A 115,343-nucleotide genomic window follows, 5' to 3' on the forward strand; every position below is an offset into this window, starting at 1 on the left:
ATCGTTTTGCCTTCCTGTTTGTAGGCGGACTCGCGTTGTTCCTTAGCCCTATTGTACAGCTTTCGGCACAATTCCAGCGTTCGATTCATGAATTGTTCCTGTTCGGGAGTCGGATAAAGGCGAAACTGAAAGGTCATTTGCACATACATCCCTCCTGACGAGAACATATATTCCCATTATACTCTATTCACCAAGAATCCTCCACCCGATTATAGAAAATGTTACAAGAGAAAACACGAGGGATCTCTACAAAAAACAGTTCATTTAGGCTTCGCCTAACCGAAATTCATCCCCTCCCTGCAGAGGAAGAGGACTTCTTTCGGATTGGTGTTAAACGTTCCGCTTGCTGTATACCGTATTCGTTTAATGGTAAACCTTGTCTTCCTTGCAGCCTTCCTTCTTTGTTCCAATCCGTTTGCCCGTGCCTTATCACATAGATCATAAGTTTGGCCTCCCCATAAGCTGCGAACCGCTCTTAATTCTCAACCTATCGGCGTAGTCGATAAAAAAACATCCCGTCCCGCACTTTCCAGTACGGGCGGGATGCTCATCACCGCTTCAATTAAACACAACGGTCTTGTTCTGATGCGTCAAGATGCGGTCCTCCGCATGCCACGCCACGGCGCGCGCGAGCACGATCCGCTCGATATGCCTGCCGATCCGCTTGAGCGCCTCTACATTATCGCGGTGGCTGACCCGCTGCACGTCCTGCTCGATAATCGGGCCGCCGTCCAGCTCTTCGGTCACGTAATGCGCCGTCGCGCCGATGATTTTCACGCCGCGGTCGTAGGCCTGCGCATACGGCTTGCCCCCGACGAAAGCGGGCAGGAACGAGTGATGGATGTTGATGATCCGGTTCGGAAAATGCTCGATGAACGACGGAGAGATGATCTGCATATACCGGGCCAAGACGATCGTATCGACGTCTTTCGCCAGCTCAATCTGCTTCACTTCCGCCTCGCGCTTCGTATCGGCCGTTACCGGAATATGATGATAAGGGATGCCGAACGATTCGACCGTCTCCCGCATATCCGGATGATTGCTGATGACCATGGCGATGTCGGCGTACAAATCGCCGGACTTCCACTGCCACAGCAGCTCCAGCAAGCAGTGATCCTCCTTGGATACGAAGATCGCGAGCCGCTGCTTCCGTCCGGCCTGGGTTACGCGCCAGTTCATGGAGAACTCGCGCGCGGTCGTTTCGGAGAAATCTTTCTTCAGTCCGTCCAGCTGCTTCTCCAACTCCGGCAAGTCGAATTCGAGCCGGATAAAAAACAGGCCGCCTTGCGGGTCCATCGTATATTGGTCCGACTGCACGATGTTGGCGCCGTGCTTGGACAAAAATTGCGAAACTCCCGCCACGATGCCCGGGCGGTCGGGGCAAGAAATCAGCATCCGCGCCCGGTCCCGGTGACGGTCGGAACGCTGAAGGTTCGGTGGGGTGACGAGTGGGCTCATAGTATCGGTTTTCGTTCCTCTCTTATCCGTTGAAAATCTATTCTATCATGGCTTGTCCGATCAAACGGTCGCCAGCAATTGCTTGCCCGCAAACCATGCGGTAATGCGCTGATTGATCTGCTCCTCGGACAAATCCGGGAACAGCCGGCTTTCGAATACCATATCGTACAGCCGTTCCATCGGCTCGCGGGGGTCGGCTTTTTTCGCTTTGGCGTCGTTCTTGAGAATGTCCCACGTCGATACGATAAAGTCTCTGGAGTCGATCTCCTGCTTGCCGAAGTAATGGTGCAGCCGGTCCAGGTGATCCAAGAACTCCTCGCCGAAGCGGCTGTTCAAATCGCCGCGCAGCAGCGCGATTTCGGCCTCGTACATCGGACGGACGGTTTTGTCGTCTTTGCCGATCCACGGCGTTTCCAGAATCATCGGCAAATGCTGCAAGCTGTCGTGATGAACGATATAGTTCATCGCTTTATATCCGATCATGCCCGCCCCGACGGGAGCATGGCGGTCTTTGCCCGCGCCGCGGACGTTCTTGCTGTCGTTCAGATGGATGACGCCCAGCCGGTTCAAGCCGACGGTTTTGTCGAAATGATTCAGCACGCCGTCGAAATCGTCCACGATATCGTATCCCGCGTCGTGAACGTGGCACGTGTCGAGACAAACGGTCAACCGCTCGTTGTCCTCCACCTTGTCCATAATTTGCGCAATCTCTTCGAACGACCGGCCGATCTCCGAGCCTTTGCCGGCCATCGTCTCGAGCGCGATGTTCACGTTCGTGTCCTTCGTGCCGCGAAGCACCTCGTTCAAGCCTTCGGCGATGCGGTTGATGCCGTACTCGGCGTCCTTGTCGGTGTAAGCGCCCGGGTGCAGCACGATATTGCGCACGCCGAGGTAATCGGTGCGGCGTATTTCATCCTGCAGGAAGCGGACGGCCAGCTCGAACGTGTCTTCCTTATAGGAGCCCAGATTGATGATGTAAGGCGCGTGCACGACGATTTCGCCGATGCCGTTCTGCTCCATGAGAGCTTTGCCTTCTTCGATATATTGCTCCTCGATCGGTTTGCGTCTGGTGTTTTGGGGAGCCCCGGTATAAATCATGAACGTGCTGGAACCGTACGATACAGCTTCCTTCGCCGCATTCAACAGCCCTTTGTCGGAAAAAGAAACGTGTGATCCAATTTTCAACATTCTTTACGACTCCTCTCGCCTATACTTCTTCCTATTGTACTAAGAAACTTCGAATAATAAAAGCTTCCAATTCGAGGCAACTCCGATGATGTACCTTCGTGCAGAAATGCGGTATAATTCCAGTAACACTAGCCTTACGAGGAGAATGAATGATGCCTTCGCAAAGTTTCATGATGTTTTTGCTGTTCTGGGGGTTTGTGCTGCTGTTTTTCATGTCGGTCGGCGGATTTTTCATGTTCCGCAAATTTATGAAGGTGCTGCCCAAAGCCGACGGCAAATCGAAGCTCGATTGGCAAAACCACTATGTCGAAGCGTCCCGCCATCTGTGGACGGACACATCCAAAGCGTTTCTCGAGAAACTCGTATCGCCCGTCCCGGGACCGTTCCGCGATATCGCCCGCCATTCCATTGCTGCCAAAATCGGACAAGTAGCACTCGAGAAAGGCGCCCGCGAAGTTACCGAGCAGCACTGCATAGAAGGATACATCCTGGCTACACCCAAGCGCGACTATAAGAGCCTCATCTCCTTTCTGGAGAAAAACGGCATCGACTATACGCCCTATCGGCATTTGCTGAATTAGCGGCTTTCAGTAAGAAACCGGAAAAGACCTTTGTTCGAATCGCAATCGAACGAAGGTCTTTTATTTTCCACCGCGTCATCCTGCGTAAAAAGTCCTAGACGGCCGACCGGCGCTCTTATACAATATATGGCAGAATAGCGTTCAAGTAGGGGGACATCGTTTTGAAAACAAAAGCTGGTACGACGCTGCTTCTCTTCGCAGCCGCCATCGCACTTATTGTCGTATACGGGATCATAACCCATAACAAGCTGATCGCCGCCGAAGAGAACGCCGCCGGCAAATGGTCGCAGGTCGACAACCAATTGAAGCGTCGGGCGGATTTGATCCCGAATCTGGTCGAGACGGTCAAAGGATACGCGTCGCACGAAAAAGAAGCGATCGAGGCGGTATCCTCGGCACGCAACCGGGTCGCGGGTGCGACGTCATCGGCCGACTTGATCCAATCCAACCTGCTGCTGACGGGTGCGCTCGGCAATTTTAGGACTGCGTTCAGCGGCTACCCGGAACTGAAAGCGAACGAGAACTTCCAGAAGCTGATGGATACGCTCGAAGGAACGGAAAACCGCATCGCCGTGGCGCGTAAAGACTATAATGACGCCGCAGCCGCCTATAACGGCAAACGGAGGCAGTTTCCCGGCAGCTTGATCGCAGCCATATCCGGTCTCGAACCTATGCCTTACTTCGAAGCGACGGAGCAAGACAGACAAACGCCTGTCGTCAACTTCGGAGGAGCTAAGCCTTGAGAGCGCTCTTATCGTTCATGCTCATCGTGTTGTTATCGGTCGCCGGGGGCGGATATGCGGGAGCTGCGGCGTCTTCCCCCGCCGGAGTCCCGAGTCCGGTCGGAGACATCTATGTGCAGGACCGGGCAAACTTGATTGACGAAGCCACGGAGCGGGAGCTGATCCTCTACGGCGAGTCGCTGGAAGAGCTTAGCGGCGCGCAGCTGGCGCTGCTTACGATCCCTTCGCTTTCCGGACGGAATCTGGAGCAGTTCGCCAATGAGGCTCTGCGGGCATACGGGCTCGGCGAGAAGGACAAGAACAACGGTGTATTAATCGTTCTGGCCGCGGATGAGAAGCAAATTCGGATCGAGGTCGGCTACGGGTTGGAACACATCGTCACGGACTTCAAAGCCGGCCGTCTCCTCGACGAAGCCGCGCTGCCTTATATGAAAGCGGGCAGGCTGAAGGATGCCGCAGTGAACAGCTACTTGGCCTTATACGAGACGATCGCGTCCGAGGTCGCCCGCGGGGCGGATGCCGGAGTCTCGCCGAATCCGTCCTCCTTGTGGGAACGGCTGCTTGACGCGCTGCTCGAGTCGAGCGCGTTCCGCTGGACCGTATGTATCGTGCTCGTGCTGCTGATCGCAGCCGACTTTATATTTCTGAAAGGAATCGTCACCCGCTCCATCCTGTTTCTGTTGTCGATGTTCGCCGGCAGACGCTCGGCCGCGCGCGGCAAGGGCGGCAGCTCGGGCGGCGGCGGCGCCAGCAGAAAATAATGCGGAGGAACGCTCGGCCGGCTAAACGATTCGAAATATGCTGCTGATGGGAGGTGCGGAGCTGGAAGGGACGCATCGGATCGCGGTTGATCGGAAGGACGCCGTCTTGAAGGCGGTTGAGCATTTGGCCGGCTTGGGGCATCGGCGCATCGCTTTCGTGGGCGATACGACTTCGGAGAAATTTACGGGGTATACGGTCGGCCTGCTCCAGCATCAACTGGAGTACAATGCGGAATCTATCGTTCACATTCTGGGTAGGGAATATTATTACGAGGAAACCGAGCGGCAAATCGTCCGGGCTCTCGCGAGAGACGGCAAATCCGGCCCTACCGCGGTGATCGTGGACAGCCAGGGGCTGTTGTTCCCCTTTATTCAAACGATTCGCAGACATAAGATTCGGGTTCCGGAAGATTATTCGTTGGTCGTGTACGACAACGTTCCCGAAGTGGAGCATCTCACCGACGTTCCGCTCACGACAGTGGGGCCGAACATCAGCACGATGGCGGAGCAAGCGATCCGGAGCCTGATCGGGGACAACGACGCGTCCGGCCGGTGGCACGACATTACTTTGCCGACCGAGCTGATCGTAAGACAGTCGACGCTCCCGGCCGAAGTCTATCAATAACGCCTGCGGAAAGGCTGCCGGAAGCTTGCAATTCGGCAGCCCTTTGCATGCACGGCGACTTATACGAACATGCATCAAGGCATAAACTGCTTGGCCAGTCGTTTCGGCGCGGCGCGCAAATACGCTTCCTTGAGCAAATCTTCGAGCATGTCCCAATTTTGCGGGTTTTTCACCGATACCCAGCCGTGCTGGCCGATGTACGGCGTTTTGAAGAAGCCGTCCTGCTGAATGAGCAGCTCCTGTGAGCAGCTCCTGGTTTTCGCGATCCGACTTGAAGGACAGGCCGGCTTCACTCGCGCCAAGCCTGACGAACGATTTGCCCTTCACTTGAAACACCGTATGGCCGAATCCGTCGATGATTTCCTCCGTCTCCGGAAGGGAGCCGCATATGCGGCGCACTTGATTCAACATTTCGATCCCTTGCTTCGTTTTCATCATTCAGCCTCCCATCGGGCGATTCGCCGCCCGTTATGGATCGCGGCGGCATCTGCGGCTCAAGCGAGTCCGCCCGCTATTCTCCGGCCATGCTCACCAGCTTGTTTACCGTCTGCCAGTTGCGGGTCGTCGCGATGACGCCAAGCTTTTTCTCCAAAAAATTGTTGGAGAACAACGATTTGCCGTACTGGCCCCGGCAGCGAATGTACACTTCGCGCCCCGCCACACGGTATTCGTCGACATCGCTTTGGAATGACGCCAGCACCCGCAAAGCTTCGGCGGTCGGTTTCTCGGATAGAAACGAGACGTAAATCTTGCCGTCATCCGGCGCCCCATCCTCTTCGAAAGGATTGTCCGCGACCGTCAGCTCCAACTCGTCTTTCGTTCTGACGACTACGTCGACCTTGTAGCCGAGCGCATCCTTCAGCTTGCTTTCGATGCTTTCGCGAATCTGATCGGTCCCCCGATCCTCCACCTCGAACAACACGTTCCCGCTCTGGATATACGTCCTCACCCGGCTGACAGGCATCGACTCGAAAATGCTCTTCAAGTGATCCATCTTGATCAGCTTCTGGCCGTTCACATTAATTCCGCGCAGCAGCGCGATATAAGTGGTCGCGTTCACCGGCTTGTCCCCTCCTCAATTCCCGGAATCATGCCCGCGTAGGGCAGCCGTTCTATCCCCATTATCGGCTAATTCGACTGACAAATACAGTCAGTCGAACATAGAAGAGGCGCAAAGACCGCTACTTCCAGTCCCGCCCCCCTGAACCTATACATACGACAAACGGGCGGCCCATATGCACGGCCGCCCGCATTGCCTTAATAATGTGTTACTCTCCGTACACCCGCACTTCCACAATTTCCGCGTACCCGCTTCCGTTCGTCGCCTCCACGACAACCCGCAGCCGCTCCGTCCGGACCGTCTCGGCCAGCACGTGCACCCGCTTGCGCTTCCGGTTGTCCGTCTCGCGCAGCATCGTCTTCCACTCCTTGCCGTCCCACGCCTCTAGGCGGTAATCGCGGACGAGCTCCGGAATCAGCTCGAATGGCGTACGATGGTGGTGCAGATTGATCAAGTCCTCGTTCACGTCGTCGTTGAATGTGAGCTCGATCCGCCCCAGCGATACGGCATCGTCCCAATCCAATTGCAGCCACTCTTCGGAGCCTGCGCCGATCCGCTCCGACATCCATTGCTGCGGACCGCCGTAAGGACGTCTGTAGCCGTTCACCGCTTTGTCCGGCGCATATGCCGCCGTTTCCCCGAGGGTGCGGAAGCAGAACGGCGTGCGCGCTTTGCGCGCCATCGTCCACTGGATGACCTTTTGATCGTTCCGGTGGGCTTCCAGCTTCTCCGGAGCATGCGGTTTCTTGCTATTGAAGAAAATGAGTACGCCGGACAACGGTTCGTCCGAATGGTGCAGCTGCACGGCCTCATTGCCTTTGACGATGACGAAGGAGTTCTGCGGTTCGTCCGGCGTCCAGGTCAGGTCGAAGCGGACCCACTGCTTCTCGCCCGGCTGCACGGAGGCCGACGCTTGCGCACGCAGCGTGTGCGGCACGTAATTCTCCTTGCGGCCGGTATCCCACAGCTCGACCTCCACCGTCGTCGCCTGATCGGCGTCGAGCAGCAGCTCGAAACCGTCCAGCCGTGGCTCGACGGGGAAGAGCACGGCCGCGTCGCTCGCGAGCCGGTGCGGCTTCTCCCCGGGGCTCTCCACGGCGAGCCGGGCGAGCGCGCCGGAGGCGCTTGCGCGCGCTTGCCGCGCCAGATCGAGGCCGTCCGCATTGCGGAGGCCGACGATCGAAGCGTCCTGGCGCAGCAGCGTCTGCAGCAGCTCGCCGCGGTGCGCGGCGTAAAGCTCGCGCGGCGTGACGCCTTTGGCGGCGCACAGCGCGGCGCCCGTGCCGGCGGCTTCGCCGATGACGGCGCAGGTCGCCATGACGCGCGTCGTGCCGAAGGCGACGTGCGAGGCGCTGATGTCGCGGCCGGCCATCAGCATGTTGCGGACGTTGACGGAATACAGCGAGCGGAACGGAACGTGATACACGCCGTCCACATGCAAATGCTTCGAGCCACTCTCCGTCGAGTACATCCCTTGCGGCGGATGAAGGTCGATCGACCAGCCGCCGAACGCTACCGCGTCGTCAAATTGGCGCTGGGTGATAATATCGTTCTGGTTCAGGACGTAGTCGCCGACGAACCGGCGGTATTCCCGTTTGCCCGGAATCGATCCTACCCATTCCAGCGTCATGTTGGCGGCATCGAACTTGCCGGAGTTTTTGATGTAGTCCCAAATGCCGTGGATGACCGACCACAGCTCGTCGCGGATCCGCTCGTTGTCGTGGACCGTGTCCAGCTCCCCGCCCCACTCGATCCACCAGTAATGGCAGCCGGAATCGCCGCTGCGGATGACGCGCCGGATTGGAATCGTCGTCTGCGTAATATCCTTCGCGAACGAAGGCGGAATATATTTGACCGGACGTCCTGCATCCTTCGTATAGAACAGGATGGTGCTGCCGAGCGTAATGTCGTCGGCAACCTCAGGCGCCCAAGCCTCGTTGTATTCGTGCCGCGCTTCGCGGCCGATCCGGTACTTCGCTCCGGCCAAGAAGCCGACGAGCCCGTCGCCCGTACAATCGAGATAGACCGCGCTTTCGAACCGGATTCTTCTCTCCGAAGCCATCATCCAACCCGTTACCGAACGGATCGTACGGTCATGCTCGTCCCCGTCCGCTTCCACCTCGTGGACGTCGGTATTCAGAAACAGCTGAATGTTCGGCTCCGCCTTCACCGCTTCGAGCACGACCAGATCCCATATATACGGATTGCCGTCCGGATTCCGGTACTGGTTCTCCACGAACAATTCGCCCATAATTCCCGTTTCCCGCGCATAGCGGTGGGCGCCGTGAGCCGTCGCTCCGCATACCCATACCCGGACCTCGCTGCTGGAGTTGCCTCCGAGCACCGGCCGGTTTTGCACGAGGGCCACCGTTTGTCCGAGCCGCGCCGCGGCAATCGCCGCGCACACGCCCGCCAAGCCTCCCCCTACGACCGTTATATCTGTTCGAATTGTCTCATTGCGCATGGTCAAAACCACCTTAGTCAGGTTATGATATATATAATTTCATCATACCAGTTCATTCTCGGCTTAAAATGCACGATACGATCATATTTCGTATCTTTTATTTCACATCTGAAAGGATGTCCGCCCTATGCCCGCAAACAACGGCAACCATGTAACGGAAGCAGCTGCTGGAACCGGCGCCAACGCCGTACCCGCTTCGTCCCCGATGAAGCTGATCGAGCTGGAATGGGCCGTTCAACGATACACGTACTGGGAGAACAAGCGGGAATTTCTCCTCGAAACGGATGAATACCCTTTCTGGTGCTTGTTTGCGGTCGAGAGCGGCTCGTTCTCCTACGGGATCGGAGAATCGAAAGGGACCGCGGGAAGCGGCAGCTTCGTCCTTTGTCCGCCTTCCACCCCATTTCGGCGTACTATGGCTACCCCCGTCTTGACGTTCCACTTCGTGCTGCTTAGCTGGAAGGAGCCGTATCCGGCTTTCGCCGCGGTGGAGAACAACGAGAACAGCGGCGCAAGGCTGCCCGTCCTGATTGCGCCGGGCAACCGTCAGCGTATGTTCGATACGTTCGACAAATGGAGGCGCATCGATGCCCTATCCCCTCCCGGCCGGCTCTCCCTGCTCAGTCATTATTGGAACGACATTTGGAAAACATGGTGCTTGGAGCATTCGGACGCCCAGCATCCCCGGGACGGCCGAATCGAGGACGAACTGATGCACCGGGCCGCCAGGCGGCTGGAAGAGCAATGTGCCGAGCCGTTCGGCGTCAAGGAGCTGGCGCACGAGCTGGGCTTAAGCTCCGTGCAGCTGATCCGCCGGTTTCGGACGGCTTACCGGATGACGCCGGGCGATTATTTGACCGGCCTGCGGATGGAGCGGGCTTGCCGGCTGCTGCGCGAAACCCGGCTGACCGTCGAGCAGATCGCCGCCTCGTGCGGCTATGCGACCGGTTACTATTTGAGCCGCTTATTCACCTCCCGGATCGGCGTAGCTCCGTCGGAATACCGCAGGCGGCACCGGGTTTAACAATCGCCCCGCGCACCCGAAATGGATTATATGCATCTAAATTTCGGCTGCGGCAACGAAGCTCGCAAGCGAACTGGAAAACATGCATGTAAATTCGCTCCAACCGGTCGAAAGTCTCATTTATCTCGTAAATTACTGCAGGTTTTCCAGTAAAAATCGCCAAATCGTAAAAAACGGCGAAAATAACTGGACCTTTTCCATTTGGCGACCGCCCTGCCTCCCATTAACCGCATGCCAAAAAAGAAACCGCCGCCCTATCAAGGCGGCGGTCACTACGGACTCCATCAATCTACAATATAATTTGCGTCATATCGGTGTAAATCGTATGGAACAGCCGATCGTTCTTCACCTTCAGCACTTGAATCAGCGTTTGGTTGCGCGCGACGATTTTCACGATGCCTTTCGCCTTCAAGATTTTGTCGAGCTGCTCGATCAGCACGTTCAGGAACGGATCGGCAAGCGTCTCCACCTGACCGAAGTTGAGGACGACCTTGAGCGGCTTGATGAACAGGAAGCCCTGTACCGCCGTACAGATCGAGTCCAAGCTCGGCCGGTCGAGATGGGCGCCGACGGTGACGATAAAAATCCCGTTCTTGTTGTCGATCGAGAACGGAGGAGCGTTAGTCTCCGCGAGGCCCGCCTTCGCCTCCATCTCGCCGAGCGGATGATCTTCCCCGTCGTCGTCAGCCGCCCTAGGATGCAGATGCAGCACTTCCTCGACCGTATGCAAAATTTTATCCATCGTGATCGGCTTCAGGATGTAATGCTTCGCCCCGTTTTGGATCGCTTCGAACACCATGCTTTTCTGGTCGAGAGCGCTTATCATAATAATGTTCGCCGACGGATAGGTGGCGATTATTTTTTTGACCGCATCCAAACCGTTCATGATCGGCATCGTGATATCCATCGTCACAAGATCGGGCTGGGTTTTCACGTACTCCTTGTACGCCTCGAAGCCGTTCGACGCTTCGCCCACCACTTCATGGCCCGCTTCCGTCAGCAGCATGCGCAGGTTGCGCCGCATCAGGATCGAATCGTCCACGATAAGAATGCTCGCCATAGTCGGATGTATCCTCCTTTATCGGTTGCCGGATCACCTTGCATATTCAAGCGCTCCACTTCTTCATATTCACGAAGCTGATCTCCAAGGTCCCCTTGTCGGAGCACATCCGGCACGACCATATTTCGGAGTCGGCGTATTTGACCGACGCCCCTTCGGTAGCGATTGTAATGGGCGGCTCCATCAGCATATAGTCGGCGAACGTTTGGAACATGCGGAACGAATTGCCCAATATAATATTCGCCGTCTCTGCGAGGCAATCCTCCAGGAGCGCCTCCTCTTCCGCGGCATCGAGCGGGTCGAGCACGGCGCTGCGGACGAGCGTATGCGCGAGCGAATCGTCGAGCGTCATGACGAACATGCCTTCAAGCGCCCCTTTCACGGTCATGAACGCCGTAACCCGCTTCAAAGCCAGCTTCTCGTTCGAAACGATATGGAAGCCGTCCTCCGCCTCGATTTCGGTATGCACGAACTGGGCGAAGTACGATTTCGTATTGTCGATGAGCGGCCGGATCATGACCGGAAATTCCACTTCGGGCAAGCCGGTCATATCCTCATAAGGGAGCACGAACGTAAACACCGACCCGACGCCCGGTGTCGACTCCGCAATGGCCGTTCCGCCCAGCTTCTCCGCTTCCGCGCGAACCGACGACAGCCCGATGCCGCGTCCCGAGATGTCGGACACCTGCTCCTTCGTGGAAAATTCGTCGCTGAACACGAGCTGTATAATGTCGGCTGCGCTCCTTTGCACGAGCTGCTCCTCCGACGCCACTCCCAGCTCCAGCGCCTTTCGGCGGATGACGTCCGGGTCGATACCTTTGCCATCGTCGCGGATCGTCAGGACGAGATTTCCTCCCTCCAGCCGAATGTCGCAATCGATACGTCCGAACTCTTCTTTCCCCGCCGCAATCCGTTCGTCCGCCGGCTCGACCGCATGATCGACGATGTTGCGGAACACGTGGATGAGCGAACGGGAGAAATCATAGTACCGCTCCGTGTCGGCGACCACTTCTTCGCCGCGAATTTCGAACGGAAGGACGAGCTTCTCCATCCGCTCCGCCAGGCCGGCCACGTAATCCGGATACGACTTGAGCAGCTCCTTGAACGGCTTGCAGCGCAGCTTGCGCAAATCCGGCAGCAGCAGCTTGCATTCTCCCGGCGACAGGAGGGCGAGCATTTTCTTCTCGATGTCGATGATCTTCGATTTGTCGATCATGAGCACGTCCTGCTGGACGAGGAACGACTCTCCGAGCACCGATTCCAGCACCTGCACGTCCTGCTGCAGCCAGCCCCGGAAGTCCCAGCCGGCCGCCGCTTTCGCCGCCCCGGCCACCGTCAGCAGCTCGGAGTCGCGAAGCAGCCCGCTCAGCTCGTCCTCCAGCTTATGCAGCCGATCCACGATATGGGTCAATCCGAATTGGGCGAAGTTGCCTTTGAACGTATGCACGTCGCGGTAAATGTTCAGCAGCTTCGTACGCAGCGCATCCGGTCCGTTCAGCAGCTCGTGCAGCTCGATCTCGTAAAAGTTTTTGAAATCGCGGACGCAGTCCGTATAATCGCCATAGCCGACGATCACCTTGACGACCATTTTCAAGATGTTCCGCTCGGCTTCCATCTGGCTTTGCATTTCCCGCTTCTCCGTAATATCGGTGAAGATGGCCATGAACGCTTCGGACGCTTCGTCTCTTGCGTTCGGAATCATTTTGTAGCCGATATGGATATGCCGGCCGTTCACTTCGATCTCCTCGGTCAGCAGCGGCATGTAGATCGAACGCTTGTAAGTGTCGCGCTCGTGGAACATTTTGGCGAGCAGGCTCTCGATAAACCGCTGCTGCTCCGGGTCCCCCATCGAGATCAGCTCCGGAAATGTGTAGTACTCCAGCGTTTTGCCGAAAATTTTCGAGCATTCCAAGCTGTACTCCGGATCGATCCGCGTATCGGGACCGAACGTCAGGAAGCCTTGGCCCGCATTGTCCAGCACGTTGCGGATGGCGCGTTCGCTGCGGACGAGGCTTTGCTGCGCATCCTGCAGCAATTGCTTCGAGCGGACCAGCTCGTCGTTCTGCGCTTCCAGCTCCTCGTACTGATCCTCCAGCGTTTGCTTCTGCTCCTCCAATATTTGCGTCTGATCCTCGAGCGTCCGCTTCTGATGGTGCAGCAGCTCGTTGTACCCTTGCAGCTTCTGCATGATCCGGTTCGTGCCGTCGGCCAGCTCCTCGATTTCGCGCAGCGGACGGTTCAGCACGATCTGGCTGTTCATCGTCGACTCATGGTCGCCCTCGGCCATCGCCCGTATTTTCGCGTTCAACTGCTCCATCGGCGTCAGAACCGGAATCGACACGAGCTTGCCGATCAGCTTCGAGATAAAGGTCGCGACCAAAGCGAGCACAGCGAACAAGAGAGCCGCCGCCAGAAAAAGCAGCACCGTAACTTGCGGCGCGACCACCGCCGTAACGCTGCCGATCCGCTTCCCGGCCGGGTCCAGCAGCGGATGCGATACTTCGATATTGTAGAAATGGGACAGCTTGTCGATCCAGTAGCCTTCTACCATAAACAGGTTGTCTTTGTTCGTAAAAATGACGTTCTGCCCGATCTCGATCCGGATCGCGATAACGTCCATGCTCGCATCCAAATTAATGATGAAGCCCGGATGCGTGTTTTCCTGATGCTGCTTATCCAGCTCCTGCTCCAGCGCCTCCTTCGCCTCGAGCGGCAAATACGTTTCAATTTTGCCGGCATCCTCCATCGTCTTGCGCCAATCGGCGGCTCCGGGCGAATTCGGATCGAACTGCTCCAGGCTCGATATGCCCTGTTGCTTCAGAAACGTTTCTCCGTTCATCGAATCGGCGATCGTATGACTGACCATATTTGCGGTAAAAGCGGAGATCGGCTTGAACAGAAAGCTCAGGACGACCAGCATGATCAAGCTGAACAAGATGATGTTAAGAAAGGAGGCCAAATGAATCGTACGGCTGATCCGCTTTTTGAGCGTACGGCGGTTGCCGGGATATTTCCCCCCGTTCGGAACCGGCTCTCTGCTGGAGGCCTGTCTCGGCGGGTGGTTGGACTGCGGATTTGCGGCAGATGGCGCTTGATTGTGTGACGTATTCGGTTGGCTCATAGCGCTTCCTCTTCTTTCGTCGGGCCGATTGGGCCGGATTCGTTGCGGCGGCACCGCTCCACATACAGCAGCGCGGCCTGGTCGTGGGAATTGCGGCCGGCAATACGGGCAAACAGCGTCTCGGCTTCAGCCGCTTCCCCTTCGTGAAACAACGCGACCGCCCGCTCGAATTGCTCCAGCGTCTGGAGCTTCGCCGAACGGCTTTGTTCCGGATCGGCATCGAACACTTCGTAGATGTCGATCGGCTTCGTCTTGCCTTTCACCCGCACCCGGTCCAGCTTGCGAATGTGGAAATCTCCCGGCCGGAGCAGGCTGTCGGCCGTCTGCTCGGAGATCAAGATGGAAGTGCCGTACATCTTGTTCAAGTCTTCCATCCGAGAGGCGACGTTCACGGCATCGCTGATGACGGTGCCCTCCATCCGATTCTCGCCGCCGACGATGCCCAGCATCAGCTCGCCGGTGTTCAAGCCGATCCCGATGCGAAGCGGCTCGTAGCCCGCGCCCGTGCGCCCGGCGTTAAACTGTTCCAATTCCGCCATCATGGAAATCGCCGATCGCACGGCCTGATCGGCGCCTTGATGGAACAGCGCCATAATGGCGTCCCCGATATATTTGTCGATAAAACCGCCGTGCTTCTGCACGACGGGCTCCATAACCATCAAGTAACGGTTCAGGAAGCGGAAGTTTTCCTCGGGCGTAACCCGCTCCGACAGCGACGTAAACGACCGCATGTCCGAGAACAGAACAGTCATCCGCAGCCGTACGTGGTCGCCGAGACGTACCTGGGTAATGCTTTCCTTGTTCAGAAAGCCGATAAACTCGTGCGGCACGAATTTCTCGTAAGCGTTCGTCAGCTCGACCTGCTTCAGCTTGGCGAGCCGTTCTTCCTCGAACCCTTGTTCCAGATTGTCAACCGTTCTCAGCATCATTTTGTTGATGGCCACTACTTGGCGGAACGATTGGGTGATGCCCTCCTCCGCCTCCCGGAACGCTTCTTCCGGCATCTCGTCAAGGATGAATCCCTCGGCGATATCCTCCAGCGACTCCTGAAACCGCAGCAGAGGCTCGTCGATACGCCGCTTCACAAGCCGGTACACATAGAACGCATAACCGCCCGAGCATACGGCCAGCCCGGCTCCGGCGACCGCCGTCCGCAGCTTCCAAGCCGCGGCATCCCCGGACGAACCGAGAAGGGCCCACAGCACAATAGCCGCCAAAGGCAAAACGAAAATGCCTGCAAATCCGAGCAGCAGCTCGCGTGTCAGGCGGGTACGATGCGAGACTGGGCTCATCCGGGGTTACCTCCCGGCAAGCGATGTTTCAATATCGCTCCAGCGGCTTCTGAGTGTCAGCACCACGTCTTCACGGTCGGCGATAAACTCGGCCCTGCCCCCGGCTTGCCGGATGGAAGCGACCATCTCCTCGATGCTCGACAAATAAGGGACTTCCGTCCCCGCAGCGATGTCCCTGAAATAAAACGCGACCGAGAGCGGCTTAATGAACAGCAGCCCCTGCATCGCCGCACGGATGGACGAAATCGCTTCTTCATGCAAACGGGAGCTTAACGTAATAACGAATTTCCCTTCCCGGTTCTCGATCGTAAAAGGCTCCTGAGCCGGCTGACCGCCAAGGCCGTCTCCGGCTGCACCCGCTTCGGCTGACACACTGGGACCGGCAGCGTCTTCGCTCGAATCTTCGTCCGTATTCCCGCCTTCAAGCAGCTTATCCACTACGGCCAATAGCTTGTCCGACGTAATCGGCTTGATGATATAATGACTCGCCCCGTTCTCCATCGCCTCGAACAGCATGCTCCGCTGATCGAACGCGCTGACGACGACGATTTTCGCCTCCCTGTCGGCCGCGACGATCCGCTTCACCGCTTCTATGCCGTTCAGTACCGGCATCGTCACGTCCATCGTGACCAGGTCCGGCTTATAGTCCGCATAAGCGCGTACCGCCTCTTCCCCGTTCGTCGCTTCAGCAACGACCTCATAACCGGCCCGGCTTAATATCGATTTCAAATTTTTGCGCATGACGGCCGAGTCGTCCACGATCAATATCCGTTTGGTCATCTATGTATGCTCCCCGTTGGTTTACATCCATTCTATTACTTTTTACCTACTCCGACAATGAACGCCATGAAAAATAGTCCTATTCGCCTCCGATTGACCCCCTTCCGCACGCGCAAAAGGCCCGCCGCCTGGGCGAGCCTTGCCTGTTTAACCGGTTCGACCCGGTTATGCTCTGGCAGAAAGAGCCTCCTAACTTCATAATAGAGAGAAACGCACGACCGGAAAGAAAGGCGGGAAAACAATCCGATGAACAAAACCGACAGGATGCTCGCGATCGTACTGGAGCTGCAGCGCAAAGGCACGCTCCGCGCCGCCGATTTGGCCGCCGTATTCGAGACGAGCGTGAGGACGATTTATCGCGATGTGCAAGCTTTATGCGAGGCGGGTGTGCCGGTCGCCGGCTCCCCCGGCCAAGGCTATTCGTTGATGGAGGGCTACTTCCTGCCGCCGGTCGGTTTTATCGCCGAAGAAGCGGTTGTGCTGCTGCTCGGGCTCGATTTCGTGGAATACCGGTTCGATGCGGCCTATAAAGCAAGCGCGCTTGCGGCGCGAAGCAAAATCGAGGCGATTTTGCCGCAGACGGTACAAGCGGAATCGGCCCGAATGCGTTCCGCTTGGAAGCTGGTCGGCGGAGGGACCCGAGCATGTGGGGACGATCCTCTATCGGATCACCTCTCTTTGCTCCGGCTAGCGGTTCTGGAGGAGCGCCTCGTCCGTTTCCGCTATACGAAGACGAAGCCGGATGCCGACGGCGGGGATCGGGAAAGTATTCGCGATGCGGAGCCGTACGGACTCGTACAAGCGGCGGGCAATTGGCTGCTCGTCGCCTATTGCCGGCTGCGCGGCGACATCCGCCATTTCCGTTTGAGCCGCATTAGCGAGCTGACGGTAACGGACGAACGCTTCCGGCGTCCCGCCGATTTCGAGCTTCAATCGTATCGCCCGGCCGACGACCGGAACGTCTTCGTCCGGCTGCTGTTCCGCCCAGACCTGGAAGCGCTGCTGCGGGAAAGCGACTATTTTTATATGCATGCGATCGAGCCTTCGCCGGAAGGATTGCTTGTCACGCTGCGGGTTCGCCGGCATGAGGATGCGCTCCAGTGGATACTCGGATGGGGTGCCGGAGTCGCGGTGCTCGAGCCGGAGCAGCTGAGACTGCGGGTTCGCCAAGAAATCGAGGACATGCTGAAACGATACTGACATACAGCTGTCAGCAGCGGTTTGCTATGATAAGCTCACATAACTCGAAAGGAGCCATACCATACGATGCACATCGATACGAAACAAACGCTTGAACGCTTTGAGGAAATTGTCAGCCTGTACCGGCAGCAATTGGACCGCTACGAGATGGATCAATTGACCCGGACGCCGGAGGTGGGGGAATGGTCGCTCGGCCAAGTGTACGTACATTTGATCCAGACGACCATGCGCATGCAGCTTCGTCAAATTGAAGCATGCCGGGAAAACGGGGGACCTGCGAGCGGGACGGTCGGAGAGAAGACCGAGCCGGGAAAGGCCGTATTCGATCTGGGCGCCTTCCCTCCGATCCGAATCCGGGTCGCCGCTTCCGACGCGTATACGCCGCGTCAGCCGGAGAGCAAGGAGCAGTTGGTCGACGGCTTGAATGAAGTCGTCCGACGGATGCGCGAGGTCGAGCCTTCGCTGGAGGGGATTCCGGCCGAGAATACCGCTCCGCATCCCCGCTTGGGCAAATTGAACGCGAAGGAATGGTTCGCGCTGGCCGAGATGCACTTCCGGCACCATCTCCGGCAAAAGGAGCGGTTGGACGCTCTGCTGTTTGTGTAATCCGATTGACGCGAAACGAACAAAGGCAGCCCGAACCTGTTTTACTGGTATCGGCTGCCTTTCCGCACTTATAATAAAAGCAAGGCGGTGATTTCATGTTCGGGGATGAATGGTGGAAAACAGGAATAAACGCAGCTGTATTGGCCGTCGCGCTGCTCTTGATCGCCATGTTTTACAGGAAGCGTCAGGAGGATGAAAGCTGGCTGCCATTAAAGCTGCTCGGCTATTCCGTCCTGGGAGCATTCGCTTTCGTTTTGAACGGGCTGCGTCTGCCGCTCGGTTTCGCCGCTTTTCTGCTATTCTTGTTCGCCCGGCCGAAAGCCAACCGGGAGGCGAAGCACCGCGCGGCCTATCTCGGGCTCTGCTTGTTTCTGCTCCAATCGCTCACGCCGCCGCTTACGAAGATGGCATACGAACGCATACGCACCGTCCCGGCTGCGGAGACGAATATGTACAGCTTTGAATTCTCCGCTCACTGGAGGAGCGTATCGGCTCTGTTCGAATTATCCGGGGACACCCGGCTGGAGAGCTTCGAAGCCGGTTACAAGGCTGACGGAACTTTGCTTCATATGCGCTATGAAGGGATCGAACGCCATCCCAAAGGCAATTACGATTACTTCCAAGTCGAGCTCGATCCGGAGAAAGCAAAATTCAAGATCGTCCGCCGCGGCATCCAAGAGTGGGTGCAATACGAACGCTCCGTTCCAGCGGAGCGCTTTTTCCGGCAGCTTGACGATACGGAACTGACCCGTCTGAGGCCGGGCCCGAATTTCTCCTACTACGGCATAAAAGTCCAAGGATCGTCAGTCAATTACGCAATCAAAGAGGGCAGAAAATATATGTTGGACAGGTCAGGCGGCATTCGCGAAATCGATAACGCCTCCTTGCCCGTTCAAGGGTACTGGCTTCGGGCTTGCGGAGACCGTTCGGCGCAACCGCCTTACCACGTCGGCTGCGAGGGGTGGGCGGACTACATTTTCGAGGCCGTTTCCCCGCCTCTCACTCCCGCCTCTCCTCCCTCAGCGGCTTGATGTGCTTCGGAATCGCCCCGCGGGTCTCGACAAACTCGGCTTGAAACGTTCCGCTGTAGCCGAATACGGGACCGAGCAGCGGATTCGTTACGTTCACCTCGATCTTGAACGCCTCCGCCTCGTCGTCATACCACTCGCACACATCGGCAATCCCGGACAGCCTCAGCGGAAACCGGAAATGCAGCATCCTCTCATAGAAGCGCTGTTCGCCGGAACGGATGCGGATTCCTCCATTCGGAGCAGGCCCGATATCAAGATCGACAGCCAAATGCTGCCGGTCCCCTAAATAATCGACAATAGTGCGTCTCTGCCGACTGTAAATCATCGTGGCATCAAATCTGCGGATTTTGCCGGGAAATTGGAACTGACGAGTCCAGGTCACAGTTTCCCGGCCGAACGAATCGGTATATGCATAATTTTCGATTGTAAACGGGATGCGCTTGCCTTCGGAAGGAAACATAATATGCCGCTTCGTCCCGACATACAGCGGCAGCGCCGCCCACTTGGCGTACCAGATCCGGTCCATCGTACCGCGCCCGATCGATGCGGCGCCTTCGGCGCTAGTCAAGCCGAATCGTCTGCGGATTTGCGGATGGAGCTTGGCGAAGTCGCCGCCCATTGCCTGCTCGTATATGGATGGCATATACTCACTCCTCCTTTAGTAATACTCGCTAGGACGCCTGCGGCAATTGGCGGCGGACGGCAAGCGATGCGATGTGGCTGAGACCGCACCGTGCAGCCCCAGCAACGCTCCGTTCAACACGACGGGATTCATGGGTGCCGCCCATAGATGCGGATCGGCCAAGAGTGCAGGGATGGCTAGTATTACGAGAGCGGCAGCCGCCAACGCGTGAACTCTCCGATCCTTGGAGCGCAGAACGACCAGAAGTCCGAATGCCGCTTCCGCCAAACCCAGCACCGCCAAAGTCTCCCCTTCCCAGCCGGCGAACCATCCCGCTGCCTGCAGCAAGTCCAGCTCTCCCGCCTCGGGGGCGACCAGCTTCGGCACGATGCCTTGATACATCCATAGCAATGCGAGCAGCCAAGCACCGCATACGTGAATGAACCATCGGCTAAAAGAGACGGAAGGCGGTATGCCGCTCTCGAGCCACAGCCGCAGCCGGTCGAAGCTCCATGCCGTCGCCCAGCCGATGAGCGGCCGGAACGCCAATCTGTCCGCCAGGCCGCCGAGCGGCCCGAAACGCGTTTTATAGTCGTAGCGTGTCATAAACGTTACGCTCTCGCCTCCCTCGTGCGGAACATAACGCCAAAACCCTCCGCCCTCGCGTATGAGTGATAACGGGCTATCCGATCCGAAACGAAGCACCGACGTTTTCCGCCCGGATCGTTCCTCCGTCGAAGCTGTCGTTTCGCCCGTTCCTTCGATGCGCATGCCGAAGCCGATCCTTGTCGCATACAGAAACCGTTGGGGCTCATCGTCCGTTTCCTTCTCTATATATCGGATTTCGGAAAACCGCAAATCCCATTGCTCGTGCATCTCCGGCGTTTGCGTCCGTTCCCACAGCTCGCCCATATCGGCTTTGATATTCAGCTCGACGTAAATCGGCTTGGCTCCGCCCATCGTTCTCCCTCCGTCTGCTACCCGATAAATCGGTCTCTATTTTCCGGGGACGGCAGCATGCAGCGATCGTTTCGCCCGAACCAACGGTACCGGTTGCGCGCGATATAGTCGTATATTTTGTCCCGGATCGGCGAGGGGACGACGATGAACGCATAGAGCAGCGGCCATGCTCCTCGCAGCCGTTTGACCACTTCCAGCCCCGCCCGGGATTTCATGAAGAGCCGGTCGCCGCGCACCAGCATGAACGTGTCGGGAGCAGGTACGCCAACGCCGGTCTTCTCGTCGACTGCGTCCGAGGAGACGTTCCCCTTAGCCGGATCGCTACCTCTTGCCGTCAGCCCCGCACCCGGCCCTCCCAGAGCCCGCCTGCGGATAGCCGCACCCGCTTCCGAATCGAGCGACGCAAAACGAAACCGCCTCTCAGGATCGCGCCTGATGACGAAACGTACGATCGCACTGCACATGATGCACTCGCCGTCGAATAAAATGATGTCATAGTCCCTCGTTTGCTTTTTCATGACCGTTACCAGCCTTTCCGGCCGCCCCGTACGTTCATTGTACATCTCCGCGGCTCTCTTGCTGCAGTTCCAACTTTCGTGCAACGGTACGCAAAGAGGGTACTATCAAACATAGCACCCCCGTCTGCCGTTCATTCCGTTCACGTTCGCCTATCTCCTCACTGCCGTACAAGTTCGGGTATAAGCAGCCTCTAATCTTCGCCGTCTTTGCCTACCCCGTCTTCTCTGCCTGTCTCCTCACGGTCCGAAGATTCCGGCATAAGCCCGCCTCCAGCCCTCACCGTTTCTGCCTACCGTCCCCCCCTGCCCGTCTCCTCACGGTTCGAAGGTTCCGGCATGAGCCACCTCTAACCCTCGCCGTCTTTGACTACCCGTCTCCCCTGCCCGTCTCCTCTCGGTCCGAAGGTTCCGGCATAAGCCCGCCTCTACCCTTCACCGTCTCTGCCAACCCGTCCCCCCTGCCCGTCTCCTCACGGTCCGAAGGTTCCGGCATGGGCTCGCTTTACCCCTCGCCGTCTTTGCCTATCCCGTCTCCTCCGCCTGTCTCCTCACGGTCCGAAGGTTCCGGCATAAGCCCGCCGCGCCGCACCTTCTCCACCGCTTCCTTGCTGCTTTTGACACGGAGCTTTTTCAGCATTTTGTTGACTTGGTTTTTCAACGTACTTTCCGCTTTGAACAGCTTCCGGCCGATTTGCGGTTGGGAATATCCCTCCTCCAGCAAATCGAACAGCTCCCGCTCCGCCCCGGTCAATGGCTGCAGCTGCTCCTGGCGCTTCAACCGGGCGAACTCTTTTAGTAGCACATCCATCGGATTATTGCTCCTGAGCGCTCCGCGAATCGTTTGCGGCAGCGTCCGGTAATCCGTTTTCACCACATATTGAACCGCTCCGGCCGTAAATGCCTGAGTAATAACCGCTTCGTCCTCCAAGGAGGTAAGCATGATCACTTTGGCTTGCCGTGCGTCAAGCAGTTCCATGACGGCGTAAATGCCGTCCAGCCGCCCCGGCGTGAGACAAATGTCCATCAAAGCCACGTCGAACTCGAGCGTCCCGGCCAGGCGGACCGCTTCCTCCCGGCTCGTCGCAGCTCCGATGACGAGCATATCGTCTTCCTTATTTAGATAAGCGGTCATCGCTTTGATCCAGTCCGGATCGTCCTCGACAATGAACACTTTAATTCGGCTCATTCCGCCGACTCCTCCTTGCCGCTCGGATCTCTATCCAACTTGCCAGCCCCGGCTTCCGATATCCGCTTCTTCGCCGGAAACAATAGCTTTACCGTCGTTCCCGCCCCTGCACCGCTTTCCACTTCGATCGATCCGCCGCTTTGACGCATCACTTGGTAGCAATAAGTTAACCCGAGTCCGTAGTTGCCTCGTGCGGTATTCGTCTTCGTTGTGTAGAAAGGCTCGAATACTCGCTGCAGCCGCTCCTTCGGTATACCCGGTCCGTTATCCCGGAACGAAAGCTCGATGCCTCGTTTCTTGTCCTCCATCCGCACGATCAGCCGGCCGCCGTTTTGCATCGCTTCGATCGCATTGCTTAATATATTGGATATGACCTCGCTAATATGAACCCGGTCGCCCAGCAGCATGGGATCGCACTCGAACCCCGTTTCTACCGCAATCCCGTTTCGTTCCAGCTCGGACGACCTGCGAAGTAAACATTCCGCCACCCATACCGCCAGCCGAAGCGGCCGTTCCTCCAGAATAATATGCTGCGTCTGACCGTGAATGCGGCCTACCATCCGTTGCATATGATCGGCAGACTTGACGATCAGGTCGAGCTGCTCCGCCGTTTCTTCGTCCTGCGGATCGAGTGATGCTTTGACGTTTTCCGCGCACATCGAGATTTTGGCGATTTCGTTCTTGATCGTATGGTTGAGCATAGCCGTTCCTGAACCGACCGCCTTCATTGCACTTTCTAGCGGGTCCCGCTCGATCTTCACCTTAACTCCGAGCACCCCGGAGCCGAATGCAAACGCCACGCCGGCGAGCAGAGAGTAAGCAATGAAGAAGGCGACGTAATTGAAAAAATGGAACCCTGGGTCCCACACACTCGCTACGTTAATAAAAACCGCAATCGCAATCAGTGTCGGCACGACCAGCACTGCTACGGCAAGACGCTCCTTTCTTCTCCAACGGTTACGCTCCCGGACGAAGGAGGCGATCAGCAGCCAGCACGAAGCCCCATAATAAGGCGCGGCCCAGAGAAGCAGCAGCAGAAAAAAATAGTTCGTCTCCGTTACGGCCGCATAGGCCGCTGCCGTTGCCGCAGGCGGAATCAACAGAAGAAGTTTCAGTCTCGTTCGCTGCGAAGATCGCGGGAGTCGCTCCGAATAAACGATACAAAACACGAGCACACCGTAAGGGGTAAGGGTATGATTGATAATCTCCAGTCCCGCAACCATAAGCCGGAGCGCTTCCAACCATGGGGACGTACTCGCTTGGATAGCCAGCGCAGGCAGCGCATCTTCGCGGATGAAGCCGGCCAGCCCGCCAACACTCGCGAATAAGAGGAAAAAAGACGCCCACCGGTTGGCCTCGCGCTTCGGATGCAGCAGGAACAACACAATAGCGGCCGACAGCAATGCAGCGAAATAAACGAGCATCCTCTCACCCTTTACTCCGGTCTGGTTCAACAGTGCTGCTCCATGGCAGCTTTTTCATTCCATTGGTTCCATTTTGTCTAATAGAAAGCCTCCTCGCTTCCTACAAAGGCGAACCGTCTTAGCACGATCATACCCTCGAATGGCCCCCCGTTCAAGCGGACCAATGCCGCTCCAATACCAAAAGACCTCCCCCTGAAAAAGGGAAGGCCCGTTTGTTCAGTATAGCCGAGCATTCATTCTGCCGGAAATACGGCCATCTTCACGCACACCGGCTTCGAAGCCTGCGCCGAATTCCCTGTGTATTCGAGCTTTCCGCTTTCTTGATTTACCCGGAATACGACGATGTTGTCCGAATCGCGGTTGGCCGCCAGGAGGTAGTCTCCGTCCGGCGAAAGCGAGAAATGCCGCGGATGTCCGCCACGAGTGGACGTGTGCTCTACCAAGGACAGTTTGCCGGAATCCGAATCGATGGAGTAGACGACAATCGAGTCATGCCCCCGATTGGAACCGTAAAGATAGTTTCCGTCCGGGGAAACCTGCACTTCCGCACAAGCGTTTTCGCCTTCGAATTCCGCGGGCAGCGTGGACACGACTTCCAACGTTTGCAACGTCCCCTCTGCAGCGTTATAACGGAACGACGTAATCGTGGAGTCCAACTCATTGATAACAAAGGCATACGCCCCGCTCGGGTGGAACGCCAAATGCCGCGGCCCCGCTCCCGGCTGCACGGCCGTGTCGCCGTGAAACTCCAATGTACCGGCTTCCGCATTTAAACGGTACGCGCGAATGCGGTCCAGCCCCAGATCCGACACGAACACAAACCGATTGTCCGGACTGAAAAACGCCGAGTGCGGATGAGGCCGATCCTGCCTTTCGGGATGCACGCTGCCGCCCTCATGCCACTGCGCGTCCAACAGTCTGCCGATCGTTTCGCCTTCACCGATTTCAACAAGCCCCACTTGTCCGCCCGAGTAGCTCGCCACCACAAAGAAACGATCTCCCGCATCGCGCTGAATATGGCAAGTCGTCGTATCCACCGTACCCGCGCGATTCAATTCCCGCAGCTTCCCTTGTACCGGATCTATCGCAAACGACACTGCCGCACCTTGGCGCCGCCCGTCTTCGAGCCGTTCTCCGATCGCATACAATCGTCTTTTCCCGGCATCCAAGCTTAGGAAGGTAGGATTTTGCACGCCAGCCACTTGATCCAGCCGCGACAAAGCCCCATTCTCCATATCCATGCTATATACATAAATTCCGTTGTCCGCCGCCTCCGCATAAGATCCGATAAACACCAGCATCTTCTTGTCCGTCACCGTTTCGTTCCTCCTCTATATACGCATTACGCTTTCCTTAAGAGTACACTTTCCCTCGGAGGGAAAGCAAACGATAAAGAGACAAACCCTGCCCCCTTACAACCTTAGTGGCAAAAACGCGCTTATTAGAGCCAAGTGACCGCCAAATTTTTCCGCTATTGCCCACGAACCAGCAAAAACCGGTGGAATAACGTCGAAAATTTCCGCTAACCAAGTCGACGAGAGCACCTGCTGGCTCAAGCAAAACAAAAAAAGAGCCCCCGCCAATCGGCAAGGACTCTCGTTCGTTTGTGTAATGCGGTCGGAGAGACTCGAACTCTCACGGGCGTACGCCCACTACCCCCTCAAGATAGCGTGTCTGCCATTCCACCACGACCGCAGGTTAGAGAGTTGTAAGGTTCAACTCTACATATGAGCCATGTAGGACTCGAACCTACGACACCCTGATTAAAAGTCAGGTGCTCTACCAACTGAGCTAATGGCTCGGGGAAGCCAAAATAAAAAATGACCCGTTAAGGGATGCTCTTTCGCGTTTCCATTCCCGCTTAAGAGGGAAAAAGAAATGACCCGTAGGGGATTCGAACCCCTGTTACCTCCGTGAAAGGGAGGTGTCTTAACCCCTTGACCAACGGGCCGCCTTATACTTTGTATCGCCGCCCTTCGAGGCGACAAATGTTATTATAGCGGATAACTTGTTTGCTGACAAGCCCTTTTTCATGTTTTTTAACGAAAAATGCGGAAACGATTCGCCTTGTCCGTTTCTCCAGGAAATCTGCTGCACTTCCCCGTTTCGGAACCGACAGTGGCATCGTTCAAAGCTCTGTGTTAACTTTCACGATCATGATACTCCTTTATCTTATTTTGGACTTGAGCGTCGATGAATATGCAACTCATGCTAAAGTAAACCATTTCTCCGGCCTTACGGCCTTCAAGATTGTGAAGTTCTTGCATACGAGCCACCGGCGTTAGCGGAATACAGTTCCGTTGATAAGATTTGTTTGCTTAGAGACCCCTCTTTTCGGGTTCTCCCCCTTTTTTCTCCGTAAAAAAAGCCGCCAACTTGGCGACTTTTTTTACGGAGAAAGAGGGATACTCTCCGGCCTCACGGCCTCCGAGACTGCGAAGCCTATCCTCACGAAAACTTATGCTCCGACGCCCCCTCTTCTTCGGGTTCTCATCCCTCTAATGTAAAAAGCCGCTCATCAGCGGCTTTTTAAGCTTATTCTACGGAGAAAGAGGGATACTCTCCGGCCTCACGGCCTCCGAGACTGCGAAGCCTATCCTCACGAAAACTTATGCTCCGACGCCCCCTCTTCTTCGGGTTCTCACCTTTCTCCAAATAAAAAAGCCGCCAACTTGGCGACTTTTTCTACGGAGAAAGAGGGATTCGAACCCTCGCGGCTGTTACACCCTAACGCTTTAGCAAAGCGCCCCCTTCGGCCTCTTGGGTATCTCTCCAAAGCTTCCCAACCTTCGATGGGGATAAGAAAAGCTCCCCGAACAGGACTCGAACCTGTGACAACTCGGTTAACAGCCGAGTGCTCTACCAACTGAGCTATCAGGGAACGTACAAGTATTAAATTATCATGAATCCGGTCCTAAGTCAAGCGCGAGCAATCTCAGCTTTCCCCGGCACTTCCCGCAAGCATATTTGCTTGGATCCATCCGGCGTTTGCGCATATATGAAGTTCCGCACGAAACGCATTCCAGCTTATACCGGTAAGCTTGAGCCTTTTTCCGCATACCGAGCGACTGGCAATACCGGGTGCCGCCCACCTCCGCCAGCAGCTTCTTGAAGTCCGCGTCCTGATGCTTGTAGCCTTTTCGCTGCAAATGCAGATGATAATGGCACAGCTCGTGCTTGATGATCTTCTCGACTTCCTCCGCTCCGAACGCCTCATACTGGTGCCAGCTAATGTCGATATTGTGCGACCGCATAAAATAACGCCCCCCGGTCGTCCGAAGTCTCCGATTAAACGTCGCCCGATGCAGAAAAGGCCGTTTGAAATATTGCAACGACACCCGTTCTATCCATTGCTGCAGCTCCTTGTCGTCCATACCTCTCCTCCCCCGAAACGGACATGCCCGGCGCAATCCTTTACTTGAATTTTTACTCGATCATACGCTAAACTGTCAAGTAGAATGAAACGGACCGACGCGCTCGCGAGCGTCAACCCGAGAGGAGAACGAGACCGATATGCCCAAGATGAGATATGCCGTCCTGAAGCTCGGCGATATTCTGGAATTTGTCGAGATGCCGGCAGACCATGTTTACCAGCTGACCGCTCTAAATCGCCGCCTGCACAAGGAGCTGGACAAGCTTACCGCCGCGAATGTGCCCAGCCTTCCGCACGTCGTAGCCGAATGCGATACGCTTGACATCGTAGACAACGCTTGCCCGATCGTGCACGGACTGAAGTACATGAACGAGCTGGAACAAGCCTTTGCCTCGCTGGACGAGAAATCGTACCCGCTTATTTCGCTGCTAACGGAAATCCGGGCGCTCCAAGCCCAACTCGAGCAGTGGTACGAAGAGGACGAAGAATACAATTCCTGAACTGCCGCAGCACTTTTTCCATAACAGGACCTGCACCACATCCGCTCTTTCCCCATATCCTATAGGTAAGTGCACAGCAAGAACGAGACCTTGGGAAAGAGGGGATGAAGCTATGCCGCAGTGGCTTTGCCATCAACTGGAGAAAGCGTTCCGCAAGAAGGATACCCGGCAAATTCGGCTGCTGAACGATTGCTGGTTCTTTTATCGAACCAAAATCACCGACTCGAAGGAGTCCGTTCATATATCCCGACAATAACGCCCCGGAGAAAGCGTCCCCAGGGCGTTTTTTCTTATACACTTTTCCGTTGCTTTAGTTCTTGCCGCTCCTCCCGGTAGCCGCTTGCCTCATCCCGCTACATAACGACGCAAGCAGCACACCGGCAATTACTTATTCGGGCTTTTCATCGTCAGACCAACGCGGCCCTTTTTGAGATCCACGTTCAATACCCATACCGTTACCGTATCTCCTACCGACACCACATCCATCGGATGCTTCACAAACGTATCGCTCATCTGCGAAATATGGACGAGCCCGTCATTTTTGATTCCGATATCGACAAAAGCCCCGAAGTCGATGACGTTGCGGACGGTCCCTTGCAGCTGCATGCCCGGCGTCAAATCTTCAATCTGCAGCACATCCGTCCGGAAAATCGGCGGAGGCAGCTCCTCGCGCGGATCGCGACCCGGCTTCTGCAAGCTGTCCAGTATGTCTCTCAGCGTCGGTACTCCGACGTTCAGCTTCGGCGCAAGTGACTCCACATCGGCATGCTGCAGCTTCTCCTTCAGCTCCTTAGATCCAAGCTGGGACAGTTCCAGACGAAGCTCCTGGAACAAACGGTCCACCACCTCATACGACTCCGGATGAATGGGAGTATTATCGAGAGGACTTACACCGTCGCTAACGCGCATAAATCCGACGCATTGCTCGAACGTCTTCGCACCGAGCCTCGGTACCTTTTGCAGCTGCTTGCGGTCCTTGAACTTGCCGTTTTCCTCGCGGTACTTCACGATGTTCTTGGCGATCGTGCCGTTAATGCCCGATACGTACGACAGCAGCGACGGAGAAGCGGTGTTCAGATCGACGCCGACATGGTTGACGGCCGATTCCACGACAACCTTCAAACTTTCCTCCAAATGCTTTTGCGCCACGTCATGCTGGTATTGCCCGACACCGATCGCCTTCGGCTCGATTTTCACCAATTCCGCCAAAGGATCCTGCAAACGCCGGGCGATCGAGATCGCGCTCCGCTCCGCAACATCCAGCTTAGGAAATTCTTCCGCAGCCAGCTTCGAGGCCGAGTACACGCTCGCTCCCGCTTCATTGACGATCAAATACTGAAGCCCTCGCCCCTTCAGCTTCGCAATCAGATCGGCTATAAATTGCTCCGTTTCGCGGGAAGCCGTCCCGTTGCCAATCACGATCAGCTGCACGCCATACTTCTCTATCGCGGCTTTCACTTTTGCTTCGGCTTCGGCCACCTTATTATTTGGCGGCGTCGGATACACGACATCTATGTACAGCATTTTGCCCGTTTCATCGACTACGGCCAGCTTGCAGCCCGTCCGGAAAGCCGGGTCTACACCCAACACAACCTGCCCCTTAACGGGCGCCTGAAGCAGCAAATTGCGCAAATTTTCCGCGAAAATTTGAATTGCGTGCTCCTCCGCTTTCTCCGTCAGCTCTCCCCGTACCTCGCGCTCGATCGAAGGAGCGATAAGCCGCTTGTAAGCATCCTCGATTACGAGCAGCAACGTGCTTTTGACGATCGATTCACCTTTGACGATTTGTTTCGCGATGTAATCGTGAATACGTTCCGCCGGTACCTCCAGGCGAACCTTCAACACTTCCTCGCGTTCCCCGCGATTGATAGCGAGAGTACGATGCGGTGGAAGCTTACGAACCGGCTCCTGATACGAATAGTACATTTCGTATACGGACTCTTGCTCCGAGTCTTTCGCTTCGGTAGCAATAATGCCCTGGTCCTGCGTATATTTGCGAACCCAAGCGCGGATCTTCGCGTCGTCCGCCAAGTTTTCGGCGATAATGTCCATGGCGCCCTGCACCGCATCCTCGGCCGTATTCACCTGCTTGTCCTCATCGATATATTTGGCCGCTTCCTGCTCAAGCGATCCTTGCCGCGGCTGTGCCATAATCCAGATCGCCAGCGGCTCGAGTCCGCGTTCCTTGGCGACACTTGCGCGCGTTTTCCGCTTCTGCCGGTAAGGCCGGTACAAGTCCTCCACTTCCTGCAGCTTAACCGCCTGCTCGATCGAAGCGCGCAGCTCGTCCGTCAGCTTACCCTGCTCGTCGATGAGCCGGATCACTTCCAGCTTCCGATCTTCCAAATTACGCAAATATTGCAAACGCTCCTCGATATCCCGCAGCTGCGTCTCGTCCAGCTCACCGGTCATTTCCTTCCGGTACCGGGCGATAAACGGAATCGTATTCCCTTCATCCAACAAACCGACCGACGCCCGCACTTTAGTAGGCGGCAGCTGCAGCTCTTTGGCGACTTGCTTCAGGATGCGTTCCTCGCGAAGCGCTTTTTGCTCATCGGAAAGCTCGTATTTGCCGGCGTCCTGTCCTTGAACGTCCGTCCCTTTAGTTTCCTGTTCTTTGGCCATGATCTACCTCTTTCATACTGATGTTAAGTACAGTCCCTGTAAATTCGCTAGAATTCACAGTTATTTCCGCATGTCCAAGCGGATAAAAGCATCTTCTCTGTCAGACAGATCCGTTTCTCTTCTCCAAATCGGCGATTTCCTGCAAAGTCAGCCCCGTGAACTCCGCTATCATCGCATGTTCCACCCCTTTGCGAATCATTGTCAATGCGATTTCCGCTTTGGCCTCGATCATGCCCTCGGCCTTGCCTTTCTCCAGCCCTCTCGCTTCTCCATCCGCGATAAGACTATTCCGCTCGATCAGGGAATACTCCCGAGCCTCGTACAGACGAATCGTCTCTTCATCACTGCTTAGCCACTCCAACCGCTCTTCCGCTTTTCCGATAACGGGGTCCATCTCGATCAGCTCCTTTAATTGATCTTCCGGCAATTTCTCATCAAGGAACAGTAGCCAGCGATGCAAAGGATCTTCAAGGTCTTTACGAGTCGCCTTAAATTTCGGATATTCGATGAAATGCACTTCCATTGCATCCGTCAGCATGAACCGGTCCTCGTTGTCTTCATAAAAATGAAACGTACTGTGAAATCGTTCGAAATCGAACAAACGGAAGTCGACGATGTTGATCGCGATTGTCTTCTTGAGTTCCTCGTAGCGCCCGCCAGATTTGATTGAGTCTGCATATAGCTTGCTCAGGTAGAAGAGCGAGCGCCTCGGCATGTTTCGGTAGTCGGTCAATTGCACTTCGATGTTGATCTGAACCCGGTCCGCCGTTTCCGCCCTTACATCCAGTCTGCCGGTTTTGTCATCAATCAGTTTTTTGGCCAATTGCTTATTCTCGATTATCGTCAGGTTGACGATACGCCGCTCTCCTTCCAACCGAAGAATTGCATTTAACAGCGAAATCAGGCTATCCTCCGTCTCCTGCTCGCCGAACAAGCGTTGAAAAATGAAATCATTTTTCGGCTTCAGCCTTTTTATCGCCATGACCGTCCCCCTTCTGCCCGTTCTACCACATGCCTTTATTATATCACATCAATCTATCCCGGAACGACAGGCGGAAGGACTTCTATAGAAGTAGTGCTTACAACTCCGTTTGTCCGTTTACCAGCAGACTAGCGCAAATTCCCTTTCTTGCTCCGAATAAGCTTTTGGAAATATTTACAAGTCCCCAAAACGCAAAAAAACGAGGTCTCCCTCGTTCGCGCTTTTCCGAAATCAAAATTCAATCAGACCTACGCTGACCTGCAGCGCTTCGTCCACCTTCCGCATCGACTCGTCGTCCAGATGCGTAATTTTGTCAGTAAGCCTTTGCTTGTCGATCGTCCGGATCTGTTCCAGTAAAATGACCGAATCCCGGTCGAACCCGTGCGCTTCCGCATCGATTTCTACATGAGTCGGCAGCTTCGCTTTCTGAATTTGCGCGGTGATCGCCGCAACGATAACGGTAGGACTGAATCGGTTTCCGATGTCATTTTGAATAATGAGCACAGGCCGTACGCCGCCCTGTTCGGACCCCACTACAGGTGACAAGTCCGCAAAAAATACATCGCCACGTTTCACAATCAAGCTCTACACCCCGCTAACTAAGCGATCGAGGGTACCGTCCGCGTCTTCCTCCGCTTGAAAAGCCTCTGCAGCCATATGCAGGTTAATTTTTGCCATTTCCATATAACCGCGTTGCATCGATTCGCGCAAGAACCGCTTTTTGCGCTCCATGAGGTACAGCTTCATGGCCTGACGAATGAATTCGCTGCGATTGGAGTTTTCCTTCTCCACGATGCCGTCCACTTCCTGCAGCAAGTTATCCGGAAGACTGATCATGATCCTTTTCGTGTTATGCGCATTGGCCACCGATCTCGCACCTCCAAAACATTCCCAACCCATACTCCCATTATGTCGCCATTCCAGTCATTTTATACAAGACCAAGTATATGCGAAGGATATATCACGTATGTATATCCTCTGCAAAATAATGTCCGCCGAGGGCGCCCGCAGCTAACTCTCTTTCCCACTGGCGGCAGCCCTGTTGCTATGCGCTTTCAGCCGCAGTGGAGGCGATGTCATGCTTAAGTAACGCTCCTCCTTAAGGTCCGTCTATACATATTCGCTAAGCAGCCGACAAATCCTTCGCTTTATGAAGAAAAAGCCGCTGGAAAATGTTTCACCTGCACCGCCCGCGAAAACCTACTTAAATAGTGTCGAAGCTTCGCCCTTCCACTACGCCCGCCATCGAGATCCGATCTTCACCGTACCAAAGGATTAACAACAGACACTCGCTCGCCATTGCTAATGTACACTCTAGGTACGCGATGAGACACCATGCACGTAATCTCGTAATTGACGGTCCCGAGCAAGCCTGCCAGCTCCTCTGCCGAAACGACTTCCTTCCCTTGCCGTCCCATCAGCACCACTTCCTCTTCCTTAGTCGGATTCGGAATGCCGCTTACGTTCGCCATGCATTGATCCATACAGATCCGGCCGACAATCGGAACTCTGCGCCCGCGCACGAGAGCATGAACCTTTTGCGACAGTATACGGCTATAGCCGTCCGCGTAACCGATCGGAAGCGTCGCGATCGTCTCTTCCCCTTCGGTCCGGTAAATGACGCCGTAGCTGACGCCAGAGTCCGCAGGGAGCGTCTTGATATGAGACATCTTCGTTTTGATGCTCATGACCGGCTCCAGCGCTACCCGCTCCCGATTCACTTCCTCGGACGGATACAATCCATACATCCCGATCCCCAACCTAACCATGTTGTAAGAAAGCTCGGGACACTCGATGCCTGCCGCACTATTTCCAGTATGGACATATCGAAACTGAACCCCAATGTTCCGAAAATGACCGATTATTCGTTCAAACTTGCCATGCTGCTCCAGCGTATACGATTTATCCGCCTCATCGGCACTTGCAAAATGCGTATATACCCCTTCCACATTTAGCGAAGGATGCTTAACAGCCCGCTCCAGAAAAGCAATAGCTTCTTCGTCCGCCTGCAACCCGATTCGTCCCATGCCCGTATCGATTTTGACATGCACGCGCAGCTTGCCTTCTCCTATCAAGTCCAAAGCCGGCCACAGTTCATCGCTAAACACCGTTAAAGTAATATCATGCTCCACAGCCGGAGCAATCCCTTCCGGCGGCGTATAACCCAATACGAGGATCGGTGCAGTCACTCCTGACCGCCTCAGCTCCAACCCTTCATCCAAAAATGCGACTCCGATATAACCGACGCCACAAGCCAGCGCTTCCTGCGCTACCTTAACCGCGCCATGCCCGTATGCGTCCGCTTTTACGACGGCCATCAAATTCATATCCGCCGGGAGCGCCTGCCGGAATGCCTGTATATTATGCCGCAGTGCATCCAGCGAAACTTCCACCCACGTCGGCCGATAAAACGTCTCCAAGCTGTTCACCTTCTTCATTTTCCGGGGCTATCCCTTACTTGGAAAGCCCAACCTGAAACCCTTCATATATGGTAATGCCATACCGGTGCACTGTCAATGAACAATGCCTTACAAAACCGCCTTCCGAAGCGGACAAATAAAGGAAAATACCCGGCTAAACCCACAAAAAACTTTGTTTTTCGCTGGGGAACCGGGTATGTTCTTAAATAAGTTTTAATAACCTTATATTTCAACACGTAAAGCTTCTGCTCATTCCTACGATAAATTCTTTTGACTAATTTCTTTAATTAACTCTACGAATAGTTATCCGACTTACAATTTACTTGCCCACTTGCCCTTGTACCGATTGCGCAACCCGGATCATTTCCGTAGGCGGAAGATCCCCGGTCGACAACCGGTACTCGATACCGTCATAGGTCCATGTCAGCATCCTCATACCCTTCTCTTCGCCGGTGACGACTCCAAGCGTATATCCAAGGTCAACAATATCGCCGGGGAGCGAAGTTACCGTCTTGGCCTGCGGCATCGTCTCTAGGAGCGTGTAATTGAACGCGCCGGAATAGCGGAACAAAATCCCTTTGTCGTCACCCAGCTTCACTTCTTTCATATCTTGCTTTTTCACGCCCTTAGGCAAGTAATTCGGCTCCACGATCCCGAAGCTTTGTTTAGCGGCCGCGGCCTTGTCCGATGCTGTTGTTTGTTGCAACGACGTACCGGCTGCACCCGACTTCGTGGCACCTTGCTTCGCCGCGTCATCGACCTTCGCCGTAGTAGGCATCGATTGGAGATTCCAGCTTGTCATATTCCGCTGCATGTCAAAAGAATCTTTATCGAACTTCTTGCCGAATTCAAACTGCGAGAAATTCACCGATACCATCACATTGTTGTTCTCATCGGACACTTGAACTTGCTTAGGCGCATAGTCCTTTTTGTTCAACCAAATTTTTTGACGGGCCAGTAGCCCATTCTGGTAATTCGCCGCTACATCAAACACGTACATATCCTTCTCTTGAGCAAACTGCCGCTCGTTATCCATCACAATGCTCTGCACCAACGACTGATACAAGTACACTTGCCCCGAATTTTCCGGCCAATCGCTCTGAAAGCGGAACATTTTATTCAAATGCGGCGTCAGTACAAAAACGCCCTCATCGTTGCGCAGCACAATCTGCGTAATATCCTTTGCCTCATTCGTCAGCGCGATCCGATAATAATGCGGATTCTTGTACCAAACCTCCACATTATATTCCTGCGCCTGCTGACCGGTCTGCAAAGTCATCTTCCCCGCACCTTGATAGCTGTCGAGCTTTCCGATCACATGATCCAAATCTTTGACAACCTGCTCCGCATTCTTCGTCCCACAACCGGCTGCAACTAATGCAACGCACATCACGATGGCCAGCATCCATGTGATCCGACGCATTTCATCCACCCCTCACACGAAATAATGATTACTTGTACATCTCTATGTGGGGGGGTGGACAAATATGCGGACAACATTTGACCGGACTAAAACGCCGATAGTATGCTATAATTGTTAGGAAATATCAAAGATTGTCAAGGAGCGTTTGTCCATGAGTCTCGAGATTCAAATGAACAAAAATTTGAAACCCGGGCACCTGCTAATCGCCGAGGATATCGTCAGCTATAAGAAGAAGACGCTTCGCATTGAGATGGTGCTGAATATTGGCTTGATTGGAATCGAGTATTTCCTTTATTTACTCAGCTTTTTTCTATTATTCCACTACAAAGTAGCAGCCGATTACGGCGCGATTGATTGGACCAATTTCTCAAACAGCATTCGGCAAATCCCCGTTATCGGCGAGTACGTCCTTTTGTTAGGTGTTATCTTTACGGTCTACACCGGTTGGCTTTACCAGCGGGGAATGTTCAAATGGAACCGCGACATTAAGGTTTTTGATGATACCATAATAGCAGGAAAGGCCGTTGCCTTTTCCTTTCTGGTCACGCTAGGGCTTATCTTCTTTCTGAAGACGAGTATCATTTATTCTCGTGTACTTATTCTGGTCTTGGCTATTCTAATGGTCCTGAGCTTCCTGCTGTCCCGCTTTTTGCGACTAGGTGCTCTCCTGCTCTTGAAGAGAACCGCCCACTACGACAAAAATGTATTGATCATCGGTGCAGGGCGAGTCGGAGAACAAATCCGTGACAATCTAAATGCAAACAAGTCAAGCAGAAGCCGTTTTATCGGATTCCTTGACGATTTTAAGAAGGGCCATCAAATTCTTGGATCCATACCGCAAATCGAACAGCTCGTACAAAAACATAAAATTCACGAAATATATATAACCATTCCATCAGAACGTGGCGTGATCAATCAACTGATTACAAGCGTAAGAAAATACGATGTTCAGATCAAAATTATCCCGGAATTGTTTGAACTCGTTACATCAAGCGTTTCTTTCGATCATGCATTTGATTATCCGTGCATCGAGATTGTCCGGACTCCGCTACGCGGACTAAATTGGTTTATGAAACGCAATGCCGACTTTATACTTTCGGCGATTGGTATCATATTGATTTCTCCGATCCTTTTGATTACAGCTATTGCTATTAAAATAGACTCTAAAGGTCCACTTTTGATCAAACAAAAGCGGATCGGCAAAAACGGTGCCCCGTTCCACATGTTGAAGTTTAGATCCATGGTCGCTAATGCAGAAGCTCTAAAGGCATCCCTGGCAAGTCAAAACGAAGCTGTCGGTCCGATATTCAAAATGAAAAACGACCCGCGCATTACCCGCGTAGGCCGTTTTATACGGAAGTACTCGCTTGACGAGCTCCCGCAGTTGTTTAATGTGCTGGTGGGACAAATGAGTCTTATCGGGCCGCGTCCGCCGTTACCAAACGAAGTTGAACAGTACACGGATTATCAATGGCGTAGATTCGATGTTCGGCCAGGGATTACCGGGCTTTGGCAGGTTAGCGGAAGAAGTGATTTGCCTTTTGAAGAGTGGGTGAAGCTGGATATTTACTACATTGAGCGGTGGAGCTTAGCTCTGGAGTTTAAGATACTGCTTAAGACGATTCCGGTTGTGTTGAAGGGGGAAGGAGCTTACTGAGCATATGATTATTAATCCTCCGGTTCCTTGATTCAACGAGAAGCAATAGAATAGTATCAATTTCGAATAAGGAGTTAGTTTTAAAAAAATATGCCTAATCCATCATTGTCAGGTTATTATAGCCGACAAATAAATTGATCCTATCTTGACAACAAGGGATATTACAGTCAGAATTACTCCGTAATAAAATGAATGGGCCAATATTGATAATGTTAAATTTTTATAAAAAAATATTCATATAACTTAATAATGGAGTTTAAAAAATGGAATTAATTGATGCTTTCTGGGAGAAAAAAAATATCAATAAATCAACACTGGAAATAAATTTTAAACATGGAGACAACTTTGATGATTTATTCCGTGTACTAGATAGCCATAAATATGATTATATTGTCGCTAAAGTACCAATTGTTGAGCCTAGCTTGCTTAAAAATCTGCAGGATATCGGATTTAGATTCTGCGAAACTCAATTGTCACTTTTCAAAAACCTTAAAAAAAATCTTAATATTGATAATACCATTCTAAAAATGGGTGAGAAACTTCAACTGACCTATGTAAGTAGCAAGAATGAATTACAAGATATTATTGATAATTTGCGCGATGACATGTTTTCAACAGATAGAATTGCTCTAGATCATAATTTTGGAATAGAAATATCAAACCGCAGGTATAAAAATTGGATATATGATGAGTTTCATAACAATAATACAGAAATTATTCGAATTAACAAAAAAGATGCAGCTCTTGGATTTTTTATGGCGAAGCTAAAGGGTGATGAGACGGTTCAAGTCCTTTTAGGAGGGGTGTATTCTCAGTACCAAGGTATGGGATTGGGATATAGTATTGTGTTGAAACCCATTGAAAGATATTTATCCATGGGAAAAACGATTATAAGAACAAAAGTTTCCTCGAATAATTTAGAAGTTCTAAAGCTGTATATTTCGATGGGTTATCAAATTGAAAATATGGAATATATATTAGTTCGGCATAAGGAGGAGTATAATCATGGAGAATAATATCAAAGAAATTATTGCTAGCATTTTGGAAAATAAAGGTGCAGAGAAAAATGTGAATATATCTGGGGAAACAAGCCTAAGGAGAGACCTGGAATTTGACTCGTTAGACTTAGCCGTTCTTACCGTAAAAATTGAAGATGAATATGATGTAGATATTTTTGAAGATGGGATAATCGATACAGTTGCAGAAATAATTGCAAAAATAAAGTAGGAGGAGCTATGGATAATCTTTTTTGGGTGGACCTATCTAGAAATAAATTTAAAACATTTCGTGAATTTACTGACGATTTGAAAAACAGTACAATTTTGAGAAAATACGTCTACCTTAACGACCCATATGAAATACTGCTGAACATAGTGTTGGCCGCTTTTCACGGAAAAGAAATCGAACTTCTCGATTGGGATTACTCAGAAAATGACCTGCTCAGTATGGGGATTTCATTAGATAATGTTACAAATGAAGTTATCGATTTACAAATGACCAACAACATTGATAACATTAATGAGTTACTAAATACTATAGAAAATAATGCGGTTAACTTTGGTCTTGCGCTATATACTTCAGGAACAACAGGCAAACCAAAGAAAGTACATCATAGTTTTAATAACTTAACCAGAGGGGTTAAAAAAGGAATCCGTTTTGAGAATGATGTATGGGCGTTTGCTTACAATCCAACTCATATAGCAGGACTTCAAGTTTTTTTTCAAGCATTTTTCAATCAAAATACAATGATATACATTTTTGATAATAGTAATGAAGGCAGGAGTGCTGTACAAGACTCATTAATGAATTATCAAGTTACAAAAATATCTGCCACCCCTACATTTTATCGAAATATATTGACATACCTGAACAAGGAAATACCTAGTGTAAATACAATAACTAGCGGGGGAGAAAGATATGATCCATCGTTGGACCAATATCTTCTTAAATATTTCCCGAACGCAAGAATAAAAAATATATATGCATCCACTGAGGCAGGAAGCCTTCTGACCTCTAACGGCGATTTCTTTATTATAGCTGAAACGCTTAAAGAAAAAATTAAAATCTCTTCTGATAATGAATTGTTAATTCATAGAAGTCTATTAGGGGATTCCAATGATATTACTTTATCTTCGGACTGGTACAACTCTGGCGATAGAGTAGAATTGGTTGAGCATAATAAATTTAAATTTGTGTCTAGAAACTCTGACTTTGTAAATATTGGTGGGTACAGGGTTAATCCTCTAGAAATAGAAGAACTCCTATTAAAATTAGATTGTATAAGTGATATTCTTGTTTATGGTAGAAATAACAAGATAACAGGGAACGTCTTAGCGGCTGATATCGTAAAGTCAAACAACAATATTGATGATAAGGACATACAAAAAAAAGTAAGAGAATATTTAGAAGATAAAGTTCAGTATTGGAAAATCCCTAGGTTATTCAGATTTGTTGAATTCATTGACCAAACTAGAACTGGCAAGAAGGTGCGTAAAAAATGAAATGGATAATCGTAACTGGTGATACTGGAGGTTTAGGCGGGGCAATAGTCAACAATATTCTGTTAGACCCTGGCTATGGCGTGATCGGGATCAGCAGAAAAGAGAATGTAGCAACGGAATGCTTTAATGATTTATATGAGAACCGATACATTCATATTAATTATGATCTTTGCCATGTTGATACAATAAAAGATTTATATAAAGAAGAGATAAAAAAAATTGGTCCAGTATACGGATTGGTCAATAATTCTGCTTATGCATACGATGATATCGTTACTAATGCAAATGCTGAAAATCTTGACTTGATGTTCAAAATAAATGTCCTCTCTCCAATTATGCTTACAAAATATGCAATAAGGGACATGTTATTGAATAAAATTGAAGGTTCTGTCGTTCATATTACTTCTGTTTGTGCCCATACGGGATACAAAGGTTTGAGCATGTATGCCGCTACAAAAGGTGCACTTGAGTCTTTTTCCAAGACAGTTGCTAGAGAGTGGGGCGAGATAGGAATAAGATCGAATTGTGTAGCACCTGGTTTTATGGAAACAGGAATGAGCGAGACATTATCAGATGAACAAAAGAATAGAATATATAAGAGGACTTCGTTAAAAAAAGAAACAGCGCTTGAAAGTGTAGCTGAAACGGTATCATTTTTACTTTCAAATAAGTCCAAATCAATTACTGGCTCAGTAATTCATGTAGATAATGGGACAATCTAATGGATTGATATAATACTTCCGATATTTCAGCAGACTTCTATTGATACTTGAGAAAAGCTAATGCATCCTTCGATATTTATTGAACATGGAATAAAGCAAGGTCTACAAGCATTATTTTCCCTTTGTCAAGACATGTTACACACTGAGGAATAAGTTATGTCCTTCTTCTCATGTATCTTGAGACGTGATCTTTAATATTCCGGTATAACGTATAAAACAAATCGAGCTTTACTTCATTGAGAAATTGATGAAAGTGAGCTCATTAAGATTTATCTCTCAGGCGAACTGCAAAATCCTACTGTAAGTTTCCTCACACGATATTCCATGAAGAAATCTTGTTATTGGGCATTCAGCCAAGAAAACCATTAACGAGTACGGTATGATTAGGTAAATTCCCCATGCTATCACCTAAAGTGGGGTAACGGTCTGACCACATCTTCCCAACTTTAGGAGTTTTAATTTAAAACGTACAGACCGTCGAATTTTTTTCGGCGGTCTGTTTATTGTCCTGGGCTAATTCCTCTGGAATGATCATTACGTGTACGCCTTAAAGAACTCAATCGTTCGGCAGCTTTCCACAATAGATCTTTAAATACAGTCAAACCAAACTTCCCGCAAATCCCTGCATACATAAGAACGGTCACCCAAAATGGATACTTTTCACGATAATGTTTATCATAGAATAGCTTCATGGCACGATGGAACTCGTAGGTAATTCGGTACGGTCTTCCCCGACTGCTACCTCTTTTGAAGTGCGTAATTTTTGTTTTTGGATAATAGTAGTTGATCCATCCAGCTTTCTGAATACGAAAGCACCAATCCGTATCTTCAAAGTACATAAAGAAACGTTCATCCAACTTGCCAACCTGTTCGATTACTTCCCGTCTAACCATCATGAAAGCTCCAACCAAACAATCGATCGGGTAAGCTTCGTCCTCATTCAAATATTCCATATGATACGAATTGAATCGAGGGCTTTTCGAAAACAACTTAGATAATCCTAATACATAATAAAACGTAGTGAGCGGAGTCGGAAAACCTCGACGGCAAGCCTTGTCCAGTGTTCCGTCAGGAAGTACGACTTTGCAGCCCGATGCTCCGACTTCCGGGTGATCGTCCATGAAGCGAAGCATGGCTTCGAGTGTATCGGGCTCGACAACGGTATCGGAATTAAGGAGTAATATAAACCTTCCTTTTGCAATATCGATTCCTTGGTTGTTGGCTTTGGAGAAACCGACATTTTCGGCGTTTAGAATTAAATTTACCCGAGGGTATAATTCAAAAGCCGATTGGACCGAACCGTCAACGGAACAATTATCGATAAGAATTATTTCGTATTTGTATGTTGTTTTGCTCTGGTATAAGGACTGCAAACAGGTTAAAGTAAGTTCTTTGGTATTATAATTTACTATTACGATAGATAAGTCCATTTTGTACTCCTTCAAAGGCTTATTTAAAAAAGAATCTACCTTAAATAATATCAAGGCAGATTCTTTACTACTAGTTTGAAGCAGCTGCACAGTTTTGGCAATTACAATTTCTGCACCGTGAATAAAGAACTCCTTTGTTTGCCTTCCCTATAACAAATCGATATCTTTCCTGCAAAACCGTTTGTAAAATTTCCTCAATAAAAAGGTATTTGGAAGCTTCACTGGAAAAAACTATATATTTGTTGAAGTTTCTTTTTTCTTTGGACCTGTATCCATTTTCGTTTTCGAAGAAGCTTATTGTAATCTTTAAATAATTGCACCCAAGCTCTCAATAGAAAAGGTTCTTTAAATAGGACATAAATAATGCTTGCCACTTCAAATAGAAGCAAATGCGGAAAGTGTTTTAGCAGCCAAACCCATTGATCGTTTTTAATCATCATACGGTACCGGTTGATATAGGAATGTTGTTTGATGAAAACAGGCTGTTTATCTCGACTGCCTTCTTTCCAGCTTCGCTCATGAAATGCAATAGCACTAGGCACATAGTAAGAATTCCAGCCCAGCAACTGTGCCCTCCACGCCACGTCAACATCTTCTTTGTATGCAAAAAAGTCGGAGTCAAAAAATTCTCCGTCCATACTAACGGACTGAACCATGGACCTGGCGTAAAGAGCTGCTGCCCCCGAGACTCCAAATACTTCGGAGACTTCGTCCCATTTTGTGGTGTTCTGTCGAGCCCCAAGATCAAAGGCCCTTCTGGCTTTATTGATAAGTAGACCTGCACTGTCAATCATGGTTGCATCTGATCTTCTTAATAACTTCCCAGTGACGCTTCCTACCCTTGCATTCTTATCCATAAAAGCAACAAGATTGTACACATAATAGGGATGGAGTGTCACATCCGGGTTTAATACGAGATAGAAGTCGCTGGCCGAAAGATGAATACATTGATTATGCGCGGCGGCAAAGCCGAGATTATTTTTATTGGCTACAAGTTGAACTTTGTCCTCATATGCACGAAGCTTCTCCAAAGTATCATCTGTCGAGGCATTATCAACAACAAGAATACGATCGATTGGATAAGCTTGGTGCAACACTGCATCAAGACAGTCCACTATATATTCAGCACTGTTAAACGTGACAATATGAACACTAACAGTTCTCATTTAAGATTTCCTCTTTATTCTTGTCCAAGAACTCTTTTAATGCTTCTCGCCAATCGCGCAGGTCTTCGAACTGATTCACACGAATGGACATATGATCCATGACCGAATATTTCGGCCGTGGCGCCGGACGTGGAAAGTCTTCAGTCTTACAAGGCTTAACGTTTATACCGATGTCTGCCTCTTCAAAAATCGCTTTGGCGAATTCATACCACGAACATACCCCGGAATTGGACGCATGGTAAATACCGTATCTCTCGGTCTGCACAAGCTGCTCAAGGAACCGGGCCAGATCTACCGTATAAGTCGGCGAGCCAACTTGATCACTTACAACCTTCAATGTGTCTCGATCTTGAGCCAGCTTAAGCATCGTTTTCACAAAATTAGCTCCATACAAACCATAGACCCATGAAGTTCTCACAATATAATATCGGGAAGAAAGCGATTGAACCAACTGCTCTCCTGCTCGCTTAGACTTACCGTATACACTATGCGGATTCGGATGATCGTACTCCCTGTACGGCCTGGAGCCTGTACCGTCAAATACGTAATCCGTGCTGATATAGCATAGCTTAGCACCGATTTTTTCAGCAGCGATCGCGAGATTCCTTGTGCCGAAGGCATTAATCTTGTAGGCCAGATCCTCTTCAGTTTCAGCCATATCTACAGCTGTATAAGCAGCGCTATGGATAATCGCATCTGGTCTAAGATCAGAAATAACCCGATTACACTGATCTTCACTTGTAATATCCAGTTGATCTCTTCCCAGACCGTGAACCTCCTGCTCCCTTGTCAGAATTTTAACAAGGTCTTGTCCTAATTGACCATTGGCTCCTGTCACCAATATTCTCATATCAGATACCCAGGCGGGAGCCGTATTGCTGCGCAAAATATTGTTGATACTCACCGGACTGGATTCGTTTCCACCAGGATTGATTGTCCAGGTACCAACGAATCGTTTCATGAATCCCTGTCTCAAAATGATGAACAGGCTTCCATCCGAGTTCCGTACTAATCTTTGCAGCATCAATTCCATAGCGACGGTCATGCCCGGGTCGATCCTTCACATACTGAATAAGAGACTCTGGTTTCCCAAGTTCGCGGAGAATCGTTTGTACAATGTGAATATTCGTTCTTTCATTGTTACCGCCAATATTGTAAACTTCGCCGTTGACGCCCTTATGCAAAACAAGATCGATGGCACTGCAGTGATCTTCAACATACAACCAATCGCGAATATTCAGTCCATCTCCATATACCGGGAGCGGCTTATCAGCCAGTGCGTTAGCAATAATAAGGGGAATAAGTTTCTCAGGGAACTGATAAGGACCATAGTTATTCGAGCAGCGCGTAATGTTAACTGGCAGTCCGAACGTTTCGTGGTAAGCACGAACGAGTAGATCAGATCCTGCTTTACTCGCAGAATACGGACTATTCGGCGCAAGCGGAGTCTCCTCCGTGAAAAGCCCTGTCTCCCCTAAAGTTCCATAAACTTCATCCGTGGAAACATGAACAAACTTTTGAACCCCATATTTCTTCGCAGCCTCCAAAAGCACTTGCGTACCAAGAACATTCGTCTTCACAAAAACATCTGGCTCCAGAATACTCCTATCCACATGCGATTCCGCCGCGAAATGGATAACCGCATCAATCCCTTTCTCAAAAAGACCGTTCACCAACGCTTGATTAGCGATATCCCCTTTAACAAAGGTATATTTGCTGTTATTTTCTACGGCTGTAAGGTTCTCCAAATTGCCGGCATACGTTAATGCATCCAAATTCATGAGCTCATAACTCGGGTAACGGTTAAGCATATAATGAACAAAATTGCTGCCGATAAACCCGGCTCCGCCAGTGACTAGTAGTTTCATATGCATATGACTCCTATTTTTTAAAGTTTATGTTCTCATCTTAGAGCAAAACCTTATTTCTATTTATTATATTCACTGACAGGTTAAATCTTCTAATAAAGCCGGTTTTGTATACTTTAATTTTAATACTGCTGATTTAATTTTGAATGTCTCAAAGAATATACTTTCCTTACAAACAATATCAGTGCACATAAAATTGATACAACCATTCCTGCAAATAGACCTGGTGGTGTATAGTGTAGCTTAATTTTGTGATTTCCAGGACTCAACAACAAGCCACTAAAACCTAAATTAATATTTTGCACATCCGCTGGATGATTATCTATCCAAGCTTTCCAACCTCTATCAAAAGGAATGGACAGAAATAGCATCCCATATTTATCCATATCTACTTCTCCATACACATCATTTCTGTCTATATACGATAATGTAAATGATGTTGATTTTAGGTTATCCACACTTGTTTTGATATCAGTATCTAACTCAGTATTTATTATCGGTACCTGCTCTGCAAGTCCCGATTGAACAACAGCAGCATTTAATAATATTGTTTCTTTCTTCTCAGTGCTAACTTTAGTGAATTCACTGTCAATAATTCTTTTATTATAAATAAATCCTAGTGGAAGGGGATTCAGATTCTTAAATATATAAATATCATTTTCCTTTTTTATCATTTGAAAACCTGGTATTTCAGTATTCTCTCGGGAAAGCAAATACCGCACTCCCAGAAATGTAAGAGCTCTCTCTCTACCATTAAAACCATATATGAAATTATAGTTTGGTTTAGCGCCCATGATCTGACTAAAAGAAAAATAATTTGGGTTATTACTAGATAAATAAGTTTTTACTCCCTTGTAGCCTTGAATTAATGCATCATCCAAAAATACTGATTGATAATTTTTATCCACACGATAAAAATCATTATCTATATCTGAAATAGCTTTGATCGCTTCAGGTGTACCATCAAAATAAGTACTACTAAGTTCATCTGAACTTAAGGGAGCTCTAGATTGAAGTGTCAGTGTTGAGGTAACTCCCACTTCCCATATCACAATAACAGTAACTAAAGTTACAAATATATTTTTCTTTAAACGATTTTGCAATACTATTAATAATGCTATTCCAATTAATATGAATAATACTAGAATATTAGAGTAAATCATCTGCGAATTTTCAGAAGTGAATAAATTAAACTTCTTTTCTGTAACAATATACGTTAAACTTAAGAACCATAAAATAATGACAGTCCCCAAGCTTGCCAAAGATACTTTTCGACTTAGTTGATTCTCAAGATACCAATGCGACCATACTTTTGCAGTTCCCATCAGTATTGGTATAATTAAATACCAACTCCACCGATAAGTACCCTGACTAAACCCATTAAAAATAGGGATTGTGAAATTCAAAAATATTATCCCAAAAAAACAAACAATAAACGATGCAATAGTAACACTATTACGTAGCGATTTTATCAATAGATGTGGTAGACAAATAAGAGCTAACAAACTGCTTGTCCATAGAGGTCCACTAAAAGGACTAACAGGGATAAGCTTTGGATCTAAAATCCAGGTATTCATCCCACGTAATAGCATCGCGGCATACTCATAAACTGTGGCAAGCTTTAAACTAGGTAAAATTGAGCCTGATACTCTTGGATTATCCAACAAAACAAGCACACTAGGAATAAACGAAACAGCGGCTAAACAAACTCCACAAAAGCCCCACGCTGCTGTTATCATAATATGACGAATCGCTATGACAAATGTTTTTGACGTTAAGGCGTCTAGACAAACATATATAATCATAAAGATTGCAGTCATCCAAGTATAATACGCCGAAATTGCTGCTAGTAGGGCTGTAAAGAATACAAGAACACTTGGTTTTTTTATTCTGCGATATCGCTCATATCCATATATTATACCAGTCGTTAATAAAAATACAGTTAGCTGTACATCTAAGCAACTCCATAATATTGCATATCCATTAAAAGTAAAAATTAATGCAATTAATGCTGCAACTTTATTCGAGTAACCTCGTCCTAAGATACAAAAATAGAATAATATTCCTGAAAGACACAATTTTATTATTGCTACAATCAAAAATCCAACAGGTATATTCTCGCTTGAAAATAATAAAAGAATTAGATTAAAGGGATCAAATAAATGTGGTTGTATTGAAAATATATTCGTTCCTAATCCTAACTCCCAAATCCACCCGCCTTTGTCATAAGATCGTAGCCATTCTAATGAAATATCTTTTAAAGGCCAAAATTCCCATAGAGAATCAACACCCAAACCTTTATACACAAATAACCATTCACCAGTAAGAAAAGGAAAAAAACAAACAATGATTAAGAATATAGCACTCAGTAAGATCCAAAATTGATAATTTATATTCTTTCTAAAAATATTTAAAAAAAGTTGTTTGTAATCCATTAAAATCTCCTTTACTCCAAGCTTTAGAAATTGATTTCCGCATCTTTAAGTAAAGGGTACTTTTGATCCTTTTCCGATAATAGCGGACTTATTGTTGGCCACTGTATACCAATTGCAGGGTCATTCCACAAAATCCCTCTGTCATGTTCTGGTGAGTAATGCTCGTCTACCTTATATAGAACCTCAGTGTTTGGCTCTAGCGTACAGAATCCATGCGCAAACCCAGCAGGAACTAGAAGTTGCATTTTATTTGCACTGCTTAATGTAACACCATACCATTGTCCAAATGTAGCTGAAGCTTTCCGAATATCAACTACAACATCAAAGATGGAACCGGCAATAACCCTTATCAACTTCGTCTGTGCTTTTGGAATTAATTGATAATGAAGCCCTCTAAGTACTCCCTTTGTTACAGAGAGGGAATGATTATCCTGCACAAAATCGAAATTTACCCCTAGGCGTTGAAATTTTAATTTATTGTAGCTTTCCATAAAAAAACCACGTTGATCCTCATTGATCTTTGATTTAATAATGAAAACTCCATCAAGAGTCGTTTGATTGATTTCCACTAATGAATCTCCTCTCAGAGTTTAAGCTTACCGAACTCTTCGCCGAAAACAAGGTCCTTTGCTAATTCATTTGCTTTTACAAGAGAAGCGTGAGTTCCTGCATCTGTCCACCAACCCTTTAATACATCAAAAGTAAGCAGTTCCTTCTCGATGTAGGCATTATTCACATCAGTAACTTCTAATTCTCCGCGGCTTGAGGGTTTTAATGTCTTGATAATATCAAATACTTGACTATCATACATATAAATACCCGTAACTGCATAATTGCTTCTTGGCTCTCTTGGTTTCTCTTCAATTGATACTATTTTATTTCCAACCAGTTCTGGTACACCATATCTTTGAGGATCATGAACCTCTTGAATTAATATTTTAGCACCTTGACCTTGCTCTCTAAAATTCTGAACATAGGAAAAAATATTATCGCTAAAAACATTATCTCCAAGGATAACAACCATTTTATCATTACCTACAAAATGCTCTGCTAAACCAAGTGCTTCGGCAATTCCACCTGCTTCATCTTGAACTTTAAAGGTAAATGTGACACCCATTTCTTTACCACTGCCGAGTAGATTAACAACATCCCCCATATGATCTTTTCCGGTTACTATTAGGATATCTTGAATATCGGCTTGTTTAAGCTTGCATACAGAATGAAAAATCATTGGGTATTTTCCGACAGGAAGAAGATGCTTATTTGTTACTTTAGTTAAAGGATACAAACGTGAACCAGTTCCACCTGCTAGTATTATTCCTTTCATTGTTACACCTCAATTTGGGTTAAGTTTTTGCGAAATCATTGGACTTTCCTAAAAAAATTATTGATATATTCAATAACTTTCGTAAGGTTATCTTCACTTAAATTATAGAACATCGGTAACCTTACTAGTCTTTCACTTTCTTGAGTTGTAAAAAGATCAGGTCCATGAAATCTCCCATACTTCAAGCCAGCTTCTGAATTATGAAGAGGAATATAATGAAACACACTTAGAACGCCCTTTTGTTTCAAATATTCTATCAGTTTAGTCCTCTCTTCTAAGTCTTTTACTTTAATAAAAAACATATGTGCATTATGCTCACAGTTTTGCGGTATATAAGGTAAATCAATAAAACCTTCTTCTTGCAAAGGTTTCAGACCTTCAAAGTAATGATACCAACTTTTCAACCTATTACTGTTGATTTCATTAGCTATCTCGAGTTGTGCATATAAAAATGCTGCATTTATTTCGCTAGGTAAATAAGATGATCCTAGGTCGACCCAGGTATATTTATCTACTTGACCTCTAAAAAACCTCGAACGATTGGTTCCCTTTTCTCTAATAATTTCTGCGCGTTCAATGAATCTTTCATCGTTAACTAGCAGAGCTCCTCCCTCACCACAGTTATAGTTTTTAGTTTCATGAAAACTATAACATCCCATATGGCCAAGGGTACCTAAATATTTTTGATTATAAGTGCTATTTACACCTTGTGCTGCATCTTCAATTACAAGCAAATCATATCGATATGCAATTTTTGATATTTCTTCCATTTCGCATGAAACTCCTGCATAATGGACAGGAACTATCGCCTTAGTTTTTTTTGTAATTGCACCCTCTATTAACTTTTCATTTATATTCATTGTATCAGGTCGAATATCAACAAATACAATTTTCGCTCCTCTTAAAACAAAAGCGTTAGCCGTAGAAACAAAGGTAAATGAAGGCATAATAACCTCATCACCTTCTTCAATCCCAGCTAAAATAGCGGCCATTTCGAGAGCATGGGTACAAGATGTAGTTAATAAAGCTTTTTGCGTTAGAAAGTTATCTTCAAACCATTTATGGCAACGCCTAGTGAAATCACCATCGCCTGATAGTTTTTGATTCCTAAAAGCTTCTAATATATATTTCTCTTCGTTTCCAGTTAAAGCTGGAATATTAAAAGGGATCATTCTATATATCTCCTTGGCAAAAAATATCTATCACAAGATTTAATCAGGCAGATCTACTCGATATAATAATTCCAACAACAATTATCCCCAACCCTAATATTTTATACAATGTAACAGGTTCTTTAAAAAGAAGCACAGATAGAACAAAGACAGACACAAAAGATAAACTCATAAATGGATATGCAAAACTAATATCAAATTTGGTCATAGCTGCCATCCAAAAAATTGATGCAACGAAAGCTGCTATAAAGCCGGATAAAACAAATGGATCAAGTAGAAGCTTTAGTAAAAATGTAATTTTGTCTACCAGATCAATCGGAAGGCTACCATATTTGTTAACCCTCCATTTTAAAATCAACTGTCCATATACAGTGAATAATATCGTTCCTGCGATATACAGGTACCCCAATGGAATTCTCCACTCTTAATTTATTATTTTAATACATATACCTCTTTAGTAAAATACGTCATCAAATCATAACCATCCCAGACACTATTAAAAGTTAATGCTTGTCCAATAGGTACAATTCTATCAATACCCAATCCTGCTAATTCCCAAGCAAATTCTTTTAATTTTTCTTGGCTAAATCCAAATACCGACATTGTTTGGTCTTTAGATTGAACTATAGAGATCAATTCATTCAGGCTCTTAACCTCAGTTTCTATAAATAAGCCTCCACCACAATGCTGGTCTCTCATTAATTGTCCATCTATTGCTTCTAAATTCATATGAACTCTGTAAGGTTGGGTCGTACCTCGTGTAGATAATTTATCGACAAATCCCTGAATCGCATACCCAAAAGCAGTAATCATACGGGAAATACTAACGCTAGACTCAGATTTATACTGCTTCTCCCTTAATAAGGATTCTACACTATTCCAGAATCTTAGCTTTGCATTTTCTATCTCATGCTTATTTCCTACCCATACAATTAACCTTGGAGATGAACATGCCATTTGATTAAACCAAAACGCGTCATTATAAAAATGAATAGCAAGTTTCTTTAATCCATCATCGGATTTTTCATTTAGAGTCCTTGCATTAATAGAAGATAACGAAAATTTATCAGCGAATACAATCTCCACAGCATTTGGGGTCTTGCCCTCGTTTCGCGGAGGTTTCATCGGTACTGATTTTCGTGACGTAAGACAAATCCTGGACAGCAATTGCGTTATCCATGTAATGATGCAATATCCGCCAAAGACGCTTGTCGGTTTCCTTCACGATGCGGCTGACCGCATTCATCGGCATATCCTTGGCCATTGTGATAATCCATGCATCGAACAACATGGTGAATCCTGCACGCGGTTCGACTGCCCAAGGCACGTTTACCCTTAGAATGCTGTGTTACATGTACCGCAAATCGTTCGCGGATGCTCTGCATGAAAGTAAATCGGGTACTCTGCAAAATTCAAATGGCGCCAGACTTGATCATAATCCGCAATATCCTTTACAGGTTGGGCCTCTGTGCTATATTTGAGCCTGAAATGAGATTCGATATTTTTTTCACACCTTCTTTCTCACATATAAAGTGAAACATATTTACCCACAAAAAAGCCTCCTACTTTATCTTTTAGATAAAAAATATAGAAATCAGTATTGACAATCAGATCGTCAATCCAATTTTCATATCTTTGTTGAGCAAGTTGTCTATTTATCCTGGGATCTTCATGAAATCTTCCATGCTCAAATGACTGGGATGCTATATTCTTTATCTCTGGGATGTCGCTTTCTTTTGCTTTATGAAATTCTAGTGACAATCTTCCTTTAGGAATTCTGCTAATATCATTATGCTTGATGTACATAGAAAACTAGAAAACTCAGTAATATTAAATCCATTATCCAATGCTATGCCTTTTAAATATTGGTCATTAGAGTCATGACGAAAATAAGTTAATTTTATATTGTTTTCATAATTTTTCCTATCAATCATTTTAAAAATATCGGATAATTTATCTATATATCTAATATCGAGAACCTCTGATGTAGGGTATCCAAATACTCGACTATCCCAAGGTGTTAACCTCCAATTAAATGTATTATCATTATCTATATTAAACACTCCCTCTTCTTAAATGTAGTCTTGGTCGTAAGATGATTCCTTAATAACATATTGTTTAAAACTAGATACTTCCCCGATGATTCTAGCCAGATATTCTCCAACAATCCCAAAAGACATTAAAGTTAATCCAGAAAAAATACTTATAAGAGCAATTGTAGACGCCCATCCCGTTATACTAATTGTCCCGAATATTTTACCTAATACAACATAAATTGCTACCATTAAACCAATTATAGCAAAAAAGAAACCATTGAGCGTTATAAACCGCAAGGGTATCGTTGAATAATTAATTAGTAAATCAAATGCTAGTTTAACACTTTTAGAAATTGAATATCCTGAATTCCCAAATTTCCTTTCATCATGTCTTACTTCAACATTAATAATATTTAATGTATTACTAAGTATTAGTGCATCAATCATAGGATTTGGTGTTTTAGATTGAATGATATTCTGAACTATAGATCTATGAAGAATTCGGAAACTAGACATTTTTAATGATTTTGGTTTCTTAAATATTTTTTCGAAACTTTTTCCAATTAGAAAACTACCAAAGTTTTTATAAGCTGCATGTTTTTTCTCTAAGGGTTTTCCAATAACTACATCATATCCTTCTTGAACTTTTGCAAGTAATCTTGGAATTTCTTCTGGCGGATTCTGAAGATCATCATCCATGGTGACAATGTAGTTTCCTTCTGCATGATTAAATCCACACATGATCGCGTTATGCTGGCCGAAATTTTTCATTAAACTAATGATTTTTACCCTTGGATCTTGTTGATTTAGTGATTTCATTACACTAAGGCTATTGTCTTTGCTATTATCGTTGATTAAGATTATTTCATATGACAAGCTTAAACTTTCTAAAACAATTTTTATTCTTTGATGTAATTCAAATAAGCTCTCTGCCCCATTGTAAACCGGAACAACAATAGAGATATTAATATCCACTTTTCAATCTCCTAATGGTAATTTCTTTAAACAAGAGACAACTCAGCGTCCAGAAAACAAAGCTAGCTGACTCGGTCATGTCATTGGTCTAGGACAGCGATTCGAACTTCACAAAGCGTTGAAGCTTCACCTCTTTGTAATGCCTCGGCCCTTTGACGACAATCTAGCCGAAAGGGATACCGCTTATCTAAGGTGAAACAAAAGATACTCGGTTCTTTATACATAATTGCTGGCAGTGGGCAGTTTGCAACAAGGCATTGCTTCATCCACTCTTTTTGAAAGAGCCTCTTCCTTTACATACCTCGCTCATATCTAAACTTCGCATGTCAGCAATGATACCAAAGCAGTATTAACTGTTACATATTGTAAATGGATAGTTTTCACTGATTTATTTTCTTTTCTTTAATAATAAATATTTCCTAAAATAAAAAGTTAAGAATATAAGTAATGATATTACAGTTACAACTACTCCTTGCAATAAGCCCGGCTGTGTATATTGTAATTTTATTGCATGATCACCTTTTGGTAAGTATACTCCTGACAAACCTGCATTTACAGGAATAATTTTTTCTTCAATACCATCTACAAATATTCTCCATCCTTTATCATACGGAATTGATAAAGCTAATAATTTGTTCTCCGATACCTTTATTTGACCTGTAATATAATCATCTGAAAAATAATCAACATTGAGTGAATCTTTCCTTAAATTTTCCACATCGCTTACATATTCAGTACTAGGTGAGTAAGTCACTTGTATATTTTTTAAAACATACTCTCCCGGAATCTCTCCGATATCTACTCGAAGTTGATCTAAACTTATGAGACCCAAGTCAACTTCATATTTCGATGTTCCTTGATGAATACTGAACTTTTTAGATTTATATTCTTTGAAATCATTTGGAGCTATTGCATAGAATATTTGGCCTGTAGTTGGTACTAAGCTTGATATTTCAAATGAAATTTTAATTTTAGAATCAGAAATTTTTTCTTTAAGTGGGATAAAAATCATAGGGTCACTGTCAGTTGCAGTAAATTTTATTACTGACTGTCCTTGTTCAATTACCTTCATATTGCTTCCAAAAGTCAATTTACTATACTCTAAACTTACATTTGATGCAGGTAATGTTGTTGATTTTTCCAATTGACTATTATATTTATTTAATTGTTTATATTTCTCAGGTAACATATTTTCATTTTTCAAAATAAAATATTTTAGCAGCGTTCTATCTTTTTCTTCTACAGATAATTTCGAAAACTCTTCCTCTGTGATATAAGAATTATACGTATAGCCCAGTGGGAGATACATATTATTACGAAAAAGAAACAAATCTCCAAACTTTGCCATAAAGCTATACCCAAAAGGTTTATCATCTTGTTCTTTACTTAAATAATACTTAACTCCTAACAAAGTTTGAATACTAATACGATCCTTGAATCCATCTACGACCCTATCTGCTTTGCCAGTGCTAGCTCCAATTGTTCTCACAAAATCTACATATGAAGGATTATTTAGAGAACTATACACTGTTGTTCCATAATAATTTTGAAATAATGGTTCATTGGGAGTTGCCGAAATGAAAGATTTTTCCAATCTATAAAAACTATTATCTTCTTTTTGTAAATAACTCACGGCCTCACTGGTATAATCAAAGTAACCTTGACGGTTAGTGATATAATTTGGACTAACCAATTCCCTTTTATTTACAGTTATATTACTGAAAATAGCTAACTCTAAACAAGCAATAAATATCACTGATCCTACATATAATCTTTTACTTAATTTGTTTTTTGAGTAAAGACTAGTTATAAAATAGTACGAATAAAGGAAAATCATTATTACGATAAAGATCTTTGCGGTACTATACATTAATCCTTGCAAAATTTCTAATGAATTAATTACTAATTTCTCATTAATAATTCTAAATATTAGTCGCATTATAAATATTATTAAAAGAATTTTACATAAAATCACTAAAGAGTATCTCAATATTTTTTGATGAACAAATTTATTATCTTTAAGTATAAAATCTACAGCAGACGCCAGCATAATAAGTTCAAAAAGAATAAGTACAAATGACCAGCGATAAGTCAGTGCACTAAATGCATTAAATATAACAGATCCATAAGGAATTAAAATAGCAGCAAAAAGTATTCCGCCTAAACCCCCATAAATAATTTTCTCTCTACGGCCAAAAGCTTTAAACAACTGTGGAATAAGCAATAAAGTAAGTAATCCACAGTACAGCTGAGGGGATTCATAATAATTTGAATATCCAACAAATTGATAATTCGTTCCAAGCGTATCATTTGAGAACAATCGTCCCAAAATACTAATATACTCAACTAAGCTCGCCGGCTTCAAAGAAAAGTTAATATTATAACCGACTCTGGGACTAGTTAACGCAGAATACGCCGAAGGAAATAAAATGATTGCACTTAATCCAACGCCTAGTGTATAGCTAGCTCCAAATCTCAATAAAAATGAACTTAATTTTTTATAATTAAACCCGTTTATTAGTATATACCGTGCAATAGCGTATAAAAGAAGATAAATTGAAATCATATAAAAAAAATAATAGCTATAAATAGCGGTCAATGCAATTATTATGGTGAACATTATCCACCTTGACCGCTGTATTAGCGCTTCAAGAGCGTATAACAGTAATGGCGCGTAGAGAACTATATTAACAAACTGATAGTGCTGTCCCCATAAAATCATATAACCATTAAAAGCATAAAACAAAGAAACGATTAAAGATGTTTTCCGTTGAAATCCCATAATATTTAAATAGTAATAGAAAAATAATGCGGAAAGTATTATTTTTGCAATAAATACAAAAGGAAACATATAGGCAAGTATTTTTTTGCTCAAAAAAATATAAAATAGATTGAATGGATCAAAAATATAATTAGAAACTGAAAAGATGCTAGAACCAATCCCCCCTTTAAAATTCCACATTGGAAATCCAGCTTTTGCCCAATCAATTAAATACGCATACCACGCCCAATAATTACCATATGTGTCCCAGCCCCAATCAAGATATACATAGAGCTTTGAAAGTGTAATGAAATCTCTATAAACATAGAGACATATTATAGATATTAATATTAATAATAAGAAACCATTATTCCTTAATAATTTATTTAACATCGAAACCAACTCCAATATATGCGCTTATCCCAACCACATACTTTAAGGTTGTACTTTATCATGATAACCGTTCAACATTTTCTCACAAAAATGTTCTTCCTTTATTAGTCAATTGATTATTCAAAGTGAGAAATTTATTATCTCCCTAACTTTTTGTATAATTTCATAATAAATATTTTTAATCCTTGAGTTCGAATAATTTCAATCGCTTTAAACAAGGTTCTATTAATTTTTTTTATATTTTTACCATTTATTAAAATTTTTCTAAAGTAATCATTACTCAATTCAAATGGATCTTCTACACTGAACATCACATCATAATCTTTACGGTATTTGATTCTTATTGAATCTTCAATTTTTTCACCAGAAGTATAACAACTATATGTCCATGGTGTTTTGGATATAGAATCTGCATTATTAGCATCATGAATTTCTGCATATTCTGCATATAATTTTTTAAAAGGATGCTCCCCTTCAGGAAGCCAATCTCTCATGCATTTTTCCGCCGATGCTCCATATCCTGAATAGTGAATAAACCGTATCGGATCTCCCTTAACATTGTATCTTCCTTTTTCTACATTCATCCCGCAATTCAACAAGGACCATGGTGCGAAATCATAACCTCTATGTTTAAAGATTTCCACATCAAAAAAGCATGGAGCCAAGTCGATCCATTTTTGATCAGTAAAGATGCCCTTCGCTATGTCATCATAGCAAAATAAGTATAAACGTTCTGCCCACCAATTAATAAAATTTTGTGCTTCTTGACTACGATTAACACCTAGAAATCCAAGATTATATACCCCATGAGCAGTGCTAGACAGTTCCATATCAATATTCCCAGGATCAAGTAAATGAGGACACAAAACGATTGGGCGAGTATCCAACAGAGACCGTAACTCTATAAAATCACTATAAACATAAATATCTGGATCAAGATATATAAATTTCTGTTCTTCCGGAAATTTTTCATATAAATAACGAAAAAATTGTCCTTTTACTGCTGTCGAAGCTTCAACAATAGCATGCTTAAAAATAAACCGGTTGAAATTCCCTTCCCAAGCATCTTTAGCTAAAACAATTTTATCAAAATAGGGATAATTAAACTGTGGCAATATTTCACGTTCAGTTAAACAGACAACAAAGGTAGCATCAGGAATGTTTTCTTTAACAGACTTAGCAAGTGTTCGGGCTTTATGCAAGTAATTTGCACATATCGAAGTGAAAATTAGCATTTGAATACCTCATTTACTTCATGATAAATTTCTTAATAATAGATTTAAGTACAGGAATGCGTTTGATTTTCTCTAAAATTACAATACTCTCTTGCAATGCTCTATTTAAAAAAATATGCTCAATAAGAGCATCTCTGAGTCCTACAGCATACTGATCCTTGTATTTCTCATATAGAGCAGGGTGATTTTTATAAATATCAAAATATGTCTCACGAACGATTTGAACATTGGTCAAAAACTCCGTTGTACGTGAAGTAGGTTTGATACGGTAATGGAATAATACTTCAGGAATTTGATAAATCTCACGCCCTAATTCCATGACTGAAAGCCAGAAGTCATAATCTTCCATGCCATGTTTCATATTGGTGTTAAATCCACCAACTTTTTCCCAGTCTTCTTTATGGAATAAAGCTGTTACAAAAACAACATTATCTAGCAACATTTTTTCTAACGAATAATTCGGAAGATCCCATCTTCCACTCTTCTCTCCGAATAAATCTGCATAACAGTATACAACACCAACTTCTTGGTTTCCTTCCAAAATTTCAACTGCTTTTTCAACATAATTCTTTTCAATTATATCATCAGAATCGAGTGGCAAAATATATTTCCCTGTTGCCTGCTCAATACCTGCATTTCTGGCTCCAGCTGGTCGAAGCCGATTAGTTCTCAAAAACTTCGTGTTAGAATTTTTTATTTTGTTTAACACATTTAATGTATTCTCATCATCAGACCCGTCGTCAATGATAATAAGTTCTATGTTTTTATAGGTCTGCGCGTATACTGAGGCTACTGCCTCCTCAATATATGCACCATCATTAAAGCAAGGCATAATAACACTGACCCTACTCACACTATTTCCCCCTAGTTATGCTACCAAATAATAAAACTTTTATTATTGTTTTTACCCGATGTTTTTTCACTTGAGCCATCAAATCTGTATGCTTATTAAGAGTATATAATAGTTCATTTTGTGTATTTTGTAGCTCTGTCTGTGTTTTATGAAACTGATTTTGTGTAGCTAACAGTTCATTCTGTGTAGCATCAAGTTGTTTCTGAGTATTTTGCAGTTCATCTTGCATAACTAGGAGTTCTTTCTGTGTATCTAGCAATTCCTTCTGTGCAGTATACAGTGCTTTTTGAATATTGCTAAATTCCTCCCTTATTGCTGTCATTTCCGTACTTAATGAAATAAATTGATCCGACTTTGCATCAAATTGTTCTTGAGTATGATTAGCTCTTTCTTGAATTTCTTTCACTTCGGTTAACAATTGTTGATTAGCAGATGCCAAATCTTTATTCTCTTGCAAATATAGACCAATTTCACGCTCGCGTTTATGATATCCTAATGTCCAATCCAATATTTTGCAAGAAAAATAAATCTTTAAATAAGTAGCATTTGAAAAATCACCAGTTAGTAGCATTTGAGGATCAAATGTAAAGAATTCAAAACCTATATTCTCAATAAACCTTTCAGCATTTATTGCCTTGTAATCGATAAATGATCCATCAGTTTCAATCTTTTGTATCTTGATAATACAAGCATTTCCTTCAAGTGGGTCCCACCGAAGAACTTTTGCATTTTTTAACTTTTCTTGCGTAAAAGTAGCGGTAAATCCAATATCCGAATAATCAGCTTGACATTTTTCGTGATCAACATCAGTAAAACCGCTTCCCAGATCATAGAACAAGGTACTATGCAGCACTCTCTCTTTCATTTGCTGCACTTCAGCCTGTTCAACATCGACAACAACTACATCCTTTGAAAGATTATGCAGGTCCTTTATACCTACGTACTTCTCTGCAAAATGGTTTTCCCAGTCTGTAAAACATTTTTCGGTATTTTCATCTATATCTATTAATGTATAGAGCATAGATTTCGTAAAAAAACTCGCCAAATCGTGATCGTCTACAAATTGCTTGAGCATACGCCACATTACAAACTCTTGTGGCACCTCACATGGAATATGCCACTCATAATCAATTACTTGATAACTATTATCAACAATGAAAATATTCCCTGTGATCATGTCGACATTAGAATTGTTGGCCCAACGAAGTTGACGTAGACTGATTGTTTCTCCAAAGATTTCTTTAAATTTCTCAGAATCAGGTTGTTTTTGTAAACTTTTATTAGTAAACATTGCATCGCGCACTTGGCTAATTTGAGTGTAAAAAGCATCTATATCTCCACTCCTGCATGTATGAAGCAGTGACTCCTCTAAGTTTTCTCCTTTGATATACGGAAATGAGAGGTGTCCTTCTCTTTCTTCCAGACCAAAATTGTTCTTTAACCAACCATCTGCATAATCAAATGCGCTAAAGCCTTTCATCTTTTTTAAGTGTTTAACTGCCTGTGGGCACAGTACTTGTTTGTGAACCTTTACTCTATATTCGTCAAAATAGGTGCAGATGCGAAAGTTTTCATTTCGATTCGCGCTAATTTTGACATAAGCCATTTCAGCCGGAACTTCATCAGGAGTTCCTGCGATCTCAACTAAAAATGAGTTTGAGAAATGCTCCATTACACCATTCTTCATTAGAGATTGATAAACATGTCTTTCCTCGAAAAGCATAGTTCTCGACATATCCATTGGATAATTAGGAACCGTTGGTACCATGTCACAAACAGTAGAGTCGGTGAAAATTTCTGTTGGGAATTTATAATCCGGATAGGGATAAAAGAACTTTATTGGATGTAGTTTAGCTTTTATTATTTCTTCTGAAAGTTCTGCTTTAGAAAAAGTTCTCACTTTTTCTCCATTAACATAGCCATTAATACCAGAAAAATATTTACCCGTATGATCTTCTTTTGCACCGGAAAAATATTTTAATCCAAGCCTATTTTCTATAGCTAACAGTATCCGACCATTAGGGTTCAAATGTTCTGCTGAAATCCTTAGGAAATCCTCATAGGGGCTATTACTTTGAATCATGTAAGCGGCATATTCCAAAACACCATTTACAATGACATAGTCAAATTTCCATTCTGAAGGAATACGTTGAAAGTCACAAACTACAATTTCTAGATTTTGATGCTGCTTATGGCGTTCATAATTAACATTTGCCCTTCTCTTTGTTAACTCAACCGCAACAACTTTACTCGCTCGTTCACACAGCAGACCTGTTAGTGCACCACAACCAGCACCAATTTCCAATATTGTGCAGTTTTCTTTGAACGGAAACCAGTTTAGAATGTTATGCCGAAGATGGGACATATGATAAACAACAGGCCATCTTCCATCTTGATACCAATCGTCTTTAGCACTTTTAGCATATTCAAGCAATTCAAGTTCAATGTCGCCGTCGGTGTATACATCTTCAGCACTTGGCTCATAGTAATCGAGATTAAGGCGTGCCATCTAACTCCTCCTCCTAACTTGTTAAAAATCAAACCAACGTCAGCACGGGTTTATCCCATTTTACGTCTTTTAAGAGAGGACTCGTCGGGTTTACCAATATCATAATGAACTTGAAGATCAGTGATAATGTCATTGACTACTTTAAATGATTTTATAGAAGAATGTGAATCAATTTCCGTCAAAAATATCCTATCGTCGAGGAACGAAATATTATAGGGAACTCCGGTAAGTGATAATTGATCATTCAAATCTTCATAATTATTATTTTGTAACTCATTCAAATCCTTTGTTCTAACTAATTTGGGTGTTATATCTCCAGCACCATTTTGATAGACACTTAGATAATAATAAGATCCGATCTTAGCAATATCGTTCATACCTTGTAATTCAAAAGGAACGATAAATTCTTCAATCAAATCAAAAGTCAGATCTGAAGCTTGTGCCGCAATTATTTTACCTGGACCAGAAACAAAATAAATCTTTTCATCGATGAAACTGATTGCTCTAACATATGCCGTTTTTAAGTAATCTAGTTTTATAATCTTTTCAACGATAACTTCATTGCCCTTATTTTTTAACGTAAAAACTTGTTGTGAAGACGCAGCAATGCCGAAAAATCTTTTATTTTTCAAATCATAGATTATCTTATTAGGTTGACTTCCTATATTCCCAATTGATTGAGTTTCTACAAAAGATGTACCCTTTCTTCGCAATACTTTTACTCTATCATACTTAGTATCCTCAACTAAAAACACTTCGCCGTCACTTGCAATCGAATGCGGGTTACTAAAGCTTCCAGCAAGTGTTTTCCATTTTTTAATAGGGTCAATTAAATTTTCATTATAAATCACACGATGATGCCAACAATCAACAATAAAATAATCGTTATTGTATTTTGCAATAAAAGTAGGTGAATATAACTTTTCTCGGTAAATTAATGGATTTATCGGATCTGGATCGCTTTTGCCACCCTTTGCATAACTTATATAAGCACTGCAGACCTCTTCCATATTTCCGATCATTTTTACTTCCCCATGATCCAACCAAATTACACGAGTACATATTTCACGAATTTGTTCGATACTGTGAGAAACTAAAATAACTGTAGCTCCGCCGTTTATTAATTCCCGCATTCTTGAAGCGCTTTTTTGTTGAAATTGAGCATCACCGACCGAAAGAATCTCGTCAACAATTAAAACATCAGGATTCACGAGAGTTGCAATAGAGAACGCTAACCGAGCTGTCATACCAGAAGAAAAATTCCGAATCGGAACATCCATAAATTCTTGCAATTCCGAGAAATCGACAATTTCATCATATTTCTCGGTTAGGTACTGTTTGGAGTATCCTAGCACAGCACCATTAAGATATATATTCTCTTTGGCCGATAAATCCATATCAAAGCCTGCACCTAACTCCAACAGTGGTGCAATATTACCATCCACTTTCACCCTACCCTGTGTAGGAGTTAATATTCCTGATACAATTTTAAGCATTGTGCTCTTGCCAGCACCATTACCACCTATGATGCCGACAACTTCACCTTTTTTTATCGAAAACGAGATATCTTTAAGCGCGGTAAATTCTTTATACTGAAGTTTACCTGCAATTTTTTTAAGCAAGTATTCCTTGAGGCTCATAATACGATCATTCGCCATACGAAACTTCATAGATACATTATTTAATTCAATCAATAGAATCATTCTCCCTACAAACTCAGAATAAATTTGTTTTGGCTTCGTTTAAATACAAATACCCCAATAGCAAGCGATATGAGCGCAATTAAACCACAAAACACCCAAGCCTTTAAAACCGGAATGCCTTGATATAAAATAATAAAGCGAAAAAATCTAATAAAATGATACATCGGATTAAATTTCATAACAGTCATCATATATGATGGAAGGATACTTTCTGGATAAAATATTGGCGTTAAATAAGTCCAAATTGTTAACCCAATGCTATACAAAAATTGCGTGTCTCGAAAAAAGACCATCAGCGAAGATAAGATTAACGATATCCCCATAATAAAAACAAAAAGACAAACAATTGCATACACAATCGCAATGTGAGCAAGAGTGATATGCATACCGCTAAAAATTATTACTAAATAAAGCGCCACTAAGGAGAACAAAAAATTAACACCACTCGATAAAACTCGAGAAAAAGGATATATATACTTCGGGATGTAAACCTTGTTTATAAGCGATGCATTTTGAATAATACAGGTCATGGATTGAACAGTCGCATCAGCCATATAGTTGAACATAACAATGCCGCTCAATAAATACACAGAATAATTTGGAATGTCAAAACGAAATAGCGTAGAAAATACCAAATACTGTACTACCATTATTAGGAGCGGATTTAAAAGACTCCAAAAAATCCCTAATACTGATCTCCTATATTTTGTTTTAAAATCTCTTTTTATTAATTGAGAGAGAAGAAAACTATACTTGTATTGAAAAAATTTTTTTCTATTAATCATGTATAAACCTCACATTTTTTGTGTAATGTTCTTTTAACTTTAATGAATATATCCTGTATTTACATATAAGCTCGCCCTCCATCGTATAAGTAAGACATTCGTATCTTGACGAATCATGTCAAAAGCTATTCTATCAAACTTGCATTACAAATACTACCTCATAAATTATGAGACTAAACCATCAACTTTCAAAGTATTGACATAGGCTTGGCGACTTTTCTTTACTATCTCCTTTAATAACCTGCAAAGGTTTGATAATATTATTGTCATAAATAAAGGAGAAGAAACGAGGTTATCATACAAGTATGAGGAAACAAGTATATGGCAAAAGCAAAAGTCCCAAAACAAATTTGGCGCTTTCCGAAACAACTTCGATGATTTATTGGCTGATTTTATTTTTTGTCGTATTCTTCTTGTTCTTTGCAGCATTTCAAACTGCCTTATTTAACGGCGAATCGAACCAAGCTTATGTAGTCAATTCTTTTGAACGACCCATTATTACGGCGGTTTTATGGTGTTCTCTTATATTGATGCTAGCTGCAGTTTTCTTTTATCAACGATGGAATTTAATAAATCGATCCGACTTGCTATCTTTATTGGTCTGGTTGATTCCATTGGCATATGTACTGTCTTCATTCTCTGCCGCCTCCGCTCATTTATCAATCAAGATGGTACTGCTGCAGGTGCTGTATGCAACATTTTTTGTCTTAGGCATTTATTTGACCAAAAATCCTCTTGGCAATATTATTGTAATTAATTCCATCATGTTTTGCGGTTATGTTGTAGTAATTTATGGCATGCTGAACTTGCTGGGAAATGCTTACTCCAGAGACGGAGTAATGCTGACCGATCAGGGACTAAGGTTGACCTCGGTTTTTCAATACGCCAATGCATATGCCGCTTTTTTGATGGCCTTGCTATTTGCCAGTCTTTATTTACTGGTCAATTCGCGAACCTGGTATTCCATCTTACTTCATAGCGTAATGATGATGCCGATTCTACTCTCGTTCTTTCTTACGCTGTCTCGTGGTGGACTAGTGCTGCTGCCAGTTATTTTACTGCTTGTTCTGCCTTTTATTTCTCTAAAGAAACAGCTTTTGTTTCTCATGTATTTATTTTGGGCTACTATAACTTCATTAGCTATAACTGATAAGATGGACACCCTTGGAAATGATATTGTAAAAAGAGTGTTGGCAACCCGCACACCAACTGGAGTCGTAACTCTTCTAGGCTTATCCGATCCAAAAGTTTTAGAGGGATGGGCATATTTTCTATTTGCAACTTTAGGTTCGGCAGCAATCTTGGTTCTTGCACACAAATTTCTAGGTACTCGTTTTCTTGACAAGTCGATGACATGGCTGTCTTTCAAGTACTCGCCGTTTGTTTTACCTTTACTTGCTCTTATATTCGGTTTAATAGGTTCTTATATTTTGCTCAGCGACTCACCAATTCGCAAAATGCTTCCAGATACGCTGGAACAGCGAATAAATAATATCAACTTCGAACAACACAGTGTATTGGAGAGGGCCACTTTTTATAAAGACGCGTTCAAGCTCATCAAGGATTATCCTATACTTGGAGCAGGCGGTGGCGGTTGGGCTGCTTTGTATGAAAAGTACCAGAACAATCCTTATACGAGTCGGCAGGCGCATAACTTCTTTCTGCAGTTTTGGATTGAAGTAGGGACTTTGGGAATTATAATTTTGGCAATCTTCTTGTTTTATATTTTCTATCAGTATATACGCAGCTATATAAAAGGAGACGAAACATTAAGGAATAGTAAATTTGTGTTTTATATAGTAACTGTTTCGCTGCTCATTCACAGCATTATTGATTTTGAAATGAGCTATGCTTTTATTGCAGCATTAGTTTATCTTTGTTTGGGTGGCATGGCCTCCGGTATTACTTCCGAGGAGCTGTCGTTTGCAAAACGCCCCCTCGTAACGAAATTACGCCTCGCGTATCCAATCGCACTTGGCGCAGTCGCGATAATAGTTTTTATAGTATCGGCTGTTCAGTTTAGCGCCAACAACAAATATTCTATATCAATTAAAAATGCTGCTGCTCAAAAACCGTTACAGGACATTATGAACCCATTGAACGAAGCATTAAAGCTGAAGCCATATCATCCGGATTATGTGGCAACGAAGGTAGGATTCCTTACTCAATTGTATAGCCAGAATAAAGACGAGAAGATGTATAACGAGGCCATTCAGTTACTTCAAGATATGAAACATAAGGAAACCAATAGCAAGACTTTATTCGGACAAGAGCTTCAACTATACACCATAAAAAACGATCAAACAAAGTTGATCGATCTTGTCGGTAAAGGACTGCAGCAATTCCCTTGGGACAATTCTTTGTATGAAAGATATGCGGATCTGAACTTGGCCCTCTATGATCAAGCCAGAGCATCCAACAAAACTTTGGCCACCCAATATGCGAATAGAGTAATCGAGACTTATAATTCTGTCGCACAAAAGGTCAAGCATCTTGAAACATTGCCAAAGGGACAAATGCAGGGAGCCGCATTCAGCTTAACTCCGAATCTGTTATCAGCAACGGCACAAGTATATTTTACACTTGGAGAGTTCGGCGCTGCGGAAAACGTGCTAAAAGGATCCATAGGCGGTAATCTCGATGATGCCAAAAACCAGTTGCTAGTCAGACTTTACCTCGCCTCTATTATGAGGCAAGGAAAGTCCGATCAGGACCTATATAACAAACTTATTGCCAAAAATGCCAATGAAAGGGCCGAAATCGACAAAATGCTTAAAGCCGCGCTATAATGCGCGGCTTTTCGTTTTTTTCATATAATAGTTATTTTCAAATCTTCTTCCATCCAGTACAATAGATTAGCAGAGGAGGTGAAACCTACAATTATGGTTCCACAACATTCAACTAAAAATAATCAGGAAAGGAGGAGAATACATATGTCGAAACCGACCTTAATGAAAAAAGTGTCGCAGCTGCTTGTTACCGTATTGCTGATTTCGTTGCTTATGCCTATCATTGCTTTGGGAGCTTCTGGCTTCAAAAACGTAACTTACAATGGCCAGAACGTAGGTGGAACTGTATACTCTGACACGTACAAGCCTGGTGGAGTTACGGTTAGTATCTACGGTCCCAATGGAGAGATTACAACGGCTACAGCAACTTACTCAGTATACAACAGCGTATACGAGTACAACTTCACAAAAAATGGAATTGGGACTTATAAGTATATCGAGGTAAAGGCCCCGACAGTCACGACTAATACTTATAAAGTAACTTTCGATGAAGTTGCCCCATCGTGGACAAACAGCGATGCGCTGACAGCCACGGTAGTCACTCAAACATCGTTGACACTCAATTGGCCAGCTGCTTCGGACAATAAGGGTGTAGTTTCCTATCACGTCTACAAAAACGGTGGACTTCTGGGTACGACGACAGTATCTGGGCTTACTTATGACGTTACTGGACTTACTGCCGCTACTCCGTATGATTTCAAAGTAGTCGCATATGATGCTGTTGGCAATGCTAGCGCTACTCCGTTGATCAAGACGGTTACGACTGAATCCGTTCCTGGGCCATCTCATGACACCACTGCTCCAGCTTGGCCAAACGCTCCAGAACTGAAGGCTACGGACATTGCTCAAACTTCGTTGAAGCTTGAGTGGCCACAAGCGACGGATGCCGTAGGCGTGGTTGGTTACAGTGTTTACAAAAACGGCAACCTGCTGGGTAAAACGGTAACCGAACTCACGTACAGTGTTACTGGACTTACTGCTGATACTTCGTATGATTTCAAAGTCATTGCGTATGACGCAGCTAACAATGCAAGCTCGGATCTGCCTCTTACAGTCAAGACTAAGGCAGAAGAAGTAACTCCAGTAAACAAAAAACCTACATGGGGAGATAGCTCTCTGACAGTCAGCGACATCACGGTTGACTCGTTGACGTTGACATTGTCGAAGGCTGCTACCTCTTTCGACGGAAGCAGCGTTACTTATGAGGTGTACCAAGGTACTTCTACTACTCCAAGTTACAAGACTACAGCGCTGACACAAAAAGTAACGAGCCTTGCTGCAAACACTTCGTATACGTTCAGTGTAGTGGCTGTCGATGAACATGGTAACAGAAGCGATGCCAAGACTGTTACGGAGAAGACCAGAGCCTATACGGGCGTCGGTGGTTTCGGTGGTCCTGGCGGATCTACTGGCAATACCACCAACTCCGACGGTTCGATCAACGTAACTAACGGTCAAGTTGACGCTAACACGTTGAAAAACGCATTTGCGAACAAAACCGAAGCAACTCTGGTAGTGAAAGGCGATACGGCTACGATTCCTGTATCCGCACTCTTGGATGCAGCGAAGAAATCCGGTTCGGCTCTCGTTATCAAGACGGATAACGGTTCTTATGTACTTCCGTTGTCGCTCTTTGATTTTGATGCATTGGCTAAAGACCTTGGTGTAGCTGTAGGCGATCTGAAGTTCACGGTCAACATCAAGAAGCTTGCCGGCAATGATGCGAAATCCGTAACGGATGGAGTAACTGCTGCAGGCGGCACTTCTTTGTCGGACGCAGTTGATTTCAGCATCACATTTGAAGGCAAAGACGGTAAGAAACAAAACGTCGATTCCTTCAAGCAATATGTGAAGCGTACGATTCCGTTGAAGTCGAAACCTGGCAAAAACGCTGTCGTATTGATGTACGATCCGGCAACGAAGACTTTCAGCTTCGTTCCTGGTACGTTCTCCGATACAGAAGCAACGTTCTCGCGTACGGGCAACAGCGTATACACGGTCGTTGAATACAGCAAAACGTTCAGCGATATCACTACTCACTGGGCGAAAGCCGACATCGAGCTGCTTGCCAGCAAGATGATCGTGAATGGCGCTACCGATACGGCTTTCCAAGCTGATCGCAACATCACTCGTGCCGAGTTCGCGGCATTGGTAGTACGTTCGCTTGGTCTGACTCCTGTTGCAAGTGCTGCTAAGTTCAGCGACGTGAAATCCGCTGACTGGTATGCAGGCGCAGTTGGCGCTGCTGTACAAGCAGGTATCGTTAACGGTTACGAGGACGGTTCGTTCCGCCCGCAAGCGCAAATCTCTCGCGAAGAGCTGGCAGCTATGGTTGTCCGCGCTTACGAATTCGCTGGCGGTAAAGTCGCTATCGATCAAGCTTCCATTACGAAAGCTTTGTCGAAATACAACGACGCAAGCAAGATCGTTTGGGGTCAAAAAGAAGTTGCTATCGCCTTGTCTGCCGGTCTGATGAACGGTATGACCGATACGACTCTCGTCACTGACGGTCAAGCTACTCGCGCCGAAGCTGCGACGATGCTGAAACGCTTCTTGTCGAAAGTAGGATTCATCAACTAATTGGTTCTATGTACTACGAAAACCCTTGCTTCCCTCGCGGAAAGCGAGGGTTTTTCTTTTTGTTTTAGATGTTTTGCTTAATTTGTTTATACCATTCGCAATGGTCATTCTGTTTCTGTCGGTGATAGTCAGAAAAAAATATATGGAATTTTTCTTCCAACCCCCTTAACCTACCTACCTGATTCGAACAAATATATCTAGGGTAATGGAAGATGGCAATCTTGCGAAAAGGAGGTGACTCTGATCATGAATAGGCCAAGCTTACTCCCCCAATATAAAAAGAGAAAGATAAAGGAAAGGAGCGGGAGACGATTGTTGAGTAAAACGATACTGCGAAAAACATCCGGATTTTTGATTGCGATGATGATTGTGTCGATGCTGGTTCCGGTTTTAGCTTCTGCCGCAATGACCTTCAAGGGCACATTTAGCTCCAATGGCACAGTTTCCGGACAAGTTTATTTCGATGGAGCCGTCGGCGATGCCGTCTACAACCAAACTGACGTCACGCTTTCTGTTTACGGAAAAAATGGCGAATACATTAAAGACGTTACCGTCTCTTATGCGACCTATACTAACGGTACTTCTTACTACAATATTCCTAGCAACACGGTAATCAACTCCGTATACGATGCTGTCTATTTCCAACATAGCGACGGCAGCGTTACCGATGTAGTGTATCGTGCGCCTGTAACGCCTCCGACCGGCTGTACTTACTGTGGCGGCGGCGGTGGTGGTGGTGGCGGATCCTGGCCAAGCGGAAGCACGATCAACTCTTCCAATGGCACGGTAAGCGCCAATGAATTGAAAAATGCACTTAGCAGCTACACGGAAGTGACCATTAAAGTAACAGGCGATATGGTATCGATTCCGGTCTCTGCGCTCTTGAATGCAAAAGAGGGTGCGGTCCTGATTATCGTTACCGATAACGGTACTTACTTCTTGCCTCTGGCTGCGTTTGATTTTGAAGAACTGGCCAAATCGGTCGAATCGAATGTTGCTGATCTGAAGCTCAACGTCGGCGTTAAAAAGCTGACTGGTGATGACGCTGAAGCGGTAACGAAAGCTATTACAGCTGTCGGCGGCAAAGCTCTTGCGAATGCAGCGGATTTCAGCATCTCGATCGAAGGCACGAACGGCAAAAAAGCCGATATCGACTCCTTTGACCGTTACGTGAAGCGCAAACTTCCGGTAACGACCGAGAAGACGAAAACGGCAACAGTCGCTTTGTATAACAAAGATACAAAATCGCTCAGCTTTGTTCCTAGCATCGTCTCCTCCACGGAAGCCGAGTTCTGGCGGACGGGCAACAGCGTGTATACGGTTATCGAGCTTAACAAATCGTTCAGCGATATCGCCTCCCATTGGGGTAAAGCCGACATCGAGCTGCTGGCTGGCAAGCTGATCGTCGATGGCGTGACCGATACTACGTTCGAGCCGGACCGCAATATCACTCGTGCAGAGTTTGCAGCATTGGTAGTTCGTTCGCTCGGCTTGAGCCCTGTAACGAGCAAAGCCTACTTCAATGATGTCACCTCTAATGCTTGGTATACAGGCGTTGTGAACGCCGCAGCGAAAGCCGGTATCGTGGACGGTTACGAGGATGGTACTTTCCGTCCGAACGCTCAGATTACTCGTGAAGAGCTTGCAGCCATGGTCGTAAGATCTTTCGAGTACGCCGGCGGTAAAGTTGAGGTTGATGCATCCGCACAAGCTCAGATTTTATCCAAATGGTCTGACGCGAATAAAATTATCTGGGGTCAGTTGGAAGTCGCTAAAGCAATTAAAGCCGGCTTCATTAACGGTATGACCGATACGACACTGGAAACTAACGGCAAAGCTACCCGCGCTCAAACGGCAGCTATGGTAAAACGTTTCCTGACTGAAGTAAAGTTCATCGACTAAATGAGCTTGGATCGAATAAACCCTTGTTTCCCTTGTGGAAGCAAGGGTTTATTTTTTTGTACACGACTAATGTTTCATACACCTCTGCACGGGTTAAATGGTAAATGATGGTCTATGGAGAGGAGGTGAACAAGTGAGATGAGCAATGAATGGAAAAGGAGCGAGAACCCATTGTCAACTTTCAAGATGCTGAAACGAACATCTGTCTTTGTACTTATGCTTTTACTATTATCGATGCTCGTTCCTATTCTGGCTTCGGCCGCTATCGTATTCAACGGAACTTACTCCAATAGCGGGATCGTTTCAGGACAGATTCGGTTTGACGGATCGGTCGGTCAAGCAGTTTATGGTCAACCCAATGTTACCGTAGGTGTGTATGCCTCCAACGGCCAACACATTCAAGATGTAACCGTTTCTTTTGCATCTTACGCTAACGGAGTGTCTTCTTACACGATACCGGATTCTACGGTAATCAACTCCGTATACGATGCCGTCTATTTCAAATACGGCTCCAGCGATGTAACAGGGCTTCTGTACCGTGAGTCCCCCGATCCCAATGATGGGGACGGAGGTGGCGGTGATGGCGGAGGTAATGGCGGCCCTGGAAGCGGTGGCAGCAATAACGGTGGTTCCACTGGCGGGGGCACTGGTGGTGGCGGCACTAGCGGGCCTGGACAATCCGGTGATGTCTCCGATGTAATTGAAGCGGCCGACGGTATCGTGGATGCCGACAAACTGAAAGCGGCTTTGAGCAAATATACGGAAGTCACGATCAAAGTAACCGGCGATACGGTTGCCATACCGGCGTCTGCGCTCCTGGATGCGAATACGAAATCGATTCTTAACATCGTGACCGATCATGGGACTTACATACTGCCCCTTTCCGCTATGGATTTGCCTGAACTAGCCGATAAAGTTCAGGCAAATGTCAGCGACATGAAAATCCATGTAGCCATTTATGCTCTCACCGGCGATAAAGCCGCTGCCGTTACGGATGCAATTGCGGCTATTGGAGGAAAAGCCCTTTCGGCTGCTTTCGAAATAAGCTTCTCGGTAGAGGGTGGCACAAATGGAGCCAAGATGAAGATCGCTAACTTCGATCAGTACGTCAAACGGAAAATTCCGTTGAATGAGCGGCCTGCTCGAACAGCGACAATCGCTCTATACAATCCGGATACGAAACAATTAAGCTTCGTTCCCGGGTCGATTTCCAGTACGGAAGCGGCTTTCTGGCGGACGGGCAACAGTATTTATACAGTTATTGAACTGGACAAAACATTTAACGACATTGCCTCTCACTGGGCTGAACCCGACATCGAGCTGCTTACAAGCAAGCTAATCGTTGAGGGTATGACCGAAAGCACCTTCGAACCGGACCGTAATCTGACACGAGCTGAATTCGTTGCACTCGCTACCCGTTCTTTCGGATTGGTCGACGTTAACGACGGTACTTATTTCAGCGATGTAGGCCGCGGCAGCTGGTATTCCGGCATGATCGCGGCTGCAGCGAAAGCCGGTATCATCAACGGGTATGAGGATGACACCTTCCGTCCGAATGCTCCGATTACACGCGAGGAGCTCGCGGCGATTATCGTAAGAGCGTACCGCTATGCCGGCGGTTCCGTAAATGTAGATGAAGCCGAGCAAACAAAGCTCCTGTCTCGCTGGTCTGACGCCAACGAGATCGTATGGGGGCATTCCGAGGTTGCGCGAGCCATCTCCTTAGGTTTTGTACAGGGTATGACCGATAGTACTCTCGAGACTTATGGATCTGCTACTAGAGCACAAACGGTAACGATGCTGAAGCGTGTATTGAGTAAGTTGCATTTTATTGATTGACGGGAAAAGAACAAAACCCATCGTGGACTTCGGTAGACGATGGGTTTTGGTTTGGAAACAGTTCAAAAAGAGGCGTCCCTCAAATTCTCTCGAATTTGAAGAACGCCTCTTGTTATTAAGGCACGACTTACATCATGCCGCCCATGCCACCCATGCCGCCCATATCCGGCATAGCAGGACCTTTGTCTTTTTCCGGTTTGTCGGCGATGACAGCCTCGGTTGTGAGGAACATGGCCGCGACGGATGCTGCGTTTTGCAGAGCCGAACGGGTTACTTTGGTAGGGTCTACGATACCGGCTTGGAACATGTTGACCCATTCGCCGGTTGCCGCGTTGTAACCAATGCCTGCAGCTTCTTTTTTGATGCGCTCTACGATAACGGAGCCTTCTTGGCCTGCGTTCGTAGAGATGATGCGGATCGGCTCTTCCAGAGCGCGGAGCACGATGTTTACGCCCGTTTGCTCGTCGCCAGCTGCGCTGACAGCCGCTACGGCGCTGTAGACGTTAACGAGTGCCGTACCGCCGCCGGAAACGATACCTTCTTCCACAGCTGCGCGAGTGGAGTTCAGGGCGTCTTCGATGCGCAGTTTGCGCTCTTTCAGTTCGGTTTCGGTTGCTGCGCCGACTTTGATAACCGCTACGCCGCCGGCAAGCTTGGCGAGGCGCTCTTGCAGCTTCTCTTTGTCGAAATCGGAAGTCGTTTCTTCCAATTGCGCACGGATTTGGGAAACGCGAGTGCCGATGTCTTTCTTGTCGCCTGCACCGTCAACGATGATCGTGTTTTCTTTGGATACGCGGATTTGACGAGCCGTACCCAGAGCGTCGACTGTCGTCGATTTCAGGTCGAGGCCGAGCTCTTCCGTGATCACTTGGCCGCCCGTAAGAGCCGCGATGTCGCCGAGCATAGCTTTGCGGCGGTCGCCGAAGCCAGGAGCTTTAACCGCTACGCAAGTGAACGTACCGCGCAGCTTGTTGACTACCAGAGTAGCCAAAGCTTCGCCGTCTACGTCTTCTGCGATGATCAGCAGTTGGCGTCCGGATTGAACGACTTTCTCGAGCACCGGCAAAATTTCTTGAATGCTGGAGATTTTCTTGTCGGTGATCAGGATGTACGGATTGTCCAGAACGGCTTCCATTTTGTCCGTATCGTTAACCATGTAAGCGGAAAGGTAGCCGCGGTCGAATTGCATACCTTCTACGACTTCCAGCTCGGTTACGAAGCCTTTGGATTCTTCTACGGTAACGACGCCGTCGTTGCCTACTTTCTCCATCGCTTCCGCGATCAGTTGGCCGAGCTCTTCGTCGGCTGCGGAGATAGCGGCTACTTGCGCGATCGATTGTTTGCCTTCGATCGGTTTTGCGATTTTTTGCAGTTCTTCTACAGCAGCGCGAACGGCTTTCTCGATTCCTTTACGGATAACCATCGGGTTAGCGCCGGCCGTTACGTTTTTCAATCCTTCGCGGATCATCGCTTGAGCAAGAACGGTAGCGGTCGTAGTACCGTCGCCTGCTACGTCGTTCGTTTTCGTAGCTACTTCTTTAACGAGCTGAGCGCCCATGTTTTCGAATGCATCTTCAAGCTCGATTTCTTTGGCGATCGTTACGCCGTCGTTCGTAATAAGCGGGCTGCCGAATTTTTTCTCGAGCACGACGTTGCGGCCTTTCGGTCCGAGCGTCACTTTAACCGCGTTAGCCAAAGCGTCAACCCCACGGAGCATCGCTCTGCGAGCGTCTTCACTGAATTTGATTTCCTTCGCCATGTATCGGATACCTCCCGAATTGTTATTATAGGAAAAACTTGCTTAAGTATAGTTTACCGGTTGTACGGCAACGTTAAGAAAACGAAAGTTTCCTTACGACAGTACAGCCAGGATGTCGCTTTCGCGCAAGATGAGCAGTTCTTTGCCCTCGAATTTCACTTCGGTTCCGGCGTATTTGGAGAACAGGACGCGATCGCCTTCTTTCACTTCAAGAGCAATGCGTTGTCCGTCTTTCACGTGGCCGCTGCCAACAGCAACGATTTTGCCTTCTTGCGGCTTTTCTTTTGCCGAGTCCGGCAATACGATGCCGCTAGCCGTAGTCTCCTCCTTGGCAATAGGTTCAAGAACTACGCGATCACCCAACGGTTTGATCATGAGAAAACTGCCTCCTTTGAATAAAGTGATTTGGTTGCTAGAGGGTTTGTTAGCACTCGAATGTGGTTAGTGCTAATAACAATTCTTATCATAATCATTTCGTATCCGCTTTGCAAGTATTTTTGCGGGATTTCATAAAATTTTAATCGCTGCCTTTTTTTCCACACCCGGTCTATTGTCCCCATTCGACACGCTTCTATACGGATCTCCTTTCAATATACAAGAGGCGCTTTTCTTCGACAAAAAAGGTCCGCGTTCACGGTAAACGCAGACCTTGCTTTCATGCGGATTCCTCGGCTTCCGTCTCTTCGAGCCATTGCTTGTCCCGCTCCAGCTGGCCTTTGTATACTCTGGCGGAAAGCATAATGCTGATCTCGTACAAAACGATCATCGGAACGGCAACCAGAATATCGGAAATGAAGTCCGGAGGAGTCACGACCGTCGCGATAATGATGAGCACCAGATACGCGTAACGGCGAAGCTTCTTCAGACGGGTCGGGTTGAGCACTCTCAGCTTCGTCAAGAACATGACGACGACCGGCAGCTCGAATAAAATCGCCATCGGCAGCAAAATGTTGAACATGAATGTGAAATATTGAGCGGCTCCGTATGTTTCGGTCAAGCTCAAGCTTTGGGTCACATTGGAAGTAAAATAAAAGGCCATCGGGAAAATGACGAAGTAAGCGAACGCAAGCCCCAGCAAAAAAAGAAAGACGGCTCCCGGAATGTAGCGAAGCGTAGCTTTCTGCTCATGCTCCATCAAGCCCGGCTTCACGAACAGCCAAATTTGCGTCAAAGCGAACGGCAGCGTCACGACCAATCCGATCGCGAACGAAAACTGCATATACAACCGAATAGCATCCCACGGTGAGAACGTATTCAAAGTAACGATGCTTGAAGCCGGCTCCGAATGCATCAAATAAACGATAATCGGTTTGGCCGCGAAAAAACCGCCGATCATGGCCAGCACCAAAACAACGATGACCCAAATAAGCCGTTTGCGGAGCTCGGTCAAATGTTCCACCAAAGATGCCGTATTTTCCTGCATCCAAACTTCACCAGCCTCACCGATCAGATAGCGGTATCATTGTTCAAGTTCCCGGGAGATCCCCCGCAGGCTTCTTTACGTTGCTAATTGCGAAATGCATGCTTCCCTTTGCGGGGGAAAGCTCCGGAGCTTTTGGGCGAAACGTCTCACTCAGGCAAACGTTTATCGCTGCTTGGCGCGGTTTGTGCTGCCGCAGCAGGTTGTGCCGTTGGCGCGTTCTCGGCTGTCCGGTATTCCGGCTTACCCGTATCCAAACGAGCCGTATCCGCCTTCTGCACTTCTTTGCGGTCGGAATCGTCTTCCAGTATTTCTTTGGCTCCGTTCTTGAATTCGCGGAGCGTGCGGCCGAATGCGCGACCAAGCTCGGGCAGCTTGCTGGGTCCGAATAGCAGCAGCGCCACCAAAATAATGAGAATGAATCCGGTTGCCCCGATATTAGGCATCGTAAGTTCCTCCTATCAATAATGGTTTGGTCTTGTGCAAGCTTAGACTATTATCCCCTATCTGCGAAAAGCCCTCCGTAACCGAGTTCGACAATATGCTCGCGCTCGATCCGTTCATTCGCGCAAATTCGCGGCAATAGTACATCGAAAACGGTAAATTTGTCGTGCATGACACTGCCGGGCAGTCCCATGACCGGGATTTCTCCCAAATAGGCGACCAGAAGCATAGAACCCGGAAGCATCGGCGTTCCATGGCTGACGATATGCGCGCCGGCCTGCTTGATAGCGCCGGGGGTGCGATCGTCCGGATCTACGGACATTCCTCCCGTGACCAGAATAAGATCGACTTGCCGCTGTTCAAAATAGCGGATCTCCCGTACGATGTCATCGATGCTGTCGGTGCTGAACCGCTGTTCGGTCACGGCAGAGCCGAATGCCTCCAGCTTGGCCCGGACGACAGGGCCGAATCTATCTTCGACGAGTCCATTATACACTTCGCTCCCGGTGGTGATGAGCCCCGCCCGCAATGTTCGAAAAGGTTTCACGGAAATGGGCCCTTCTCCCATACGGGCGTTGCGCCATTGCCGGGCCATTCGCTCGACCGTTTCGATCTTTTGCTTGGATACCAGCAAAGGGATGACGCGCATTCCCGCAAGCGACTGTCCTTCCGATACAACCGTATGCGTGGGCAGCGTAGCCATCGCCAGCTGTTCGATTGCATTGACTTCGTCGATGAAAGCTTTATCGATCGCAGCCAACCCCCGGATCGCGGACCGCAGCATCACTTTGCCTTCGCTAGGCTCGCCCATCGTAACGTTCGTACCGTAAACGGCCTGCGCCATCCGGACGGCAGCGTCGTCTTCGTGCAGATCGTCGTCGCCCAGCTCCAGCACGTAAATATGCTCCTTGCCGATCAGCTTCAGCTCCGGGATATCTTCCTCGCGGACGACGTGGCCTTTGCGGAACGCCCTTCCTTTAAATTGGCCGGGAACGATTCGGGTCAAGTCGTGAGCGAGCGGAAGCCCGATCGCCTCTTCTACCTTCACTTCCCGGAGCACGCTCGATTTGCCCATCGGTCACTCACCGCCACCCTTCCCCTTCACGACGGTCAGCGCGACGGGAAGCTGGTCCATGACCGCAGCCAAGCATTCGTGCACGCCTTTCGGATCGCCCGGAAGATTCAGCAGCAGCGTTCGTCCTCTTATCCCGGAAACGCCGCGGGTTAACATGCCGAGCCCCGTTCGCTGCATCATCGCGGCTCTCATCGCTTCGGCAAACCCCGGCGCGAGCCGGTCGATCACTTCGAGGGTCGCTTCCGGCGTTACGTCACGGGGCGCCATCCCGATTCCGCCGGTAGTCAGAATCAGATCCGCCTTGTAATAGTCGGTCATTTCAATGAGCGCAGCTATAATTTCATCCGTCTCGTCGGGTACGATCCGATATTCGATGATATCCCCCTGCAGCTCTTCCTCCACGAGTTCGCGAATCACCTGTGCACTGGTGTCTTCACGTTCGCCGCGAGAACCTTGATCGCTTGCCGTTAAGAGGCCAACTTTCCAGCGCATCAGCGTTTCCCTCCCCTGTTTAGAAGTCCGGTGATTCTGCGGGCCAAGAGCAGTTCCTTGAGGAACTTTAACGGAATTACCGCCCTGACTGTCGGGCCGGGACTTTGTCGACCGGCAAGTCCCTGTCGTCAGATTAAAGTTCCTTACCCGTTATTCGGCGCCGCGAATATAGTCTCCGCTTTTACCGCCCGTCTTGGCGAGCAGAACGGTCGGCCCGATACTCATCTCTTTCTCGAGCGCCTTGCACATGTCGTATACCGTAAGAGCCGCGGCGGAAACGGCCGTCAGCGCCTCCATCTCTACGCCGGTAAGCCCGGTCGTCTTTACGGTCGCTTCAATATATAGCTCGCCCGCCCCATTGTCGGAGAAACGAATATCGATCCCGGTCAGCGGCAGCGGATGGCACATCGGAATCCAATCCGATGTTTTCTTGGCGGCCATGATTCCGGCTACCTGGGCGACAGCCAGCACGTCGCCTTTGCCTGCCTTGCCCTGCTTGATGACGTCCAGCGTCGAAGGTCGCATAGCGACCGTAGTGCGGGCGGTCGCGGTCCGATGCGTCTCCGCTTTCCCGGACACGTCTACCATGCGGGCGCGTCCCTCGCCGTTGAAATGCGTAAGCCCGGATGAATCCGTCACCTCGTCCCTCCTTTCCCGCAAAACTGTTGTATGAAAATGACGCGATACAAAGGAACCGGCCCTTGGAAAGAACCGACTCATTCCATTGCAGTCCCTGGATGCAGCTGTAGGTTCGGATCTTGAGTCGGCATGCGGCCAAAGCCGTTTTGTGCCGATCTCTTCACATTCGACACTCGGGGCCGTATGTCCTTTTTTGAACGAAAAAAAGGTCGTTTGAAAGTTTTATGAAGTGATTCGTGCGGCGGGGTATTCGGTCGTAGCTCGTTCGGATTGCTATCCGGGGTGCGGAATGATCCATTGGCGGTTTTCCGACAAGATTGCGTCCACCCGGAAATCGTGGTTGTCCATCGGCACCTCCGGTACGATCTGCGCGTCGAAAGCTAGCGCCAGCTTGAAAGGCTCCTTGCCGGCATTTTCCCTGCATCTTCGGATAAACGCGTCGTAATACCCTCCGCCGTATCCGAGACGGCCTCCTTCGCAATCGAAGGCCAAGCCCGGGACAAGCATGACGTCGATGTCCGAAGCCCTCTTCCATACCGGGGTGGACATTAACGGCTCGCGTATGCCCATTTTCCCCGTCTCCAAATCTTCATAGCTTTGGATGACGTGCAGCGACATCAGTTTCCGGTCGCGGATCACCTTCGGCACGACCACGGTTCCTCCCCGATTCCAGCACCATTCCATAACCGGCGTAACGTCAAGCTCCGTTCGGAAAGGAACGTAGCTGAACAATGTAAAAGAACGATCCGCCGCGGACGACAGCCGGTCTTCGAGAAACCGGATCGCCTTCCCGCAAACACGCGCGGAACGATCCTTCCGGTCGGTCTCGGACAATGATGCTCTTGCCGCCTCCGCTTGCTTGCGCAGCTGCACTTTGAGAGTTTTTACGGCCATAGCGGTTCCTTCCTTCTGCCTTGTCAATCACTGACCATTTCCACTTGATCCTGTTTCCCTCAGTGTATCATACATCCGGCGGGAAGGAAAAAGAAGCGGCGACATACCTTATCGAAAGCTTCCGGCGCCGGATACCTTCAGTAGGAATCAAACTGTCATTTTACAAACGAACGCCCCATCGGTAAACTGAACTTAGAACAAGCTATATTCGGAGGAAGACTGACGATGCTTTTGCAAGTGAACGGATTAGGCAAACATTACGGCACGACTACGGCGCTGTCGAACATCTCCATGCAAATCCAGGAGCGCGACCGGATCGGTCTCGTCGGCGTCAACGGCGCCGGCAAATCGACGCTGCTTAAAATTATAGCGGGCGAAATGTCCGCCGACGAAGGCGAAATATTCCGCGCGAAGGAAACGCGCATCGGCTATTTGGCACAAAACAGCGGATTGCAGTCGGACCGTTCGATCTGGGATGAAATGATGGGCGTGTTCGCCGCCCTGCTGGAAGCCGAGCGGGAGCTGCGCGAGCTGGAAACGCGCATGTCCGACCCCGATCTGGCCGACGACGAAAAAGCGTACGAAGCGATCCTGCACCGTTACTCGGTGAAATCGGACCAGTTCCGCGAGCAAGGGGGCTTCCGCATCGAAAACCGCGTACGAAGCGTACTGCACGGCATGGGCTTCGGCTCGTTCGACCCGAATACCGTTGTCCGGACGCTGAGCGGCGGGCAAAAGACCCGGCTGGCGTTGGCGAGGCTGCTGCTGCAGGAGCCCGATCTCCTGATGCTGGACGAACCGACGAACTATTTGGATATCCAGACGCTGACGTGGCTCGAAGATTATTTGCGCGGCTATTCGGGCGCCGTGCTCGTCGTATCCCACGACCGCTTCTTCCTCGATGCGATGGCGAATGTCATCTACGAAATCGAACGTACGCGCTGCAAAAGGTACACCGGCAACTATACCCGTTATATGGAGCTGAAAGCGGCGGAGTACGAAATCGAGCTGAAGCATTACGAGAAGCAGCAGGACGAAATTGCCAAGATGGAAGACTTCGTCAGACGCAATATCGTCCGCGCCTCGACGACGAAACGCGCCCAAAGCCGCCGTAAAGCGCTCGAGAAAATGGATCGGCTGGACAAGCCCGCCGGCGAATTGAAGAAAGCGTCGTTCCGGTTCGAGACGGAACGGCAGTCGGGCAAAGACGTGCTGTACGCGCAAAACCTCGCCGCCTCCTACGACGGGACCAGGCGCTTGTTCGATCACGCTTCGTTCGAGCTCCGCCGCGGCGACATGGCCGCCCTGATCGGACCGAACGGCATCGGCAAATCGACGCTGCTGAAAATTTTGACCGGACAAAAGCGGCAGGATGCCGGCACGTTCGAATGGGGAACGAATGTCGCGCTCGGCTACTACGATCAGGAGCAGCAGGGCTTGAATCCGAACAATACGGTGCTGGAGGAGCTGTGGGGCGAATACCCGCATCTCGAGGAGGTGCGCATCCGTACCGTGCTGGGCAGCTTCCTGTTCAGCGGCGAGGACGTGCTGAAAAAAATCGTGTCGCTGAGCGGCGGCGAGAAAGCGCGCGTCTCACTCGCCAAGCTGATGCTGAAGCAAGCGAACATGCTCATCCTCGACGAGCCTACGAACCATCTCGATCTGTTCAGCAAGGAAGTGCTGGAGGCGGCTTTGCTCGATTATGAGGGCACGCTGCTGTTCATCTCCCACGACCGCTACTTCCTGAACAAAATGGCCGACCGCGTGCTCGAGCTTCATGCGGGCGGCATTGACGACTATTTGGGCAACTATGACGATTACGTCGAGAAGAAGCGCGAGCTGGCCGCGTTCGAAGCGGAGCGCATTGCGGAAGCGGGGGCGGGCAAGCCGGCCGGTCCCAAAACCGGAGGCGGAGCAGTCGGACCGGGTACCGGTTCGGCCGCGCCAAGCGCTGCCTGGCGGGAAGCCGGAGGCGATGCCGACGCTGCCGGCGGCGCCAAGCCGAAGGACTATGAAGCGGAGAAGCAGCAGAAGCGCGAGGAGCGCGGGCGACAGCGCAAAATCGAGCAGCTGGAGCTGGCGATCTCCACGCTCGAGGACGAGACGGCCGCGCTGGAGGCGGCGCTGCTCGATCCCGGAGTGTACAACGACTACGTCGCCGTTCAGAAGGTGAACGCCGACCTGGAAAGCAAAAAGTCTCAGCTCGAGCGTCTCTATGCGGAATGGGAAGAGCTGTCCTCCTGAATGCGAAGCAGCAGCATCGGCACGGCGGCATACACGATCATCGTCGCGGCCGCGACAATACCCGAATCGTTAAATGCAAGCGCCGCTACAGAGCCGACCGCAATAGCGATAAATCCGCTCATATAATGCGGATAACCGGCTTCCCAGCGACGGAATGCCCCGCGCGGACGCACGACGGCTACGGCCATTACGAGCAAGCCGGCGGCAAGCACCTTCGTCCAGACCGATACACCGATCAGATGGACGTTCATCTGCAGCTTGCGCAGGACCGTCGCCGTGATCAGATCGGCCCGCCCTTCGCCAAGCAACCCCATCGCACGGCCGATATGACTTTGCCGTCCGGCGTCAGCCAGGATAACGGCGTTGAGCAGCCAGAGCAAGCCCAGCGAGGCGGCGACGAGCCCGCCGCAGACGAGCGTGAGCCGGAGCAGGCCAAGCCGGCGGAAGGCGCCGTTCGCGAAGCTGCGCAGCCAGGCGAGGCCGAAGGCGACGGCCGCGGTGATGGCGCCGCCCGCGTTCGTGCCGAGCCCCGGGGCGGCGAGGTAGAGCGTGACGGCGGCGAAAGCCGCGGCCGCCAAGCCGGCGGCGAGGCCGGCGCTGCGGCGGCGGCGCGCAAACGCGGCGGTGCGCGAGCCCGGCGGTGGCGAGGCGGCGGAGTCTGCCGCAGCCCGGGCCGCGACCTGGCGGCGGCGCCGGCGCTCAAGCGCAGCGGCGAAGGCTAGCGTGGCCGCGCCGACGACGACCCCCATATATTCGTTGCCCATCCCGTAATAACGGGCCCCGATCATAGGATCATACCCCAGCACTGAATGCTTCATCCCTTCCGCTCCCAGCATGCCGTCCAGAAGAAGTGCAGCCACCGTAATCCCGCTTAACATTCCGGCTGCGCTTATAGCGGAACGGCCATACCCGAACAAGCAAGCGAGGAATCCAGTCAAAGCAACGAACAAAGCCAACTGCCCCGCTCCCGGAAGCGGATAAGCCGCATTCAGCCATCCGAGCAGGAGCAGCGAGAAAGGTGCGGCCAACAGCGCCAGCAGCAGCGTTCCGATCCATCGAAGCGCCCTACCGAGCTTTACCCACATCGCGACCAATGCAGCGAGCAGAACGGTCGCCTCCACGGATACAAAAGGGATAAGCACCCGGGGGCGAAGCCTATAAATCTCGCCGATCGTGCCGATATCTTTCATCAGAGCGGCCAAAGGGTCCGGATGCCTGACAGCCGTCATCGCTCTGCCGACCATATCATTCGAAGCTTCTATGCCGAACGAAGCCAGGATGGACGGCGCAAAGTCCGATGCCGTTACGATACCTTCCCGGCGCGTGCTGGGAGAGAGGAGCAGTCCGGGGGATACGTCCGGGCCGTCATGCACGACCGGTGCGAGAAGCATTTTGTTCCTCGCGGCCTCCGGGCCGACGAAGGGAGAAAGAAGCCAGATGGAATCCGCGCTTCGCTGCCTGCGCACGATTTCGCCCACCAAATGGTCCAACCGACGCAAAATTTCTATTTTCTCCCGTTCCGCCTGTTCGGCGGCGTAACGCGACTGCTCCGCCTGAAACCGCCATAAATCGCCCCATTCCAGCAGCGAAACGGCCGGCGCTCGGATAGAATCCCAAGCGCGAAGCAGCTCCGGCGCGCTCGTTCTTACCTCATACGGCGAACCGGGATCGGGCATAGTCATATTGCCGCCTACATCGCCTATCGGCACCAGCCCGTTCTCATCCATGATCAGCAAAGGCGCGTACCGCTTCTTCCCTTGGGAGGTATCGCTGTTCCCGAACACTCCGGCGGCGATTCCATGCCGGCGCAGCGATTCCCCAAGCAGCCCCGGCTGAGAATGCTGCGAACGGTTATCGTTGCGGCGGCGGATTGCGGCGATTTCCGGTACGACAATGTTCGCTCCATGCGGCTCCAGCCCGGTAAGCCTGCGATACAGCTCCGAGGCCGTCCGGTCACCGGCCGCATCCACTGCATTCCATGACAAATATCCCGCGCTGCTGAAAGCCGGCGCTCCGGCGCCCATAGTGGCGTAGCTGTCCTCCAGTCCCTTCTCCGGGGTGCGGACATTCATCCCGCCTATCGCGCCATCCCGGATAAGGCCGCTTATATTCGGAAGATGACGGAGCGTTTCTTCGTTCCAGTCCAGAAACGACCAGCCCGGAACCGAAACGATCGTCACTTTGCCGTCCTTCCCCGCTATTCCGTCCTTAGCAGCGTCGGCGGCATATTGCGTTTCCTTCTGCCCAGCGAGAGCCGGCAGCCATACAGATAAGCCGAATCCGACGCAACAAGCGACCAACACGGAAAATAGAACAAATGTTCGCGATGGTACCTTCGCCTTCTTCTTCATGTCTGATTTCACCCCCGGTAGAGAATGGCCCGAACCTGAACTGTCTTTTTCTAGAATTGCCCAGCTCGCCCATTTTTACCGAAGAAAATCTATTCACAACGTTATCCCCAGCGTCCAAACCGAAAAAGGCTTCATTTTATGGCCTTTGTTTTTGTCATCCACAAAGTTATCCCCATTATCCACATTTTTGGTTGAAAAACTTATTCGATTTTTATTCCTCATCCACCCGTTGTCCCCCGAAGGCTCGCGACTCTTATACACATTACGCACAGGGGGTGTGGATAACTTTATCCACACCCCTGTGTTCATAACCATGGAATCGCAATTCGACCCGAACTCATCCACATTTTTCTAAATGTTCCTAATAACTATAAGTTCGATACCGGCTATGCGGAGACTGCAGCCGACACTAATGAAGATTGCGCCGTTCGGCACTGCAAACCGACTAAAGCGCCTTCCAGTCAGATACGCCGGTCCCCACTGACTTATACCAAACTTGATTAATCGTATCGAGCAGCTCTTCCCCTAAATGTCCCGGCAAAACAACCCCATTCGGATTACCCGCGTACGTCCGCACTATCGGAGCTCCATCCGCGATATTGCTGCGGGCGAGCAGCTCGCTCTCGCTGTAGCTTTTCAAAGCAATCGCGTTCGTACATTGGATAAATGCGTTACCCTCGACTCTCGGCTTGACCGTCAGCACCGGCTTGGCGCTCGACCAGGAGATGACCAGTCCGTTGACGGCCGTCCGGCCGCCGCTTCGGTCTCCCACCCGATTCCGGCAAACCGCAACGTCTCCGCCTCCGCCTGTCATCAGGCTGCCGTCGAAATTGACCGCAAGCTCCCCTCTTGCCGCATGATTCTCCACATTGTTCCGGTAGCATAAGTTTTCGACGACTTGAACGCCGCTGATAGGGCTGTTAACTTGAATGCCGGAAAATACGTTGTCGTGGACAATGTTATTAGAAACAATCGTATAGCCGTACGTGTATTCTTGATTGATCGTATCCGATTTGCCGAACTTCAGATGGATGCCTCGATTGCAATTCCGGACCGTATTACCTACAATGTTCAGCCCGTCCACCCAATTCGTCGCCTCGATGCCGCCCGCCGCATTAGCCGTATCCCCGGCATCGTAAGCGCCGCGGCAGTCCGATACGACATTTGCCTCGACGATTATATCTCTCCCGTACGAGATAATGATTCCGGAGGCGTATCCGCCGTATATGAAGTTGTTCGCAACCAAACTTTGGTCCGCCGGTTTCCGGTACGTGTAGCTGGTGCGATGGCCCAAATGGATCGGCGCCCAAGTCCGGCTGTTGAATACGGTGCTGCCCACGATTTTGGAGCGGGAGGAATTCAATGAAATCGTCGAGTTGGCACTGTCATGGGCCGTCACTCCGTCAATCGTGATACAGCTGCCGTATTGCGTCCCGATACAGCTGGAATCGGAATTGCGGTATTCTCCGCCGCGCACCGTGATGTGGGTGCATTCCCGAAGCAGCAGCCCTTCCGTCTGAACCTCGTCTACCTCGCAGTCGACTAAGCCGGAGTAGGTGCAGCCGAATAAATTGAAGGCTCCGCCCGAATAAGAGCCCCCCGAAGCCGCTTTATTGCGCATCGCCTTTACTTTATGGAAGCTGGCTTTCTCACAGTTTCTGAACAAAATGGCGGATACGTCCTTTGCCGTCTGCACAGCCCGATTCGCATCCACTGTAAGGCGCGATAAATGAATGTCGGAGGCCGATTCCGCATATAGGACGGGAATATTCGTCAAGCTCTTGCCGTCAAACGTGAAGGCGACGCCCGGACCGGCCAGCGGCTGAATAGCCCGAATAACGGTGCCGGCTTCGCCCACGACAGAAATTCCGCTGTACAGCGTAATCGTGCCGGATATCCCGTAAACTCCGCTCGGAAACAGGAGCGTACCGCCTCCCGCCGCACGTATACTTTCGATCGCATCCCGGATGCTTGCGGTATCGTCGGTGACGCCGTCTCCTTTGGCGCCGAAGCATTTAACATGCACGGGCGTATCCCCACATTCGCACGACTCCGGTGTCCCGTACACATGTCCGCTCACGGAGCTTCCCCTGCCGACAGCCGCATCCGCCAGCCTTCCACTCAACAGTACGCCCCCCGCGAACACGGCCCCGGCTGCCCCCATGGAGGCGAGCAGCGCTCTTCGGCTGATCGTTTTCCCGTTCTCGTCCACATTCGTCATTCCGTGATCCTCCGCCACCTATTTGCTGTTCGACTCGGCAATTTTTTTATTCGCAGCCTCATCCGCTTCCCGGAGGGCGGTGTTGGCGTCCTTCTTGCCCATGGCGACTTCATCGAAGGCGGTGTCCAGCACTTTGTCGACGATGCTCTGGTATTTGTTCACCTTGTAAGACGGGGCCGGCTGAACCGGGATCAAGCTTTTCAGGTTTTTATCGGCAAATTGCGGGGCTCCTTTCCCGATACTGTCGATATATTTGTCTCCTTTAAGCGCCGGGGCGTCGCCGTTAAGCGCTTGTTCCTTCTGGAACTCCTCCGAGGCCAATACCGCAGCGGCGAGAAACGCCTGATCCCGGTGCTTGCTGATGCTCGTCACGTTGAAGTAATAGTTGAGCAGCCCTGTGCCTACGCCCGGACGCTCCTTCAGCATCGGAAGCGGAGCCATATCCCATCGAATATTCGTGTTCCGCACATAATCCGCCCCCGAGACGAACATACTGACGAGCATCGCCGCCCTTCCTTCTTTCCAGAACACGTTGTTCGCTTGGGCGATCGGCACGTACGGATTGGCGTCGATTTTGAACGCCCGCGAGAAGCTGTCGAACAGCTTCTTCCAGTTGTCGTTCTGGAGCGTGGCTTTGTTCGTGGCCGGATCCACATACCCTTGCGAAAGCTGGTTCATCAGATTGTAGTGCCTGCCGATGACGACAAGTCCTTGGTAATTGACCCCTCCCTCGACCCGGGACAGCTTCTTCGCCAGCTCGAACGTATCGTCCCAGCTCATGCCGTCCTTCGGATAAGCGACTCCGAATTTATCGAACACATCTTTGTTGTACATCAGTCCGAGCCGCGAAGAACCGTTAGGCAAGCCGTATATACCGCCATCGGCCAGCTGGCGCATCTCTTCCAGCACGACCGTCTCGATGGCGCCCAAATTGTAATTGTACTTTTTGACCAGATCGGAAATGTCGTTCTGCAAATTGAGATCGATCAGCATCTCGTATATGTTGGCTCGGTGGGTTTGCATCATGTCGATCGTCTGCCCTTGCGCGATCAGATCTTTCAGCGTGACGCCTTTGCCGGGAACAAGCACTTTGAACTTGAAGTTCGGATACTTTTTCTGTATCGCATTGCCGTACGTCTGCATAAACCGTTCCAGCGTATAACTGCCGTCATTGAAAAACACGGTCAACTCCACCGGGTCCTTGGTTGCCTTGGCTATCGCATCGGCGACGGCCTCTTTGCTTGCTTCCCCGCTCTTCGCGGAATCGTTCGTTTTATCAGCGGTCTGCTCGCCCCCGCATGCCGCAAGCACGGCCGTTAAAGCTGCCGTCATCGTGCAAACCAACCACCTTTTGGACATAAGCGTTCCCTCCGAATCATCGCATGATAGCGATTTCAAAATATTCATGTTCAGTTCGAGCGTCGCAACACTCTCCGCGTCCCCCTTGAACCTGTGTACCCGTAACATTTCGGCAAATCGGATAAGCGTCTCAGCAATAAACGTATCACCTTATTTCCGATTAAGATATTAACAAGTACATTATATAATCAAAATCCAATAATTCGCAATATAATTTCGTATTATGAAATTAAATTATATAAATCGTGATCATATATCCATTCTGTTGCAAGCAACAAAACAAAAAGAGAACTGCGGCGGATGCTCACAGTTCCCTTCTACTCGTATGCTTATGATTGAAACAGCGCATCAACCGCGCATCGCGGACTCCTTCACCGACCACTCTTCCAGCGACAGCAGCGCCTCCGCCTTCAGATCCAGCGACGACAGCTCGTCCCGCTCCCACTTCAGAAAAGCGGCGGCCGCAATCATCGCGGCATTGTCCGTGCACAGCGACAGCGGCGGCACCAGAAGCGGCAGCCCTTCGCGCGCGCACCGTTCGGACAGCGCTTCGCGCAATCCTTTGTTGGCGGCGACGCCGCCGGCCAGCAGCAGCTGCTTCGCTTCGAACGCCTTCGATGCGCGAATCGCCTTCTCGACGAGCACTTCGACGACGGAATCTTGAAACCCTTTGGAAACGCGCACCGGATGTACGACGTCTCCGCGCATTTTGGCCTGATTCAGTACGGCCAGTACGGCCGATTTCAAGCCGCTGAAGCTGAAATCGTAGCTGTCCGGCTCCAGCCAGACGCGCGGCAGCGGCACGCCTTCGTCGGCTTCGTGCGCAAGCCGGTCCACATGCGGTCCTCCGGGGTATGGGAGCCCCAGCGCCCTCGCCACTTTATCATACGCTTCGCCCGCAGCGTCGTCCCTCGTCTGTCCGATAATCCGGAACACTCCGGGGGAAGGGACATGCACAAGCTCCGTATGCCCCCCCGACACGACCAGCGAGACGAACGGATACTCGAGCTGATGGACGAGTCCGTTGGCGTATATGTGCCCGGCGATATGATGAACGCCTATCAACGGAATTTGCAGCGCGCAGGCGAGCGCCTTGGCCGCCACGACGCCGACGAGCAGCGATCCGACGAGCCCCGGCCCCTGCGTCACCGCCACCGCGGACAAGTCGGCGAGCCTGATGCCCGCCGCCCGCACCGCTTCCTCCAAAATAAGCGTAATGCTTTCCACATGCTGGCGGGAGGCGATTTCGGGAACGACGCCGCCGTACCGTTTGTGCGTCTCGATTTGGCTGGATACGATATTCGATCGGATGATCGTCCCGTTCTCGACGACGGCAACCGACGTCTCGTCGCAGCTCGTCTCCACGGCGAGAATCAATCCGGGCCTGTGCTCCGTTCGTTCCTTGCGCTCAGTCGACATTCGTTACCGTTCTCCTTCCTCCGCGAGTCGGCGCAAATGCGCCCACATGATGATGGCGTCTTCCCCATTGTCCGTGTAATACCCTTTGCGCAGTCCGGCCGGAATAAAGCCGAGCTTCGCATAGAGCCTTTGCGCTACGATATTGGACGTGCGCACTTCCAGCGTAATCCGTTCCGCGCCGAGAAAGATGGCGGCGGACTGCAGCCGCGTAAGCAGACGCTCGCCCAGCTTTCGTCCCCGGTAAGGCGCACGTACGGCGATGTTCGTAATATGCGCCTCGTCGACGATCATCCACATGCCGCCGTACCCGACAATTTCCCCGTCCAGCTCCATGACGATGTAATGCGCGAAATGGTTGTTGGTCAGCTCGTTGTGAAACGCCCCGGCCGACCATGGCGTCGTGAACGCTTCCTGCTCGATCGCGCAAATCGTATCGATGTCCTCGACGCGCATCGAGCGGAACTCGAGCGTTTTGCCGTCGACCTGTTCAGTTTGCTCCAAGCGGCTCGCCTCCCCGCTTTTCCTTTTGCAGCAGCTTCGCTTCCGCCTCCGCGAGCTGGGTGTAGTTCGGCACAATACCATGCGTATCGTCCGGTTCCCCGCCGCTTGCGATTCGCCGCCAGGCAAGCTCGGCGATTGCGGACGCGCCGATCCGGCTGTCGCGAATATCCGTAAGCACCGAGCCGTTGCCACTAACGCTCCACGCTTCGATCGCATCGCGAAATCCGGCCGTCTCTCCGCCGAATACGATTCGCTCCGGCCCGGCGCCCCGTTCCCGGGCGCTCGCAATAAGCTCGCTGAGCGGTTCGAGCCAATCATGCACGATGCGGATTCCGTCTTCCGCCACCGTATGCCAGCCGTTCGAACCCGTTGCGTATACGGCGCAAAAGGCCTGCTTCCGCCGCGCGTCCAGAAGCGGGACATACCAGTGCGGTGACGTCAAACCGCTCTCCCGTTCCAATGTATGTGCGTCTCCGAGCGCCAATGCTTCCAATGAGGATACTCCGTAGACCGGGATGCCGAGCGTCCAGGCAAACGTCTTCGCCACCGTAACGCCGATACGCACGCCGGTGTACGAGCCCGGACCGTCGCCGACCGCAACCGCATCAAGCTCAGAGGGAGCAATACCCGCTTCCTTCAGCATGTCGTCGATCTCCGGGAGCAGCTTGATCGAATGATTGCGCTCCGCCTGCGAGCATCGCTCGGCGATGAGTTTGCCTTCCGCCGACAGCGCCAACGTCAGCACTGCCGTAGATGTATCGATGGCAAGAAGATTGCCGATTGTTCCATTCCGTTGTTCCGTCGTCATAGTATCGTTCCGTTCTCCTTCAGCTGTCTGCACCACTGTGCGTACCGTTCCCCGTGCGGCGTCAGCTCGATTTCCCTCTCCCGCTCGCCGGCGTGCCGGATCCGGATCGCCAGATGGTCGGGCGGCAGCAGGTCGCGGATCAGTTCCGCCCACTCCACCAGCGTAACCCCGTCGCCGTAAAAATAGTCGTCGAGCCCGAGCTCGTCGGCCTCCCTTTCGGAAATCCGGTATACGTCCATATGGTAAAAAGGAAGGCTGTCTCCTTCGTACTCCTTAATAATCGTAAACGTCGGGCTGTTCACGACGCCTTTGACTCCGAGCGCACGCGCGACCGCCTGAGAGAAGCGGGTTTTGCCCGCTCCCAGATCTCCGTCCAGCGCGATAACCGTGCCCGCCTCCATGCGTTCGGCCAGCGCTTCGGCCAACCGGGCCGTCTCCTCTTCGCCGTTCGATGCGTAAGTATACGTGTCCGTAGCCGCTTCCCCCTTTTTCATGCAAAATGGTTATATCCTTTCTTGCCGACAGGCGTTCCGGACTCCCCGCCGGACCGAGCCAGCGTAACACCGGTCCCCTCGCCGTCCGTCATCGGTTCGGCGACTTCGCCGACGATCCAAATCCGCTTGCCCGCCCTCTCGAACAAGGCGGCCAATTCGTCTGCTTTCCCTTGACGTACTGTGCCGACAAGCTCGTAATCTTCGCCGCCGTACAGGGCAAAGTCGAGCGGATCTGCCTTGACTGCCGCGGCGTAGTCGCGCAGCTCGTCGGACTGCGGAATACGATCGCCGAACAGGACGATATGGACGCCAGACGCTTCGGCAATTTCCCAAGCTTCGCTCGCCAATCCGTCGCTAATATCGTTCAATGCGCCGCATACCCTGGTTCCTGCAGCCGCCAATATCCGACCGGCGTCGATTCTCGGTTCGGGAAGACGATGAGCTTTCGCAAGCGGCCTGATCGATTCAGGCAGTTCATGAAGCGGACCCGCCCGTCCTCCGCGTTCCAGAAGCGCGTGCAATCCCGCCGCCGATCCGCCCAGCGGACCGGTGACAAACACCGCATCGCCGGGCTTCGCGGCGGAACGGAGCAGCGCGCCCTCGGCCGCCGCTTCGCCGATAACCGTCACCGTTACGGTAAGCCCCGATGGCGACGAGGTCGTGTCTCCCCCGACTATTGCCGTGCCGTACTGTTCCGCGCAAGCGTAAAGGCCGTCATACAGCTCCCGCAGCTCCTCGGCCGACGACGTGCGAGGCGCAGCCAGCGCGATGAGCGCCCATCTCGGTTCCGCTCCCATCGCGGCGAGATCGCTTAAGCTCGACGCCATCGCTTTATACCCGATATCCGCATACGTCATCGTTTCCGGCTTGAAGTGCACCGACTCGACCATCGTATCGCACGAGACGATCAGCTCTTTCCCGCCGGCCGGCCGCAATACGGCCGCATCGTCGCCGATGCCTACCGCGACGCCGGATTTCGTGTCATCCGGAATGCCGGTCGCGCGGGACCGGTTGAGCATCCGGATCAATGCAAACTCGTCCATGCCAGACACATGACGCCTCCCGTTTCAACTTGTACCTATTATATCGGTACGGCCGGAACGCCGCAACAACGCGAGTCGTGCGCCTTTAGCCGCATGAGTGCGATTTTTCGACATATGCGGCCGCATGCTCGACACGCGGCGCGATATTGCCGATGCCAATCCGGTGCCGTTTCCGTTACAATAGAAGCATAGAAACAAAGAAACGAATCGACATTTTTTTCGTATAAGTATGGAAAAGAAAAACGGAAAAAGCCACCACTTTCTCGACATAGAAAATCCGGAGGTGATCTCGACACGATGCGATATCCCCCTCATTTATGGAACAAGCCCGCCTTCGATATACGGCGTACCCGGTTTCGCCGGCTCGTGCTGTCGATCGCCCTGGCTGTTCTGCTCATCGGTGCAAGCCCGTCACCCGCTCACGCCGGAGTCATGGATAGGGTGAAGCAATGGTTCGAGCTGCCGGGACAAGTGGACAACCTGCGGGAACAGTACGATACGACCCGGCAGCAGCTGCAGGACGCCACGAAGCAAATGGACGAAGCCGCCCGGCAATCGCGTGAGACGATCGAGCAATACCGCGAGTCCGAGCAGCGGCTGCGCGAGGAGAACGAACGGCTCGCCAAGCAGAATGAGCAGCTCGCTCAAGCGATAAGCGGGCTGCAGGAAGCGGAGAGAGCTCGAAGCGACCGGTCTCGCCGCACTTGGATACTCATATGGACCGCTGCAGGACTCGTCGCGATGTATTTCGTCAGCTCCCGGCTGTTCCGGCTGCTGCTGCGCAGCAAACATTCGTAGTGGAAGGTGGAGCTCATGGAAATCCGTTCCGACACGGTATCGGGCGGCATACATCAATCATACGCCGAGCTTCTGCTGGAACGGGAAGATACGGTGCACGTGCTGCATCCCGGGCAAATCGTCGCCTTTCAGGGCGAATCGGCGCGGCGCGAGGACAAGCTGATGAACTTGCAAGGTATGTACGGCAAGAAGAAGCTGATCCGCTCCAGGCTGAGCGGCCCTTCGCGCCTGCTGCTGGCGCTGCCCGGCGGCTATACGCTGCAATGCTTGTCGCTTGCCGGAAACGAGGATCTACTGTTCGAATTCCGCCATCTGCTCTTCTATACGGAAGGCATCGAGATGAGAAGCGTTATGCAAAGCTTTAAAAATATGATCGCCACGAAAGACGTCATGCGCATGAAGTTTTCGGGCAACGGCACGATCGGCATCATTTCCGCCGGACCGCTTCGCGACTGGAAGCTCGACCCCGTCAATCCGTCTTACATCGATACCCGCGCCTTGATCGCCTATCCGCAGAACGCTTCAATCGAACTAAGCGTCTACGGCAACCATTTGGCGAGCCAGCATATGAATTATCAGTGGAAAATGACCGGCGCCGGCAGTGCTCTGCTGCAGGTCGGGCGTCCGGATGCACAGCTGGAGCAGTTCGTCAGCCAAGACAGCCTCGTAAAGCGAATGCTTCGGGAAATCGTACCGTTCGGCGGGATTTGGTTCAAATAGAGGATACAAAAAGCCTAGAAATTTCCCGGCGGGAATTCTAGGCTTTCGTCTTGCAGGTACTGCTTATTGTTCAAAAGACGCCCCGTGCTCGCGCAGCTCGGTGATCGGCACGTTTTTGGATACGCGCGGATCGTTCTCCGGGTGAACGGTCGCGACCCCGCTGTATTTGTCCACGCTATCGATCCATACCGGTTCGCCCTGCCAAGTCACTTCGATTTTGTCGTTCGACAAAATGATATGTTGAGCGCGATCGTAATCCATGCGCCACACTCCTTCTCCTACAAATTCGATTCGTCGTCGCCCATCGTGTCGACGGCCGTTTCCTCGATCAATCCGTTGTGCATTGTCACGTTTCCGCCGCCCAGCCCTTCATTGATCATCCGGTCGATATCCATGAAGTACTGGTCCCGCCCTTCCTTATCGGAATCGTTTTGCAGCTGCTCGCTCATGCGCTCCCCCCTCTCCTTCGCATTACCCGATTAGAATGCCCATTTTGGTTTGGAGCATGCAAATTGCGGTTTATCGTGCGGAGAGCGGAGGTGTAGAACCCGGGCTTTTGGAGAACACTAGAAGATGAGAGAAGTCATTACCAAAGGGAGGAACCGGCGATGCATACCGTATGGAAAGGCGCGATCAGCTTCGGACTGGTGCATGTACCCGTTAAAATGTTCTCGGCTACGGAAGACAAAGACATCAGCATGAAATATATTCATAAAGCTTGCGGAACGCCGCTGTCGTATGTGCGGACTTGCCAGCATTGCGACCAGGCGGTGGAATGGGAGCAAATATCCCGGGGGTACGAATACGAGGCCGGCAGGTTCGTCCTGTTCGAGAAGGAAGAGCTGGATGCGCTGTCCGAGGCCAGCAAAGAAATTAAAATTTTGGACTTCGTCGACTTGAAGGAAATCGATCCGATCTATTTCCAAAAAACATACTATCTCGCTCCCGGCGATACCGGCTCGAATGCCTACAGCCTGCTGCTCCAAGCGATGCGCGAGTCCGGCAAAATCGGCGTCGCCAAAGTATCGATCCGCTCGAAAAGCAGCATGGCGGCGATACGCGTCATTGAAGATTGCATCGCGATGGAGACGATCTTCTACCCGGACGAAATACGCCCCATCTCGCAGGTGCCGAACTTGCCGGAAAAACCCGCCGTCAACGACAAGGAGCTGACGATGGCGAAAATGCTGATCGAGCAGCTGTCGACGCCGTTCGAACCGGGCAAGTACACGGACGATTACCGTGAAAAGGTCATGAATCTGATTCAGCATAAAGTCGCCGGGGAGGAAATCAAAGTCGCACCGGAAGCGCCGAAGACGAATGTCATCGACTTGATGGCCGCCCTTCAGGCCAGCTTGGAAGCCGTCAAGCCTTCCAGCGTCCCGACCGAAGCAGCGGAGCCAACAGCCGCTCCGAAAGCCAAAAGCAGAAAAAAAGCGAAGGAAACCGTATCCTGATCGTCCGATGCCGAGAGCCGTTATGCATGAGCTGCATGCACGGCTCTTATTCTTCAATAGGCGTCCGGCGGTAACGGGAATACTTGAACGAATCACCCCCGGAGGCGCAAATGGATCTGAAACCGATCATTCCGTTCGAGCCGATCCGCACGGACCGGGTTCCCGCCGGGCCGGACTGGATCGCCCAGATCAAGTGGGACGGCGTGCGGATGCTGACCTACTTCGACGGGATCGACACCCGCCTGTGGAATCGGCGGCGCAACGATCGCACGATGCAGTACCCCGAGTTTTTGGACGTTCGCACTTATTGCAAGGCCGGCTCGGTTATTCTCGACGGAGAAATGATCGCACTGAACGGACATAAGCCTTCCTTCCACGAGATCATGAAGAGAGACCGTCTCCGTACCGGAAGCAAAATTAAGCAAGCGATCGCAGCGGTTCCCGTGACGTACATGATCTTCGATATCGTGTATTGCAACGGCCAATGGGTCAACGGCAAGCCGCTGGCCGAGCGGCAAGCGATACTGGAGCAAATCATCATCCCGAGGGAAAACGTGCAAATCGTCCGGAACGTCTCCGACGGCAACGCTCTTCTTGGCGTCATGCAGAGCCACGGCATGGAGGGCATCGTCTGCAAAGATTTGACGAGCGCCTATGCAATGGACGGCAAGGACGGACGTTGGCGGAAGCTGAAGCTGTTCCACGATCTGTATGCGGCGGTAGGAGGAGTCACTTTCCGCGACAAAGTGGTCAATGCGCTGCTGCTTGGTTTGTATGACGATCAAGGAACGTTTTTTTATATCGGCCATGCCGGTACGGGCAAAGTGACCCAAGCCGAATGGGAACGGCTGACGCGGTTAGTCGAGCCGATGCGCTTGAAAGAGCGGCCGTTCTTGAACGAGCCGGAACGGAGCAAGGATGCGGTCTGGATTCGCCCGGAGCTGGTCGTGAAGGTACAGTTTCTCGAGTGGACGCCGGACGGGGTTATGCGACACCCAAGCATCCAGTCGTTTGTGGAAACGGGAAACCCGGCTTCGATCTGCACATTCCGGCAAAACTGAAGGATAAAGAGAGGACGATTGGCAATGGCGACAGCGATGAAAGGTTCGGTAACGGTAGAGGGCCATGAAATTACGATTACGAATCCGGAAAAGCTGCTCTGGCCCGAACGCGGCATAACGAAGCTGGTCTATTTGGAGAAGCTGCTTGCGCTTGCCCCGTATTTGCTGAAATATTGCCGGGACCGGCATTTGACGACGATCCGGTTCCCGAACGGCATTCACGGCAAATCGTTTTACCAGAAGAACACCCCGGAGCCCGTACCGGATTTCGTCCGGTTGGCCCCTCTCGACGGCATAAGCTACGTGCACCTCGATTCCATTCCGACCTTGCTGTGGCTCGGCAATTTGGCTTGCCTCGAATTTCATCCGTCGTTTCACCGCATCGGTTCCACGTTGCCCGCCGAATGGCTGATCGATATCGATCCTTCGCTCGATCGTGAGCCCCGCATCATGAAGGCCGTTCATCTGATCGGGGAAGCGCTCGATAAAATGAACATCCGCGCCGTACCGAAAACTTCGGGGGCGACGGGGGTGCAGCTGTACGTCCCGCTGGCCAAGCCGTACACGTTCGAGCAGCTGCGCGGCATCGGGCATTTTCTCGGCAAATATTTGACACAGCAGTATCCGAAGCTGTTCACGATCGAGCGGTTGAAGAAAAATCGCGGCGATTTGATCTACGTCGACTACTTGCAGCATTGGTACGGCAAAACGTTATCAAGCCCCTACACGCCGCGAGCCCGCGAGGCAGCTTCCGTCTCTGCTCCGCTCGAATGGAGCGAGGTCGAAGCGAACGTCGACCCGCGCGATTTCCATCTGCTGAACATGGAGGAAAGACTGCGAGCGAAGGGCGACTTAATTGAGAAAGCGCCTCGCCAATCGCTCGATCATGTGCTGTCGTTTATCGGGAAATAGCGGCTTCTCCAGATTGTCCTCCGAACATATGTGCGCTATAATGTGATTATAGCCATTTTTTCCAGTAGGAGGAATTTCGATGAAGGAGAAGCCAAGCAAAACTCCGATGCATATCAAGGAACAATCCGGCGGCTATGAAACAACCTACGAAGAGGCCGCGCGGCATCCTTACATTGAGGAACGGTTCGAAATTATCGAGGGCATCCGCTACGAGATGCAGCCTTCCCCCACTTTTAACCATCAATGGCTCGTAACGCAAATATTGAGCTCGATCTATAGGACATGCAGCTCCACCGATACGGTCTTGGTCGCCCCGATGGACGTTTACTTCGACGATAATAATATTTTTCAACCGGACGTTATTTATATTGCGAACGACAATTCCTCCATTATTAAACGGCATCGTATCGAGGGAGCGCCCGACTTGGTCGCGGAAATTTTATCGCCCAGCACGAGCGCCAACGACAAGATCCGCAAGAAACGCAATTACGAACTGTTCGGCGTGCCGGAGTATTGGATCGTAGACCCGGTTCACCGGTTAATCGATCAGTTCATAGCAAACGATGGCAAATATGAGTTGTACGGCACTTACGACGCTGGCGGGCTGCTGCAATCACCGCGGTTTTCCTGCATAAATGTCGATATGGACAAGCTGTTCTCCCGGCTTCTACCCGATGAATGAACGGCAAACAGGCTGCCCTGGCGGCAACCGACATTCGCCGCAGGCACAGCCCTTTGCGTACAAATAATGCTCAATCCGCCGTCTTCTTCAAGTTTTCCAGCTCCGACGTAACCCGCTCGATCATGTTTACGAACGACGACAGCTCCTTGGAGCTGCTCGCCTGTATCCGCGCGTGGGATACGGTTTGCTCCGATTCCGTCCGGACCCGCTCCAGCTTCTTGCCGATTCCCTTCAGCTTGCCTTCGATTTCGATAAGCGCTTCCTTCGAGCGGCTCGCAAGCTTCCGCACTTCATTGGCCACTACTTCGAAGCCTCGTCCGTTCTCGCCCGCACGTGCCGCCTCGATCGCCGCATTCAAGCCGAGCAGATGGGTTTGATCGGATATCTCCTGCATCAATTCTCCCATATCGTGGATTTGGCCGATTTCGCCCGTAAGCTGCACGACAAGCTCGTTGGCATTTTCCTGCGATTGAGCCGTACGCTCCGCCGTGTCGGCTACAGCCTGGCTGCTCTCGCCAAGCTCGACCATCATCGCCGCAAGCTCCTGAACCGCCGTAGCGATCCCTTGGAGAATGTCCTGCTGCTGCTCGACGAGCTGCTCCACCTTCTTCTTCTCATCGCGTTCGTACGCTTCCAGTACGAGCTGGGAGTCCAGGTTGAACATTTTGGAGATGGCGAAGACGACCTTCTGCCAATCATCGGGAAGCGTTTGCTGGAAATGGGCGGTCGCCAAATTGAGATAAAGCATATACGTGCCCAAATACCAGTCCGTAGTCAAGCCGATCTTGGAATGAATTTCGCCGACGACAATCCGTCTGCGTATGTATTCTTCGTCCAGCACGCCGGACGCGATCGATAGAAAGTACCACCGCTGGGTTTCCTTCAACCGGTCCAGCGTGCTGTGCGCCCGAATAATCTCGAGCAGCTCGGGCTGCTCGGAAATCCGTTCGTACAATTCATCTACGAGCCGGTCCACGACTTGCTCGAACAGCGGCTTCTTCGATTGCAAGACTTGCAGGTCTTCTTCGGTTAGTCCGATGAAATGAACCTGCTTCAATCTGTTGCCCGTTAATGTAATCAACTAAATCCCCCCTGGTGATAGGACCTGACATAACCGTCATAATTCGACACGAGGGCAGGTTTATCCTTCCAGCAGGTGCAGGACCGGAAATATTGTTGATGCCGCTCCCGTCAAAACAACGGGGCCAGCATTCGCGCGGCTGCTTCCTTGGCGCGCTGGTATTTCGAACGTTTCTCGAATTCGGCCGGATCGATTTCTTTGCTGTTTTTCATATCGGTCAAAAAGTCCTGCTCCACTCGTATAATCGTACTCCGGTCATACAGGACCGCCATCATTTCGAAATTGTCGAAAAAGCTGCGCATGTCCATGTTCGCCGTACCGACCGTAGCCAGGATGCGGTCGATGATGAGCGTCTTGGCATGGACGAAGCCTTTCTGATATTGATAGAAACGGACTCCGGCCTGCATAAGCTCCTGTACGTAAGACAGCGAAGCCCAGTGCACGATTCTCGCGTCCGGAACGCCGGGGAGGATGATGCGGACGTCCACGCCGCTGACCGCTGCGGTTTTTAGCGCCATGCCGATGCTCGGATCGGGGATGAAATAAGGCGTCGTGATGTAGATCCGGCTGCGGGCGACCGCCATCGCACCGAAAAACACTTCCAGCAGCGTGTCCCAGTGCGCGTCCGGCCCGCTTGCGATCAGCTGTACCGTTTCTTCGCCGTTGCAGTCGTGCTCCGGAAAATATTGCGGGTCTACCAGAGATTTCCCGCTCGCGAACGCCCAATCGGTGGCAAACGTATGCTGCATATAGTAGACGCTGTCCCCTTCGATCCGGATATGGGTATCGCGCCAATACCCGAGCACCGGGTCGGCTCCCAAATATTCGTCGCCGATGTTGATTCCGCCCAAGAAACCGACCTTGCCGTCAACGACGACGATTTTACGGTGGTTACGGTAATTGATCCGCTTGTCGAAAAAGGCGATCAACGGGGGGAGGAATACGTGAACCTCGACGCCTCCCCGCTTCAGTTCCTCCACATAACGGCTGCTCAGCTTATAGCTGCCCACGCCGTCGAACAGCAGCCGGACGGCAACGCCCTCGCTCGCTTTGCGAATCATCATTTTCTTGAACCGTTCGCCGGTCTCGTCATTCCTTACGATGTACGATTCGACATGAATGAAAGCTTCCGCTTGCTCCATCGACTTCAGCATGGCGTTATACGTATCTTCGGCATTATTGTAAATGTCCACGCGGTTGCACGGCATCATGGGCGAACCCGGGATGTTGTTAAGCAAGCCGAGCAGCCGGTGCTCGCGATAAATATCGCAGCGGCGGATCGCGTCGCCGGGGTCGGCCTTCCTCGCCTTCATCCGGAGTGCGCGGCGAATTTCAGCTACGACTTTGCGCTCTTTACGCCGCATCCTTTTCCTCTGTGTATATTCTTTGGCAAGAAAGTAATACATGATGAAGCCGATGACCGGAAAAATAAACAGGATGGACAACCAGGCAACCGCCTTAGCCGGATTGCGGAATTCCGTTACCAGAATGGTGGCGATCTGGAATATAAACAGCCCGAGCGCAATGCTTAACCACATCAATTTGGTTCACCTCCCGGGGACCTGCGTACTGCGCAGCACCGAATGCGTACTTTCTAGCATTTACCGGCCGGGGCACCGTTATTCGCGGCACGTCAGGAGCTTTCCGCCGTCCGCCGGTCGCGTCGTCTCCACAGCAGCCAAATGCCTGCACCCATCACGACAGTCGCGATCAGACTGCCTTCGGCTCCGAACGAGCCGCCAGACCATACCGCCCGGCCGACCGACTCAAGCTCCAGAAGAGAAGCTACCGATGTGCCGGATACTTCATACCCGAACACGTTCCCTTGCACGTAATTCCACGTCCAGTGCAGCCCGATCGGAAGCCATAAGCTTCCCGACACTTCCCGGCATAGTCCGAGCAGCAAACCAGCGGCGAAAATATTAAACAGCGGCAGAGGCTGCTGAAGCGCTCCCGGATTGAACGCGTGCAGCAGGGCAAAGAAAAGGGAAGAACAAAGAATCGCGGTCGCTGGTCCGAACCGGTGACGGATGATTCCCTGCACGTATCCTCGGCTGAACAGCTCTTCATTCAGCGAAACCAAGGCGAAGAACAGCAAATACACGCTCAGGTCCCACCAGACGGCCGCATCGGTCCGGACACCGCGTATTTGGACCGCTCCGATCGCGAGCATAACCAGAAAAATCGCCGTCATCATCACAATGCCGATCCCGGCTCCCTGGAACAAGTCGCGGGACGCTCCGCTTCGTTTCCAACCGATCGCCCACCCGGCTTTTCGCTCGAACAGGGAATACATGATCGGTACGGCAGCTATAAATCCGGCCGCTTGCGCAACCATCGAGCCGTAAGTGAATGCCGGATTGTTCAGTAAACCCTCGAGCGTCAACTCAAAGTCGCCTCCGTCTTGCAGCCGTATGCCGGCGATCACCACCACGACCATAACCGGAATCATCGCGATCAACGTCAGCATAAAGGCTAGAAGGAAAGCCAGGACGATCTTGCCTCCCGTGATTAAAACCTGCTTCGTCGTGTTCACAATCCACCCCCGATTTCAATCTTTTTCCATTGTACATGGGTTGCGGGGAAAACGAAATGCCCGGCCTCGATTGCCGACTCCGGTTCGCCTAATCCTTTTATCGTTTCCGCACGTTTATGTTAAAATAGGGAAAAGCGTCAAGAAAATCCGGCTCACCAAACCATTGAGGCTTACGGCTTGGAGCAAGGCGTTTACCTGCGGCGCGAAGTGTTCGGCAGGGACGATAAGCTGCGTTCATTCTTATTTCCCGAGTTGGCGACCGAGCTGAGTGCTATTTTCCCCTAACCTCCCCGCATACCGTGGCCGGCAATAAGCTAAACCAGTCCATGATACGTATTTTAGAGAGGAAGGAAGGAATACAGATGGAACAGTGGGAATACAAGACGATCAAATACAAAACGGGAGGATTTCTCGGAGGAAAGGTCGACCCGGAGGAGTTCGAAGCGGAGTTAAACCGGTACGGCGGCCAAGGGTGGGAGCTCGTCTCTTGTTTCGATACGAGCATTTCCCAAGGCCAGTCGAGGGATGTCATCGTCGTTTTTAAAAGAAGGCGGTCCTAAGAGGTTTCCACAGGGAATGCGAAAGGTCGCGAAGTATGGTGAGTAGCAGTGATTTATTCTGATTACAGCGTTTCATAAAACATCACCCTTTAACCAATGCCTTACTACGGGAGCGTGAACCTATCATGCAATTATCCGATATTCGCCGTCTGGCACAAAACGTGAAGCAGAACATCGGCAGCGTGATCGTCGGCAAGGAAGACGTCATCGACCATTTGCTCATCGCTCTCATCGCTTCGGGTCATGTTCTGCTCGAGGACGTTCCCGGCACGGGCAAAACGATGCTGGCGAAGACGATGGCCAAATCGCTCCGCTGCTCGTGCAAGCGCATCCAGTTTACGCCCGACCTGCTGCCGTCCGATTTAAGCGGCATCAACTATTTCAATCAGAAGGAAGGCGAGTTCCAGTTTCGTCCGGGCCCCCTCTTCACGAATATTTTGCTCGCGGACGAAATTAACCGTGCTACTCCCCGTACGCAGTCGAGCCTGCTTGAATGCATGGAGGAGCGGCAAGTAAGCATCGACGGGGAAACCCGCGTGCTCGGCAGGCCGTTTATGGTCATCGCCACCCAGAACCCGGTGGAAAATCAGGGAACGTTCCCTTTGCCCGAAGCCCAGCTGGATCGTTTTCTGCTGAAGGTGCGCATGGGTTATCCGTCGCGGGAGCAAGGCGTACATATATTGAAGCGGTTCAAGCAGGACAATCCGCTCGACGTCCTGGAAAGCGTAGCCGACGCCGCCGATATTATCGCGGCACAGCAGGCCTATTCGCAAGTCAGCGTCCATGACGACTTGCTCGACTATATCGTTCAGCTCGTCGAGCGGACCCGCAGCCACCCGGATGTCGCGCTGGGGGCAAGTCCGCGCGGCAGTCAATCACTGCTCAAAGCCGTACAAGTATACGCGCTCTTACAGGGCCGCGACTATGTCCTCCCCGACGACATCAAGGCGATGTCGAAGCCGGTGCTCGCCCATCGTCTGCTGCTCAAGCATGCCACCCGGCTCAAGGAAAACGCCGCCGAAGCGGTAATCGACCAGCTTCTGCGCGAAATGCCCGTGCCGACGGAAACCGTCGACCGGAACGGTTAGGCCGACCATGAGCGTACACTGGATATTGATCGTGACGGCGGTCGTGCTGCTCCTGCAAGGCAAGGCCTACCAATGGTGGGGGCTTCGCGGCGTGAGCTACAGACGGCATTTCGATACGCGCGCCTGTTTTCAAGGCGAGGAGGTGCAGCTTATCGAAGTGATCGCCAATCGCAAAATCATACCGCTCCCGCGGCTCAGACTCGAATCGCTTATGCAGGCCGGCCTGCGCTTCCGCAGCCAGTCCAACCTGGACATATCGAGCGGGCAGCTGTTCCAGAACCATCGCAGCTTGTTCAGCCTGATGCCCTATACGCAAATTACGCGCAAACACCGGGTGCTGTGCCTGAAGCGGGGCTGCTACGATCTGCAGACGGCCACGATGACGGGAGGCGATTTGTTCGGGATGTTCTCCACGTACCGGACGCTCTATTTCGATAAGCAAACCCGGCTCCTGGTCTATCCCGAACGAATTCCGCTCGGGGACATCCCTTTGCCTTCGCACAGCTGGCAAGGCGACATATCGGTGCAGCGATGGATCGTAGACGATCCGTTCCGGATCGCGGGCGTGCGGGAATACAGGTACGGAGATACGATGAATATGATCAATTGGAGCGCAACCGCAAGGTCCGGCTCGCTTCAGGTGCACCGGCGGGATTTTACGGCGGATCACCGGATCATGATCGTGCTCAACTTCGAAATTACCGAAACGATGTGGGGTGCCGTAACGATTCCCGAGCGGATCGAGAAAGGAATCGCCTACGCAGCCGCTATCGCCGAATCGTGCATCGCGAGGGGGATCGATACCGGCTTCGGCTGCAACGGTCCCGTCATCGACCGTCCGAAGCAATCGGTGCGCATCCCTCCGTCCGGCGGAGACGCCCACTTGGCCGACTTGTACGAAACGATGGCTATGCTGCAGATCGAGCGCACCGAAGGCTTCTCCGAGTATTTGGACTACGATCTGCTGCAGGGCACGTCGAATACCGATTTCATCTTCATCACTTCGTTTGTCAGCGACAAAATGGAGCGGCAGTTCGAGCGGCTGCGCCTAAACGGCAATGCGGTGCAAATTATGCCGCTTACCGACGATCCGCTCCCGGCTTATGCAGACCGGATGGAAGCGGCGCCTTCCGCAGCGGATAACGAGCTCGAAGCATCGGAAGCGAAAGGAGCGTGACGCCCGCCATGAAGCACGGGAAAGCTATCGTATTCGCTTGTCTCCAAGGATTGGCGGAGCTGCTGCTGTATTTTCCGATACTCGTCGCCCTGTACATTACCGTACGTCATCCGGCTCTAGAATTCCCGCTGTGGCTTGCGTTATGGTCCGGCCTCTATACGCTCGGCTATTCGTTTCATTACGCTTTCCCCGGCGTCAGACAATGGCAGGCGCTGCTCATGGCTCTCGCCGTTCCGGGATTGTTCGCCTATCTCGCTGACGGCCCGGCACTGGGCTTCGTGCTCAATTATGCGCTATGGGCGCTAGCCTGGATTCGCGGCCGTCAAAACCGGCTGTGGGGCTGGGACAGCTCTTTTCCCAGCGGATTAATGATTATCTGCATGGTCGGGTACTTTATCGCCTCTTTCCTGTTCCCTTACTTCCTCGTCACCTGGCATTACGCCCCCTGGGTTACCGGGCTCGGCATACCGGCTCTCGCTCTTACGCTGTACCGGGGGAACAGCTCGACGCTGGACAGCGAGTCGTCGCAAGGCACGAACGACGAGAAAAAGCCGATCGTCGGATTCGAAACGAGATGGCGCAACCGCGCTCTCGTACTGGCCGTCTTCGCGCTCATCGTACTCATCGCCTCGATCCGTACGATTGCCGGGGCGGCCAAGCAAGCGGCCTCCTTCCTGTTCCATGGGACGATCGACCTGCTGCGCAAGCTGCTTGGCTTGTTCGTATCGGAAACGGCCGAATCCACGCCTCCGCCCAAGGAACCGTTTACGGACGATTTGCTCGCCCAAGGGGAGCCTTCCGCTTTTGCCTTACTGATGGAGAAAGTGATTTATTGGGTCGGCGTAGTCCTGCTTCTTGCCGTGACGCTGGGGGCGTTGTACGTTGTCGGCACATTGACGAAGCGATGGTTGAGACGATTCATGGGCTGGTACGGGGAACGCCTGGAAGCCACACCCGAAGCGGGCTATGTCGACGAGAAGCAATCTTTGCTGGACGCCCGCGAATGGGCTCTGGATCGCGCACGGCAGCTGAAACAGCGGATCGATGACTTTTTCCGCAAAGAGCCCGGCTGGGACGACTTCGCCGATAACCGCGAGCGCATTCGCCAAGCGTACCGCCGTCTGCTTCTCGGCCGAATTGCCGGCGGATACGGTCACGACGTAACGCGAACGCCGCGTGAAACCAGCGAAGAGATGGGGCGGCAAGCGCCGCTCGGGGAGGGCGAGACGGCATTGATCCGGCTGTACGAGGAGGCCCGCTACGGAAGCGAGGACGTATCCGACGAACGTGCGGTGCAGGCGAAGGCATTATTCCGCTCCGGAGAGGGCGGACGCAAATGAGGCAACCCTACTTTTCGGAGGACATACTGGGATGAACGTAGAAACGGCTTATCATACGTACCGGAAGCTGCTCTTCTCTATCGCTTACAGGCTGCTCGGAACGATTACGGAAGCGGAGGATGTCGTACAGGACGTGTTCGTATCGCTCCAATCCGTCGATCCGGACAGCATCGGCAATATTCGCGCTTTCCTGTGCAAATCCGTAACGAACCGTTGCTTGAATATTCTCCAGTCGGCCGCCAAAAGAAAAGAGGCTTACCCCGGCCCCTGGCTCCCCGAACCGCTGTACACCGGCAGCGGAGATGAGCCTTGGCAGCGGGTCGAGCAGGAGGAGGACATCAGGTTCGCCTATCTGGTTATGCTGGAACGGCTGTCTCCGCTGGAGAGGGTCGTCTTCGTCCTGAGGGAAGCGTACGGTTACGAGTATGAGGAGATAGCGGAGATCGTCGATAAATCGGCCGACAATTGCCGGAAAATGCTGAGCCGCTCGCGCCGCAAAATGAATGATGCCGGGTACTCCGGAACGCCGCCGGACGAGCGGAAGCATGCTGTGGTCCAACAGTTCATCTCCGCTTTGCAGCAAGGGAACATTCCGGACGCGATCAACCTTCTGGCCGATCGGATCGTGATCGTGACGGACGGAGGAGGCAAGGTCAGAGCAGCGATGCGACCTATCGCCGGAATCGAGCGGGTTGGAGCATTTCTGCGGGGCATTGCCGCGAAACATACCTTTTCACCGGGAGTCGCTCCGATTTCCGTCAACGGCGAGACGGGCATGGCTATAAAGCGGATCCAATTGCCTGCGGCGATCTGGTGCTTCGAGCTGGAGCCGGAATCGGGCAAAATTTCGCGCATTTATTCGGTGTACAATCCTGATAAATTGAAAGGCGAATAGGGACTGCCGCGCAATCCCAGAAAAAAAATCGCGTAAGTGTCACAAATATTCCTCTCTTTTGTCTTATAAGTGTAAGACAAAAAGAGAACCCGAAAGGGACAGGAGGAATACCGATGAAAAACAGATTTCTGATGAACACCGTCAATCCGGAAGGCTATAAGGCGATGCTCGGCCTCGAGAATTATGTGGAGGGCACCAGCATCCCCAAGCCGCTGCGCGAACTGATCAAGATTCGCGCCTCGCAGATCAATTCATGCGCCTTCTGCATCGATATGCATACGAAAGAGGCCCGGGCGCTCGGCGAGACGGAACAGCGCATATACGGACTGAACGCCTGGCGGGAGACGCCTTTCTATACGCCGGAAGAGCGCGCCGTGCTCGCTTTGACGGAAGCCGTTACGCTGCTTGCGGATACCCACGTTCCCGACGACGTTTACGAAGAAGTCCGCACTTTCTACGACGAGAAGCAAACGGCGGAAATCATTATGCAGATCGTAGTGATCAATGCCTGGAACCGAATAGGCGTGACCACGCGCCTCATGCCGAAGCAGGATAAATAACGCTTCCCGCAGAAAAAGACAGCCGTTACAAGCAGCGGCTGTCTTTTTTCACATTAAAATCGTATCGATTCAGCTCCCCGCCATGCCGCCGACAAGCTTCCGCAGCCGCTCCCGGACTCGGACCACTTCCCCGACGACAATGAGGGCGGGGGCGCTCCGGGCCGCAGGCTTAACATCCTTCATGCTCTTCTCCCCCTTCATAGCTTCACGAAAATGGACCCGCTCTCCCGATCGATCTCGACCGGATATGTCGTGACACACCCTTCATCCGGCTCCTGGACAAGTCCGCTGTCCAAGTCGATTTTCCAGTCGTGCAGCGGACAATGAACGGCGGTGCCGCAAACCATCCCTTCCGAAAGCAAGCCCCCCTTATGCGGACACTTATTTTCGACGGCCAGCACCTTTCCGTCGGATAAGCGGAAAACGGCGATTTCAGTCTCTTCATGGCGAATTTTGCGTGAACCTAGCGGATCGATGTCGGACATATTGCCCACCAGCAGCTTGACCATAGCTACAACCCTCCTGATGTTATACCGATTGGAGATCGGAGATCGGCACGAAATTTTTGCGCAGCTCGTCTTTGCCTATAATTTCTTTCCACGGATCGGTCGCGGATCGGAGCGTCGTTTCGATCCGCCCTACAAGCGCCGCACGGTCCTCCCGCTTCTCGAGCGCCTTCTTGACCGATTCCAGCCCGACCCGTTCGAGCCAGACCGACGTTCTTTCGTTCCATTGCGCTTTCTCCCGATAATATTGAAGGAAAGCCCCGGCCCACTCGACGACCTCTTCCTCTGTCTTAACCGTGCATAGCAGCTCGGTTGCCCGTACATGGACGCCTCCGTTGCCGCCTACGTGCAGCTCCCACCCGCCGTCAATCGCCACGACGCCGAAATCTTTGATCGTCGCCTCCGCGCAGTTGCGGGGACAGCCCGATACGGCAAGCTTCACCTTCGCCGGGGTGTTTAGCCGCTCGAACTTTTTCTCGAGCGTAATGCCCATCACGATCGAATCCTGGGTGCCGAACCGGCAAAACGTCGAACCGACGCATGTTTTCACCGTCCGCAGCGCCTTGCCGTACGCGTATCCCGAAGGCATGTCGAGCTCCTCCCACATTTTCGGGAGATCCTCCTTCTTCACGCCAAGCAGGTCGATCCGCTGTCCGCCCGTAATCTTGACCATCGGCACGTCGAACTTCTCGGCTACTTCGGCAATTTTCTTCAGCTCTCCCGGCGAGGTAACGCCTCCGTAAATCCGCGGCACGACCGAGTACGTTCCGTCCTTCTGAATGTTCGCGTGATACCGCTCGTTCGTGAACCGGGACTCCTTCTCGTCCGTATACTCGGCCGGCCACAGCATGCCCAAATAGTAGTTGAGCGCGGGTCTGCACTTGGAGCAGCCTTCCTGCTGGCGCCATTCGAGCACATGCATCGTTTCCTTGACACTCTTCAGCCCCATACGCGTGATTTGTTCCACGATCTCGTCCCGACTCAGAGACGTACAGCCGCATATTCCTTCTTTAACCGGCTCTCCCGCAGAGTCGCCGCCGTACAGTCCGAGCAGCCCTTCCACGAGCGGCTTGCACCCTCCGCAAGACGCGGACGCTTTCGTGCATGCTTTGATGTCGCGCACGGACGTGCAGCCCTTCGTGCGGATCGCTTCCGCGATCGTACCTTTGGAGACGCCGTTGCAGCCGCAGACGATTTCGTCGTCGGCCATCGCTTCCAGACGACTTGCGGTAGAAGGAGCGGATTGGCCGCCGGATAGGCCGAGCAACAGCTCCTTTTCTTTGCCCGCGACCGACTCCCCGCTCTTGATGAGCGAGAACAGCTTCGCTCCGTCCGTCGTATCCCCGAACAATACCGCGCCCACCAGCTTGTCGTCGTGCAGCACGATTTTTTTGTAAATCCCCTCAACTTCATCCTGATACCGTAAAGAACGCGTTCCCGCCGGTCCGGCGTACAGGCCTCCCGAGAATACGTCGACTCCCGAAACTTTCAGCTTCGTCGAGGTGACCGAACCGGTGTACGGTGCCGTCTCGACGCCGGCCAGCCTTTTCGCCAGAACGGCGCCCTGTTCATACAGAGGAGCAACGAGTCCATACGCGATTCCCCGATGCTCCGCGCACTCTCCGACGGCGTATACGCCGGGTACGCTCGTTTGCATATAATCGTCGACGACGATGCCGCGGTTCACTTCAATGCCTGCCGAATTGGCCAACTCGACGTTCGGCCGGATGCCGACCGCCATGACGATCAGATCGGCCTCCGTCTCGCTGCCGTCACCGAAGCGCAGTCCTTTGACCCGTTTCCTGCCGACAATCGATTCCGTCTGCTTGTTCAGCAGAAACTTCATACCTTGCGCTTCCAGCTCGCTCTGCAGCATTCTGGCCGCCGTCTCGTCCAGCTGGCGCTCCATCAAGTACGAATGGATATGGACGACCGAGACGTCCATCCCGAGATGCAATAGCCCTCTTGCCGCCTCCAGTCCGAGCAGTCCGCCACCGATGACGACCGCTTTCTTGTATTGTTTGGACGTCTCGATCATTATTTCGCAATCCCGGATATCCCGGAAGGCGATAACCCCTTGTTTGTCCGAGCCCGGAAGAGGCAGCATGAACGGGTTCGAGCCCGTCGCCAATATAAGCTCGTCGTACTCCGATTCGGCGCCCAGATGGGAAACGACTTTCCGGGCTGCCGGATCGATCCGGGTCACCTTATGGCCGGCATACAGCCTTATATGATTATCCTTATACCAGTCCCAGTCGTTGATGAAGATCTCTTTCAAATCCGCCCCGCCCGCTAGAACCGACGACAGCATGATCCGATTGTAGTTGGGATGCGGTTCCGCTCCGAATATCGTAATCTCATAAGCTCCCGGAGCCAACTTCAACAAATGCTCGACAGCGCGAACCCCCGCCATGCCGTTTCCGATCATCACCAATTTGCGACGAACCGTCATTCTCGTCCTCCCCTTCCCGTCACTTCCCGGCAAACAAAGAAAAGCCCGTCTCGCTCCAATGGGAAAACAAAATTCCCGTTCAAGAGCGAAGCCAGGCTTCGTTGCCGCTTCTTCCGAATACACCGTTGTATTCATCGAAAAGATGAAGTTGTTACCCAAACTATACAATAGCACCGGAGCATATGTCAATATATATGACACAAACAAAAAACTTTTTTGATGATATCGACAAAAACACCTTATTTGTGTTATAAAAGTTTACATCATACTTTTTAACAGGTAACCTCAGACGAACTTTCATCATTTTCCACTCTTGAATTACCGGAAAGGAGCATCTCCCCATGCGCTCTTTGTTGGTCATATGCAGCCATGCGACGGAGTCGGAGCCGGAACGAAAGTCAGTGCCGGCTTCGAAAATGCCGCTTCCCGAAACGGTTCTTCACTCGTACGGGTATTCCGTCGCCAAAGCGTATAACGAGGCCCAAGCCAAATCGTACATCCGGGATTCCGACGCTACCGTCCTGCATCTGCCGATCTCCGACATCCGTTCGTGGGGAACGGCGCTGCAGAAATGGAAGCTCATCCCGCTTCTATGGTGGTGCAGCGACTCGACGGCCGCCTTATCGGTCGATGCGTGCGAAGACGACATGATGATCGATGGTATACTGACTCCCTCCATGAAGGCGCAGGAGGTGCACTGGGCGCTGCATTTCGGGGCCAAGCAATGCTTCGAGCGGGAGCAGTGGCAGAACGAACGCAAGCAGCTGCTGTCCCGTATCGAGGAACGCAAATGGATCGATATGGCCAAAGGCATTCTGTGCGAAATCAAACAGATTACGGAGTCGGAAGCCTATGACCTGCTCCGCAAGCAGGCGATGAACGAACGGAAGCGCATAGTCGATGTCGCTACTTCGATCGTCAACGTGTACCAGCTGCTTCAGGAGCAAAAACAAAAGGGGGCGAAAAAGCGATGATCCATCTGCTGAAGGAAGTGGCGCGCGGCAAAAGAGGGGCCCGCGATCTGACATACGAAGAGTCGCTCGCGGCCGCCGAAGCGATTATGACCCTGCGGGGGACACCGGCCCAAATCGGTGCGTTCCTCATCGCCGAGCGGATCAAGCTGGAGAGCGTGGAGGAGCTGGAGGCGTTCGTCGCGGTTTGCCGGCAATACGCGCACCGTACGCCGGTCCCGGACGGAATCGACTGCGCCGGACCGTATGACGGAAGAAAATCGTCCTTTATGGCAACGTTCGCCACCTCGTTCCTGCTCGCCTCGGCCGGACTCCCGACGACGCTGCACGGCACCGCTTCCCTTCCGCCCAAATGGGGAGTAACGCTCCACGATATGCTGCGCGAAGCGGGCATAGATGCAGAGCGCCTTTCGCGGGAACAGTCCCTCCATGCCGCACGCGAGACGGGCGTACTGTACGTACCGGCCGAGCAGTGGTGTTCTCCGCTTAAGGAGCTGCGCCCGATCCGGGAGGAGCTGGGCATGCGGACGGTGCTGAATACGGCCGAGAAGCTGATCGACTACACCCACTCGCCTTATTTGGTTTACGGCGTGTATCATAATACGGTGTTCGACAGGCTGGCCCGGCTGCTCGTCAAGCTCGGATACCGCAAAGCGTTAATCGTTCAAGGTCCGGAAGGCTCGGAGGAGCTGTTTATCGATCGTCCCACGCGCACATACAGGGTGGAGAACGGGGAGTTCCGGCTGCAAATGTTTGATCCGGAGACGCTCGGTCTGGATACGCCGCTTCCGCAGATCGAATGGACCGCTGACGAACAATTGCGCGTGTCCGAATCGGTTATGCGGGGAGAGGCGGACCTCGCCTTCTACAACCTGGTGCTTCTGAACGGGGCGGTCCGGCTTCATCTGGCCGAGCGGGTTGGGTCGGTCGAAGAAGGGCTGTACACATGCAAGTCGCTTCTGGATAACGGTCAGGCATGGTCGGTTTATGCGAGATGGCGGAAAGCTTTGTCGACTTAAACTACAACGACCCTTCCCGCTTGATTGGCGAGAAGGGCCGCATTCTATTACTTGCTCTTGTTATAACGGTCGTAGGCGGTCTTGTACGTCTTTATATATTGGTCGACGCCCATATTTTTGACCGTGGTCACATATTTGTCCCACTCGTCGAAGGAAGTCGCCCCGGTTATGAATTTCGATTCCATCTCGCCGATGTACGTTTGGATGTCCGAGCCTTTCGTAGTCATGTACTCCGTCTCGGCGTCGGTGAAGTTGAAATTGTACCACAGCTCTTTAAGCGCGTACGGCTGTGCCTTCTTGCCGGCTTCGACCGATTCCGGCAGCGTCTCCGAGCCTTTGAAATATTTCTCCTGCACATAACCCGGATAGCTTCCGCCCATCCACGTCACATATTTCGTCAACGCCTGGTCCATCGTCAGTCCGGCCGGATTTTTCTTGATCTCGTCGACAAATTCGAGCTTGCCGTCGGCCGTCTTCGTGTAGCTCGTGCCTTCCACGCCCATAAAGTAGAACTGGGCTCCTTCGTCGCTGTAGAAATGGTCCATCCAGCGGATCGTCGCTTCGATGTTTTTGTTCTTGTTCGTAATGACGAATGCGCCCGGCCATACCATCGGCACTTTGATGTGCGTGTAGAGCTGGTCGCCGTTCGGGCCTTTCAAGGCGCCGAGTCCGAAATAGCCGTCGCCGTTGAACTGCGTTTTCGGGTTCGGGTTGATCGTCGAGGCGAGGACGTTTTTCGCGCCTTTGGCATACAAAGCGTTGCCGTTCTGGGTGAAAATGTCTTTATCGATAAGCCCTTCGGCGTACAGCTTGTTGACGTATTGCAGCACTTCCTTATAGTTTTGGGTCAGACGGAAAAAGCGCAGCTCGTTCGTCTTCGGATCGACATCGACGAACTTATGGCCGAGTCCGCGGTTGCCTACTCCCCACGCCCCTTTGATTTGATCGATCAAAGGACCGATGCCGGTACCGCTGTACGGAATTTCGTCGGCTTGGCCGTTGCCGTTCAGATCGGTCTTCTTCACGGCTTTCAGAAAGCTGTAGAACTCCTCCGTCGTCTGCGGCTCCTTCATGTTCAGCTTGTCCAGCCACTCCTTCTTCACCCACAGCGGCGTACCGATCAGCATCGGCAAAAATTCCGGGCTGTAGAACGACGGGAACGAGTAAATATTGCCGTCCGGCATCGTCAGCGCTTTGCGCAGGTCCGGGTATTTGTCCATCAGCTTCTTCAAGTTGGGAGCATAGCTGTCGATATAGTCGTTCAGCTTGACGAATACACCTTGGCTGCCGTATTTCATCAGGTCGGAAGCAGGCACCCGCGCGGAGTAGAGAGCATCCGGATAATCGCCGTTCGCCAGCGCCAAATTGCGCTTTTCCGTCAAGCTTGCGAACGGGATGAATTGAAAGTTGATTTTCATATTCGACATTTTGGCGTATTCTTTCCAAACCAGCCTATCCTCGAAGCTGTTGCTGCCGTTCGTATCCGCTAGACCCGTGAAGAACGTAAGCTCGACCGGCTGCTTGACGATCGGCATGCCGGCTTTGTTGACGTTGCCGGCTTTGTTGACGTTGCCGGCTTCCTTGCCGGATGCCGGATTCGCTCCCCCGTCCGCTTCCTTCGTATTGCTGCAGCCTGCCGCCAAGCTTATTGCCATTACAGACGACATCGTCAAAGCCGTCAATTTAGTCCATTTCATGCGTGTGGTTCCTCCCGTTGTATGTCTTCTCTATATGCCATAAGGGGCGATCCCCTTTAAAGCCGGAATTTAGGTTTGGAAACGACATTACCCTTTGAGGGCGCCGATCATAATGCCTTTGACAAAATACTTCTGGAGAAACGGATACAGCAGCAAAATCGGCAGATTGGCCACGACGACGACCGCGTACTTGACCGCTTCCTGATCCATAATCGTCTTGGCGTGCGAGCTGTCGCCCACGTTGACCATATGCTCCATTTCACCTTGGACGAGAATTTCCCGCAAAATAAGCTGCAGCGGATATTGCCCCCGGTCGGTCAAATAAATAAGGGCGTTGAAGTACGCGTTCCAATGGCCGACCGCGTAGAACAGCACCATAACCGCCAAAATCGGCATCGACAAAGGCAGCACGACCCGCCACAGCGTCTTCCAATCGGAGCAGCCGTCGATCGAGGCGGCCTCCTGAATTTCGCCGGGAATGCTTGTCTGGAAAAAGGTGCGCATGATGACGATGTTCCAGACGGATACGGCGCTCGGTATGACTAGCGCCCAGATCGAATTGAGCATCCCGAGCTGTTTGACGAGCATGTAGGAAGGAACGAGCCCCCCGCTGAAAAACATCGTAAACACCATAATCGCCGTAATGACATTGCGGCCGTAGAAGCTTTTCTGCGATAGCGGGTAAGCCGCCATGACCGTCATAACGAGATTGATCGTCGTTCCTACGACGGTGTAAATAATCGTGTTCATGTAACTGTTAAGCAAATCTTTGTTCTCGAGCACCTTCCGGTAGCCGACCAAGCTGATCTCTTTCGGCCACAGCCACATCTCCCCGTTCAAAACCGCCGCCGGATTGCTGATCGACGCGCTCAGCACGAACACGAGCGGATACAGCACCAGAATCGCGACCACCGCAAGAAGCGTATAAATGAACGCTTCGAACCATTTATCCCCCATGCTGCGGGTTTCCATGGAACTCCTCCTTTCTTACCATAAGCTTGCTTGATTGACCGCCTTGGCGATCCGGTTCACCGTCAGCAGCAATATAAAGTTTACGACCGAGTTGAACAGACCGACGGCCGAGGCGAAGCTGTACTGCGCGCCGAGCAGCCCGCTCCGGTACACGTAGGTGGAGATGACGTCCGAACTTTCGTTGTTGAGCGAGTTCTGCATCAGAAACACTTTCTCGAAGCCGACGCCCATCAGCGTGCCGATGTTCAGAATGAGCAGAATGACGATAGTCGGCATGATGCCCGGCAAGTTGATGTGCCAAATCCGCTGCAGCCGGGTCGCCCCATCGACTTTGGCCGCTTCGTGCAGACCGGGATCGATGCCCGCGAGCGCGGCCAAATAAATGATCGAGCTCCAGCCCATCTGCTGCCAGACGCCGGACAAGACGTAGATCGTCTTGAACCATTCCGGCTTCGTCATGAAGAACACGGGCTCGCCGCCGAACGCCTTGATGATCGTGTTGACGATGCCGCTTGTCGGGGACAAGAACATGATGACGAGGCCGACCAGCACGACCGTGGACAAGAAGTGCGGCGCGTAGGTGACCGTCTGAACGAACTTCTTGTACCCCTTATGCCGTACTTCGTTGATCATCAAGGCGAGCAGGATCGGGATCGGAAATCCGACGGCCAGCTCGTACAAGCTGATGCCGAGCGTATTTTTGAGCAGCCGCCAGAAGAAGTAGCTGTCGAAAAACCGCTCGAAATGTTTGAAGCCGACCCAAGGGCTCCCCCCTATTCCTTTCGTGGCGATAAAATCTTTGAATGCGATCTGCACGCCGTACATCGGCATGTAATGAAACACGATAAAGTAAAGCATCACCGGCGCTATGAGCACGTATAGCTGCCAATGGCGAATCATCGCCCGCACCGCTTTGCCGGAGCGCCTCCGTTTGCCTGCCGCGGCACCGATCGTACGGGCTTGTACATGTTCCAATCCTGCTTCCCCCTGTCGTTATCGAACTGAAGCCGCTTGTCGGACGACAAAAGAAAAAAAACCGGGAAAAACCAAAAGCAAACATGCCGTTTCCGCCGGGAAACATGCATCGGTTTACTTTCGGGTTTTCTCAGAGTCTCCACCCAATCGTATATATGAACAGTCGCGTAAGCTTCTTGTCCCTGCTCGGGCCATCATCGTCTTGAATCGGTCCGCTTCTCATTCATGGGTGCGTCTTGCGTCGTCTTGTTCCGAAAGCGTAGTTCAAGCTTACCGCCGGTTCGTTATCGGAATGTTATCTGCAAGTAAAGAATCGGTAAAGGCGCGGCGAGGCACACTTTGCGGCCGAGGCGCAACAAAAAAGAAACTCCCGTGGCGGCTGCACGCGCTGGCACAGCCGGTACGGGAGTTTCTTTAGTCCGATGCATTGGATCGGTGCGGCCTTTCCTTCAGCCTTCAGCCTTCGGCTTTCGGCTTGCGGTTCAGCAGCAAAGTCACGAGCGCTGCCGCGATCGAGAACAGCGCGAAGTACGTGTTGGCTTCTTGCGGGGACAGCGTCTTCCACCAGACGACCGTATGAATGAGCTGGCCCATAGGCGTCAAGACGAGCCACAAAAACAAACAGGCCGCAATCAACAGCGGTTGAAAAAGACGGGTCAAGCTCTTGCCCGTTTTCCGATTTTCCTTGCCGTTCACAGGTCTCATTTCCACTCTATGACCCTCCTGCGTTTACTTTTTATTAGAGCGGAACCCACAGTTCCTCCGATCGGCGGCTTTACCGCCGGTAGCTCTTTAGAGAGCTTTATCTATTCTTCTTTAGAGTTCGTTTTCACTTGTCGGTACGGTTAACTGCGGAGCAAGCTTGTCTGCGAGCGCCCGTTCCAAATACGGGGATATTCCCAGCATTCCAGTGAATCCGCGATACGCCGCCGCTTCGACGGATAACGGATCCCGGGACACTGACGCCTGTTCCTTCCCGCCGTCCGGCCGCCCCTTGCCCGGTTCCTTCACGGCGCGGATAAGCAAATTTTTCGGCGTATGCTCCATGTCGATAAA

Annotated in this window: 104 protein-coding genes, 5 tRNA genes and 2 pseudogenes (2 of these 111 cut by a window edge); 34 read left to right on the top strand and 77 right to left on the bottom strand. The window is 50.2% G+C overall.

The annotated features are described in order from the left end of the window. From FE783_RS37940 to FE783_RS08725, 4 genes and pseudogenes are all read right to left on the bottom strand, one after another. Positions 1-137 carry the 5' portion of an RNA-guided endonuclease InsQ/TnpB family protein gene (locus tag FE783_RS37940; protein ID WP_238402968.1) on the bottom strand. It extends 166 nt beyond the left edge of the window, so 137 of the gene's 303 nt are visible here — the first part of the coding sequence; the start codon lies at positions 135-137; the stop codon falls past the left edge of the window. Positions 138-331: 194 nt separating this feature from the next. After that, a pseudogene (locus FE783_RS08715) lies at positions 332-442 on the bottom strand (histidine phosphatase family protein); the annotation flags it as partial. Positions 443-558: 116 nt separating this feature from the next. Further along, the gene (purU, locus tag FE783_RS08720) at positions 559-1,458 is read right to left on the bottom strand and encodes a formyltetrahydrofolate deformylase (protein ID WP_138878964.1); all 900 of its coding nucleotides are present in this window, start codon (positions 1,456-1,458) and stop codon (positions 559-561) included. Between the two features lie 60 nt (positions 1,459-1,518). Then, positions 1,519-2,646 carry a deoxyribonuclease IV gene (locus FE783_RS08725; RefSeq protein ID WP_138878965.1) on the bottom strand — a complete coding sequence of 376 codons (1,128 nt, stop codon included), beginning with the start codon at positions 2,644-2,646 and terminating at the stop codon, positions 1,519-1,521. Positions 2,647-2,795: 149 nt separating this feature from the next. Between FE783_RS08725 and FE783_RS08730 the strand changes: the two genes are divergently transcribed. The 4 genes from FE783_RS08730 to FE783_RS08745 all read left to right on the top strand — a co-directional run bounded on the left by FE783_RS08730 (position 2,796) and on the right by FE783_RS08745 (position 5,356). Beyond that, entirely contained in the window at positions 2,796-3,227 is a 432-nt protein-coding gene (locus FE783_RS08730; RefSeq protein ID WP_420799720.1) for a DUF2621 domain-containing protein, read from the top strand. A 161-nt stretch (positions 3,228-3,388) separates the two neighbouring features. After that, positions 3,389-3,970, top strand: a complete 582-nt coding sequence (locus FE783_RS08735; RefSeq protein WP_138878967.1) for a LemA family protein — start codon at positions 3,389-3,391, stop codon at positions 3,968-3,970. Further along, positions 3,967-4,731: a TPM domain-containing protein gene (locus FE783_RS08740; RefSeq protein ID WP_138878968.1), complete on the top strand. Its 765-nt coding sequence runs from the start codon at positions 3,967-3,969 to the stop codon at positions 4,729-4,731. Before FE783_RS08735 ends, FE783_RS08740 begins: the two co-directional genes overlap by 4 nt. A gap of 37 nt (positions 4,732-4,768) precedes the next feature. Further along, positions 4,769-5,356, top strand: coding sequence for a substrate-binding domain-containing protein (locus tag FE783_RS08745; protein WP_138878969.1), 588 nt, complete (start codon positions 4,769-4,771; stop codon positions 5,354-5,356). Between the two features lie 74 nt (positions 5,357-5,430). On the opposite strand, the gene FE783_RS38215 is transcribed toward FE783_RS08745, so the two are convergent. From FE783_RS38215 to FE783_RS08760, 3 genes are all read right to left on the bottom strand, one after another. Beyond that, a complete protein-coding gene (locus FE783_RS38215) occupies positions 5,431-5,649 on the bottom strand; it encodes a hypothetical protein (RefSeq protein ID WP_238402949.1) in 219 nt (72 codons plus the stop codon). A gap of 218 nt (positions 5,650-5,867) precedes the next feature. Beyond that, a complete protein-coding gene (locus FE783_RS08755) occupies positions 5,868-6,416 on the bottom strand; it encodes a DUF1697 domain-containing protein (RefSeq protein WP_138878970.1) in 549 nt (182 codons plus the stop codon). Positions 6,417-6,624: 208 nt separating this feature from the next. After that, entirely contained in the window at positions 6,625-8,880 is a 2,256-nt protein-coding gene (locus FE783_RS08760) for an FAD-dependent oxidoreductase (RefSeq protein WP_138878971.1), read from the bottom strand. 127 nt (positions 8,881-9,007) lie between these two features. Here FE783_RS08760 and FE783_RS08765 point away from each other — a divergent pair, with 127 nt between their 5' ends. Further along, the gene (locus FE783_RS08765; RefSeq protein ID WP_138878972.1) at positions 9,008-9,904 is read left to right on the top strand and encodes a helix-turn-helix domain-containing protein; all 897 of its coding nucleotides are present in this window, start codon (positions 9,008-9,010) and stop codon (positions 9,902-9,904) included. A 289-nt stretch (positions 9,905-10,193) separates the two neighbouring features. On the opposite strand, the gene FE783_RS38810 is transcribed toward FE783_RS08765, so the two are convergent. The 4 genes from FE783_RS38810 to FE783_RS08785 are packed head-to-tail and all read right to left on the bottom strand — an operon-like array spanning position 10,194 to position 16,157. Then, positions 10,194-10,964, bottom strand: coding sequence for a response regulator (locus FE783_RS38810; RefSeq protein ID WP_138878973.1), 771 nt, complete (start codon positions 10,962-10,964; stop codon positions 10,194-10,196). A 46-nt stretch (positions 10,965-11,010) separates the two neighbouring features. Then, entirely contained in the window at positions 11,011-14,085 is a 3,075-nt protein-coding gene (locus FE783_RS08775) for an ATP-binding protein (protein WP_138878974.1), read from the bottom strand. After that, complete coding sequence (locus tag FE783_RS08780) at positions 14,082-15,377, bottom strand: adenylate/guanylate cyclase domain-containing protein (protein ID WP_138878975.1); 1,296 nt, start codon at positions 15,375-15,377, stop codon at positions 14,082-14,084. The genes FE783_RS08775 and FE783_RS08780 overlap by 4 nt, the downstream gene beginning before the upstream one ends. A 6-nt stretch (positions 15,378-15,383) precedes the next feature. Further along, complete coding sequence (locus FE783_RS08785; protein ID WP_138878976.1) at positions 15,384-16,157, bottom strand: response regulator; 774 nt, start codon at positions 16,155-16,157, stop codon at positions 15,384-15,386. A gap of 246 nt (positions 16,158-16,403) precedes the next feature. On the opposite strand from FE783_RS08785, the gene FE783_RS08790 reads away from it, so the two are divergent. The 3 genes from FE783_RS08790 (at position 16,404) to FE783_RS08800 (ending at position 18,994) form a co-directional block, all read left to right on the top strand. Then, positions 16,404-17,357: a helix-turn-helix transcriptional regulator gene (locus FE783_RS08790; protein ID WP_138878977.1), complete on the top strand. Its 954-nt coding sequence runs from the start codon at positions 16,404-16,406 to the stop codon at positions 17,355-17,357. Between the two features lie 66 nt (positions 17,358-17,423). Beyond that, positions 17,424-17,963 (top strand): DinB family protein, encoded by a 540-nt coding sequence (locus tag FE783_RS08795; RefSeq protein ID WP_338015833.1) that lies wholly within the window; start codon positions 17,424-17,426, stop codon positions 17,961-17,963. Positions 17,964-18,058: 95 nt separating this feature from the next. Beyond that, positions 18,059-18,994, top strand: coding sequence for a hypothetical protein (locus tag FE783_RS08800; RefSeq protein WP_138878978.1), 936 nt, complete (start codon positions 18,059-18,061; stop codon positions 18,992-18,994). Here the strand turns inward: FE783_RS08800 and FE783_RS08805 are convergent. The 13 genes from FE783_RS08805 to FE783_RS08860 form a co-directional block, all read right to left on the bottom strand. Continuing rightward, a complete protein-coding gene (locus FE783_RS08805) occupies positions 18,963-19,637 on the bottom strand; it encodes a DUF4166 domain-containing protein (RefSeq protein ID WP_138878979.1) in 675 nt (224 codons plus the stop codon). The genes FE783_RS08800 and FE783_RS08805 overlap by 32 nt on opposite strands. 15 nt (positions 19,638-19,652) lie before the next feature. Continuing rightward, the gene (locus FE783_RS08810) at positions 19,653-20,576 is read right to left on the bottom strand and encodes a DoxX-like family protein (protein ID WP_138878980.1); all 924 of its coding nucleotides are present in this window, start codon (positions 20,574-20,576) and stop codon (positions 19,653-19,655) included. A gap of 17 nt (positions 20,577-20,593) precedes the next feature. Continuing rightward, a complete protein-coding gene (locus FE783_RS08815; protein ID WP_238402950.1) occupies positions 20,594-21,139 on the bottom strand; it encodes a thiol-disulfide oxidoreductase DCC family protein in 546 nt (181 codons plus the stop codon). Between the two features lie 322 nt (positions 21,140-21,461). Beyond that, positions 21,462-21,587 (bottom strand): hypothetical protein, encoded by a 126-nt coding sequence (locus tag FE783_RS38650; RefSeq protein WP_274381434.1) that lies wholly within the window; start codon positions 21,585-21,587, stop codon positions 21,462-21,464. A 9-nt stretch (positions 21,588-21,596) separates the two neighbouring features. Next, the gene (locus tag FE783_RS08820; RefSeq protein WP_138878981.1) at positions 21,597-22,280 is read right to left on the bottom strand and encodes a response regulator transcription factor; all 684 of its coding nucleotides are present in this window, start codon (positions 22,278-22,280) and stop codon (positions 21,597-21,599) included. Next, entirely contained in the window at positions 22,277-23,734 is a 1,458-nt protein-coding gene (locus FE783_RS08825) for a sensor histidine kinase (RefSeq protein WP_138878982.1), read from the bottom strand. The genes FE783_RS08820 and FE783_RS08825 overlap by 4 nt, the downstream gene beginning before the upstream one ends. 203 nt (positions 23,735-23,937) lie before the next feature. Continuing rightward, entirely contained in the window at positions 23,938-25,005 is a 1,068-nt protein-coding gene (locus FE783_RS08830) for a lactonase family protein (protein ID WP_138879201.1), read from the bottom strand. A 311-nt stretch (positions 25,006-25,316) separates the two neighbouring features. Next, positions 25,317-25,399 (bottom strand) — tRNA-Leu (locus FE783_RS08835). Positions 25,400-25,432: 33 nt separating this feature from the next. Beyond that, a tRNA-Lys gene (locus tag FE783_RS08840) sits at positions 25,433-25,505 on the bottom strand. 78 nt (positions 25,506-25,583) lie between these two features. After that, a tRNA-Glu gene (locus tag FE783_RS08845) sits at positions 25,584-25,655 on the bottom strand. 737 nt (positions 25,656-26,392) lie between these two features. Continuing rightward, a tRNA-Ser gene (locus FE783_RS08850) sits at positions 26,393-26,478 on the bottom strand. Between the two features lie 34 nt (positions 26,479-26,512). Further along, positions 26,513-26,585: transfer RNA gene (locus tag FE783_RS08855), tRNA-Asn, on the bottom strand. Between the two features lie 19 nt (positions 26,586-26,604). Next, entirely contained in the window at positions 26,605-27,078 is a 474-nt protein-coding gene (locus FE783_RS08860) for a SprT family protein (protein WP_138878983.1), read from the bottom strand. Positions 27,079-27,217: 139 nt separating this feature from the next. Here FE783_RS08860 and FE783_RS08865 point away from each other — a divergent pair, with 139 nt between their 5' ends. Both FE783_RS08865 and cmpA read left to right on the top strand, forming a co-directional pair. After that, a complete protein-coding gene (locus FE783_RS08865; protein ID WP_138878984.1) occupies positions 27,218-27,577 on the top strand; it encodes a hydrolase/acyltransferase in 360 nt (119 codons plus the stop codon). Between the two features lie 112 nt (positions 27,578-27,689). Then, a complete protein-coding gene (gene cmpA / locus FE783_RS08870) occupies positions 27,690-27,833 on the top strand; it encodes a cortex morphogenetic protein CmpA (protein WP_138878985.1) in 144 nt (47 codons plus the stop codon). 128 nt (positions 27,834-27,961) lie between these two features. Here the strand turns inward: cmpA and FE783_RS08875 are convergent, their stop codons facing one another. The 6 genes from FE783_RS08875 to FE783_RS08900 all read right to left on the bottom strand — a co-directional run bounded on the left by FE783_RS08875 (position 27,962) and on the right by FE783_RS08900 (position 35,027). Next, entirely contained in the window at positions 27,962-30,202 is a 2,241-nt protein-coding gene (locus FE783_RS08875) for a Tex family protein (RefSeq protein ID WP_138878986.1), read from the bottom strand. A 100-nt stretch (positions 30,203-30,302) separates the two neighbouring features. Beyond that, positions 30,303-31,184: an Rpn family recombination-promoting nuclease/putative transposase gene (locus FE783_RS08880; protein ID WP_138878987.1), complete on the bottom strand. Its 882-nt coding sequence runs from the start codon at positions 31,182-31,184 to the stop codon at positions 30,303-30,305. A 231-nt stretch (positions 31,185-31,415) separates the two neighbouring features. Then, positions 31,416-31,766 carry a type II toxin-antitoxin system PemK/MazF family toxin gene (locus tag FE783_RS08885; RefSeq protein ID WP_138878988.1) on the bottom strand — a complete coding sequence of 117 codons (351 nt, stop codon included), beginning with the start codon at positions 31,764-31,766 and terminating at the stop codon, positions 31,416-31,418. A gap of 3 nt (positions 31,767-31,769) precedes the next feature. Next, the gene (locus FE783_RS08890) at positions 31,770-32,051 is read right to left on the bottom strand and encodes a CopG family ribbon-helix-helix protein (RefSeq protein WP_138878989.1); all 282 of its coding nucleotides are present in this window, start codon (positions 32,049-32,051) and stop codon (positions 31,770-31,772) included. A 392-nt stretch (positions 32,052-32,443) separates the two neighbouring features. After that, positions 32,444-33,604 (bottom strand): alanine racemase, encoded by a 1,161-nt coding sequence (gene alr, locus FE783_RS08895; RefSeq protein ID WP_138879202.1) that lies wholly within the window; start codon positions 33,602-33,604, stop codon positions 32,444-32,446. 319 nt (positions 33,605-33,923) lie between these two features. Next, on the bottom strand, positions 33,924-35,027 hold the full coding sequence (locus tag FE783_RS08900; protein ID WP_138878990.1) for an outer membrane lipoprotein-sorting protein: 1,104 nt from the start codon (positions 35,025-35,027) through the stop codon (positions 33,924-33,926). A gap of 151 nt (positions 35,028-35,178) precedes the next feature. Between FE783_RS08900 and FE783_RS08905 the strand changes: the two genes are divergently transcribed. The 5 genes from FE783_RS08905 to FE783_RS08925 all read left to right on the top strand — a co-directional run bounded on the left by FE783_RS08905 (position 35,179) and on the right by FE783_RS08925 (position 39,907). Beyond that, positions 35,179-36,684: a sugar transferase gene (locus FE783_RS08905; protein ID WP_138878991.1), complete on the top strand. Its 1,506-nt coding sequence runs from the start codon at positions 35,179-35,181 to the stop codon at positions 36,682-36,684. A 263-nt stretch (positions 36,685-36,947) separates the two neighbouring features. Beyond that, complete coding sequence (locus tag FE783_RS08910; protein ID WP_138878992.1) at positions 36,948-37,700, top strand: GNAT family N-acetyltransferase; 753 nt, start codon at positions 36,948-36,950, stop codon at positions 37,698-37,700. Continuing rightward, positions 37,690-37,911, top strand: a complete 222-nt coding sequence (locus tag FE783_RS08915; RefSeq protein WP_138878993.1) for an acyl carrier protein — start codon at positions 37,690-37,692, stop codon at positions 37,909-37,911. The genes FE783_RS08910 and FE783_RS08915 overlap by 11 nt, the downstream gene beginning before the upstream one ends. Positions 37,912-37,919: 8 nt before the next feature. Beyond that, the gene (locus FE783_RS08920; RefSeq protein ID WP_138878994.1) at positions 37,920-39,185 is read left to right on the top strand and encodes an AMP-binding protein; all 1,266 of its coding nucleotides are present in this window, start codon (positions 37,920-37,922) and stop codon (positions 39,183-39,185) included. Next, the gene (locus FE783_RS08925; RefSeq protein ID WP_138878995.1) at positions 39,182-39,907 is read left to right on the top strand and encodes an SDR family NAD(P)-dependent oxidoreductase; all 726 of its coding nucleotides are present in this window, start codon (positions 39,182-39,184) and stop codon (positions 39,905-39,907) included. The genes FE783_RS08920 and FE783_RS08925 overlap by 4 nt, the downstream gene beginning before the upstream one ends. A gap of 500 nt (positions 39,908-40,407) precedes the next feature. Here the strand turns inward: FE783_RS08925 and FE783_RS08930 are convergent, their stop codons facing one another. The 19 genes and pseudogenes from FE783_RS08930 to FE783_RS09020 form a co-directional block, all read right to left on the bottom strand. Beyond that, positions 40,408-41,337: a glycosyltransferase family 2 protein gene (locus tag FE783_RS08930; RefSeq protein WP_138878996.1), complete on the bottom strand. Its 930-nt coding sequence runs from the start codon at positions 41,335-41,337 to the stop codon at positions 40,408-40,410. A gap of 218 nt (positions 41,338-41,555) precedes the next feature. Next, complete coding sequence (locus tag FE783_RS08935; protein WP_138878997.1) at positions 41,556-42,503, bottom strand: glycosyltransferase family 2 protein; 948 nt, start codon at positions 42,501-42,503, stop codon at positions 41,556-41,558. Further along, positions 42,490-43,353: a dTDP-4-dehydrorhamnose reductase gene (gene rfbD, locus FE783_RS08940; RefSeq protein ID WP_138879203.1), complete on the bottom strand. Its 864-nt coding sequence runs from the start codon at positions 43,351-43,353 to the stop codon at positions 42,490-42,492. The genes FE783_RS08935 and rfbD overlap by 14 nt, the downstream gene beginning before the upstream one ends. 1 nt (position 43,354) lies before the next feature. Continuing rightward, complete coding sequence (gene rfbB / locus FE783_RS08945; protein WP_138878998.1) at positions 43,355-44,371, bottom strand: dTDP-glucose 4,6-dehydratase; 1,017 nt, start codon at positions 44,369-44,371, stop codon at positions 43,355-43,357. A 122-nt stretch (positions 44,372-44,493) separates the two neighbouring features. Further along, entirely contained in the window at positions 44,494-46,806 is a 2,313-nt protein-coding gene (locus tag FE783_RS08950; protein ID WP_138878999.1) for a YfhO family protein, read from the bottom strand. A gap of 23 nt (positions 46,807-46,829) precedes the next feature. Continuing rightward, a complete protein-coding gene (rfbC, locus tag FE783_RS08955) occupies positions 46,830-47,375 on the bottom strand; it encodes a dTDP-4-dehydrorhamnose 3,5-epimerase (protein WP_138879000.1) in 546 nt (181 codons plus the stop codon). A 14-nt stretch (positions 47,376-47,389) separates the two neighbouring features. Continuing rightward, positions 47,390-48,133 (bottom strand): sugar phosphate nucleotidyltransferase, encoded by a 744-nt coding sequence (locus FE783_RS08960; RefSeq protein ID WP_138879001.1) that lies wholly within the window; start codon positions 48,131-48,133, stop codon positions 47,390-47,392. Positions 48,134-48,168: 35 nt separating this feature from the next. After that, on the bottom strand, positions 48,169-49,305 hold the full coding sequence (rffA, locus tag FE783_RS08965) for a dTDP-4-amino-4,6-dideoxygalactose transaminase (protein ID WP_138879002.1): 1,137 nt from the start codon (positions 49,303-49,305) through the stop codon (positions 48,169-48,171). A gap of 43 nt (positions 49,306-49,348) precedes the next feature. Further along, the gene (locus tag FE783_RS08970) at positions 49,349-49,714 is read right to left on the bottom strand and encodes an EamA family transporter (protein ID WP_138879003.1); all 366 of its coding nucleotides are present in this window, start codon (positions 49,712-49,714) and stop codon (positions 49,349-49,351) included. Positions 49,715-49,737: 23 nt separating this feature from the next. Continuing rightward, positions 49,738-50,391, bottom strand: coding sequence for an acyl-CoA reductase (locus tag FE783_RS08975; RefSeq protein WP_158301686.1), 654 nt, complete (start codon positions 50,389-50,391; stop codon positions 49,738-49,740). Positions 50,392-50,401: 10 nt separating this feature from the next. Next, positions 50,402-50,778: pseudogene (locus FE783_RS38935) on the bottom strand (helix-turn-helix domain-containing protein); the annotation flags it as partial. 48 nt (positions 50,779-50,826) lie between these two features. Beyond that, positions 50,827-51,111: a hypothetical protein gene (locus tag FE783_RS38230; protein ID WP_238402952.1), complete on the bottom strand. Its 285-nt coding sequence runs from the start codon at positions 51,109-51,111 to the stop codon at positions 50,827-50,829. 266 nt (positions 51,112-51,377) lie between these two features. Further along, positions 51,378-52,316 (bottom strand): glycosyltransferase family 2 protein, encoded by a 939-nt coding sequence (locus FE783_RS08990; protein ID WP_138879005.1) that lies wholly within the window; start codon positions 52,314-52,316, stop codon positions 51,378-51,380. Between the two features lie 388 nt (positions 52,317-52,704). Next, entirely contained in the window at positions 52,705-55,470 is a 2,766-nt protein-coding gene (locus FE783_RS08995) for a YfhO family protein (protein WP_138879006.1), read from the bottom strand. 137 nt (positions 55,471-55,607) lie between these two features. Beyond that, entirely contained in the window at positions 55,608-56,705 is a 1,098-nt protein-coding gene (locus FE783_RS09000; protein ID WP_138879007.1) for a hypothetical protein, read from the bottom strand. Between the two features lie 13 nt (positions 56,706-56,718). After that, positions 56,719-57,558 carry a glycosyltransferase gene (locus FE783_RS09005; protein WP_138879008.1) on the bottom strand — a complete coding sequence of 280 codons (840 nt, stop codon included), beginning with the start codon at positions 57,556-57,558 and terminating at the stop codon, positions 56,719-56,721. A gap of 1 nt (position 57,559) precedes the next feature. Next, a complete protein-coding gene (locus FE783_RS09010) occupies positions 57,560-60,067 on the bottom strand; it encodes a class I SAM-dependent methyltransferase (RefSeq protein ID WP_138879009.1) in 2,508 nt (835 codons plus the stop codon). Positions 60,068-60,117: 50 nt separating this feature from the next. After that, positions 60,118-61,761, bottom strand: a complete 1,644-nt coding sequence (locus FE783_RS38235; protein ID WP_238402953.1) for an ATP-binding cassette domain-containing protein — start codon at positions 61,759-61,761, stop codon at positions 60,118-60,120. A 14-nt stretch (positions 61,762-61,775) separates the two neighbouring features. Continuing rightward, a complete protein-coding gene (locus FE783_RS09020) occupies positions 61,776-62,555 on the bottom strand; it encodes an ABC transporter permease (protein WP_138879010.1) in 780 nt (259 codons plus the stop codon). A gap of 305 nt (positions 62,556-62,860) precedes the next feature. Here FE783_RS09020 and FE783_RS09025 point away from each other — a divergent pair, with 305 nt between their 5' ends. The 4 genes from FE783_RS09025 (at position 62,861) to FE783_RS37945 (ending at position 71,665) form a co-directional block, all read left to right on the top strand. After that, a complete protein-coding gene (locus FE783_RS09025) occupies positions 62,861-65,344 on the top strand; it encodes an O-antigen ligase family protein (protein ID WP_138879011.1) in 2,484 nt (827 codons plus the stop codon). Between the two features lie 144 nt (positions 65,345-65,488). Further along, a complete protein-coding gene (locus tag FE783_RS09030; protein WP_158301687.1) occupies positions 65,489-67,924 on the top strand; it encodes an S-layer homology domain-containing protein in 2,436 nt (811 codons plus the stop codon). A 315-nt stretch (positions 67,925-68,239) separates the two neighbouring features. Continuing rightward, positions 68,240-69,826, top strand: coding sequence for an S-layer homology domain-containing protein (locus tag FE783_RS09035; RefSeq protein WP_158301688.1), 1,587 nt, complete (start codon positions 68,240-68,242; stop codon positions 69,824-69,826). 138 nt (positions 69,827-69,964) lie between these two features. Further along, positions 69,965-71,665 carry an S-layer homology domain-containing protein gene (locus FE783_RS37945; RefSeq protein ID WP_202916159.1) on the top strand — a complete coding sequence of 567 codons (1,701 nt, stop codon included), beginning with the start codon at positions 69,965-69,967 and terminating at the stop codon, positions 71,663-71,665. Positions 71,666-71,792: 127 nt separating this feature from the next. Here FE783_RS37945 and groL read toward each other — a convergent pair whose 3' ends face one another. The 8 genes from groL to FE783_RS09085 all read right to left on the bottom strand — a co-directional run bounded on the left by groL (position 71,793) and on the right by FE783_RS09085 (position 78,388). Then, positions 71,793-73,424, bottom strand: coding sequence for a chaperonin GroEL (groL, locus tag FE783_RS09050; RefSeq protein WP_138879016.1), 1,632 nt, complete (start codon positions 73,422-73,424; stop codon positions 71,793-71,795). A gap of 93 nt (positions 73,425-73,517) precedes the next feature. Further along, the gene (gene groES, locus FE783_RS09055) at positions 73,518-73,799 is read right to left on the bottom strand and encodes a co-chaperone GroES (protein ID WP_120748581.1); all 282 of its coding nucleotides are present in this window, start codon (positions 73,797-73,799) and stop codon (positions 73,518-73,520) included. 280 nt (positions 73,800-74,079) lie between these two features. Continuing rightward, positions 74,080-74,847 carry a twin-arginine translocase subunit TatC gene (gene tatC, locus FE783_RS09060; RefSeq protein WP_138879017.1) on the bottom strand — a complete coding sequence of 256 codons (768 nt, stop codon included), beginning with the start codon at positions 74,845-74,847 and terminating at the stop codon, positions 74,080-74,082. Between the two features lie 146 nt (positions 74,848-74,993). Then, positions 74,994-75,290 carry a twin-arginine translocase TatA/TatE family subunit gene (locus tag FE783_RS09065; RefSeq protein WP_138879018.1) on the bottom strand — a complete coding sequence of 99 codons (297 nt, stop codon included), beginning with the start codon at positions 75,288-75,290 and terminating at the stop codon, positions 74,994-74,996. Positions 75,291-75,340: 50 nt separating this feature from the next. After that, a complete protein-coding gene (locus tag FE783_RS09070; RefSeq protein WP_138879019.1) occupies positions 75,341-76,363 on the bottom strand; it encodes a molybdopterin-binding protein in 1,023 nt (340 codons plus the stop codon). Between the two features lie 3 nt (positions 76,364-76,366). Next, positions 76,367-76,855, bottom strand: coding sequence for a MogA/MoaB family molybdenum cofactor biosynthesis protein (locus tag FE783_RS09075; RefSeq protein WP_138879020.1), 489 nt, complete (start codon positions 76,853-76,855; stop codon positions 76,367-76,369). A gap of 150 nt (positions 76,856-77,005) precedes the next feature. Continuing rightward, on the bottom strand, positions 77,006-77,494 hold the full coding sequence (gene moaC, locus FE783_RS09080) for a cyclic pyranopterin monophosphate synthase MoaC (protein ID WP_274381435.1): 489 nt from the start codon (positions 77,492-77,494) through the stop codon (positions 77,006-77,008). 273 nt (positions 77,495-77,767) lie between these two features. Beyond that, on the bottom strand, positions 77,768-78,388 hold the full coding sequence (locus FE783_RS09085; protein ID WP_138879022.1) for a 5-formyltetrahydrofolate cyclo-ligase: 621 nt from the start codon (positions 78,386-78,388) through the stop codon (positions 77,768-77,770). A gap of 225 nt (positions 78,389-78,613) precedes the next feature. Here FE783_RS09085 and abc-f point away from each other — a divergent pair, with 225 nt between their 5' ends. After that, entirely contained in the window at positions 78,614-80,632 is a 2,019-nt protein-coding gene (gene abc-f, locus FE783_RS09090) for a ribosomal protection-like ABC-F family protein (protein WP_138879023.1), read from the top strand. On the opposite strand, the gene FE783_RS09095 is transcribed toward abc-f, so the two are convergent. The 8 genes from FE783_RS09095 to thiL form a co-directional block, all read right to left on the bottom strand. Next, positions 80,602-82,983 (bottom strand): hypothetical protein, encoded by a 2,382-nt coding sequence (locus tag FE783_RS09095; protein ID WP_138879024.1) that lies wholly within the window; start codon positions 82,981-82,983, stop codon positions 80,602-80,604. The genes abc-f and FE783_RS09095 overlap by 31 nt on opposite strands. A gap of 445 nt (positions 82,984-83,428) precedes the next feature. Next, positions 83,429-85,204: a glycosyl hydrolase family 28-related protein gene (locus FE783_RS09100; protein WP_138879025.1), complete on the bottom strand. Its 1,776-nt coding sequence runs from the start codon at positions 85,202-85,204 to the stop codon at positions 83,429-83,431. Positions 85,205-85,222: 18 nt separating this feature from the next. Beyond that, positions 85,223-86,563 carry an ABC transporter substrate-binding protein gene (locus tag FE783_RS09105; RefSeq protein ID WP_158301689.1) on the bottom strand — a complete coding sequence of 447 codons (1,341 nt, stop codon included), beginning with the start codon at positions 86,561-86,563 and terminating at the stop codon, positions 85,223-85,225. Between the two features lie 348 nt (positions 86,564-86,911). After that, positions 86,912-87,982: a tRNA (adenosine(37)-N6)-threonylcarbamoyltransferase complex transferase subunit TsaD gene (tsaD, locus tag FE783_RS09110; protein ID WP_138879027.1), complete on the bottom strand. Its 1,071-nt coding sequence runs from the start codon at positions 87,980-87,982 to the stop codon at positions 86,912-86,914. 3 nt (positions 87,983-87,985) lie between these two features. After that, positions 87,986-88,483, bottom strand: coding sequence for a ribosomal protein S18-alanine N-acetyltransferase (gene rimI / locus FE783_RS09115; protein ID WP_338015834.1), 498 nt, complete (start codon positions 88,481-88,483; stop codon positions 87,986-87,988). Beyond that, positions 88,470-89,291 (bottom strand): tRNA (adenosine(37)-N6)-threonylcarbamoyltransferase complex dimerization subunit type 1 TsaB, encoded by an 822-nt coding sequence (gene tsaB, locus FE783_RS09120; RefSeq protein ID WP_138879029.1) that lies wholly within the window; start codon positions 89,289-89,291, stop codon positions 88,470-88,472. The genes rimI and tsaB overlap by 14 nt, the downstream gene beginning before the upstream one ends. Continuing rightward, a complete protein-coding gene (gene tsaE / locus FE783_RS09125; RefSeq protein WP_138879030.1) occupies positions 89,288-89,785 on the bottom strand; it encodes a tRNA (adenosine(37)-N6)-threonylcarbamoyltransferase complex ATPase subunit type 1 TsaE in 498 nt (165 codons plus the stop codon). The genes tsaB and tsaE overlap by 4 nt, the downstream gene beginning before the upstream one ends. Beyond that, positions 89,782-90,828, bottom strand: a complete 1,047-nt coding sequence (thiL, locus tag FE783_RS09130) for a thiamine-phosphate kinase (protein ID WP_138879205.1) — start codon at positions 90,826-90,828, stop codon at positions 89,782-89,784. Before thiL ends, tsaE begins: the two co-directional genes overlap by 4 nt. 297 nt (positions 90,829-91,125) lie before the next feature. Between thiL and FE783_RS09135 the strand changes: the two genes are divergently transcribed. Further along, positions 91,126-91,626 (top strand): coiled-coil domain-containing protein, encoded by a 501-nt coding sequence (locus FE783_RS09135; RefSeq protein WP_138879031.1) that lies wholly within the window; start codon positions 91,126-91,128, stop codon positions 91,624-91,626. Between the two features lie 15 nt (positions 91,627-91,641). Further along, on the top strand, positions 91,642-92,346 hold the full coding sequence (locus tag FE783_RS09140; RefSeq protein WP_138879032.1) for an AIM24 family protein: 705 nt from the start codon (positions 91,642-91,644) through the stop codon (positions 92,344-92,346). A gap of 63 nt (positions 92,347-92,409) precedes the next feature. On the opposite strand, the gene FE783_RS09145 is transcribed toward FE783_RS09140, so the two are convergent. Continuing rightward, entirely contained in the window at positions 92,410-92,607 is a 198-nt protein-coding gene (locus tag FE783_RS09145; protein ID WP_138879033.1) for an H-type small acid-soluble spore protein, read from the bottom strand. A gap of 17 nt (positions 92,608-92,624) precedes the next feature. Next, complete coding sequence (locus FE783_RS37950) at positions 92,625-92,795, bottom strand: hypothetical protein (RefSeq protein WP_202916160.1); 171 nt, start codon at positions 92,793-92,795, stop codon at positions 92,625-92,627. A 159-nt stretch (positions 92,796-92,954) separates the two neighbouring features. Here FE783_RS37950 and ku point away from each other — a divergent pair, with 159 nt between their 5' ends. The 4 genes from ku to FE783_RS09165 all read left to right on the top strand — a co-directional run bounded on the left by ku (position 92,955) and on the right by FE783_RS09165 (position 96,458). Next, positions 92,955-93,803 carry a non-homologous end joining protein Ku gene (gene ku, locus FE783_RS09150; RefSeq protein WP_138879034.1) on the top strand — a complete coding sequence of 283 codons (849 nt, stop codon included), beginning with the start codon at positions 92,955-92,957 and terminating at the stop codon, positions 93,801-93,803. Positions 93,804-93,913: 110 nt separating this feature from the next. After that, on the top strand, positions 93,914-94,864 hold the full coding sequence (locus FE783_RS09155; RefSeq protein WP_138879035.1) for an ATP-dependent DNA ligase: 951 nt from the start codon (positions 93,914-93,916) through the stop codon (positions 94,862-94,864). A 24-nt stretch (positions 94,865-94,888) separates the two neighbouring features. Then, positions 94,889-95,776: a DNA polymerase domain-containing protein gene (locus tag FE783_RS09160; protein ID WP_138879036.1), complete on the top strand. Its 888-nt coding sequence runs from the start codon at positions 94,889-94,891 to the stop codon at positions 95,774-95,776. 79 nt (positions 95,777-95,855) lie between these two features. Next, positions 95,856-96,458 (top strand): Uma2 family endonuclease, encoded by a 603-nt coding sequence (locus FE783_RS09165; RefSeq protein WP_138879037.1) that lies wholly within the window; start codon positions 95,856-95,858, stop codon positions 96,456-96,458. Between the two features lie 70 nt (positions 96,459-96,528). On the opposite strand, the gene FE783_RS09170 is transcribed toward FE783_RS09165, so the two are convergent. From FE783_RS09170 to FE783_RS09180, 3 genes are all read right to left on the bottom strand, one after another. Further along, a complete protein-coding gene (locus FE783_RS09170; protein WP_138879038.1) occupies positions 96,529-97,539 on the bottom strand; it encodes a globin-coupled sensor protein in 1,011 nt (336 codons plus the stop codon). A 110-nt stretch (positions 97,540-97,649) separates the two neighbouring features. Further along, positions 97,650-99,080, bottom strand: coding sequence for a cardiolipin synthase (gene cls / locus FE783_RS09175; RefSeq protein ID WP_138879039.1), 1,431 nt, complete (start codon positions 99,078-99,080; stop codon positions 97,650-97,652). A gap of 92 nt (positions 99,081-99,172) precedes the next feature. Further along, positions 99,173-100,075, bottom strand: coding sequence for a CPBP family intramembrane glutamic endopeptidase (locus FE783_RS09180; RefSeq protein WP_138879040.1), 903 nt, complete (start codon positions 100,073-100,075; stop codon positions 99,173-99,175). A 362-nt stretch (positions 100,076-100,437) separates the two neighbouring features. On the opposite strand from FE783_RS09180, the gene FE783_RS09185 reads away from it, so the two are divergent. From FE783_RS09185 to FE783_RS09210, 6 genes are all read left to right on the top strand, one after another. After that, positions 100,438-100,635 (top strand): DUF4177 domain-containing protein, encoded by a 198-nt coding sequence (locus FE783_RS09185; protein WP_138879041.1) that lies wholly within the window; start codon positions 100,438-100,440, stop codon positions 100,633-100,635. 125 nt (positions 100,636-100,760) lie between these two features. Then, positions 100,761-101,723: an AAA family ATPase gene (locus FE783_RS09190; protein ID WP_138879042.1), complete on the top strand. Its 963-nt coding sequence runs from the start codon at positions 100,761-100,763 to the stop codon at positions 101,721-101,723. Positions 101,724-101,730: 7 nt separating this feature from the next. Further along, on the top strand, positions 101,731-102,900 hold the full coding sequence (locus FE783_RS09195; RefSeq protein ID WP_138879043.1) for a DUF58 domain-containing protein: 1,170 nt from the start codon (positions 101,731-101,733) through the stop codon (positions 102,898-102,900). 8 nt (positions 102,901-102,908) lie between these two features. Then, the gene (locus FE783_RS09200) at positions 102,909-104,240 is read left to right on the top strand and encodes a DUF4129 domain-containing protein (RefSeq protein ID WP_138879044.1); all 1,332 of its coding nucleotides are present in this window, start codon (positions 102,909-102,911) and stop codon (positions 104,238-104,240) included. 31 nt (positions 104,241-104,271) lie between these two features. Beyond that, positions 104,272-105,135 (top strand): RNA polymerase sigma-70 factor, encoded by an 864-nt coding sequence (locus tag FE783_RS09205; RefSeq protein WP_138879045.1) that lies wholly within the window; start codon positions 104,272-104,274, stop codon positions 105,133-105,135. 113 nt (positions 105,136-105,248) lie between these two features. Beyond that, positions 105,249-105,695 (top strand): carboxymuconolactone decarboxylase family protein, encoded by a 447-nt coding sequence (locus FE783_RS09210; RefSeq protein WP_138879046.1) that lies wholly within the window; start codon positions 105,249-105,251, stop codon positions 105,693-105,695. A 197-nt stretch (positions 105,696-105,892) separates the two neighbouring features. Here FE783_RS09210 and nirD read toward each other — a convergent pair whose 3' ends face one another. Together nirD and nirB are read right to left on the bottom strand one after the other, a co-directional pair. Next, positions 105,893-106,204: a nitrite reductase small subunit NirD gene (nirD, locus tag FE783_RS09215; RefSeq protein ID WP_138879047.1), complete on the bottom strand. Its 312-nt coding sequence runs from the start codon at positions 106,202-106,204 to the stop codon at positions 105,893-105,895. A gap of 19 nt (positions 106,205-106,223) precedes the next feature. Then, positions 106,224-108,653, bottom strand: coding sequence for a nitrite reductase large subunit NirB (gene nirB, locus FE783_RS09220; protein ID WP_138879048.1), 2,430 nt, complete (start codon positions 108,651-108,653; stop codon positions 106,224-106,226). Between the two features lie 341 nt (positions 108,654-108,994). Between nirB and FE783_RS09225 the strand changes: the two genes are divergently transcribed. Together FE783_RS09225 and FE783_RS09230 are read left to right on the top strand one after the other, a co-directional pair. Further along, on the top strand, positions 108,995-109,627 hold the full coding sequence (locus FE783_RS09225; protein WP_138879049.1) for an ANTAR domain-containing response regulator: 633 nt from the start codon (positions 108,995-108,997) through the stop codon (positions 109,625-109,627). Beyond that, entirely contained in the window at positions 109,624-110,643 is a 1,020-nt protein-coding gene (locus FE783_RS09230; protein ID WP_138879050.1) for an anthranilate phosphoribosyltransferase, read from the top strand. The genes FE783_RS09225 and FE783_RS09230 overlap by 4 nt, the downstream gene beginning before the upstream one ends. Before the next feature lie 47 nt (positions 110,644-110,690). Here the strand turns inward: FE783_RS09230 and FE783_RS09235 are convergent, their stop codons facing one another. The 5 genes from FE783_RS09235 to FE783_RS09255 form a co-directional block, all read right to left on the bottom strand. Next, the gene (locus FE783_RS09235; RefSeq protein WP_138879051.1) at positions 110,691-112,340 is read right to left on the bottom strand and encodes a type 2 periplasmic-binding domain-containing protein; all 1,650 of its coding nucleotides are present in this window, start codon (positions 112,338-112,340) and stop codon (positions 110,691-110,693) included. 87 nt (positions 112,341-112,427) lie between these two features. Beyond that, complete coding sequence (locus FE783_RS09240; protein WP_138879052.1) at positions 112,428-113,312, bottom strand: carbohydrate ABC transporter permease; 885 nt, start codon at positions 113,310-113,312, stop codon at positions 112,428-112,430. A gap of 15 nt (positions 113,313-113,327) precedes the next feature. After that, complete coding sequence (locus FE783_RS09245) at positions 113,328-114,287, bottom strand: ABC transporter permease (protein WP_420799721.1); 960 nt, start codon at positions 114,285-114,287, stop codon at positions 113,328-113,330. A 456-nt stretch (positions 114,288-114,743) separates the two neighbouring features. Then, positions 114,744-114,998, bottom strand: a complete 255-nt coding sequence (locus tag FE783_RS09250) for a hypothetical protein (protein WP_138879053.1) — start codon at positions 114,996-114,998, stop codon at positions 114,744-114,746. Between the two features lie 105 nt (positions 114,999-115,103). Next, positions 115,104-115,343 carry the final stretch of a class I SAM-dependent methyltransferase gene (locus FE783_RS09255; RefSeq protein ID WP_138879054.1) on the bottom strand. 1,002 nt of this gene lie beyond the right edge of the window, so the window shows 240 of its 1,242 coding nt (coding positions 1,003-1,242); the start codon falls outside the window, past its right edge; the stop codon is at positions 115,104-115,106.

Source organism: Paenibacillus mesophilus (genome assembly GCF_005938385.1).
In the GTDB taxonomy this organism is placed as follows: domain Bacteria; phylum Bacillota; class Bacilli; order Paenibacillales; family NBRC-103111; genus Paenibacillus_AB; species Paenibacillus_AB mesophilus.

Coding starts and splice junctions, on each gene's coding strand:
- FE783_RS08730 (WP_420799720.1), top strand. CDS start 2,796: ATGATGCCTTCGCAAAGTTTCATGATGTTTTTGCTGTTCTGGGGGTTT.
- groL (WP_138879016.1), bottom strand. CDS start 73,424: ATGGCGAAGGAAATCAAATTCAGTGAAGACGCTCGCAGAGCGATGCTC.
- FE783_RS09140 (WP_138879032.1), top strand. CDS start 91,642: ATGGAAATCCGTTCCGACACGGTATCGGGCGGCATACATCAATCATAC.
- FE783_RS37950 (WP_202916160.1), bottom strand. CDS start 92,795: ATGAGCGAGCAGCTGCAAAACGATTCCGATAAGGAAGGGCGGGACCAG.
- FE783_RS08995 (WP_138879006.1), bottom strand. CDS start 55,470: ATGTTAAATAAATTATTAAGGAATAATGGTTTCTTATTATTAATATTA.
- FE783_RS09235 (WP_138879051.1), bottom strand. CDS start 112,340: ATGAAATGGACTAAATTGACGGCTTTGACGATGTCGTCTGTAATGGCA.
- FE783_RS08790 (WP_138878977.1), top strand. CDS start 16,404: ATGAACAAAACCGACAGGATGCTCGCGATCGTACTGGAGCTGCAGCGC.
- tatC (WP_138879017.1), bottom strand. CDS start 74,847: ATGCAGGAAAATACGGCATCTTTGGTGGAACATTTGACCGAGCTCCGC.
- FE783_RS08920 (WP_138878994.1), top strand. CDS start 37,920: ATGGATAATCTTTTTTGGGTGGACCTATCTAGAAATAAATTTAAAACA.
- FE783_RS09000 (WP_138879007.1), bottom strand. CDS start 56,705: ATGCTAATTTTCACTTCGATATGTGCAAATTACTTGCATAAAGCCCGA.
- FE783_RS09165 (WP_138879037.1), top strand. CDS start 95,856: ATGAAGGAGAAGCCAAGCAAAACTCCGATGCATATCAAGGAACAATCC.
- FE783_RS09155 (WP_138879035.1), top strand. CDS start 93,914: ATGGATCTGAAACCGATCATTCCGTTCGAGCCGATCCGCACGGACCGG.
- FE783_RS08860 (WP_138878983.1), bottom strand. CDS start 27,078: ATGGACGACAAGGAGCTGCAGCAATGGATAGAACGGGTGTCGTTGCAA.
- FE783_RS08775 (WP_138878974.1), bottom strand. CDS start 14,085: ATGAGCCAACCGAATACGTCACACAATCAAGCGCCATCTGCCGCAAAT.
- FE783_RS08875 (WP_138878986.1), bottom strand. CDS start 30,202: ATGGCCAAAGAACAGGAAACTAAAGGGACGGACGTTCAAGGACAGGAC.
- FE783_RS09185 (WP_138879041.1), top strand. CDS start 100,438: ATGGAACAGTGGGAATACAAGACGATCAAATACAAAACGGGAGGATTT.
- FE783_RS09085 (WP_138879022.1), bottom strand. CDS start 78,388: ATGGCCGTAAAAACTCTCAAAGTGCAGCTGCGCAAGCAAGCGGAGGCG.
- FE783_RS09240 (WP_138879052.1), bottom strand. CDS start 113,312: ATGGAAACCCGCAGCATGGGGGATAAATGGTTCGAAGCGTTCATTTAT.
- FE783_RS09020 (WP_138879010.1), bottom strand. CDS start 62,555: ATGATTAATAGAAAAAAATTTTTTCAATACAAGTATAGTTTTCTTCTC.
- FE783_RS08930 (WP_138878996.1), bottom strand. CDS start 41,337: ATGGACTTATCTATCGTAATAGTAAATTATAATACCAAAGAACTTACT.
- FE783_RS09010 (WP_138879009.1), bottom strand. CDS start 60,067: ATGGCACGCCTTAATCTCGATTACTATGAGCCAAGTGCTGAAGATGTA.
- purU (WP_138878964.1), bottom strand. CDS start 1,458: ATGAGCCCACTCGTCACCCCACCGAACCTTCAGCGTTCCGACCGTCAC.
- FE783_RS08900 (WP_138878990.1), bottom strand. CDS start 35,027: ATGCGTCGGATCACATGGATGCTGGCCATCGTGATGTGCGTTGCATTA.
- rffA (WP_138879002.1), bottom strand. CDS start 49,305: ATGATCCCTTTTAATATTCCAGCTTTAACTGGAAACGAAGAGAAATAT.
- FE783_RS37945 (WP_202916159.1), top strand. CDS start 69,965: ATGAGCAATGAATGGAAAAGGAGCGAGAACCCATTGTCAACTTTCAAG.
- FE783_RS08880 (WP_138878987.1), bottom strand. CDS start 31,184: ATGGCGATAAAAAGGCTGAAGCCGAAAAATGATTTCATTTTTCAACGC.
- FE783_RS09145 (WP_138879033.1), bottom strand. CDS start 92,607: ATGGATTACGATCGCGCTCAACATATCATTTTGTCGAACGACAAAATC.
- FE783_RS38810 (WP_138878973.1), bottom strand. CDS start 10,964: ATGGCGAGCATTCTTATCGTGGACGATTCGATCCTGATGCGGCGCAAC.
- FE783_RS08925 (WP_138878995.1), top strand. CDS start 39,182: ATGAAATGGATAATCGTAACTGGTGATACTGGAGGTTTAGGCGGGGCA.
- FE783_RS08950 (WP_138878999.1), bottom strand. CDS start 46,806: ATGGATTACAAACAACTTTTTTTAAATATTTTTAGAAAGAATATAAAT.
- FE783_RS08915 (WP_138878993.1), top strand. CDS start 37,690: ATGGAGAATAATATCAAAGAAATTATTGCTAGCATTTTGGAAAATAAA.
- ku (WP_138879034.1), top strand. CDS start 92,955: ATGCATACCGTATGGAAAGGCGCGATCAGCTTCGGACTGGTGCATGTA.
- FE783_RS08910 (WP_138878992.1), top strand. CDS start 36,948: ATGGAATTAATTGATGCTTTCTGGGAGAAAAAAAATATCAATAAATCA.
- FE783_RS08830 (WP_138879201.1), bottom strand. CDS start 25,005: ATGCTGGTGTTTATCGGATCTTATGCGGAGGCGGCGGACAACGGAATT.
- thiL (WP_138879205.1), bottom strand. CDS start 90,828: ATGGACGAGTTTGCATTGATCCGGATGCTCAACCGGTCCCGCGCGACC.
- FE783_RS09095 (WP_138879024.1), bottom strand. CDS start 82,983: ATGAAGAAGAAGGCGAAGGTACCATCGCGAACATTTGTTCTATTTTCC.
- FE783_RS08960 (WP_138879001.1), bottom strand. CDS start 48,133: ATGAAAGGAATAATACTAGCAGGTGGAACTGGTTCACGTTTGTATCCT.
- FE783_RS09105 (WP_158301689.1), bottom strand. CDS start 86,563: ATGTCCAAAAGGTGGTTGGTTTGCACGATGACGGCAGCTTTAACGGCC.
- FE783_RS08765 (WP_138878972.1), top strand. CDS start 9,008: ATGCCCGCAAACAACGGCAACCATGTAACGGAAGCAGCTGCTGGAACC.
- FE783_RS09205 (WP_138879045.1), top strand. CDS start 104,272: ATGAACGTAGAAACGGCTTATCATACGTACCGGAAGCTGCTCTTCTCT.
- FE783_RS08820 (WP_138878981.1), bottom strand. CDS start 22,280: ATGAGCCGAATTAAAGTGTTCATTGTCGAGGACGATCCGGACTGGATC.
- FE783_RS09065 (WP_138879018.1), bottom strand. CDS start 75,290: ATGCCTAATATCGGGGCAACCGGATTCATTCTCATTATTTTGGTGGCG.
- FE783_RS08725 (WP_138878965.1), bottom strand. CDS start 2,646: ATGTTGAAAATTGGATCACACGTTTCTTTTTCCGACAAAGGGCTGTTG.
- FE783_RS08785 (WP_138878976.1), bottom strand. CDS start 16,157: ATGACCAAACGGATATTGATCGTGGACGACTCGGCCGTCATGCGCAAA.
- FE783_RS09230 (WP_138879050.1), top strand. CDS start 109,624: ATGATCCATCTGCTGAAGGAAGTGGCGCGCGGCAAAAGAGGGGCCCGC.
- cmpA (WP_138878985.1), top strand. CDS start 27,690: ATGCCGCAGTGGCTTTGCCATCAACTGGAGAAAGCGTTCCGCAAGAAG.
- FE783_RS08760 (WP_138878971.1), bottom strand. CDS start 8,880: ATGCGCAATGAGACAATTCGAACAGATATAACGGTCGTAGGGGGAGGC.
- FE783_RS08745 (WP_138878969.1), top strand. CDS start 4,769: ATGCTGCTGATGGGAGGTGCGGAGCTGGAAGGGACGCATCGGATCGCG.
- FE783_RS09135 (WP_138879031.1), top strand. CDS start 91,126: ATGCGATATCCCCCTCATTTATGGAACAAGCCCGCCTTCGATATACGG.
- FE783_RS08815 (WP_238402950.1), bottom strand. CDS start 21,139: ATGTACAATGAACGTACGGGGCGGCCGGAAAGGCTGGTAACGGTCATG.
- groES (WP_120748581.1), bottom strand. CDS start 73,799: ATGATCAAACCGTTGGGTGATCGCGTAGTTCTTGAACCTATTGCCAAG.
- tsaB (WP_138879029.1), bottom strand. CDS start 89,291: ATGACGACGGAACAACGGAATGGAACAATCGGCAATCTTCTTGCCATC.
- FE783_RS09025 (WP_138879011.1), top strand. CDS start 62,861: ATGAGGAAACAAGTATATGGCAAAAGCAAAAGTCCCAAAACAAATTTG.
- FE783_RS38650 (WP_274381434.1), bottom strand. CDS start 21,587: ATGCCGGAACCTTCGGACCGTGAGGAGACGGGCAGGGGGGACGGGTTG.
- tsaE (WP_138879030.1), bottom strand. CDS start 89,785: ATGAAAAAGGGGGAAGCGGCTACGGACACGTATACTTACGCATCGAAC.
- FE783_RS09195 (WP_138879043.1), top strand. CDS start 101,731: ATGAGCGTACACTGGATATTGATCGTGACGGCGGTCGTGCTGCTCCTG.
- FE783_RS09200 (WP_138879044.1), top strand. CDS start 102,909: ATGAAGCACGGGAAAGCTATCGTATTCGCTTGTCTCCAAGGATTGGCG.
- FE783_RS09225 (WP_138879049.1), top strand. CDS start 108,995: ATGCGCTCTTTGTTGGTCATATGCAGCCATGCGACGGAGTCGGAGCCG.
- tsaD (WP_138879027.1), bottom strand. CDS start 87,982: ATGTCGACTGAGCGCAAGGAACGAACGGAGCACAGGCCCGGATTGATT.
- FE783_RS09160 (WP_138879036.1), top strand. CDS start 94,889: ATGGCGACAGCGATGAAAGGTTCGGTAACGGTAGAGGGCCATGAAATT.
- FE783_RS08800 (WP_138878978.1), top strand. CDS start 18,059: ATGTTCGGGGATGAATGGTGGAAAACAGGAATAAACGCAGCTGTATTG.
- FE783_RS38230 (WP_238402952.1), bottom strand. CDS start 51,111: ATGTACATCAAGCATAATGATATTAGCAGAATTCCTAAAGGAAGATTG.
- nirB (WP_138879048.1), bottom strand. CDS start 108,653: ATGACGGTTCGTCGCAAATTGGTGATGATCGGAAACGGCATGGCGGGG.
- FE783_RS09030 (WP_158301687.1), top strand. CDS start 65,489: ATGTCGAAACCGACCTTAATGAAAAAAGTGTCGCAGCTGCTTGTTACC.
- FE783_RS08865 (WP_138878984.1), top strand. CDS start 27,218: ATGCCCAAGATGAGATATGCCGTCCTGAAGCTCGGCGATATTCTGGAA.
- FE783_RS08905 (WP_138878991.1), top strand. CDS start 35,179: ATGAGTCTCGAGATTCAAATGAACAAAAATTTGAAACCCGGGCACCTG.
- FE783_RS09075 (WP_138879020.1), bottom strand. CDS start 76,855: ATGCGCTGGAAAGTTGGCCTCTTAACGGCAAGCGATCAAGGTTCTCGC.
- FE783_RS08935 (WP_138878997.1), bottom strand. CDS start 42,503: ATGAGAACTGTTAGTGTTCATATTGTCACGTTTAACAGTGCTGAATAT.
- FE783_RS09190 (WP_138879042.1), top strand. CDS start 100,761: ATGCAATTATCCGATATTCGCCGTCTGGCACAAAACGTGAAGCAGAAC.
- FE783_RS08810 (WP_138878980.1), bottom strand. CDS start 20,576: ATGGGCGGAGCCAAGCCGATTTACGTCGAGCTGAATATCAAAGCCGAT.
- abc-f (WP_138879023.1), top strand. CDS start 78,614: ATGCTTTTGCAAGTGAACGGATTAGGCAAACATTACGGCACGACTACG.
- rfbD (WP_138879203.1), bottom strand. CDS start 43,353: ATGAGAATATTGGTGACAGGAGCCAATGGTCAATTAGGACAAGACCTT.
- FE783_RS08805 (WP_138878979.1), bottom strand. CDS start 19,637: ATGCCATCCATATACGAGCAGGCAATGGGCGGCGACTTCGCCAAGCTC.
- rfbB (WP_138878998.1), bottom strand. CDS start 44,371: ATGAAACTACTAGTCACTGGCGGAGCCGGGTTTATCGGCAGCAATTTT.
- FE783_RS08795 (WP_338015833.1), top strand. CDS start 17,424: ATGCACATCGATACGAAACAAACGCTTGAACGCTTTGAGGAAATTGTC.
- FE783_RS09210 (WP_138879046.1), top strand. CDS start 105,249: ATGAAAAACAGATTTCTGATGAACACCGTCAATCCGGAAGGCTATAAG.
- FE783_RS09100 (WP_138879025.1), bottom strand. CDS start 85,204: ATGACGAATGTGGACGAGAACGGGAAAACGATCAGCCGAAGAGCGCTG.
- FE783_RS08780 (WP_138878975.1), bottom strand. CDS start 15,377: ATGAGCCCAGTCTCGCATCGTACCCGCCTGACACGCGAGCTGCTGCTC.
- nirD (WP_138879047.1), bottom strand. CDS start 106,204: ATGGTCAAGCTGCTGGTGGGCAATATGTCCGACATCGATCCGCTAGGT.
- FE783_RS09070 (WP_138879019.1), bottom strand. CDS start 76,363: ATGGGCAAATCGAGCGTGCTCCGGGAAGTGAAGGTAGAAGAGGCGATC.